The 114329-nt window shown below is 69.7% G+C and carries 103 protein-coding genes, 2 tRNA genes and 2 CRISPR repeat arrays (1 of these 107 running past the window's edge); of the genes, 61 read left to right on the forward strand and 44 right to left on the reverse strand.

What is annotated here, in order from left to right; genetic code table 11:
* On the reverse strand, positions 1–572 hold a 572-nt coding region (locus YWY_RS22175; RefSeq protein ID WP_038045563.1), incomplete at its 3' end, for a DUF3662 domain-containing protein.
* Between the two features lie 254 nt (positions 573–826).
* On the opposite strand from YWY_RS22175, the gene YWY_RS0114735 reads away from it, so the two are divergent.
* Positions 827–912 (forward strand) — tRNA-Leu (locus YWY_RS0114735).
* A gap of 415 nt (positions 913–1327) precedes the next feature.
* Positions 1328–2083: a dienelactone hydrolase family protein gene (locus YWY_RS0114740; RefSeq protein ID WP_038045565.1), complete on the forward strand. Its 756-nt coding sequence runs from the start codon at positions 1328–1330 to the stop codon at positions 2081–2083.
* A gap of 723 nt (positions 2084–2806) precedes the next feature.
* On the opposite strand, the gene YWY_RS0114745 is transcribed toward YWY_RS0114740, so the two are convergent.
* Together YWY_RS0114745 and YWY_RS0114750 are read right to left on the reverse strand one after the other, a co-directional pair.
* A complete protein-coding gene (locus YWY_RS0114745; RefSeq protein ID WP_028848240.1) occupies positions 2807–3670 on the reverse strand; it encodes an HpcH/HpaI aldolase/citrate lyase family protein in 864 nt (287 codons plus the stop codon).
* A gap of 71 nt (positions 3671–3741) precedes the next feature.
* Complete coding sequence (locus YWY_RS0114750; RefSeq protein ID WP_028848241.1) at positions 3742–4815, reverse strand: HpcH/HpaI aldolase/citrate lyase family protein; 1074 nt, start codon at positions 4813–4815, stop codon at positions 3742–3744.
* 733 nt (positions 4816–5548) lie between these two features.
* On the opposite strand from YWY_RS0114750, the gene YWY_RS0114755 reads away from it, so the two are divergent.
* Both YWY_RS0114755 and YWY_RS0114760 read left to right on the forward strand, forming a co-directional pair.
* On the forward strand, positions 5549–6199 hold the full coding sequence (locus YWY_RS0114755; protein ID WP_051310296.1) for a hypothetical protein: 651 nt from the start codon (positions 5549–5551) through the stop codon (positions 6197–6199).
* Complete coding sequence (locus tag YWY_RS0114760; RefSeq protein WP_028848243.1) at positions 6199–6855, forward strand: SDR family oxidoreductase; 657 nt, start codon at positions 6199–6201, stop codon at positions 6853–6855. Before YWY_RS0114755 ends, YWY_RS0114760 begins: the two co-directional genes overlap by 1 nt.
* Before the next feature lie 244 nt (positions 6856–7099).
* Here YWY_RS0114760 and YWY_RS0114765 read toward each other — a convergent pair whose 3' ends face one another.
* The gene (locus tag YWY_RS0114765) at positions 7100–8398 is read right to left on the reverse strand and encodes a D-arabinono-1,4-lactone oxidase (RefSeq protein WP_028848244.1); all 1299 of its coding nucleotides are present in this window, start codon (positions 8396–8398) and stop codon (positions 7100–7102) included.
* Between the two features lie 93 nt (positions 8399–8491).
* On the opposite strand from YWY_RS0114765, the gene YWY_RS0114770 reads away from it, so the two are divergent.
* A complete protein-coding gene (locus YWY_RS0114770) occupies positions 8492–9718 on the forward strand; it encodes an alanine racemase (protein WP_051310297.1) in 1227 nt (408 codons plus the stop codon).
* 70 nt (positions 9719–9788) lie between these two features.
* Positions 9789–10352 (forward strand): GNAT family N-acetyltransferase, encoded by a 564-nt coding sequence (locus YWY_RS22180; protein WP_051310298.1) that lies wholly within the window; start codon positions 9789–9791, stop codon positions 10350–10352.
* Here YWY_RS22180 and YWY_RS0114780 read toward each other — a convergent pair.
* The 3 genes from YWY_RS0114780 to YWY_RS24170 form a co-directional block, all read right to left on the reverse strand.
* Positions 10318–10938: a TetR/AcrR family transcriptional regulator gene (locus tag YWY_RS0114780; protein ID WP_028848246.1), complete on the reverse strand. Its 621-nt coding sequence runs from the start codon at positions 10936–10938 to the stop codon at positions 10318–10320. The genes YWY_RS22180 and YWY_RS0114780 overlap by 35 nt on opposite strands.
* Before the next feature lie 274 nt (positions 10939–11212).
* A complete protein-coding gene (locus tag YWY_RS0114785) occupies positions 11213–11608 on the reverse strand; it encodes a hypothetical protein (protein ID WP_028848247.1) in 396 nt (131 codons plus the stop codon).
* 8 nt (positions 11609–11616) lie between these two features.
* Positions 11617–11811 (reverse strand): hypothetical protein, encoded by a 195-nt coding sequence (locus YWY_RS24170; protein WP_156899275.1) that lies wholly within the window; start codon positions 11809–11811, stop codon positions 11617–11619.
* A gap of 480 nt (positions 11812–12291) precedes the next feature.
* Between YWY_RS24170 and YWY_RS0114795 the strand changes: the two genes are divergently transcribed.
* Positions 12292–13671 carry a helix-turn-helix transcriptional regulator gene (locus YWY_RS0114795; protein ID WP_028848249.1) on the forward strand — a complete coding sequence of 460 codons (1380 nt, stop codon included), beginning with the start codon at positions 12292–12294 and terminating at the stop codon, positions 13669–13671.
* Between the two features lie 33 nt (positions 13672–13704).
* Positions 13705–14601 (forward strand): phosphotransferase enzyme family protein, encoded by an 897-nt coding sequence (locus YWY_RS0114800; RefSeq protein WP_028848250.1) that lies wholly within the window; start codon positions 13705–13707, stop codon positions 14599–14601.
* Between the two features lie 174 nt (positions 14602–14775).
* Here YWY_RS0114800 and YWY_RS0114805 read toward each other — a convergent pair whose 3' ends face one another.
* From YWY_RS0114805 to YWY_RS0114825, 5 genes are all read right to left on the reverse strand, one after another.
* Positions 14776–15801: a copper resistance D family protein gene (locus tag YWY_RS0114805; protein ID WP_028848251.1), complete on the reverse strand. Its 1026-nt coding sequence runs from the start codon at positions 15799–15801 to the stop codon at positions 14776–14778.
* 28 nt (positions 15802–15829) lie between these two features.
* Positions 15830–16402 carry a copper resistance CopC family protein gene (locus YWY_RS0114810; RefSeq protein ID WP_038045414.1) on the reverse strand — a complete coding sequence of 191 codons (573 nt, stop codon included), beginning with the start codon at positions 16400–16402 and terminating at the stop codon, positions 15830–15832.
* Positions 16399–17142: a YcnI family copper-binding membrane protein gene (locus tag YWY_RS0114815; protein WP_028848253.1), complete on the reverse strand. Its 744-nt coding sequence runs from the start codon at positions 17140–17142 to the stop codon at positions 16399–16401. Before YWY_RS0114815 ends, YWY_RS0114810 begins: the two co-directional genes overlap by 4 nt.
* Positions 17143–17217: 75 nt before the next feature.
* Positions 17218–17772 carry a hypothetical protein gene (locus YWY_RS0114820; RefSeq protein WP_156899277.1) on the reverse strand — a complete coding sequence of 185 codons (555 nt, stop codon included), beginning with the start codon at positions 17770–17772 and terminating at the stop codon, positions 17218–17220.
* A gap of 61 nt (positions 17773–17833) precedes the next feature.
* Positions 17834–18511 carry a DUF6474 family protein gene (locus tag YWY_RS0114825; RefSeq protein ID WP_342665121.1) on the reverse strand — a complete coding sequence of 226 codons (678 nt, stop codon included), beginning with the start codon at positions 18509–18511 and terminating at the stop codon, positions 17834–17836.
* A gap of 79 nt (positions 18512–18590) precedes the next feature.
* On the opposite strand from YWY_RS0114825, the gene YWY_RS0114830 reads away from it, so the two are divergent.
* Entirely contained in the window at positions 18591–20237 is a 1647-nt protein-coding gene (locus YWY_RS0114830) for a TM0106 family RecB-like putative nuclease (protein WP_028848256.1), read from the forward strand.
* A gap of 310 nt (positions 20238–20547) precedes the next feature.
* Here the strand turns inward: YWY_RS0114830 and YWY_RS0114835 are convergent, their stop codons facing one another.
* Positions 20548–21306 (reverse strand): SDR family NAD(P)-dependent oxidoreductase, encoded by a 759-nt coding sequence (locus tag YWY_RS0114835; RefSeq protein WP_028848257.1) that lies wholly within the window; start codon positions 21304–21306, stop codon positions 20548–20550.
* A gap of 93 nt (positions 21307–21399) precedes the next feature.
* Here YWY_RS0114835 and YWY_RS0114840 point away from each other — a divergent pair, with 93 nt between their 5' ends.
* From YWY_RS0114840 to YWY_RS22190, 11 genes are all read left to right on the forward strand, one after another.
* Positions 21400–23550: a molybdopterin oxidoreductase family protein gene (locus tag YWY_RS0114840; protein WP_028848258.1), complete on the forward strand. Its 2151-nt coding sequence runs from the start codon at positions 21400–21402 to the stop codon at positions 23548–23550.
* Positions 23551–23800: 250 nt separating this feature from the next.
* Positions 23801–24561: a CRISPR direct-repeat array (repeat unit 28 nt; unit sequence GTCGTCCCCGCGCGTGCGGGGCTGATCC).
* A gap of 9 nt (positions 24562–24570) precedes the next feature.
* Positions 24571–25002, forward strand: coding sequence for a hypothetical protein (locus YWY_RS23790; RefSeq protein WP_028848259.1), 432 nt, complete (start codon positions 24571–24573; stop codon positions 25000–25002).
* A gap of 1023 nt (positions 25003–26025) precedes the next feature.
* Positions 26026–28686, forward strand: coding sequence for a CRISPR-associated helicase/endonuclease Cas3 (locus tag YWY_RS0114850; RefSeq protein ID WP_028848260.1), 2661 nt, complete (start codon positions 26026–26028; stop codon positions 28684–28686).
* Positions 28673–30040 (forward strand): type I-E CRISPR-associated protein Cse1/CasA, encoded by a 1368-nt coding sequence (casA, locus tag YWY_RS22185; RefSeq protein WP_156899279.1) that lies wholly within the window; start codon positions 28673–28675, stop codon positions 30038–30040. The genes YWY_RS0114850 and casA overlap by 14 nt, the downstream gene beginning before the upstream one ends.
* A 270-nt stretch (positions 30041–30310) precedes the next feature.
* Positions 30311–30967, forward strand: coding sequence for a type I-E CRISPR-associated protein Cse2/CasB (gene casB / locus YWY_RS0114860; protein ID WP_028848261.1), 657 nt, complete (start codon positions 30311–30313; stop codon positions 30965–30967).
* Entirely contained in the window at positions 30964–32097 is a 1134-nt protein-coding gene (cas7e, locus tag YWY_RS0114865) for a type I-E CRISPR-associated protein Cas7/Cse4/CasC (protein ID WP_028848262.1), read from the forward strand. Before casB ends, cas7e begins: the two co-directional genes overlap by 4 nt.
* The gene (gene cas5e / locus YWY_RS0114870) at positions 32097–32816 is read left to right on the forward strand and encodes a type I-E CRISPR-associated protein Cas5/CasD (RefSeq protein WP_028848263.1); all 720 of its coding nucleotides are present in this window, start codon (positions 32097–32099) and stop codon (positions 32814–32816) included. The genes cas7e and cas5e overlap by 1 nt, the downstream gene beginning before the upstream one ends.
* Positions 32816–33469 (forward strand): type I-E CRISPR-associated protein Cas6/Cse3/CasE, encoded by a 654-nt coding sequence (gene cas6e, locus YWY_RS0114875; protein ID WP_028848264.1) that lies wholly within the window; start codon positions 32816–32818, stop codon positions 33467–33469. Before cas5e ends, cas6e begins: the two co-directional genes overlap by 1 nt.
* The gene (cas1e, locus tag YWY_RS0114880; protein ID WP_028848265.1) at positions 33469–34413 is read left to right on the forward strand and encodes a type I-E CRISPR-associated endonuclease Cas1e; all 945 of its coding nucleotides are present in this window, start codon (positions 33469–33471) and stop codon (positions 34411–34413) included. The genes cas6e and cas1e overlap by 1 nt, the downstream gene beginning before the upstream one ends.
* Positions 34410–34751 carry a type I-E CRISPR-associated endoribonuclease Cas2e gene (gene cas2e / locus YWY_RS23795; RefSeq protein WP_084609297.1) on the forward strand — a complete coding sequence of 114 codons (342 nt, stop codon included), beginning with the start codon at positions 34410–34412 and terminating at the stop codon, positions 34749–34751. Before cas1e ends, cas2e begins: the two co-directional genes overlap by 4 nt.
* A gap of 111 nt (positions 34752–34862) precedes the next feature.
* Positions 34863–35814: direct repeats of the CRISPR family, unit length 28 nt; unit sequence GGATCAGCCCCGCGTGCGCGGGGACGAC.
* 369 nt (positions 35815–36183) lie between these two features.
* Complete coding sequence (locus YWY_RS22190) at positions 36184–37119, forward strand: hypothetical protein (RefSeq protein ID WP_051310301.1); 936 nt, start codon at positions 36184–36186, stop codon at positions 37117–37119.
* Here the strand turns inward: YWY_RS22190 and YWY_RS0114890 are convergent.
* The 7 genes from YWY_RS0114890 to YWY_RS0114920 all read right to left on the reverse strand — a co-directional run bounded on the left by YWY_RS0114890 (position 37108) and on the right by YWY_RS0114920 (position 47597).
* Complete coding sequence (locus tag YWY_RS0114890) at positions 37108–38214, reverse strand: acyltransferase family protein (RefSeq protein ID WP_028848266.1); 1107 nt, start codon at positions 38212–38214, stop codon at positions 37108–37110. The genes YWY_RS22190 and YWY_RS0114890 overlap by 12 nt on opposite strands.
* Complete coding sequence (locus YWY_RS24180) at positions 38211–39416, reverse strand: DUF1109 family protein (protein ID WP_028848267.1); 1206 nt, start codon at positions 39414–39416, stop codon at positions 38211–38213. The genes YWY_RS0114890 and YWY_RS24180 overlap by 4 nt, the downstream gene beginning before the upstream one ends.
* Positions 39409–40035, reverse strand: a complete 627-nt coding sequence (locus YWY_RS22195) for a hypothetical protein (RefSeq protein WP_028848268.1) — start codon at positions 40033–40035, stop codon at positions 39409–39411. The genes YWY_RS24180 and YWY_RS22195 overlap by 8 nt, the downstream gene beginning before the upstream one ends.
* Before the next feature lie 28 nt (positions 40036–40063).
* Positions 40064–43846, reverse strand: coding sequence for an FkbM family methyltransferase (locus tag YWY_RS0114905; protein ID WP_051310302.1), 3783 nt, complete (start codon positions 43844–43846; stop codon positions 40064–40066).
* The gene (locus tag YWY_RS0114910; protein ID WP_028848270.1) at positions 43836–45095 is read right to left on the reverse strand and encodes a hypothetical protein; all 1260 of its coding nucleotides are present in this window, start codon (positions 45093–45095) and stop codon (positions 43836–43838) included. The genes YWY_RS0114905 and YWY_RS0114910 overlap by 11 nt, the downstream gene beginning before the upstream one ends.
* Before the next feature lie 180 nt (positions 45096–45275).
* Positions 45276–46352, reverse strand: coding sequence for a methyltransferase domain-containing protein (locus YWY_RS23345; protein WP_051310303.1), 1077 nt, complete (start codon positions 46350–46352; stop codon positions 45276–45278).
* 3 nt (positions 46353–46355) lie between these two features.
* Positions 46356–47597 carry a hypothetical protein gene (locus YWY_RS0114920; RefSeq protein WP_028848271.1) on the reverse strand — a complete coding sequence of 414 codons (1242 nt, stop codon included), beginning with the start codon at positions 47595–47597 and terminating at the stop codon, positions 46356–46358.
* A 113-nt stretch (positions 47598–47710) separates the two neighbouring features.
* On the opposite strand from YWY_RS0114920, the gene msrA reads away from it, so the two are divergent.
* From msrA to YWY_RS0114960, 8 genes are all read left to right on the forward strand, one after another.
* Positions 47711–48373, forward strand: a complete 663-nt coding sequence (gene msrA / locus YWY_RS0114925) for a peptide-methionine (S)-S-oxide reductase MsrA (RefSeq protein ID WP_028848272.1) — start codon at positions 47711–47713, stop codon at positions 48371–48373.
* A 105-nt stretch (positions 48374–48478) separates the two neighbouring features.
* Positions 48479–48790, forward strand: a complete 312-nt coding sequence (locus YWY_RS0114930) for a hypothetical protein (protein ID WP_156899283.1) — start codon at positions 48479–48481, stop codon at positions 48788–48790.
* Positions 48791–48793: 3 nt separating this feature from the next.
* The gene (locus YWY_RS0114935; protein WP_028848274.1) at positions 48794–50434 is read left to right on the forward strand and encodes an alpha/beta hydrolase; all 1641 of its coding nucleotides are present in this window, start codon (positions 48794–48796) and stop codon (positions 50432–50434) included.
* Between the two features lie 25 nt (positions 50435–50459).
* Complete coding sequence (locus tag YWY_RS0114940) at positions 50460–50987, forward strand: LppA family lipoprotein (RefSeq protein WP_028848275.1); 528 nt, start codon at positions 50460–50462, stop codon at positions 50985–50987.
* A gap of 360 nt (positions 50988–51347) precedes the next feature.
* Entirely contained in the window at positions 51348–52124 is a 777-nt protein-coding gene (locus tag YWY_RS23350; protein ID WP_051310304.1) for an ESX secretion-associated protein EspG, read from the forward strand.
* A 243-nt stretch (positions 52125–52367) separates the two neighbouring features.
* A complete protein-coding gene (locus tag YWY_RS23355) occupies positions 52368–52793 on the forward strand; it encodes a hypothetical protein (protein WP_051310305.1) in 426 nt (141 codons plus the stop codon).
* Between the two features lie 2 nt (positions 52794–52795).
* Positions 52796–53401, forward strand: coding sequence for a DUF3558 domain-containing protein (locus tag YWY_RS23805; RefSeq protein WP_169725257.1), 606 nt, complete (start codon positions 52796–52798; stop codon positions 53399–53401).
* A 12-nt stretch (positions 53402–53413) separates the two neighbouring features.
* The gene (locus YWY_RS0114960) at positions 53414–55063 is read left to right on the forward strand and encodes a T-complex 10 C-terminal domain-containing protein (RefSeq protein WP_038045422.1); all 1650 of its coding nucleotides are present in this window, start codon (positions 53414–53416) and stop codon (positions 55061–55063) included.
* A 584-nt stretch (positions 55064–55647) separates the two neighbouring features.
* Here YWY_RS0114960 and YWY_RS0114970 read toward each other — a convergent pair.
* Positions 55648–56115 carry an anthrone oxygenase family protein gene (locus tag YWY_RS0114970; protein ID WP_028848278.1) on the reverse strand — a complete coding sequence of 156 codons (468 nt, stop codon included), beginning with the start codon at positions 56113–56115 and terminating at the stop codon, positions 55648–55650.
* A gap of 455 nt (positions 56116–56570) precedes the next feature.
* A tRNA-Gly gene (locus tag YWY_RS0114975) sits at positions 56571–56646 on the reverse strand.
* A gap of 300 nt (positions 56647–56946) precedes the next feature.
* Here YWY_RS0114975 and YWY_RS23360 point away from each other — a divergent pair.
* The 13 genes from YWY_RS23360 (at position 56947) to YWY_RS0115040 (ending at position 69498) form a co-directional block, all read left to right on the forward strand.
* Positions 56947–58575: a sigma-70 family RNA polymerase sigma factor gene (locus YWY_RS23360; protein ID WP_051310306.1), complete on the forward strand. Its 1629-nt coding sequence runs from the start codon at positions 56947–56949 to the stop codon at positions 58573–58575.
* Positions 58576–58724: 149 nt separating this feature from the next.
* Positions 58725–59165 carry a hypothetical protein gene (locus YWY_RS0114985; protein ID WP_028848279.1) on the forward strand — a complete coding sequence of 147 codons (441 nt, stop codon included), beginning with the start codon at positions 58725–58727 and terminating at the stop codon, positions 59163–59165.
* 15 nt (positions 59166–59180) lie between these two features.
* Positions 59181–60032, forward strand: coding sequence for an Fpg/Nei family DNA glycosylase (locus tag YWY_RS0114990; RefSeq protein WP_028848280.1), 852 nt, complete (start codon positions 59181–59183; stop codon positions 60030–60032).
* A 73-nt stretch (positions 60033–60105) separates the two neighbouring features.
* Positions 60106–61530, forward strand: a complete 1425-nt coding sequence (locus YWY_RS22220) for a histidine kinase (protein WP_084609304.1) — start codon at positions 60106–60108, stop codon at positions 61528–61530.
* A 166-nt stretch (positions 61531–61696) separates the two neighbouring features.
* Positions 61697–62548, forward strand: coding sequence for a S49 family peptidase (locus YWY_RS0115000; protein WP_028848281.1), 852 nt, complete (start codon positions 61697–61699; stop codon positions 62546–62548).
* Positions 62549–62662: 114 nt separating this feature from the next.
* Positions 62663–63487 carry a LytR/AlgR family response regulator transcription factor gene (locus tag YWY_RS0115005; RefSeq protein WP_038045589.1) on the forward strand — a complete coding sequence of 275 codons (825 nt, stop codon included), beginning with the start codon at positions 62663–62665 and terminating at the stop codon, positions 63485–63487.
* Positions 63488–63489: 2 nt separating this feature from the next.
* Positions 63490–64017 (forward strand): hypothetical protein, encoded by a 528-nt coding sequence (locus YWY_RS0115010; RefSeq protein ID WP_051310307.1) that lies wholly within the window; start codon positions 63490–63492, stop codon positions 64015–64017.
* Positions 64014–65810: a sodium/solute symporter gene (locus YWY_RS0115015; RefSeq protein ID WP_038045424.1), complete on the forward strand. Its 1797-nt coding sequence runs from the start codon at positions 64014–64016 to the stop codon at positions 65808–65810. The genes YWY_RS0115010 and YWY_RS0115015 overlap by 4 nt, the downstream gene beginning before the upstream one ends.
* A gap of 41 nt (positions 65811–65851) precedes the next feature.
* Positions 65852–66199 carry a rhodanese-like domain-containing protein gene (locus YWY_RS0115020; protein ID WP_028848285.1) on the forward strand — a complete coding sequence of 116 codons (348 nt, stop codon included), beginning with the start codon at positions 65852–65854 and terminating at the stop codon, positions 66197–66199.
* Between the two features lie 5 nt (positions 66200–66204).
* Positions 66205–67218: a DUF4328 domain-containing protein gene (locus YWY_RS22225; RefSeq protein WP_051310308.1), complete on the forward strand. Its 1014-nt coding sequence runs from the start codon at positions 66205–66207 to the stop codon at positions 67216–67218.
* 54 nt (positions 67219–67272) lie between these two features.
* Positions 67273–68157: a DUF5926 family protein gene (locus YWY_RS0115030; RefSeq protein ID WP_028848286.1), complete on the forward strand. Its 885-nt coding sequence runs from the start codon at positions 67273–67275 to the stop codon at positions 68155–68157.
* Between the two features lie 13 nt (positions 68158–68170).
* Positions 68171–68677, forward strand: coding sequence for a SigE family RNA polymerase sigma factor (locus YWY_RS0115035; protein WP_028848287.1), 507 nt, complete (start codon positions 68171–68173; stop codon positions 68675–68677).
* On the forward strand, positions 68674–69498 hold the full coding sequence (locus YWY_RS0115040; protein ID WP_028848288.1) for a hypothetical protein: 825 nt from the start codon (positions 68674–68676) through the stop codon (positions 69496–69498). Before YWY_RS0115035 ends, YWY_RS0115040 begins: the two co-directional genes overlap by 4 nt.
* Before the next feature lie 165 nt (positions 69499–69663).
* On the opposite strand, the gene YWY_RS0115045 is transcribed toward YWY_RS0115040, so the two are convergent.
* The 5 genes from YWY_RS0115045 to YWY_RS0115065 all read right to left on the reverse strand — a co-directional run bounded on the left by YWY_RS0115045 (position 69664) and on the right by YWY_RS0115065 (position 73448).
* The gene (locus YWY_RS0115045; protein ID WP_028848289.1) at positions 69664–70215 is read right to left on the reverse strand and encodes a ferritin; all 552 of its coding nucleotides are present in this window, start codon (positions 70213–70215) and stop codon (positions 69664–69666) included.
* 99 nt (positions 70216–70314) lie between these two features.
* Positions 70315–71535, reverse strand: coding sequence for an arginine deiminase (gene arcA, locus YWY_RS0115050; protein WP_051310309.1), 1221 nt, complete (start codon positions 71533–71535; stop codon positions 70315–70317).
* A 9-nt stretch (positions 71536–71544) separates the two neighbouring features.
* Positions 71545–72189 (reverse strand): aminoglycoside adenylyltransferase domain-containing protein, encoded by a 645-nt coding sequence (locus YWY_RS22230; RefSeq protein WP_051310310.1) that lies wholly within the window; start codon positions 72187–72189, stop codon positions 71545–71547.
* Between the two features lie 13 nt (positions 72190–72202).
* Complete coding sequence (locus YWY_RS0115060; protein WP_028848291.1) at positions 72203–73012, reverse strand: CPBP family intramembrane glutamic endopeptidase; 810 nt, start codon at positions 73010–73012, stop codon at positions 72203–72205.
* A gap of 40 nt (positions 73013–73052) precedes the next feature.
* The gene (locus YWY_RS0115065) at positions 73053–73448 is read right to left on the reverse strand and encodes a hypothetical protein (RefSeq protein ID WP_038045426.1); all 396 of its coding nucleotides are present in this window, start codon (positions 73446–73448) and stop codon (positions 73053–73055) included.
* Positions 73449–73650: 202 nt separating this feature from the next.
* Between YWY_RS0115065 and YWY_RS0115070 the strand changes: the two genes are divergently transcribed.
* The 3 genes from YWY_RS0115070 to YWY_RS22235 all read left to right on the forward strand — a co-directional run bounded on the left by YWY_RS0115070 (position 73651) and on the right by YWY_RS22235 (position 76375).
* Complete coding sequence (locus tag YWY_RS0115070; protein ID WP_245566692.1) at positions 73651–74685, forward strand: WD40/YVTN/BNR-like repeat-containing protein; 1035 nt, start codon at positions 73651–73653, stop codon at positions 74683–74685.
* Positions 74686–74837: 152 nt separating this feature from the next.
* Positions 74838–75683: a hypothetical protein gene (locus tag YWY_RS0115075; protein WP_281169012.1), complete on the forward strand. Its 846-nt coding sequence runs from the start codon at positions 74838–74840 to the stop codon at positions 75681–75683.
* The gene (locus YWY_RS22235) at positions 75680–76375 is read left to right on the forward strand and encodes an IclR family transcriptional regulator (protein ID WP_051310311.1); all 696 of its coding nucleotides are present in this window, start codon (positions 75680–75682) and stop codon (positions 76373–76375) included. Before YWY_RS0115075 ends, YWY_RS22235 begins: the two co-directional genes overlap by 4 nt.
* Here YWY_RS22235 and YWY_RS0115085 read toward each other — a convergent pair.
* On the reverse strand, positions 76368–76964 hold the full coding sequence (locus tag YWY_RS0115085) for a TMEM165/GDT1 family protein (protein WP_028848295.1): 597 nt from the start codon (positions 76962–76964) through the stop codon (positions 76368–76370). The two genes, YWY_RS22235 and YWY_RS0115085, sit on opposite strands and share 8 nt — an antisense overlap.
* Positions 76965–77925: 961 nt before the next feature.
* On the opposite strand from YWY_RS0115085, the gene YWY_RS0115095 reads away from it, so the two are divergent.
* The 6 genes from YWY_RS0115095 to YWY_RS0115120 all read left to right on the forward strand — a co-directional run bounded on the left by YWY_RS0115095 (position 77926) and on the right by YWY_RS0115120 (position 87765).
* The gene (locus YWY_RS0115095) at positions 77926–78228 is read left to right on the forward strand and encodes a DUF4333 domain-containing protein (protein WP_028848297.1); all 303 of its coding nucleotides are present in this window, start codon (positions 77926–77928) and stop codon (positions 78226–78228) included.
* A gap of 12 nt (positions 78229–78240) precedes the next feature.
* Positions 78241–78669 carry an OsmC family protein gene (locus YWY_RS0115100; protein ID WP_028848298.1) on the forward strand — a complete coding sequence of 143 codons (429 nt, stop codon included), beginning with the start codon at positions 78241–78243 and terminating at the stop codon, positions 78667–78669.
* 616 nt (positions 78670–79285) lie between these two features.
* A complete protein-coding gene (locus YWY_RS0115105) occupies positions 79286–79915 on the forward strand; it encodes a hypothetical protein (protein WP_028848299.1) in 630 nt (209 codons plus the stop codon).
* 81 nt (positions 79916–79996) lie between these two features.
* Entirely contained in the window at positions 79997–81400 is a 1404-nt protein-coding gene (locus YWY_RS0115110; protein ID WP_028848300.1) for a hypothetical protein, read from the forward strand.
* A complete protein-coding gene (locus tag YWY_RS0115115) occupies positions 81397–82053 on the forward strand; it encodes a class I SAM-dependent methyltransferase (protein ID WP_028848301.1) in 657 nt (218 codons plus the stop codon). Before YWY_RS0115110 ends, YWY_RS0115115 begins: the two co-directional genes overlap by 4 nt.
* A 216-nt stretch (positions 82054–82269) precedes the next feature.
* Positions 82270–87765 carry an ATP-binding protein gene (locus YWY_RS0115120; RefSeq protein WP_028848302.1) on the forward strand — a complete coding sequence of 1832 codons (5496 nt, stop codon included), beginning with the start codon at positions 82270–82272 and terminating at the stop codon, positions 87763–87765.
* 29 nt (positions 87766–87794) lie between these two features.
* Here YWY_RS0115120 and YWY_RS22240 read toward each other — a convergent pair whose 3' ends face one another.
* Both YWY_RS22240 and YWY_RS0115130 read right to left on the reverse strand, forming a co-directional pair.
* Complete coding sequence (locus YWY_RS22240; protein ID WP_051310312.1) at positions 87795–88619, reverse strand: hypothetical protein; 825 nt, start codon at positions 88617–88619, stop codon at positions 87795–87797.
* 115 nt (positions 88620–88734) lie between these two features.
* Entirely contained in the window at positions 88735–89451 is a 717-nt protein-coding gene (locus tag YWY_RS0115130) for an ANTAR domain-containing protein (RefSeq protein ID WP_028848303.1), read from the reverse strand.
* A 246-nt stretch (positions 89452–89697) separates the two neighbouring features.
* Between YWY_RS0115130 and YWY_RS0115135 the strand changes: the two genes are divergently transcribed.
* Complete coding sequence (locus tag YWY_RS0115135; protein WP_028848304.1) at positions 89698–90363, forward strand: DUF2461 domain-containing protein; 666 nt, start codon at positions 89698–89700, stop codon at positions 90361–90363.
* On the opposite strand, the gene YWY_RS0115140 is transcribed toward YWY_RS0115135, so the two are convergent.
* The 5 genes from YWY_RS0115140 to YWY_RS0115160 form a co-directional block, all read right to left on the reverse strand.
* Positions 90360–91250 (reverse strand): SUMF1/EgtB/PvdO family nonheme iron enzyme, encoded by an 891-nt coding sequence (locus YWY_RS0115140; RefSeq protein ID WP_028848305.1) that lies wholly within the window; start codon positions 91248–91250, stop codon positions 90360–90362. The two genes, YWY_RS0115135 and YWY_RS0115140, sit on opposite strands and share 4 nt — an antisense overlap.
* Positions 91251–91955: 705 nt before the next feature.
* Positions 91956–92453, reverse strand: coding sequence for a YflT domain-containing protein (locus tag YWY_RS0115145; RefSeq protein ID WP_028848306.1), 498 nt, complete (start codon positions 92451–92453; stop codon positions 91956–91958).
* Positions 92454–92644: 191 nt separating this feature from the next.
* Positions 92645–92776, reverse strand: coding sequence for a hypothetical protein (locus YWY_RS24810; RefSeq protein ID WP_281169000.1), 132 nt, complete (start codon positions 92774–92776; stop codon positions 92645–92647).
* A gap of 900 nt (positions 92777–93676) precedes the next feature.
* Positions 93677–94609, reverse strand: a complete 933-nt coding sequence (gene coaA / locus YWY_RS0115155) for a type I pantothenate kinase (protein ID WP_028848307.1) — start codon at positions 94607–94609, stop codon at positions 93677–93679.
* Positions 94610–94850: 241 nt separating this feature from the next.
* Positions 94851–95204 (reverse strand): nuclear transport factor 2 family protein, encoded by a 354-nt coding sequence (locus YWY_RS0115160; RefSeq protein ID WP_028848308.1) that lies wholly within the window; start codon positions 95202–95204, stop codon positions 94851–94853.
* 180 nt (positions 95205–95384) lie between these two features.
* Between YWY_RS0115160 and YWY_RS22245 the strand changes: the two genes are divergently transcribed.
* Positions 95385–95915: an Hsp20/alpha crystallin family protein gene (locus YWY_RS22245; RefSeq protein WP_051310315.1), complete on the forward strand. Its 531-nt coding sequence runs from the start codon at positions 95385–95387 to the stop codon at positions 95913–95915.
* A gap of 158 nt (positions 95916–96073) precedes the next feature.
* Here YWY_RS22245 and YWY_RS0115170 read toward each other — a convergent pair whose 3' ends face one another.
* The gene (locus YWY_RS0115170; RefSeq protein WP_051310316.1) at positions 96074–96682 is read right to left on the reverse strand and encodes a macro domain-containing protein; all 609 of its coding nucleotides are present in this window, start codon (positions 96680–96682) and stop codon (positions 96074–96076) included.
* A 207-nt stretch (positions 96683–96889) separates the two neighbouring features.
* Here YWY_RS0115170 and pheA point away from each other — a divergent pair, with 207 nt between their 5' ends.
* Entirely contained in the window at positions 96890–97801 is a 912-nt protein-coding gene (gene pheA, locus YWY_RS0115175) for a prephenate dehydratase (RefSeq protein WP_028848310.1), read from the forward strand.
* Between the two features lie 156 nt (positions 97802–97957).
* Entirely contained in the window at positions 97958–98587 is a 630-nt protein-coding gene (locus YWY_RS0115180) for a DUF4232 domain-containing protein (RefSeq protein ID WP_028848311.1), read from the forward strand.
* A 32-nt stretch (positions 98588–98619) separates the two neighbouring features.
* Here YWY_RS0115180 and YWY_RS0115185 read toward each other — a convergent pair whose 3' ends face one another.
* Entirely contained in the window at positions 98620–98832 is a 213-nt protein-coding gene (locus tag YWY_RS0115185) for a hypothetical protein (protein ID WP_028848312.1), read from the reverse strand.
* A gap of 324 nt (positions 98833–99156) precedes the next feature.
* Between YWY_RS0115185 and YWY_RS0115190 the strand changes: the two genes are divergently transcribed.
* Complete coding sequence (locus YWY_RS0115190) at positions 99157–99924, forward strand: hypothetical protein (RefSeq protein WP_028848313.1); 768 nt, start codon at positions 99157–99159, stop codon at positions 99922–99924.
* Between the two features lie 83 nt (positions 99925–100007).
* Here YWY_RS0115190 and YWY_RS0115195 read toward each other — a convergent pair whose 3' ends face one another.
* Complete coding sequence (locus tag YWY_RS0115195; protein ID WP_028848314.1) at positions 100008–100358, reverse strand: metallopeptidase family protein; 351 nt, start codon at positions 100356–100358, stop codon at positions 100008–100010.
* A gap of 7 nt (positions 100359–100365) precedes the next feature.
* Positions 100366–101496, reverse strand: coding sequence for a septum formation family protein (locus YWY_RS22250; RefSeq protein ID WP_051310317.1), 1131 nt, complete (start codon positions 101494–101496; stop codon positions 100366–100368).
* 191 nt (positions 101497–101687) lie between these two features.
* Here YWY_RS22250 and YWY_RS0115205 point away from each other — a divergent pair, with 191 nt between their 5' ends.
* The 3 genes from YWY_RS0115205 to serS are packed head-to-tail and all read left to right on the forward strand — an operon-like array spanning position 101688 to position 104358.
* Entirely contained in the window at positions 101688–102161 is a 474-nt protein-coding gene (locus tag YWY_RS0115205) for a DUF350 domain-containing protein (RefSeq protein ID WP_028848315.1), read from the forward strand.
* Positions 102162–102165: 4 nt separating this feature from the next.
* Positions 102166–103068, forward strand: a complete 903-nt coding sequence (locus YWY_RS0115210) for a haloalkane dehalogenase (protein WP_028848316.1) — start codon at positions 102166–102168, stop codon at positions 103066–103068.
* A gap of 21 nt (positions 103069–103089) precedes the next feature.
* A complete protein-coding gene (gene serS, locus YWY_RS0115215) occupies positions 103090–104358 on the forward strand; it encodes a serine--tRNA ligase (RefSeq protein WP_028848317.1) in 1269 nt (422 codons plus the stop codon).
* Positions 104359–104448: 90 nt separating this feature from the next.
* Here the strand turns inward: serS and YWY_RS22255 are convergent, their stop codons facing one another.
* Entirely contained in the window at positions 104449–105243 is a 795-nt protein-coding gene (locus YWY_RS22255; RefSeq protein ID WP_169725258.1) for a maleate cis-trans isomerase family protein, read from the reverse strand.
* 154 nt (positions 105244–105397) lie between these two features.
* Positions 105398–106588: an L-2-hydroxyglutarate oxidase gene (gene lhgO / locus YWY_RS0115225; RefSeq protein ID WP_028848318.1), complete on the reverse strand. Its 1191-nt coding sequence runs from the start codon at positions 106586–106588 to the stop codon at positions 105398–105400.
* Between the two features lie 119 nt (positions 106589–106707).
* Here lhgO and YWY_RS0115230 point away from each other — a divergent pair, with 119 nt between their 5' ends.
* A complete protein-coding gene (locus YWY_RS0115230; RefSeq protein WP_028848319.1) occupies positions 106708–107904 on the forward strand; it encodes a glycosyltransferase family 4 protein in 1197 nt (398 codons plus the stop codon).
* A 448-nt stretch (positions 107905–108352) separates the two neighbouring features.
* Here the strand turns inward: YWY_RS0115230 and YWY_RS0115235 are convergent, their stop codons facing one another.
* Complete coding sequence (locus YWY_RS0115235; protein WP_028848320.1) at positions 108353–109309, reverse strand: Gfo/Idh/MocA family protein; 957 nt, start codon at positions 109307–109309, stop codon at positions 108353–108355.
* A complete protein-coding gene (locus YWY_RS0115240; protein WP_028848321.1) occupies positions 109306–110412 on the reverse strand; it encodes a DegT/DnrJ/EryC1/StrS family aminotransferase in 1107 nt (368 codons plus the stop codon). Before YWY_RS0115240 ends, YWY_RS0115235 begins: the two co-directional genes overlap by 4 nt.
* A gap of 224 nt (positions 110413–110636) precedes the next feature.
* On the opposite strand from YWY_RS0115240, the gene YWY_RS0115245 reads away from it, so the two are divergent.
* Positions 110637–111356: an acyl-ACP--UDP-N-acetylglucosamine O-acyltransferase family protein gene (locus tag YWY_RS0115245; RefSeq protein ID WP_028848322.1), complete on the forward strand. Its 720-nt coding sequence runs from the start codon at positions 110637–110639 to the stop codon at positions 111354–111356.
* The gene (locus YWY_RS0115250) at positions 111343–112356 is read left to right on the forward strand and encodes a lysylphosphatidylglycerol synthase domain-containing protein (protein WP_342665122.1); all 1014 of its coding nucleotides are present in this window, start codon (positions 111343–111345) and stop codon (positions 112354–112356) included. Before YWY_RS0115245 ends, YWY_RS0115250 begins: the two co-directional genes overlap by 14 nt.
* Positions 112357–112359: 3 nt before the next feature.
* On the opposite strand, the gene YWY_RS22260 is transcribed toward YWY_RS0115250, so the two are convergent.
* Positions 112360–114329: the 3' portion of a DUF6541 family protein gene (locus YWY_RS22260; protein WP_051310318.1), read on the reverse strand. 10 nt of this gene lie beyond the right edge of the window; only the last 1970 of its 1980 coding nucleotides appear in the window; the start codon falls outside the window, past its right edge — the gene reads right to left on this strand; the stop codon is at positions 112360–112362.

Raw genomic sequence — 114329 nt, forward strand, 5'->3', positions numbered from 1 at the left:
CCGCCTTGGTCGTAGCCGGGCTGGCCGTAGCCGCCCTGGTCGTACCCGGGCTGGCTCTGTCCGTAGCCGTACTGGCCATGCTGGCCGTACGGGTCGGCCGGGTCGTATTGGCCGTAGCCGGGGGGCTGACTCATTACTCGGTCTCCTGCGTTGCCGGGTCTAGCTGACTGTGCTGACTGTCCCTCGTTCTTCCTCTGCACGTCGGGGTTCACGGAGGAACGTGTCCGGAACTGACCGGTGTGCAGCGCGTCATCGCGTTCAAGCGAGACTACGACGTCACCATAAGTGTCCCAACCGTGCTCCGCGAGATGCTCCGCGACGGCATTGGCCAGCGCGGTCGTGACACGCTGCTCATCACCTGCCATCTGGTCGTGATCGGAGGGGCCCAAGGACACAATGTAATGATTCGGCGCGAGTTGTCGACCGCCCGCGAGCTCGCGGATGTTGTCCTCGGCCTCTCGCTCCAGCGCGTGGGCAACCTCCTGGGTGACGACTCTTCCGCCGAACAGCCGGGCGAAGGTGTTTCCGACGAGGCGCTCAAGTCGCCGGTCAAAGCGCTCGACGCGGCCCACCGACTAGCCCTCCTTCACACCTTCTCCTCAACCACCTGATGGTATCCGTCGTCCCGGTCACCGGCAGCCGACGTGGGAAGACTTCACGCCTCCAGTGACCCGTACGGCCGGGGTCCTCGCCCCCGCCGACGGTGCCTGGACCTTGCCCGGGCATCGGCCTGGACCAGGCGAGGGACGGTCCTCACACCACTATGACCGCCCCGCTGTGCGGGGCCGAAACGGCACCGGTTAAGCTATGCAGGCATTCGTTGCTCGGGCGAGTGGCGGAATGGCAGACGCGCACGGTTCAGGTCCGTGTGTCCGAAAGGACGTGAGGGTTCAACTCCCTCCTCGCCCACCACAGAGGCCGAGGAACCCGGTACAGGTGCTGTACCGGGTTTTTTCGTGCCCGAAGGGCCGGGGTCGTGCGGGACCAGGGCGGCTCACCTCAGCTGTCCACGATGTCGTGCCCGATGGACCGGGTCGCGCCGTGATGATTGTCACCGCGACTGAGACCGTGGTCCGTGGCACGTCCGCTGCGGGTGCCTGGTGCTCCGGGGGGGGGCAGCGCGCTTTCGTCCCCTGTCCGCGTTTGATCAGGGTGGCCGTACTCGCATCGGCCACCCGCGTTAATGCGAGTGGAGCCGGACGTGCGCTCGGACGGCCTCTTGTGACGGCAATGGCTCCATTCGGTTCGGGTGCGGCTTCCCGTCGCTGCTGATGTGGGCGAAGATCGCCGCGGTAAGTTGCCCCGCCGATCAGTGGAGGAGCTGCCCATGGCCACCAGCGGACGTCGCATCGAGATCACCACCGCCGACGGCACCGCCGAGGCATACCTGTCCCATCCGGAAGGCGGGACGTACCCGGGGGTGATCCTCTTCATGGACGCCATCGGTCTCCGGCCGCAGATCGAGTTGATGGCCGACCGCATCGCCGGTTGGGGGTACGTGGTGCTCGCGCCCAATGTCTTCTATCGGCACGGGCGGGCGGCCGATCTGGCCCCAAAGGGCGACCTTCGCCGGCCGGGCGAGCGCGAGCGGTTCATGCCTGCCGTGCTTCGGCTGGTCGAGCAGCACACGCCGGACAGGGCGGCGCGGGATTTCGAGGCGTATCTGGCAGCGCTTCGCGACGTCGAGCACGTCCGGCCCGGTCCCATCGGAACGGTCGGATACTGCATGGGCGGCCGGTTGGCGCTGCGCGCCGCAGCGCAGGCTCCGGACGATGTGGCCGCAGTCGGCATGTTTCACGTCGGTGGTCTGGTGACCGACGACGAGGACAGCGCCCATCTGTGCATCCCGCACGTGCGCGCCGAGGTGCTCGCGGGGTATGCCGACCAGGACGGGTCCATGCCGCAGGAGGCGATCGAGAAGGTCGCGGCCGACATGGCGGCGGCCGGAGTCCGCTATTCCGGTGCGGTCTACTCGGGCGCTCGGCACGGCTTCACCATGGCCGACACGTCGGTGTACGACGAGGCAGCGGCGGAACGCCACTACGAGGAATTGCAGGCGCTGTTCCGGCGGACACTCGGCTGACATCGGTACGGGCGATGCTCGCGGTCATCGCTGTCGCCGCGACCTGTCGCTCGGAGTTGCCGGTGCCCGTCGCTGTGGCCTTCGCCGATGGTGCGCACGATGACGACTCCACACCGAGCCGGAGCGGTGCGCGGACCCTGGTGTCGGACCGGAGCGTACGACCGGCACCACGCCGTCGGGCCGGAAGCGGGACGGGCACTGCTGTTGGACCGTCACCGTGTCAGTTCCGAGGTCAGTTCCGAGCAGGAGCGGTGTGGGGACCCTGGTGTCGGGCTGAGTGCAGGGCGGACACCACTGCCGGGCTGGGGGGCAGGGCGGGCGCTGCTGCTGGGCCGAAGCGCTGGACCGTGACTTCGGCTGCACGCTCACCCGTCCCACGGTCTTGCTCCGACGACGTCGCCGCCGGCGCCCGGTCCGACTGGTCCAACTGACAGTTGAGCCGCCGCACAACCGCCGGGCCGAGCGCTGGAAGGCCAGTGCGCCATTGCCGAGCCGAGTGCAGGCTTCCGAGTTCGATCACGTCGTGCACGACGGTCCTTGGTCGAGCGGCCGATGCGCCGTGGCCTGCTCACCGACATCGGTTTTGGGGCGACGGGCGGGACCGTCCCACTTCCGAGCCGGGGTGCAGGTCGACGCCACGCCAGGCCCGAGCGCTGGACCGCCGACGCTGCCGGGTCCGGGTGTTGGGCCGTCGCCGCCACTTCGGGCCCGGGCGCTGGGCCGTCAGTCCGCTCGCTGGGTGATGGCCTCGTGCAGCGCAAGGATGCGGCGCGCGTTGTCGACGTGCAGGTTCTCGATCATCCGCCCGTCGACTGTCACGACACCCTTGCCCTCGGCCTGCGCGGCTTCGAAGGCGGCGATGACTTTCCTGGAGTACTCGACTTCCTCCTCCGACGGTGCGAACGCCTCGTTGCACGGTTCGATCTGCGACGGGTGGATCAGCGTCTTGCCGTCGAACCCCATCTGCCTGCCCTGCCGGCACTCCGCGGCGAATCCCTCGGCGTCCTTCACGTCGTTGAAGACGCCGTCCAGGATGGCCTTCCCGGTGGCCCTGGCCGCCAGGACGGCCGTGGACAGCGCGCCGAGCAGCGGTCCCCGGCCGGGCACGAACTCGGCGTGCAGCTCCTTGGCCAGGTCGTTGGTGCCCATCACCAGCACGGTGAGCCGGGGCGACGCGGCGGCGATCTCCTCGGCGTGCAGCACCGCGACCGGGGTCTCCAGCATCGCCCAGATCGTGGTGTGCTCCGGCGCCCCGTTCAGCTCCAGCGCCCGCTCGATGTTGTGCACCTGGGCGGCCGAGTTGATCTTCGGCACCACGATGCCGTGCGGGCCGGCCTTGGCGGCCTCGCGCAGGTCGGCCTCGTGCCACTCGGTGTCCAACCCGTTGACCCGGATGGTGACCTCACGGGACCCGTACTCGCCGGAGGCAGCCGCGGCGCACACTCGCTCCCGCGCCTCTTCCTTGGCGTCCGGCGCCACCGCGTCTTCCAAGTCGAGGATCAGGGCATCCGCGGGCAGCGTCTTGGCCTTCTCCAGCGCACGCGCGTTGGCACCCGGCATGTAGAGCACCGACCGGCGCGGGCGGATCGACTGTCCGCTGTTTCGCTCCGCATCCCCGGTCTGCACCGGCTGCCCCGTCGTCCTCTCCGTCGCTTCGGTCACTGCCCCAGTGCCTCCTTGGTCGCCGCGTCGTAAGCGGCCTTCAGTTCCGGATCCCGTGCGGCCAGCTGGTCGGCCAGATCGGCGACCACCTTGCACTGCTTGAACGTGGCGTCGTCCTGCATCTTGCCGTCGATCATCACCGCCCCGGTGCCGTCCCCCATGGCGGCGATGACCCGGCGCGCCCATGCCACGTCCTTGGGATCCGGGGAGAACACCTTCTTGGCGATTTCGATCTGCACCGGGTGCAGGCTCCACGCCCCGACGCAGCCGAGCAGGAAGGCGTTGCGGAACTGGTCTTCACAGCCGACGACGTCCCGGATGTCCCCGTACGGACCGTAGTACGGCAGGATCCCGTGCATCGCACAGGCATCGACCATGCGCGCCACGGTGTAGTGCCAGAGATCCTGCTGGGCGGTGGTGCGGCCCTCGTGCAAGTCGTCCGACACCGGGTCGGTGCGCACCAGGTAGCCGGGGTGCCCGCCGCCGACCCGGGTGGTCTTCATCCGGCGGCTGGCGGCCAGGTCCGCCGGGCCGAGCGAGATGCCCTGCATGCGGGGGCTGGCGCCGGCGATCTCCTCGACGTTGGCCACCCCGCTGGCGGTCTCCAGGATCGCGTGCACCAGCAGCGGCTTGGTCAGTCCGGCGCGCGCCTCCAGCTGGGCCAGCAGCCGGTCCACGTAGTGGATGTCCTGCGGACCCTCCACCTTCGGGACCATGATCACGTCGAGCTTGTCGCCGATCTCGGTCACCAGCGTGATCAGGTCGTCCAGTACCCACGGCGAGTCGAGGCTGTTCACCCTGGTCCACAGCTGGGTCCCGCCCATGTCGGTCGACTTGGCCACCTCGACCAGGCCCGCCCGCGCGGCCTCCTTCCGGTCCGCCGCGACCGCGTCCTCCAGGTTGCCGAGCAGGACGTCCACCTTCGGTACCAGGTCCGGGACCTTGGCCCGCATCTTCTCGTTGCTCGGGTCGAAGAAGTGGATCATGCGGGAGGGCCGGAACGGGATCTCCCGCAGCGGCTCGGGGGCTCCGATGGCCAGGGGAGCGAAGAAGTCCTTCGGCGAACGCAATGCGACCTCCATGTCTGTGGCTTCGCCGGCCGGGCCGGGCGTGACCACCATAAGTCCGGCCGAGCCCGACGACCGAGAGTTCGGCGGCCAGGGGTGACAAACGCCTCGTATGCGCCTGATCGATCCAGAAAGCGCTGGTGGGGGCACGGCGGAAGCTGGCGGAGAACCGCAGCGGCGGTCGCGGGTTTGGAGCGGAGGGTGGAGGGGGCTGTGGAGGCGGGCAGGCTCTGAGGGGCTGCTGTGGACATTGAGGGCCCTGGGCGAGGCCGTGGACGCGGGGCGGGTCAGGCGGGAGATGCCGTCCGGAGGGCAGGCGAGAGATGCGGTCCGGAGGGCAGCGCGGCGCCGACGCGGGCCGGGCCGTCGCGACAAGCGCCGCCGGCCTACCGGATCGTGTCGGCACCCCGCTCGACGTGGGTGAGTGGCAAGTCCCGGATCGTGCCGACTGCCGGTCATCGCTGGTGACGGAGCGTGTCGGTTGTCCTCCCTTCACCGTGGTGCTCACCCTTACGGCCGCACCGTTGGACCGAAGATTTTCTGCCGTCCGTCGACCGGTTACCGACGCATCGATGCCGTCAATCGCACGCGTGCGGCTGGAGGGCAGACGAGCACGGGGCGGGCTTGGTACCCAAGGTGCTGGGTCGCTTTCACGGCGGCGCCACGAACATCACCGGGAGTAACCCGGGCCCGGCGCGAACGTCGGGAGGGCACGTTCGTACAGAGAGGTGGCCTCGTGCAGGTTCCCCAGGGACGCACCAGTTCAGACCCGCAAGAGCTTGCCGCGCGTCGTCGCCGTCGGCCCGCGCCGATCGGCGCCCCTGGGCCGCTGCCGACCGAACGCATCGATCTTGCCGCGGCCGCCGCCGAGCAGCTCGGCTGGGACGGTGTGGTGCTGCCGGAAGCCAACCTGTTCGGCCGCCGCGTCCACCTCATTGCCCGGCTGCGCACCGACGTGCACGCCGAACGCATCGCCACGGGCGTCGGCCCGGTCACCGACCGCGCCACCGTGGCGACCTGGATCTGGCCGGAGCTCGAGCGCACCGCGCCCGCGCCCGCGGTGGACGTCGTCGGCGCCGTCGCGGTGGCCCGGCACTGGCGGACGGCGCTGGCCTGGACGGTGCCGCTCACCCGCTACTTCCCGACCGCCGTCGTGCTGCCCTCCGCGACGCTGATGACTCACGACTACGTGAACAACTGCCTGCCGCGCGCCCGGGCGTACGGGATCGCGGTGCTGTCGGTCGACGAGTCCGCCGAGGTGCACCGGGACCTGGCGGGCGACAGCGGCCGGATCGTGCCGGCCAGCGACGCCAACAGCAGGTGGATCGACGAGGTGGCCTACGACCAGTTGTTGACCACCGCCGAAGTCTCTGCTTGCGTGAAGTAGTGCGTGTAGTCATTGCCGGCGGGCACGGAAAAATCGCCCGCAAGCTGTCAGCTTTGCTTGTCGCCCGCGGGGACGAGGCCGTGGGCATCATCCGCAATCCCGATCACGCCGACGATCTGTCCGGCGCGCAGCCGGTGGTGCTCGACCTGGAGGCGGCGTCGGTGGAAGACGTGGCCGACGCGGTGCGTGGCGCGGACGCGGCGGTGTTCGCCGCGGGAGCAGGCCCGGGAAGCGGCGCCGCGCGCAAGGACACCGTGGATCGAGCCGCCGCGGTGCTGTTCGCCGAGGCGTGCGAGCTCGCCGGGGTGCGGCGACACGTACAAATCAGTGCGATGGGCCTGGAGCGTGCCAGCCAACCGGACGTGGTCGGAGAGGTCTTCGCCGCGTATCTGACGGCCAAGGCGGCCGCGGAGGAGGACCTGCGCTCCCGCGATCTGGACTGGACGATCCTGCGCCCGGGCAGGCTCACCGACGACGAACCGATCGGAAAAGTGCACCTCGCCGAGTCCGTCGACTACGGCACCATTCCGCGCGCCGACGTCGCGGCGCTGCTGCTGGAGCTGCTGGACGAGCCGGGCACCACGCGGCAGACGCTGGAAGTGATCAGCGGTGATGTCGCCATCCCGCAGGCCGTGGCGGCGGTGGCGCGGGTCTGACCAGGCGACGACCTGGCCAATGATTGCTCGATCGAGCATCGAACGCCCTCCTCAGCGGGCCGGGAACTGCCTGATCCGCCGAAGCGCCGCAGTGCGTGCAGTTGGACCCGGCCGTCATCCAGGAGCGCGTTTGGTGATCTGGCCGGGAAAGCGGTAGCCGGGCGGGTGTCGCGCCGGGCAGCGAAGCATCGCAGCACCGGACGGAGCCGCTCGGCACCGCTGGCCAGCTCGGGCGGCGCCGCGGTCAGCCGAGCACTCGCTCCAGGTAGGCGTTGCCGAAGCGACGTTCCGGGTCGAGGGCGTCCCGCACCGCGAGGAAGTCGTCGAACCTCGGATACCGGCTGCGCAGCATCGCGGCGTCCAGGCTGTGCATCTTCCCCCAGTGTGGCCGGCCACCGACGCTGTTCACGATCGATTCGAAGACCGCGAAGTACTCGTCGTACGGCATGCCCTGGAACTGGTGCACGGCGATGTAGCCGCTGGCCCGCTGGTATCCGGTCGACAGCCAGATGTCGTCCGGTGCCGCCACCCGAATCTCCACCGGGAACGCAACGGGGGTGGACAGTTTCGCCACCGCCTTCCGCAGCTCGGTGATCACGCCGACGACTTCCTCGCGTGGCACGGCGTATTCGGACTCGACGAAGCGCACGTCGCGCCTGGTCACGAAGACCCGGTGCGACACGTCGCTGTACCGGCGCTCGGACAGCACGTTCGTCATCACCCGCTGCGCCGGCTTGGTCAGCTTCGGAACCGCCCGCAGCGTCCGGCACACCGCGCCGAACAGCTGGTTCTCGATCAGGCCGTACTCGACGTACTGCCTGGCCTTGTTCAACGGCCGCGGCTGTTCGCCGGCGGGCAGCCGGTTGTTCCGCTTGATCAGCGTCTTGTCGCTGTGCGGAAACCAGTAGAACTCGAAGTGGTCGTTCGACCTGATCTCGTCGTCGAACCGCTCCAGCACGGCATCCAGGCGGTCCGGCGCCTCCTGGGCAGCCAGCGCGAACGCAGGAACGCAGGTGATCGTGACCGTGCTGATGATGCCGAACGCGCCGAGGCCGACCCTGGCCGCGGCGAACAGCTCCGGGCGCTCGCTGGGTGAGCAGCGGACCACCGACCCGTCGGCGGTGACCAGCTCCAGCGCGGCGATCTGGGTGGCCAGCCCGCCGAACTTCGCGCCGGTGCCGTGAGTGCCGGTGGAGATCGCCCCGGAGATGGTCTGCTTGTCGATGTCGCCCATGTTCTCCATGGCCAGCCCCAGGGCGTCCAGGATGCGGTTCAGCTGGCGCAACGTCGTGCCCGCGCGCACGGTCACCTGCCGGGAGGCCATGTCGACGTCGACCACACCGGTGTACCGGCTCAGGTCCACCGCGTGGTCGTCGGTCGCGGCGATCGGCGTGAAGGAATGCCCGCTGCCCAACGGGCGGATGCGGCGCCCGGCGTTGGCGGCCGCTTTCACCGCGGTGACGATGCCGTCGAGATCCGATGGCCGGTGAACCACGCATGGCGCGGCCACGGCGGTCCCTGCCCAGTTCGACCACTGCCTCATGGCTGTCCGCCTGCCTTCGGTGTCGGAGTGCACAGCCGGATCATACGCGAAAACCTTTCATGTATGGCCGTTCGAGCGGGTACGCTTTCGTCCATGGTGAGCCCTCCGACCAGCGCTGCCCAGGTGTCCGACCGCTCTGCCCTGCGGCGGGCATACGACGCCGCGACCGCCGCAGTGGAGGCCCCGCTGGCCATCGTCGACCTGCGGGCGTTCGACGACAACCTCGCGACGCTGGCCGCTCGGGCGCACGGCAGGCCGATCCGGGTGGCCAGCAAGTCCGTGCGCTGCCGGTTTCTGCTGGACCGTGCTCTCAGCCACCCGGCGACCGAGGGCGTCATGGCGTATTCGCTGGCCGAGGCGCTCTGGCTGCACCGCAACGCCGTCTCCGACGACATCCTGGTCGGCTATCCCACGGTCGATGCCGCCGCGCTGCGTGCGCTGGCCGCGAGCCCGGAGGCGTGCTCGGCCATCACGTTGATGGTCGACTCCACCGACCACCTCGACCTGATCGAGAACGTGCTCGGCCGGAACCACCCGCCGTTGCGGGTGTGCATCGAACTGGACGTGTCCTGGCGGCCGCTGCCCGGCGTGCACATCGGGACACGGCGGTCGCCGGTGTTCACCGCGGTGCAAGCGGCCGCGCTGGCCCGCGCGGTGGTGGCCAGGGACGGATTCCAGCTGGTCGGGCTGATGGGCTACGAAGGCCAGATCGCCGGGGTCGGCGACAAAGCGGGCAATCCGATGAAGTCCGCGCTGATGCGGTCGATCCAGCGCCGGTCGGCTGCCGAGCTGACCGAGCGGCGCGGCGCCGCGGTCCGTGCCGTGCGGGCGGTCGCCGACCTGGAGTTCGTCAACGGCGGCGGCACCGGCAGCCTGGAGACCACCACGGCGGATCCGTCGGTCACCGAGGTCACCGCCGGGTCCGGGCTGATCGGCCCGACGTTGTTCGACCAGTACTCCCGGTTCCGTCCGCAACCGGCGGTGGTGTTCGCCCTGCCCGTGGTGCGCAAACCGGCGCCGGACGTGGCGACCCTGTTCGCCGGCGGCTACATCGCCTCGGGCCCGCCGGGGCCGGACCGGCAGCCTGCGCCTTACCTGCCGGACGGGTTGAAGCTCACCGCGCTCGAGGGCGCGGGCGAAGTGCAGACGCCGGTGGTGGGGTCGGCGGCGCGTCAGCTGGCCGTCGGTGACCGAGTGTGGATGCGGCACGCCAAGGCAGGCGAGCTCGCCGAACGGTTCGACGCCTACCACGTGGTCGTGGGCGACAAGGTGGAGGAGGTCGTGCCGACCTATCGCGGCGAGGGTGTGAACTTCGGCTGACAGCAGGCACCGCAGCCGTCGCTGATCAATTCGGTTGCCGTGGGGTGGCCGGTCGGGTAAGGGTCGGGGTATGCCCAAGCCGCCCGAGAACTGGCTCCGGGCGTGGCGGATGGACGACGCGCCGATGCTGCTTGCCGCCGCCCAGGAGCCGTCCCTGCAGCAGCAGTTCGTCCAGCCGATCTCATCACTGGACGAGGCCGAGAAGTGGATCCAGGATCGTGGCGCGGACAGCGCCGCGGGCACCGCACACGCGTGGGCGATTTGCGGCGAGAACGACGAGGCGCTCGGCCTGGTGACCGTCTCGCACATCGAGCCGCGCCACTCCACCGGATGGGTCGCCTACTGGTTGCTGCCGCAGGCGCGCGGCAAGGGACTGGCGGTGCGCAGCGTGCGCGCGATCTCCCGATGGGCGTTCGACGAGCTCGGCCTGTTCCGCCTCGAGCTGGGACACCGGGTGGACAACACCGCTTCGTGCCGGGTCGCGCGCGCCGCCGGATACGCCGCCGAAGGGATCGAGCGGTCCCGGCTGCGCTACGGCGACAAACGCTACGACGTCGAGCGGCACGCGCGCCTGGCCACGGACCCGGAGCCGGGCGAGGTCACTGGCCGAAACGGCTTTCCAGGTAGATCTTGATCAGGTGCTTGGTCTCCTCGATGACGGCCGGATCGCCCTTCGGGTCGGCCCGGAACGCGTACTTCAACAGCGCGTCCGCGACCTCCACCGCCACCTTGATCGGCGCCACCACCTGCTCCGGCGGTAGGTCGATCCGCCCGGTGAGCAGCTCCATCAGCGCCTCGGCGACCACGTCGTTGTTGGTGCGGCTGCCGTCCAGCAACCGGGGGTCCACCGCGTCCCCGAAGTGGATGCGGGAGAAGCCGGGCGTCTCGTGGTGCATCTCCAGGTAGATGTCCAGCAGCCCGTCCACCACGTCCCACCAGTGCTGGTGATCGACCGCCGCCAGCCGTTCGGCGGCCAGCGACATGAAGCGCTCCAGGTTGCGCTGGGTCAGCGCCTGCACCACGGCCCGCTTGTCCGGGAAGAACTGGTACAGCGAGCCCACCGCGACACCTGCTCGCTTGGCGATCGCCGTGGTGGTGAGCCGTTCGTAGCCGACTTCGTCGAGCAGCTCGGCCGCGGCGTCCAGCATGCGCGCCACGCGCAACGCGCTGCGCTGCTGCACCGGTTGCCGCCGAAGCGACGTGAGCTGCTCTCCTACCACGCGGTTCCACCCCCAACGTTCGGGCTCTCCTGCGCCCAACTCTAGAGCAGCGCGCACGACACGAATGGGGTAGCGCAGCTGGTAAGACGACGAACGGGACACATGCCTCGACCACACGGGTCCACGGGCCGGTGCCGGTCGGGGGAGAGGTGCACTGCGGCACCGGCCCGTGGATGTCGGGGTAAGGGGCGGGGAGGGAACATGCCGGCCGTCAGCGGAGTCCGTCCGCGGGGGCGGTGGACGGTCGCTGCGGGGGAACCGGCCGGCGATGCGATCAGCCGGAATGCAATCCGGCGGTGGACACACCGGCGCGCAGGGCACGTCGTCCGGGGTGGACGGCGGGTCGGGGCTGGTGCTGCGCTGACCGGTGGTCGCGCTGGTGCGGCGGGTGCGGGGCCAGACCGCCGGCGACCAGGTGCTCGTGCGCGGCCTGCCACACCGAGCACGGCGCCTTGCACCGGCGCCAGCGGGTCGAGCAGGTCGGACAGTCGCCGCGCTCGTCGGGCTCGTGGGACCGGAGAATCGCCTTCCACGCCTCGGTCAGCCGGGGAAGTTCGGAACGGGCGACCGAGACCAGCGACGGGGCGTCGGCGCGCTCGGCCAGATCGGAGAGCATGTCCAGCCGCTCCCAGACGGCATTGCGGAGCACCTGCCCCAGGATCGTGTCCACTGCTGTCGTCACCTCTCCGCAAGTCTGGCCGCTTCGTGCAACACGGCCGCGAGCTGACCGACCTGGCTCGGCGTCATCCGCGCCGTCTCGCCCGGTGGCCCGCTGACCACGACCTGATCGCCGTCGACGAACACGGTCACGCACCGGTCGCGGCCGATCATGTCGCCGCACGCGATGCGCCAGACGACGTGACCGTTCTCCACCTCACGGATGACGTCACCGGCGCCGGTCCGTGTCCCTGGCGACCCGGTGCCTGCCGCCGGGGCGGGCCTGCGGGCCGGAGCGGCGTGTGGGGCCGGGCCGGTGCGCGGCAGCGGGTGCACCCGGCTCGGCCGGGGACCAACGGGGCTCGTACGCCGGGTTGCCGTACCGCCGACCAAGTCCACTGATGTCACTCCGCTCTCGCCTTGCCTTCGGTTGCTGTCCGGCTCGGTGCGCCGCCGTCGCGGATGCGCACGGTGCCTGCCGTCGCTGTGTGTGGCCGGCCGTGCACACCGGGCCCGAATTCAAGAGTGCGATGCCGCACTCGCCCCGCGTGGGCGACAAGCGCTGGGCGGTACCAGGGCGCCGACGAGCGGTCGATCGAGTTCGGCTGGCCCGATCAGAGTGGAGTTCGGGCTGTTCGCGTGGTCGAATGGAGCTGCTTACGCTGCTTGTCAGTCCCACGACGAGGATGCCTGTCCATGGATGCCAGCGAGGAAAAGGTCGCCAACCTGGTCTCCGAGAAGGTCTGGGAGACCAAGGAAATGCGGGAAGCGCTAGCGGCACGGGACATCAGCAAGGTGTACCTGTTGCTGCGCAAGGAAGGCATTTCCCAGCGCCAGATCGCCGCGGCGACCGGTCAGTCGCAGTCCGAGGTGTCGGAAATCCTCAAGGGTCGTCAGGTGATGGCCTACGACGTGCTGGTGCGCATCGCCGAGGGCCTCGGCATCCCCAGGGGCTACATGGGGCTGGCCTACGACGAGGCCACCCAGATCACGGTCGTCGGTGCGGCCGACGAGCAGCAGGCTGAGGAGGACGAGGCGGTGAAACGACGGAGGTTTCTCGCGCACGCCGCACAGGTCACCATGGGGGCCACGGTGTTCGCTGCGGACTCCGGGTCGTGGACTGCGCCCCGACCGGCGGTGACGCCGGCCCCGAACCGCATCGGGATGGCCGACGTCCGTCAGGTCGAAGCAGCGACGCGAGCGCTGCGCGCGCTCGACTACCAGTACGGCGGCGGCTTCTGCCGGGACGCCGTGATCGCCCAGCTGGGCTGGGGCCAGCAGATGCTCAACGCCTCCGCGACCGAGCAGGTGAAATCGCGGCTCTACGTGGCGCTCGCCGACCTGCACAACCTGGCGGGCTGGACCTCGTTCGACACCGGCCTGGTCGACTCGGCGCGCTCGCACTTCGCCAAGGCGCTCGAGCTGGCCAAGGAAGGCGGCAGCCACCAGTTGGTGGCCAACATCCTGTACCGGATGGGCCGGGTGTACTTGCACTACGAGTCGCCGGACGACGCGCTGAAGATGTTCCAGCTGGGGCAGATCGCCGCGCAGGAGTCCGGCTCGCAGTTGTCGGTCGCCGTGCTGTGCGCCAACGAGGCGTGGGCGTACGCGATGATGGGCAACGAGGAGCAGGCGCTGAAGCTGCTCGGCATGACCAAGGACACGTTCGCCCGGGCCTCCGGGGAAGACGTCCCGGCGTGGGCGCAGTTCTTCAACCAGACCGACGTGCACGCGATGATCGGCACGGTGCACACGGTGCTGGCCCAGCACCCCGGCAAGACCGAGCACACCAAGTACGCCATCCCCGCGCTGACCAGGGCGATCGAGAACTACGGCGACGACATGGCGCGGAGCAAGGCGTTCAACCTGAGCGCGCTGGCCACCAACCACCTGCTGGAGGGCGACATCGACCACGGCGCCAAGGTGGGCAGGGCGGCGCTGGAATGCGCGGAGAGCCTCAAGTCGGCCCGCGTCAAGGACCGGATGAAGCCGCTCAAGCGGGAGGCGGAGCGGCGGATGAACAACCCGGACGCACGGGACCTCGCCGAGCGCATCAACGCATTCTTCGCGGCGTGACCTTCCGGCGTCCCTGGGTGGGGGAGCGACCGCATGCAGCGGGAACCGCGCTTCACGCCGGACAAGTTGCAGGCCGCGCTGCGCGCGGTGTGCCAGCGGCTGGGCGTCGACCATCACGGGGCGCGGCTGCTGCGGTTCACCAACAACGCGGTGTACGCGCTGGCCTCGATCCCCGCCGTGGTGCGCATCGTCGGCTCCCGGACGTTGATGCACCGGGCCGCCAAAGTGGTGCGGCTGGCCGAACACCTCGAGCGGCACGGGGTGCCCGCGGTGCGGCTGTACCCGGGCGTTTCCCAGCCGGTGCTCGGCGACGACCCGGTGTTCACCGCCACCGTGTGGCAGTGGGTGGAACCGGCCGGGCGCAGCGCCACCCCGGTCGAGCTGGCCGAGCTGCTGAAACGACTGCACGCGGTGCCGCTGCCGGACATCGGGCCGTGGACGCCGCTGGCGGACGTGCAGGCCCGGCTGCAGGACGCCGAGGAACTGGATCCGGACGACCGGGCGTTCTTGCTGCGCGAGTGCGCACGGATCGAGCGGCGGCTGGCCGAGCTGCAGTTCCCGCTCGGTGACGCGGTGGTGCACGGCGACGCCCACCTGGGCAACGTGCTGGTCGGCCCGGACGGGCCGGTGTTGTGCGACTTCGACTCGGCAGGCATCGGCCCACGGATCTGGGACCTGGTCCCGGTGGCGGTGGGCGGGCAGCGGTTCGGCGAGCCGGCAGCGGTGCATCGTGCGCTGGCCGACGCCTATGGGTTCGACGTGCTCAGCTGGCCCGGGTACCCGGTGCTGCGGGCGGTGCGCGAACTGAAGCTCACCACCAGCGTGCTGCCGACGCTGCGCAGCAACCCTCAGGTGCGGCCGGAGCTGTACCGGCGGCTGGCCGACTTGCGGGCTGGCCGCTCGCAGACGGTGTGGACCCGCTACCGCTAGCCACACGCGTTTTCATCCGTACTCCAAACGGGTTCATTCACCGATGGATTCGTGCCGCTCACCGCTTGCCGGAAACGGTGCCTCGATGAGGTGAAATGTTCGGCCCGGCTAGTCACCCCGGGTGGCCCTGGCGCGATGTCTCCGGGAAGGTGACCGCTCGTCCGGAGAGGGCCGTCAGGAGACCGGGGAGCGGGCCAGCACCACGGCAAGGCCGAACGCCACACCCATGACGGCCACTTCGGCGGCGGCCCAGGCCACGAACGCCGACTTCTTGTGGGCGGCGATGGCGGGCAGCAGCCACCACCGCATGCGGGCGCCGAACACGCCCAGCCCGGCCATGCACAGCAGCTTGCCGATCACCAACAGGCCGTACGGGGTGGTGAACAGGGCTTCCCAGAACTGCATGAACGGCTGGCTGAGCAGTTCCACCAGCGCGTTGAACAGCCCGGTGCCCGCCACCACGAACAGGCACACCCCCGCCAGCTTGGAGAACCGCGGCAGCGCGGTGGCCAGCAAGCCACGGTTGCCTGCCAACAGCACGGCCAGCACCGCCAGTCCGCCGGTCCACGCCGCGGCGGCCATCACGTGCAGCTCGATCGAGATGGTGGTGTAGTCGTGGTACTCCCACGACGACGAGTGACCGGTGATCGGCAGCGGCAGCAGCGCGAACAGAGCCAGCCCGATGCGTGCTTCGGCGGGGATGCGTTCGCCGCGCCGCACCGCCAGCACGTCCAGCACACAGTGCGCGAAGGCGAGCCCGGCCACGATGAGCAGCGCCTTGCCCGCCCCGACTTCGGAGACGTAGCCGGCCACCTCGTCCATCCCCAGGGCACCGGCCGAGCCGCGGTATTCCGCGGTCTGCAGCAGCAACGCCACCAGCGCGCTCACCGACCACACCAGGGCGGCGGCGACCGCGGTGCTGCGGGCCGGGCGCAGCACCGGCTCGGTGAGGTCCGGCCGGTCGTAGCCGAGCAGTATCGGCAGCAGGCAGACGCCGATCGTGGTGACCGCGGCGATGTTGAGCAGCGTGCGCACCAGCGGGATCGCGACCAGGACCACCGGCCCGGGGTCGGCGAGGCCGGGGATCGGGGTCAGGCTGACCACCGACAGCCCGAGCAGGGTGCCGAGCAGCGCACCGGTCACGCCGGTGATCACGGCCGGGTACTGCGGGCGGGCCGGGGTCCTGGTCGCTTCCGTCATCGTCGTCCTCGGGTGCGTGGGGTGCTGGTCACGATTCGCTCCGGCCCAGCCGCAGCGCGACCACCAGGCCGACGGCGACGAGGACGATCGCGCCACCGATCCACACCCACAGCGGCAGACCCTCGTCGGGCTCCTCCGCCTGGGTGCCCGCTGCACCGGACGACTGCGCCTCGTCCCCGGCGCCAGGCCGGCCTGCGTTGGCGGGGTCGTCCTTGGTCAGCGTGAACGACAGCTTGTTCTGCACCACGTGACCGTCGGCGGACAGGATCCGGTAGCCGATGGTGTACTCGCCCGCCGGGCCGAGCCCGGACAGCGGGACGCTCACCTCCGGCCCGTTGATCGCGACCTGGGCGTTCGGGTCGACGTACTGCTTGCCGTCCGGGCCGGTGACCACGATCTGGTTGCCGGGGCCCTGCTGGACGGTGGCGTTGAACGTCAGCGTGATCTCGCTCGGGGCCTGGTCGAGCTGGGCGCCCTTCTCCGGGCTGGAGGAGACCAGCACGTTGTGCGCCCAGGCGGGCTGCGCCAGCACGCCGGAGAGCAGGGCGGCCAGCACAGCCGTCAGGACCGCGGCGATTCCGCGACCGATGACTCGGGTCATGACGAAACCTTCTTACGGCTGCGCAGCACCGCGCCGATGCCGGCCCCCGCGCCGAGCGCGCCGACCGCCAGCCCGACGCCGCCCAGCCAGCGCGCGGTGGTGTCCACGGAGTCCTGCTCGCTTTCGGCCGCCTTGGCGTCGGCGTCGTCGTGTGCGGTGGCCGCGCCTCCGCCGTGGCTGTGGCCGTCGCCGGAAGCCGGCGCCAACTCGACCACGGGGGCAGGCTTCTCACCCTCGGGGTCCTCGTCGGCCCAGCTGACCGTGGTGCCGTTGGTGTAGTGCTGGTCGGCGGGCAGGATCAGCCGGTCGACCTCGGGCAGCGGGCCCGCGGTGAACGAGAACTCCTGGTAGGACTCCTCGCCCGCCGGGATCTCGCTGCCCTTCTCGGCGGTCCAGGTGATCGACGTGACCACTTCGGTCACCTCGGCGCCGTGTGACGTGGTGATCGGCTTGTCCAGCTTGCTCCTGGTGATCTCGGCGGTCCAGCCGGGCACCGGCTTGGTCCGCACGCTGGCCAGCGCGTACTCCTTGTCGATGTGCACGGTGAGCTTGTCGGTGCCTGCCTTGTCGTCCTCGTTGGGCACCCGCAGCGTGATGGCGGTGTAGCCGCCCTGTTGCGGCTGTGCTCCGTAGATCTGCGCGGTGACATGCGCGGAGGCCACACCGGGCGAGGCGAAGCCGAACGCCGCCAACACAGCGGCGACGGCGCCGGCACGAACGATCTGACGTGTCTTGGACATGCGGGTATCTGCTCCTGATCTGCACGAGAAATGGGTCGGGCACGGGTGCGGGCGCACCCGTGGTCAAGGGCGGGATCAGGAGCGGTGCGGTGGCCCGCGCCGGGAGTGCACCCGGCGCAGCAAGATCTCGGTGTACGTCGCGGGAATCGTCGGGGCTGCGGGGCAGCGGACGGCGCGCACCCGCGGTGGACCGAAGGTGACGACCACCGGCAGGATGCGGCGTAGCCCGGCCAGCACCGCCAGCAGGCCACGCTCGGCGCCGGTGATCAGCACGGCCATGATCACGGTGGCGCTGGCGTGGGCGGCCAGCATGGCCCAGCCGTCGATCGGCGTGCCGCCCGTCGGCTGCGGGTGGGCGAGCAGTGTCAGCAGGCCGTGCGTGATCAGCTGGGCCGCGGCCAGCGTGACGAGCACACCGATCAGCCGCCCGCTGCGGGTGCCTTTCGTGCGATCGACCAGTGCAGTGGACGTCCAGCCGGTCAAACCCGCGATCACCAGGGCCACCGACAGCGGTGGCAGTGCACCGTCGGCGACGGTGTGCGCGGTGACGGACAACACCGCCGACGTGACGGCAAGCAAGCAGCCGCGCGCGATCCGCACATCGGGATGCACACGGGGACGGCTGCTCACACCATCAGGGTATCCGGGCGATCGGGGTCGTCCCGCTATCCGGTAGCAGACGTTTTCCCGTTCAGACACCCAGGTGACGCAGCAGGCGCGCCTCCAGGCCGTCCAGCTCGTCGGCGACCGCGCGATGCGCGTACTTGCGGCGCGCCGACGGCATCCGCTCCGCGGCCCGCACGGCCGCGCTCAACTGGTGCAGTGTCGCCTCGGTCTGGTCGGCGAACGCCACCTTCTCTTGGTCGCCGGACGCGCGCAGTTCCCGCAATCCTTCGGTGATCCCGGCAATGCGCGCGTGCAGCGCGGCGCCCCGGCCCCGGTACTCGGCCAGGTCGTCCACGCTGATGCCGAGCCTGCGTGCCTGGTACCGCTCGTACGCTTCCCGGCCCGCGTTCGCCGCCCGCACCAGGTAGGGCACCACCACGGGGAGCAGGGTCGGCGCCACCGCCTTGCCGAGGGTGATCGCGTTGCGCACTTTGCTCGCGGTGATCCTCGGCTCCTTCGCCTTTGCCACGACCGTCACTCCTGGTGCTTCGGTGCCCTCTTCGATGGCCTTGCGGGTCGCTTTCGCGGCTTGTTTGGCGGCCGCTTTGGTGGCCCTGCGCTCCCGCTTGGCGGCCCGCCTGAACCGCTTGGCCTCCTTCTTCGCCGCCTTCCGCGCAGTCTTCGCCGTGCCGGCGCGCTCGAGTGAGGACACCACCTCGGCCAGCATGCCCGGGTCGTCGACGTTCGCCTCGCTCGCCGCCATGGCATCAACCTACTGGGCTGACGGCGGCTTGGCACGGCCGACACCGTCGGAGGGGGCGCTTAAGGTGAAACGCGTGGCGATGAGCTTGGCGAACGTGGTGCTGGACGCCGGCGCGGTGACCCGCTGTCGGCGGCGGGTGCATTGGGAGCACGACCCGGCGGCTCCCGACCTGGAGCCGTTGCCCGAGAACCCGGCCACCGAGCAGCGCAAAGCCGACGCGCAGGCGCACCGTGCCGCGGTCACCAAGCTGTTGGCGCAGTACTTCCCGAGATCGGCGTGGGTGGCCGTGCCCACCGACGCCGAGCCGGACGAGCGGATCGCTGCCACGGTCGCCGCGCTGGAAGCGGGCGTGGACGTCGTCTCCGGCGGGCTGCTCCCGGTGGATCAGGAGGCAGGCAGGCGGGGCGGGGCCGAGTTGCTGGTGCGGACGCCGGGCGGCTACGTCCCGGTGATCATCGTCCGGCACCGGGTCACCGACCCCGGGGAAGGGGCGCTGACCACGGCGTTGACCGATCTGAACCCGGACAACGCCCGGGTGGATCCGGCCCGGCGGGTGCGGTCGCAGCCGCGGGATCAGTTCCGCTTGGCGCACGTGGTCGAGCTGCTGCGGGCGGCCGGACACGCCGATCCGGACAGGGTGGTCGGCGGGGTGATCGGCATGGACGCCGACGTGGTGCTGTGGCACGACCTGCTCGCCCCGAGCTTTCCCGGTGAGAAGTCCACCATGCAGGAGTACGCCGAGCGGTTCGCCGATCGGCTGGCGGTGGCGTCGGCGGCGGCCAGCGGTGCCGAGCCGTTGGCCCAACCGTCGCGCATCGTGGCGTGCCGGTACTGCCCGTGGTGGCAGGTCTGCGAGCCGATGCTGCACGAGCGGCAGGACGTCAGCCTGGTCGTGCGCGGCGATGACGCCATGGTGCTGCGCGATGCGGGTTATCCGACGGTGTCGGCGCTGGCCGCGGCCGACCCGGCCGCCGATCCGCCTCCGGTGATGCTCACCGGCACGACGTTCCAGAACGCGGTGGCGCTGGCACGAGGCTGGCAGGCCGGTTTGTCGGTGGTGCGCAAGGTGCGGCAGATCGAGATCCCGCGCGGCGACGTCGAGGTCGACGTTGACATGGAAAGCTTCGTCGACTACGGCGCGTACCTGTGGGGCACGCTGCTGACCGGCGCCGACATCGGCTTGCCGCGGGACTACCGCGCCTTCGGCACCTGGGAGCCGCTGCCGACGGACGACGAGGCCCGCTCGTTCGCCGAGTTCTGGGCGTGGTTCAGCGACGTGCGTGCGCGTGCGGCCGCCCGTGGCCTGACGTTCCGCGCCTACTGCTACAACGCGATGGCGGAGAACCGCTGGCTGCTGGGTTCGGCGGAGCGGTTCGCCGGCATGCCGGGCATCCCGAGCGTGGCCGAGGTGCAGGAGTTCGTCGAGTCGGACGAATGGGTGGACCTGTTCGTCAGCGTCTCGGAGAGCTTCCTGTGCGCGGAGGGCAAGGGTCTGAAGGTGATCGCCCGGATCGCCGGGTACGAGTGGCACGACCCCGAGGCCGGTGGCGAGGCCTCGATGCGCTGGTACCGGGAGGCGGTCGGGCTGACCAACGGGGCGCCGGATCTGGCGCAGCGCGCCCGATTGCTCCGATACAACGAGGACGACGTGCGCGCCACGCACACCCTGCGCGAGTGGATGACGGGCGCGGCGATGACGGAGATCCCGTACTACGGGGACTTGTGAGCAGCCGACGGTCGCTTGCCAGGACTGCCACGGAGGCTCTCGAGCCCGCGCCACGGCAGCTGGTGGGCCAGCGCTTCGATGGCCGGGTGCGTCGGCGATCTGTGGGTCGGCGTCGCGGTGACCTGTGAACCTGCGGTGCCTTGGCCGCGATGACCCATGATCTGCGGCGCCCGCCCGCCCGGTGAGCCCGCGCCGCGGCACCGCGCCGGTGGACGAGTGCGTCGCTGGTGCGGCGCGGCTGCCGTGGCGCGAGCTCGAGCCACAGGTTCCGACTGCGGAGTTGTCTGCTTCTGATCGATCCCGCTGATGATCAGCGTGGAGCCATGCGCAGCGCGCCGTCCATGCGGACCACTTCGCCGTTGAGGTAGTCGTGCTCGATCAACGCGATGGCCAGCTGGGCGTACTCCTCCGGCTTGCCGAGCCGCTTCGGGAACGGCACCCCGGCGGCCAGCCCGGCCCGGAACTCCTCGGTCACCCCGGCCAGCATCGGTGTGTCCACGATGCCCGGCGCGATGGTGAGCACCCGGATGCCCTGTGAGGCCAGGTCACGGGCGGCAGGCAGCGTCATGCCCGCCACGCCCGCCTTGGACGCGGCGTAGGCGATCTGACCGATCTGCCCCTCGAACGCGGCGATCGACGCGGTGTTGATCACCACGCCGCGCTGGTCGTCGGCCAGCGGCTCGGTCTTGGCCATCGCCTCCGCGGCCAGGCGCATGACGTTGAACGTGCCGAGCAGGTTGATCTCCAGCACCTTGCGGAACAGCTCCAGGTCGTGCGGGCCCTTCTTGGACAGCACGCGGCCCGCCCAGCCGACGCCGGCGCAGTTCACCGCCACGCGCAGCGGCACACCGGCGTTGGCGGCCTTGTCCACCGCCGCCTGCACCTGCTCCGGGTCGGTCACGTCGGCCTCGACGTAGGTGACACCGTCCGGGTGGGGTGCTTTCTCGATGGCGGGGGCCAGGTCCAGCGCGAAGACGGTCGCGCCCTTCGCGGCGAGTGCGGCGGCGGTCGCGCCGCCGAGGCCGGAGGCGCCACCCGTCACGATGGCCGAAGTCGATGCGAGTTCCATGCCGCGGAGGTTATCTCAGGCCGCGATGGGACCTTTGTGTAGATCCGGCGCCCGGCCGTAGCCTGGGGTGACCGCGCGGGACGGAGAGGTCCGATGACCGAGACGCACTACGCCAGCTGCACCCTGTGCGAGGCGACTTGCGGGATCACCGTGACCACCGACGGTGACCGGGTGGTGGACATTCGCGGCGACGAGAACGATCCGATGTCGCGCGGCTACATCTGCCCGAAGGCGACCGCGCTGGCGGACCTGCACCACGACCCGGACCGGCTCACCCGGCCCGTGGTCAAGCGGGACGGCCGGTTCGTGAAGGTCGGCTGGGACGAGGCGTTCGACCTGGTCGGGCGGCGGCTCCGGGCGATTCGCGGCGAGCACGGCAAGGACGCTCTCGGCGTCTACTACGGCAATCCGACCGCGCACAATCTGGGCCTGCTGGTGTTCGGTGTGCCGTTGTTCCGCTCCCTCGGCACCAAGAACGTCTACGCGGCGACGTCGGTGGATCAACTCCCGCACATGCTGGCCGGGCTGCTGATGTTCGGTCATCAGGCGTTGCTGGGCGTGCCGGACATCGATCGCACCGATCTGTTCGTCTGTCTCGGCGCCAACCCTCTGGTGTCCAACGGCAGCATCATGACCGCGCCGAACCTGCGGAAGCGGCTGCGGGCGGTGCGGGAGCGCGGCGGGCGGGTGGTGGTCGTCGACCCACGGCGAACGGAGACCGCGAACACCGCCGAGCACCTGTTCATCCGGCCGGGCACGGACGCGCTGATGCTGCTGTCGGTGGTGCACGTGCTGTTCGCGGAAGGCCTGGCCCGGCCCGGCAGGCTGGCCGACCGCATGACCGGGCTGACCGAGCTCCGTGCCGTGGCCGAGGGTTTCCCACCGGAGAAGACCGCGCCGGTCACCGGGGTGGCGGCCGACGATGTGCGAGCGCTGGCTCGTGCGCTGGCCACCACCGAACGGGCGGCCGTCTACGGCCGGGTCGGGATCTGCACGCAGGAGTTCGGCGGGCTGGCCACCTGGCTGGTGGTCGTGGTCAACGCGCTGACCGGCCACCTGGACGAGCCGGGTGGCTACATGTTCACCACGCCGGCCATCGATCTGGCGCCGCTGGCGCGGCTGGCCGGTCACGCCGGAAGCTTCGGCACGTTCCGCAGCCGGGTGCGCGGGCTGCCGGAGTTCGGCGGCGAACTTCCCGTGGTGACGCTCGCCGAGGAGATCACCACGCCGGGGCCAGGGCAGGTGCGCGCACTGATCACGGCGGCGGGCAATCCGGTGCTGTCCACCCCCAACGGCCGCCGGCTGGACGAGGCGCTGGACCAGCTGGAGTTCATGGTCAGCATCGACCCGTACGTCAACGAGACGACCAGGCACGCCGACGTGATCCTGCCGCCGACCGGGCCGCTGGAGCGATCCCATTACGAGCTGTTGCTGGCTTTGGTGTCGGTGCGGAACTGGGCCAAGTACCGCCCGCCGGTGTTCCCGCGTGGCGAGCAGCAGCGGCACGACTGGGAGATCTGTCTCGAGCTGGCCGTGCGCCTGCTCGGGCCGGATGTCCCGCTGCTGCGGGCCGCCGGGCGGCTTGGCGTGGCGACGCTGAGCAAGCTGGGGCCCGAAGGCATCGTCGAGCTCGGCTTGCGAGCCGGACCGCACGGCCTGCTGCGCGGTGGGTTGTCGCTGCGCAAGCTGCGGAAACACCCGCACGGTGTGGACCTCGGACCGCTGCAGCGGCGGTTCCCGGAGCGCCTGTTCACCAAGGGCAAGAAGATTCACCTCGCGCCCAAGGAGTATCTGGGTGATCTGCCGCGGTTGCGCCGCCGGATGGAGCAGTGGCAGCCGGGCGAGCTGGTGTTGATCGGCCGGCGCCAGCTGCGCAGCAACAACTCGTGGATGCACAATTCACCGCGGCTGGTGAAGGGCAAGCCACGCTGCATCCTGCTGGTGCACCCGGATGACGCGCAGCGCCTGGGGCTGGCCGACGGCGAACAGGCGGTGCTGTCGTCGGCCGTCGGCGAGGTGCAGGTGCCCGTGGAGGTCAGCGACGAGGTCATGCCCGGGGTGGTCAGCCTTCCGCACGGCTGGGGTCACGACCGGCCAGGGGTTCGCTTGTCGGTGGCGAGCAGGCACGCGGGCGCCAGCATCAACGATGTCACCGACAACAAGTGCATCGACGAGCTGACCGGAACGGCGGCGTTGTCCGGCCAGCGGGTCACCGTGCGGGCGTTGGCGGCGACTCGCTCATGAAAGGACTTGCTCCTGCAGACAGCGACGAGCGCGCGGCGGACTGTGGCTGCGTTGCTTCTCTTCGATGTTCAGCAAGGGTTGAGCATTGCCTCGCTGTGCGGAGCGGCCGGCGGCGTGCTGCGCAGCTGAGAAGGCCGTGACATCCGGCTGTCCACTGCTCTTCTGCGATCCCCCCCAGGGGCACATCCGGGGGGGCGGACAAGGGGGCAAGAAACAAGACTTCGTCGTGTATCGTTGCAGTTCAGGAAGTGTCGTCCCCGCGCGTGCGGGGCTGATCCCCCCGAGGACCACCGTCGGCGCCGCCCTCAAACGTCGTCCCCGCGCGTGCGGGGCTGATCCGATCCAGGCGGGCGAGGGCGAAGCCGTGTACGGGTCGTCCCCGCGCGTGCGGGGCTGATCCGTGCTGGACCAACAGCCGGTCGTAAGTGGTCTTGTCGTCCCCGCGCGTGCGGGGCTGATCCGATCCAGGCGGGCGAGGGCGAAGCCGTGTACGGGTCGTCCCCGCGCGTGCGGGGCTGATCCGTGCTGGACCAACAGCCGGTCGTAAGTGGTCTTGTCGTCCCCGCGCGTGCGGGGCTGATCCGTGCACGCGCACGACTGAGTTCACCGAGCTGGAGTCGTCCCCGCGCGTGCGGGGCTGATCCCTTCCGCGTGGTCAGCTCGCGTTCCCCGATCCAGTCGTCCCCGCGCGTGCGGGGCTGATCCCCCGACTGAGCGTTGGGCGAACTACAAGACAGCGTCGTCCCCGCGCGTGCGGGGCTGATCCTGGCAGCGCTCGGGTCTGTCTTGCTCGCGATGGGTCGTCCCCGCGCGTGCGGGGCTGATCCCCTTCTCGATCAGGCTGACAGAGAACGCAGACGGTCGTCCCCGCGCGTGCGGGGCTGATCCTCCGGGTGCGCGTCCCGCAATCCTTGCCGTAAAGTCGTCCCCGCGCGTGCGGGGCTGATCCGGCTGCCGATCGGCAACACGACAAGCTGCGCCGGTCGTCCCCGCGCGTGCGGGGCTGATCCGGAGACCAAGATGAGCACCATGTTTGCCGCCCGCATCATCACCGCCGAAGCCGACATGGCCCCTGAGGTCGTCGTCACGCTCCGTGACAACGAGTCCGGGGACGAGCACCTCATCGCCACCTACCCGATCAGCGACGGCGAGGACGCCGCCGGCCTTCTGTGGGAGCACGGCTGGCGCACCCTCGACGACCCGTCGCAGGTCGGCACGAGCGTCGACGTCGGCTACGACATCACGATGGTGGAGCCCGCCGACTACGAGCAGATCGTCCAGCACGTGACTCTCGCTCGCGAGCAGGCCCGGATCGAGCACGAGCGGCAGGACACCGCGTGGCGCGCGATCATCCGCCACGCCATGCACGACAACGCCTCAGCCACCGCGCTCGCCCGGGCGGCCAGGATCTCCCGCGAGCGGATCTACCAAATCCGGGATGGCCGCCGCTGACCCGTGCCCCGGCTCTGCTGCTCTCCCCGGAGCCTGCCCAGCGGCGAGCGTCCCTTTTCGGCAGAGCCGGACCGGCTGCCAGCTGCTGCCCGGCCAGGCGTAGCCGGGGCGCCGCCCCGGGACCCCGGCAGGGCTCTGCCCTGCACCCGGCACCGCTTCGGAGAGGTAGGGAGGCATGGACCGGGCTGGCCCTCTCCTCGCAGCGCGCCCGGAGGGAGCCAGACCGAACCTGCCCAGTCAAGGGCTCGCTTCGCTCGGCCTCCGGCAGACCCTTGACTGGGCAGAACCGGCCTGGCTGGCTGAAGCCCGCGCCGCGAGGAGAGAGTCGTCCCCGCGCGTGCGGGGCTGATCCCTGGAACTGCAGGTGAGGCTCCGGCGATGCCACGTCGTCCCCGCGCGTGCGGGGCTGATCCCCTGCTCGTAGGCGTCGGCGAGCGGAACGAACTGTCGTCCCCGCGCGTGCGGGGCTGATCCTCCGGGCCGGTGCGCTCCCCGGAGCTGGGGCTGTCGCCCTAGCAAGGTAGACAGACAGTAGGTGAATGTGGCGCCCTCAGCTGTGCAGGCCTGATCAGGGGCAGCTAGCCGCCGCCTGGCGTTGCGGTGCTGCCTTCATCCACCTGACGCTGCCTTCGCGGCGGGAGGCACGCCCGCCATCGACAGCTGTGCTAGCTGGTTCGGTAGTACACGCAATCAGAGTTGGCGGGACTGCGATCGCCGGAGAAGCTAGCCTGCCACGAACGCCGAATGTGGGCGGTTAGTATGACGGGTTGTGCTGCGGGCGCTACTACCTAACAATCATGTTCAGATTTTGGTGACAAATTCTCGGTTGTTGCCGCACGTGGTTTCTTCTTCCGTCGGGATCGCTAGAGCGCGACAAGTGTATCGTGTCAAGTTCCGATCAGGTGAACTTGGTGAACACCCTTGGTGGCTCTTTGTATTCCTTGTGGCTTGCATGATCGCCGGGGTATGGTCCTATAATGCTCGGGCGTGTTTGCTCCAGGGGGCTGAGTGGAAAGATTGTCGGTGGCGTGGGCCAAGTCGTGGCCATTCCGGTCGCTGGAAGTGGAGAAGTGGCTTCCGCTGCATCAACACTTGGACGACTCCGGCGGAATTGCCGAGCTGTTGTTCGAACACTGGGTTCCCGCGTCGGTCGTTCGTCTGATCGCGGCCGATGCGGGCGGCTATCGTAACGCGAAGTCTCTGGTAGGGTGGCTGGCAGCGGTCCACGACGTCGGGAAAGCTTCCCCTGCCTTCGCTGCGCAGGTGAGGCAGCTGGCACGGAGAATGATCGACTCGGGGTTTCAGATTTCCTCGGCTGTGGCCGACGAGTCTACTCGGCGTAGAGTGAACCACTCGCTTGTCAGCCATAAGGCTGTATTTGACTGGCTGCGGAGTAAACACCTTCGGAGATCGTCAGCATGCGCTCTGGCTTCGGTAGTGGGATCCCATCATGGAGTGACACCTGATTGGCCGCAGCTCGAGGAAGTCGACGAAAAGGTCGACTTCTCCGGTGATGCGGAGTGGGAGAGGGTTCGCCACGAATTGCTGGAGCGTGCGACCGAGCGGCATAGGCCTGAGCTCGACGCCGTACGACCGTCGATGCCGACGCTCGTCCTGTTGTCCGTTCTGGTCATTGTCGCGGACTGGATCGCCTCGAATCCGGACTTTTTCCCACTCTGGAACTGTTCGGAGGTTCGGGGCCCGGACGAGGAGGCGTCGTCACGCCGTGTCAAGGAAGGCTGGGCCCGGCTCGGACTGCCGCCACGCTGGACGGCTCCCCACCCGGGCAGCCCGGCGGAGACGTTCCCGGCCCGGTTCGGCATCCCAGCGGACAAGGTCCGTGAGGTTCAAGCCGGAGCCGTCGAAGTGGCCCGTGCGATGCAGGGCTCAGGCCTGATGATCATCGAAGCCCCGATGGGCATGGGAAAGACGGAAGCCGCGCTGGCCGCAGCGGAAGTTCTCGCTCACGACTCCGGTGCGCACGGTGTGTTCATGGCGCTGCCGACTCAGGCGACGACGGATGCCATGTTCGGCCGGGTGCGCCGCTGGCTCGATCGGTTGCCGACGGGGGCGACGCTGTCCTTGGCGCACGGGAAGGCCCATCTGAACGACGAGTACAAGGGGCTGATTCGCAGTGGCTTCTTCGCGACGGAAGCGGGTGCGGTCGCGCACGACTGGCTGCGCGGGCGGAAGAAGTCGGGATTGGCTGAGTTCGTCGTCGGCACGATCGACCAGGTCCTGTTCGCCGGACTGAAGTCCAGGCACGTGATGCTGCGTCACCTGGCGTTGGCGGGCAAGGTTGTCGTGATCGACGAGGTGCACGCCTACGACGTCTACATGTCGCGATACCTGGAACGGGTCCTGCAGTGGTTGGGCGCTTACCGGGTTCCGGTGATCCTCTTGTCGGCCACGTTGCCGGACGAGCGCCGAATCAGGCTCCTGCAGGCGTACGATCCGCGGCGCCAAGTGCCCGAGCAGCATCCCGGCTATCCGGCCATCTCGGCCACGGATCAGACACCGCGAACGTTTCCGTTGCCTGATCGCCGCGTTTCGGTGGCGCTCGACCGCCTGGACGACGACCTCGAAACTCTGGCCGCCTACCTGCGGACCCATCTCCGCGACGGCGGATGCGCGGTGGTGGTGCGCAACACCGTCAGCCGGGTGCAGGAGACCGCGGCATACCTGGAACGAGAGTTCGAGGTGACCGTCAACCACGCGCGTTTCCTGGCCTGCGACCGCGCAGCCAAGGACCGGGATCTCCTGCAGCGCTTCGGCCCACCTGCCGACAACGCCGCGCGTCCCGAACGTCACGTCGTAGTCGCTTCGCAGGTGGTCGAGCAGTCGCTGGACATCGACTTCGACCTCATGGTGACGGACCTGGCGCCGATCGACCTGGTACTCCAGCGCCTCGGCAGGCTGCACCGGCACGCACGGCCGAACCGGCCAGTTCCGGCGCGTTGCGCGATCACCGGGGTCGACTGGTCGAAAAGCCCGCCGAAACCTGTTACGGGCTCGACCCGCGTGTACGAGAAGTACTACCTGCTGCGCGCGGCCGCGCTGCTGACGGATCGCACCGAGCTGGTAATCCCCGACGACATCGCGCCGCTCGTCCAAGCCGGCTACGGGCCGCAGCAACTGGGACCGAGCGACTGGCAGTCAGCGATCAGCGACGAACGCAAGAAATGCCAGGAGCGCGATGAGACGCGTCGTGCAGCCGCCAGCACGTACCTCCTGCCAGAGCCACGTGGACGCGATCTGGTCGGCTGGCTCTACGCCAACGTCGGCAAGGTCAATGAGGACACGCCCCAGGGAATGGCGCAGGTCCGCGACGGCGCGGAGTCACTGGAAGTCGTCGTGGTCCAGAAAGGCGCGTCCGGCGGCTACCGGACACCGGATTGGGTCGACGGCGGCGGCCAGGAGATCCCGGAGTTCGGTCAGCTTCCCGGCTCGCTGGTCAAAGTCCTGTCGGTGTGCACGCTGCGACTGCCTTACGCGCTGTGCCACGAGGACGCAATCGACGACGTGATCAGTGAACTGGAGAAGACGCGGATCGACAGCTTCCAGCAAACACCGACGTTGCGAGGCCAGCTGGTCCTCGCGCTCGACGACGATCGGCGAGCAGAACTACACGGTTTCCGGCTGACATACGACCTGGCGCGAGGACTCATACATGAGCGCATCTGACCGCTTCAACCTGATCGATCGACCATGGCTTCTCGTCCGCGACCAAACCGGCGCCGTGCGTGAGGCCTCCCTGATCGACGTGTTCGCGTCGGCCCACCGGCTGAGCGGGTTGGTGGGAGACGTGCCGACACAAGTGTTCGCTACCACCCGCCTGCTGCTGGCGATCCTGCACCGCGCAGTCGAAGGGCCGGCGGACCTGGACGATTGGGAAGAGCTTTGGGAAGCAGAGACCTTGCCGGCGGCCGCCATCGAAGAGTACTTGCGGCAGCATGAGCATCGCTTCAATCTCGACGACCCGGAGGTGCCGTTCTTCCAGGTCGCCACGCTGCGCAAGGCCGACGACAGTTTCTCGGACCTGAGCAAACTGATCGCCGACGTGCCGAACCGTCACCCGTTCTTCACCACCAGGATCGGCACGGAACTGCGGCTCGAACCGGCGGAGGCGGCCCGATGGGTGGTGCATTGCCAAGCGTTCGACCCGTCCGGCACCAAGTCCGGCGACCCGGCGGACCGGCGCACCAAAGGGGGCAGAGGCTATCCCATCGGAGTGGCGTGGTCCGGCAATCTCGGCGGCATTCTCGTCACCGGGCGCAACCTTCGGGAAACGCTGCTGCTCAACCTCATTCCGTACGAATTTCAACCGCAGGAGAAGGAGAAAGCCGACCTGCCGCCGTGGGAGCGCAGGCAGGACGGCGTCGGGGTCGAAGAGGACAACAGGGAACCGACCGGACCGGTGGACCTCTACACGTGGCAGTCCCGGCGCATCCGCCTGGCCTGGGAGGACACCCCGCAAGGACGCGTCGTCACCGGGGTCCTGATCGCCAATGGAGACCGGCGAACGCCTCAGAACATGCACCCGTTCGAACCGCACACCTGCTGGCGTCGCAGTCCGAACCAGGAGAAGAAGCTGCGTTCGAACGTCCCTGTCTACATGCCGCTCGCGCACGATCCGGAGCGCCTGATCTGGCGCGGGCTGCAGTCGATGTTGCCGGAAAGCGGGGCGGCGTCCGGTGCAGATCGGCTGTCCGCGACGGTGCTGGTATGGCTCGGGCGTCTCGTCGTGACGGGCGTGCTCGACCGCGGCTATCCGGTGTCGGTTCGCACGATCGGCATGAAGTACGGACAGCAGGACGCCACCGTCGCCGAGATCGTCGACGATGCGCTCAACATGCGTGCCATCCTTTTCGACCAAGGTGCGGCCGCACTCATCGGGGTGGTCAAGCAGGCGGTCGAGAACAGCGAGTCCGCGGCACGCGATCGGGAGACTCGCCGCCAACATCGAACTCGCATCCGGGGCCGGCGAAACCGACGGACCCAGGAAAGAGGCGACGGAACGCGCCTACGGAACACTTGATCCACTCTTCCGCGCTTGGCTGGCAGACCTGGGGCCGGACAGCGTGCCGGAGCGTGTCCTCGCCGAGTGGCACGGCACTGCCCTGCGAGCGCTGCGTCAGCTGGCGGACGACATGGTGGCCTCGGCGCCTCCGGCCGCGTGGACTGGCCGGAGGGACAGCAACGACAGGTTGATCACTTCCATCCACGCCCGCGCGTGGTGCGAACGTGACCTGCGCAGCGCGTTCTCCAGTGCACCCCAGCTCGCCCGACAATCAGACAGGAGCACCGCGTGACGACATCCGCTTCCGGCACACTGCGATCCGCGGATCTGAAATCGGATCTCGTCAAATTCGTTCGTAGCCAAGTCAATCGCTTGCAACAGCGCTACCTCGCCGATCATTCCGATGCCGTTGCGGCGCTCGCGAAACTGCGCCGCGCGGTCGGAAAGCCGGCGGGCAGTGTCCTGGACGTCTACGAGTACACCTTTTCGGAGAAGCTCGTGCGAGGGTGGAACCGCGACGAACCGAGCAACGCCGAAACGGCTGCGCACGTCGCAATCACCCTCTACGCGGTGCATCAGCAGTCCCGGTCAGAGGGCATGCACGTCGAAGGACGTCGGCTGGGGGCCGCGCTGGGTCAGCTCACGCGACTCAGCGCGCCGGAGGCGGGGGGTGACCAGCTCAATGCGGGGGTGGTGCGCAGGTTCACCGCCATGGGCACCGCCGAATCATTCGCCGAGTTGTGCCATCACCTGCGCGGGCTCGTGCAACTGCTGAGGACGCAGAGCATTCCGCTCGACTACGGGCTGCTGGCCCGCGACTTGTGGCTGTGGCAATTTCCGAAGCACACATCGAAGGTGCGGTTCAGCTGGGGCCGCGACTTCTATCTGAAAGACGAAAAAGCACAAGCACCTTCTCTCGCCAGCACGGAGGAGACTGACCGGTGAGCCGAACGATTCTCGACATTCACGTCCTGCAAACCATCCCGCCGAGCAACGTGAACCGGGATGACACCGGAAGCCCCAAGACGGCAATCTACGGCGGGGTGCGTCGCGCCCGTGTCTCCAGCCAGGCGTGGAAGCGTGCTACCCGGAAGGTGTTCCCCGATCTGCTGGACCGCCGGGACCTGGGCGTGCGGACGAAACGGGTCGTGGAGCTGCTCTCCGAGAGAATCGTGGAGCGCGCCCCCGAGCTGTCCGATCGGGCAGTGGAACTGGCGACTGCGGTGCTGACTGCGGCCGGCTTCAAGCTGAAGAAGCGCAAGGGAGCTGAATACGACGAGACGAAATTCTTGGTGTTCCTGGGGAACCATCAGCTCGACGGTCTTGCCCAGCTCGCCATCGAGGCTGCCGCCGAGGACAAGCCGCAAGTGGACAAGAAGGCGGCCAAGGCGCGCGTCGACCAGGATCATTCGATCGAGGTGGCGCTCTTTGGTCGGATGGTGGCCGACGTGCAGGACTTGAACGTCGAAGCCGCAGCTCAGGTGGCCCACGCCATCAGCGTGCATGCGGTGGACAACGAGTACGACTACTTCACTGCCGTCGACGACCACAAGGAGGGTGACGAAACCGAGGACGCCGGCGCGGCGATGATCGAGACGGTGGAGTTCAACTCCGCCACCTACTACCGCTACGCCAACGTCGACGTCGACCGGCTGTTCGGCACGCTGGGCGATCCGGAAGCGACACGGCGTGCGGCCGAAGCGTTCGTGAGGGCGTTCGTCACCAGCATGCCGACCGGCAAACAAACCACCTTCGCCAACCGCACCTTGCCGGACGCGGTACTCGTCCTGGCCCGCGAAACACAGCCGATCAGCCTGGTCGGCGCCTACGAAGAAGCAATTGGCGCCAGGGAGGAAGGGGGACGGGTCGGCGGTGCGATCAGGCGGCTGGCAGAGCACGCCGCCGAGCTCCACGCAAGCTACGACCAGCAGCCGCTCCAGGCCTGGGCGGTGGTTCCGGGCTCACGTGCCGACCTGCTCGCCGAGCTGGCCACCCCGGTGACCCTCGGCGATCTGGTCAAGGGAGTGGGTGAGCTGGTGGCGCGGCGTCTCGAACCAGTCGGACAGGGTGTGTGATGACCGTTCTGGTGTTACGCCTGGCGGCACCCCTGCAGTCGTGGGGAACCGAGAGCCGGTTCACCCGGCGCACCACCGGCCCGGCACCCAGCCGCAGCGGGGTGATCGGCATGCTCGCGGCCGCGAAAGGCTTGCAGCGCACCGATCCCCTCGACGAGCTCCGGCAGCTGAGAATCGGGGTGCGCACCGAGCAGCCTGGTCACGTCGTCCGGGATTTCCACACCGCACGGACCCGCGACGGGGCGACGTCCATGCCGCTGTCGCACCGGTACTACCTGTCTGACGCCGTGTTCGCGGTAGCGATCGAAGGGGACGCGACGTTGCTGGATGATCTCCAGCAGGCGTTGCGACGACCGGTGTTCCCCATCTACCTCGGACGGCGTTCCTGCCCCCCAGCGGGAAGGCTCGTCTGGGGGGTCCGCGACGGGGACGTCACGACCGTCCTGGAATCCCTGCCCTGGCTGGCGTCTCCCGCGGTCCGCAAGGCCGCGCCCCCTGTCGTGCAGCTGACCGTGCATCGTGACTGCGACCCCGCTGATCCCACGGGCGAAGTCGTCCGGGACGACCCCATCAGCTTCGACCCGGGATACCGGCAGTGGGGGTGGCGCACCGTGAAACGCTATCGCGTCGACGTTCCCAACCCGGACAGCGAACACGACAGCCGAACCGACATCGACGATTCACACGATCCGCTGGCTCCTCTTCGAGAGGCGCTCTGATGTATTTGACTCAGTTCGAGATCAATCCGGCACGACGTGGAGCACGCCTCCTGCTGTCCTCCCCGCACCGGATGCACGGCGCGGTTCTTGCGGCGTTCACCCCGGAAGAACGACAACCCACCGAGACAGGGCGAATTCTCTGGCGTGTCGATCGGACCGAGCACCGCTGCTTGCTCTACATCGTCAGCCCCCACCGCCCCGACCTTGCGCATCTTGTCGAGCAAGCCGGCTGGCCGAGCAAGGTCACTTGGCGTACGGGCGATTACCGGCGCCTGCTGGACCGCCTCGTCGCCGGACAACAATGGGCGTTCAGGCTGACCGCCAACCCTGTGTACAACCCGAGGAACGGCGCGGCCGGTCGGCGCGGTCCCCGGTACGGGCACGTAACGCAAACCCAGCAACAGGAATGGCTGCTCAAGCAGGCCGAGAAGTACGGATTCGAGGTCAGCAAGGCTGACGAGTCACCGGACCTTGTCGTACGCGACCGTCAAGTGCGGCGATTCAAACGGGACGATCGTCAGGTCACCATCTCGACTGCGACGTTCGACGGCCGGCTTACCGTCACTGACCCGGACGCGCTGCGTTTCGCGCTCACCCGCGGAATCGGTCCTGCCAAGGGCTACGGTTGCGGCCTGCTCACTCTCGCCCGCTGATGCCGGACATTCCTGGTGCACCACCGGTGCCGTTGTCGCAGCTGCATCGCGCCTCAGACCGGCTGACGTTCGTCTATCTGGAGCATTGCGTGGTGCATCGCGAGGACAATGCGATCACCGCACGAGACAAGCGAGGAACCGTGTACATTCCGGCGGCGACGCTCGGGGCGCTGCTGTTGGGGCCGGGTACCAACGTGAGTCAGCAGGCCATGGTGCTGCTTGCCGAAAGCGGTTCGACGGTGGTCTGGGTGGGCGAGCACGGCGTGCGGTACTACGCGCACGGCCGGACGCTCACGCAGAGCTCACGGTTGCTGGAGCGGCAGGCTGCGCTCGTGTCGGATCCCACCACTCGGCTTAAGGTCGCCCGGGAAATGTACGCAATGCGGTTTCCCGGCGAAGACGTTTCGCACCTGTCGATGCAACAACTGCGTGGCCGTGAAGGAGCCCGTGTTCGACGCCTCTACCAGGAGCACGCGAGAAGGACGGGCGTCAAATGGACGCGCCGCTCCTATGATCCGTCGAACTTCGACGACAGCACGCCGATCAACCAGGCGCTGTCGGCGGCCAACGCCAGCCTTTACGGGGTCGTGCACGCCGTGGTCGTTGCTCTCGGTTGCGCCCCGGGGCTCGGATTCATCCACACGGGACATGTGCTGTCGTTCGTTTTCGACGTGGCCGACCTCTACAAGGCGACCATCACGATTCCTGTCGCTTTCGACGTTGCACAGCGTGACTCGATCGACATCGCCGGTGATACCCGCCGAGCTGTCCGGGATGTCATGAAGGACGGGAAGTTCCTCGAACGATGCGTGCGAGACATCCACAAACTGTTGACCCCGGACGAGGAAGTCCGGGAGTACGGGCCCGAAGACATCGACAACCTCGTCATGTTGTGGGATGAGAATGGCCGCCACGTTCCAGGTGGAGTGGCGTACGACGAATGACGGTCATCGTGGTCACGGCGTGCCCCGTGGGGCTCAGGGGGCATCTCACCCGCTGGCTGATGGAGATATCCCCAGGAGTGTTCATCGGCAAGATAACCGCACGAGTAAGGGATCGCGTCTGGGCAAGAGTGGTCGACATGGCCAAGACGGGGCGAGCGATCATGGTCTTCACGGCCGACAATGAGCAGGGGTACGACTTCGTCGTCCACGGTCACGACTGGATTCCGATAGATCACGACGGACTCAAGTTGATTCTCCGGCCCCACGCACCAAGCTCTGCTCCCGCGAAAGGATGGAGCAACGCCGCTCGACGACGTCGACGCCGCTATCGGAAATGAATCGCTGAGATTCTCACGCCGAACCTGCCCACGCATCGCTGGTGTACAGCGCTGGAGCTCGATCGCTCGGCAGCTCCCCGGCTCAGCCGGTCTTCGCGGCGGAGCAAACCGGGGCCATCCCCGCACGCGCGGGGACGACGGGCGGATATGCCCGATGATCTCCGCGTCGGCCGGATCAGCCCCGCGTGCGCGGGGACGACCAGCGGCTCAGACGTCACTGGCCTGGTGCTCCGTCCGGGATCAGCCCCGCGTGCGCGGGGACGACCACATCAGTCATAGCCGCCCTCTCCTCGTAGGAGGATCAGCCCCGCGTGCGCGGGGACGACAAGCACCGGACGCGGCCACGGCGGTCCGGGTGGCCATCAGCCCCGCGTGCGCGGGGACGACAACCACTGCATGAAGTGCCGGAACGCGGAGGACGGATCAGCCCCGCGTGCGCGGGGACGACCGCCTGGTCGATCTGGTCGACCAGCTCATCCAGCGGATCAGCCCCGCGTGCGCGGGGACGACCGTGATGGCCAAGCAGGTTGAGTACCTGATTGACGGATCAGCCCCGCGTGCGCGGGGACGACCGCCTGGTCGATCTGGTCGACCAGCTCATCCAGCGGATCAGCCCCGCGTGCGCGGGGACGACCGTGATGGCCAAGCAGGTTGAGTACCTGATTGACGGATCAGCCCCGCGTGCGCGGGGACGACGGCATCAGTTTCGCCGACATCGTGGCGGACGCCGGATCAGCCCCGCGTGCGCGGGGACGACCCGTACTGCGCCGCGATCGCCTTGACGATCCGCGGATCAGCCCCGCGTGCGCGGGGACGACCAGCAAGCAAGCCGAATGCCCACCGTCGCAGGAGGATCAGCCCCGCGTGCGCGGGGACGACTGGGTGAAAGCGGTGTAGGCCGCGAACAGCTCGGGATCAGCCCCGCGTGCGCGGGGACGACTTCTCAAGAAGGCTGGCCTTAAGGTTGTTGAGGGGATCAGCCCCGCGTGCGCGGGGACGACCGGGCAAACAGGTCAAGGGCAGCATCTCCGAGGAGGATCAGCCCCGCGTGCGCGGGGACGACACTTCCTGAGCTGCGACGATACACGACGGAACCCCAGTTTCTCGCACACTTGATTCCACCTCAGTCGGTTCGTGCCGCGACGCCGCGGCCGGGGGCGCAGATGCTCCTCGTAGCTCTGCGGCGCATCACACGTTCAGCCACGCCACTGGACGAGGGGCGCCGCAACTGACTATCCGCTCTGTCGGGGCCCCGGCAAGCACCGACAACGACCCCGGCTCCACGATCCGGAGTTCCGGTTTGATCCTGATTAAGTGGTCGGCCAACGAGAAGTTACACGGCGTGGGCGTCTTCCGCCCGTTCCGGCGACTATGCGGGGGAATCCGGCGAATTCCCGGCAGCTGATCATCGTTCGCCTCTAGGCTGACAGACGTGATCACCAAGCCAGCCACGGCCGAGGTGCAGCGGCCGAGTCTCGGCCGCCGGGTGATCTGTTATGCGGCGATCGTCAGCGCGCTGCCGTACCTGGTGCTGAAGACGCTCTGGGTCGCGGGGGTGCCGGTCGGGGTCACCGACCCCGAGCTCGCCGACGATCCGTCGCTGCTGGCGTTGAACACGCTCACGCTGGCCATGGACGCCGTCGCCATCGTCCTGGCGGTCGTGTTCACCTACCCGTTCGGGCAGCGGTTGCCCGCGTGGCTGGTGCTCCTGCCGATCTTCGTCGGCTGCGGCCTGCTCGGGCCGATCGTGGTCGGAGTTCCGGTGGCCGTGGTGGCGACCGCCGTGGTGCGGGCACCGTCGCCGCAGGACGAGATCGCAATGCCGGTCGCCGAGTGGGTCGTCCCGCTGGTCTACACCGGCTTCGTCGTCCTCGGTGTGCTGCTCACCGCCGCGTTCGTGCTGTATGCGCGGCAGCGTTGGCCGGAGGTGTTCGAGCAGCGGACACCTCGGCTGACCGCGGCCGACCGGGGGTTTGCGGTAGCCGGGACGGTCCTGGCGCTCACCGCGGCCGTACTCCTGCTGATCGACGTCTTCCAGCCCAGCGAGGTCGCCCCGGCGGCCGCCGCAATGGCCATACTGCGGACTTTGCTGGCGCTGGCCGCGGTGGCGGGGGTCTGGTCGTTCTCTCCGGCTGGTGGTCGCAAGTTCGCCGCGCCCATGCTCGCCGCCTGGTTCGGGTCGTCCGCGGTGTTGGCCTGGGGTGGCTGGACCGTGGTGAACCTCGTCGGGGACACCGCGCTGGTGGCCGAGGACAGCCGGTGGTGGGAGCTGCCGGGCGGCCTGGCGCAACTGCTGAGTGGCGGACTGCTGGCGGTCGTCCTGGTTCGGGCGCTGCGCACCGTCACCAGGGGATCGTCAGCGGCCTGACGCGGCTGGCGTGCGCTGCGCAGCGTCCGCCCGCTTTTCCCTGGCCCGCACCCACCGGTTCAGCGGTGCTTCGAAGAACCGGTGCGCCACTTCGGTCACCGCCGCGAGCAGCAGCAACGCGAGCACCAGGGCGAGATCGGTGCCCAGTTCGGGGGAAAGCCAGTCGAGCATCGGATACAGGCACAGCGGGTGCAGCAGGTAGATCGCGTAGGTGCGGGCGGACCATGCCTTGGTCAGCTTCGCCCTGCTCACCCGGTCCGATGCGGCCATGGCCAGCACCACCACGCAGAAGACCAGCGCCAGCGTGCGGGGGTGTTCGGTGCCGGTGTGGAAGTGGCCCCCAATGCGATCGGCCCAGACGAACAGCAGGAAGTGCACGGCGCCGATGCTCACGCCCGCGCTCATCGGCACCTTGCCCGCGCGCACCAGGGAGATCAACATGCCGATGATCAGCACCGGGAAGTACGCGGCGATGATCCCGAACCGGCGGGTGGCGATGTCCGCGCCGTTGCTGGTCAGGCCGAGCACGATGATCACCAGCGCGGCGGCGAGCGCGGGCGGGATCCACGCGTGGCGGCGCAGCAGCGGGATGGTGATCGCCACATACGCGTAGAAGAACACCTGCACCAGCAGCGTCCAGGCCGGGCCGATGATGATCACTTCCGGCGTGGTGAAGAAGCCGACCATGGTCGAGCCGGTCAGCAGGTCCAGCATGTCCATCGACGTCTGCTTGCTCTCCGAGCGGTAGACGCCGATGTTGATCAGGATCCAGCCGGCCAGCGACACCACCAGCAGCAGCGGGAAGATCCGCACCAGGCGACGGCGAAGGAACTGCGGCGCCGTCTCGCGGTCCGCCACGTGGGTGACCACCAGTCCGCTGACCACGAGGAACGTGGCCACCCCGAGAAACGACAGGGTCGGGTTCAGATGCAGTGGGGCGATCACGTCCTGGTCGACCCACGCCGAAGCCCACCACTCGTGTCCGCGGGTGGAGTACCAGCCTGCAATGTGCGTGTAGACGACCAGCAGCGAAGCGAGCACACGCAACAGGTCGAGCCCGTAGTACCGGGCCCTGGTGCCCACGGGTGCGGTCATCGGGCGATCACCACGCTCAGCCGGTGCACCGCCTCTGCCAGGGCCAGGGTGACGGCGATCGCGATCAGGACGGCGACGCCGAACGGCAGCTTGGCGTAGTACAGCCCGCCGACCAGCGGATAGCCGAGCGCGCAGGCCAACAGAACCGCTGGATACGCCCGTGAGCCCAGCCAGCGGACCACCCGGTTGCTGTCGGCTTTGCCTCCGTGTGCGGGGGCCCGCGCGGCCAGCAGAACCACGAGCGCGACGAACAGCAGCGTGACTGGCAGCCACTGTTCGGCCAGCAGCTGGTACCCGTGCTCGGCGGCGACGAACACCGCGAGGCATCCGACGCCGATCGGCCCGGCGGGCCAGCCCGAGCCCGGATGCCTGCGGACGACCCACGCCAGCTGCCCGACCAACGCGAACATGCACCAGGTCGTCAGCTCACCCAGCTTGTGATACCAGCCGCCGGCTCCCGCGGCGGTCAGCACCACGGCCGAGATCACTACGAGCTGCACGGCGAGCCCGGTGAGCGCGAGCCACCGGCTACGGGTGAGCAGCGGCGCGGTGAGCGCGATCAACACCGCGGTGAGGAAGGCCGCCGCCACAGCCCAGCCAAGCCCGATGAGGCTGTCGTGCCCGGCCAGTCGCTCCGCCAGCAGCAGGTTCAGCGGCAGCGTCCCCGGTTCCGGATCGGGCCGCCGAGGTTCGGTGAACGGTTCCGCGTTGCCGAGCAGCAGCAGGTAGCTGAGCGTGCAAGCCAGCACGTACGGCAGGTAGCCGCGGGCGACCACCTGCCAGAGCAGCCTGCCGCGGCCCAGCCCGGGCCGGGTGAGCCGGTCGCAGGCCCAGAAGCCCCCGGCGGCCAGCAGCAGCCCGATGCCGAACAGGCCGAAGTCGGCGCCGACGCCCAGCGGGAACGACAACCACTCCCGGGTCGCCAGCACCACGTCCGGAGTGAAACCGTGCCGCACCGGCCACAACGCCACCAAGTAGCTGTAGAGCACAAGCACGACACCGGCCGCCGCCATGACGTACATGCCCGCCGGCCGTGGTGGCTGCGACGGCCGTGCCGTGGTCGCCGTTTGCACCGCCGGGATCGGCTGCGTCTGCCAGTTCGTCGGGTCGGCCCTGGGATCGAAGCCGGCCTGCGGCACAGGCGCGACCCGCGAGAACCCCGTCCGCTCGGGTTCCCGCCACAGCCGCGTGGTGTCAGTCATCCGGCTCGACCGCCCGCACCTGTGCCTCGAGGACCTGGAAGAACTTCGCCTCGGCCGACGCACGCCGAGGCCCCCGGAATTCCACCCGCACCAGGATGTCGTCGTGCTGGTAGTGCGCTCGGCCGCCCGGCTCGGCCGGGTTCTTCCCGCCGATGACCCCGGCGTGCACGCCCTTCGGCACGCGCCTGGTCACCCGTTCGAAGCCGTAGTCGTCCTGCAGCTTCGCCAGCTCGTTCAGCGCCGTGCGGGCATCCTGCCTGCTGGGCATCTGCACCAGCAGCACGATGGCTTTGCCCACGTCGTGCCTGCTCACCGCCAAACGCACCCGGCCACCGCCGTTGGTGTACAACGCCAGCAGCTCGTCCCTGGTGAGCATGCGCTGACCCGCCACCGCGGCGAGCGAGTCCACCTGCGCATAGTTCTCCTTCGCCCCACCGATCTCGGCGACGGCCAGCGGGTCCACCGGTGACCGGCCCGATTCGCCGATCGGGGGAGTGCCCCTGGCGTGCTTGAGCGGCACGTACTGCCCCCACGCGATCCATCCGCAGACGCCCAGGGCGATGATCGCTACCGCGGCGACGACGGTCGTGACGATCCGACCTGCGTTCGTCGACCTCATCGCCTACCCCCAAGGCGCCTCCGGTGGGTCAGCGCGGATGCAGCCACAACGTGAGGAATCCCGTTTCCTCGGCGCGCGCCAACCGTACGAGTTCAGCGTCGTCGACGGAACCCTCTTCCGGCCCGTCTGTGCCCACAATCACCGGGACATATCCCAGCTCCCGGTACCCCGTCAACGCCGCGCGCGGATCGTCGCCCAGTTCTTCGATGGCGTCCGGGCAGAATTCGCACACCACCTCGGGCTTGTCGCGGCGCAGCACCTCGGCCAAGCCGGCCAGCGCACGGTGGTCACGCCCCTGCAGATCCACCTTGACCACGGTGACCGAGGCGTCCCGTATCTCGGGGACCTGATCCAGCCGCACGGCCGGCACGCCCACCTCGGAGTCGGCGGAGCGAACGGCCCGAACCCGGTGATCGCCGCTGTTGCCGGAGTCCGGGCTGATCAGCTCGACCACGCCGTCCGCGTCCCAAGCCGCGACCTGAATGGCGTGCACGCGGTCCCGGATCGAGGTGGGCAGATTCGCCGCCACGTTGCGCTCGAGGCAGGCGAAGTTCGTCGGGTGAACTTCGACCGCGACGGCCTTCTCGACCTGCGGGCATGACCGCAGCAGCCGCAGCGTGTGATAGCCGACGTGCGCTCCGACGTCGACGAATGCGCCGGGACGCTCGCTCATCAGCTTCCGCAGCAGCGCGGCTTCCGCTTCCTCCCACGAACGGTGATAGGCGATCCACTCCCGGACCACGGTGTCCTGCGGCAGCAGCAGGGCACCCGCGTCGCACAGCACCACGTCCATGCCGTCGGGCACCGGGGCGTGCAGCATCCGGGCGGCTTCGTGCACCGCATCGATCTCGCGTCGCAACGTCTGCAGCGTGTGCTCGACGGTGTCGGCACGTTCGTCCCGAGAGGCGAACATCGCGTGCGTCCAGCGTTCGCTCTGCTGGACCCGGTCGTTGAGCTTGTCCAGGTCGGACGTGGACGCCACATGCTCCTGGGCAGCACGCAGCTGCTCGAGCTGGTCCCGCACGCTGGTCACCTCGCGCATGGCGTGCCCGGCCCGCTTCACCGCCGGGCCGGCCGCCCGGTCGACCTCGGCCTGGATCCGCTCGGACAGCATGGTCTCCTGCGCGGCCAGCCGCGCTTCCAGGCTTTCGATGCGCGACAGCAGCAACGCCGCGGACTGCTCGACACTGTCGGCGATCGCCGAGTGGATTCCGCGCTGGTGCACGTCGTAGTGGTCGAGGACGCGCAGCACGGCCTTGCGCATGGCCGGGGCGCCGGGAAGCCGGGACGCGGTGTGCGGGTCCGGCGGCTGCTCGACCTTGCCGCGAGCCGCGCGCAACGGGTCGAGCGGATCCACCACCGCGGGTTGCGCCGCAGCGGCGGCGTGCCGGGCCTGCCACTTCTGATACGCCTGGCGCAGCTGGGTGGCCATCCACTCGGAGGCGGCCTTCATCGTGCGGGTGCGCAGCACGTGCTCGCGGGCTGCCCGGCCGCGGCGCGCGGCCTCCTCGGGGTCGTCGGCCACTTCCCGCATCGCCGCGGCCGCCGCGTCGAGGTCGGGATCCGCCCACACCGCGTCGGCGTGGTACGGGAAGTTGCCCTTCCCGACCGGGATCAGCCGGTACGGGATCGGCCACCCGGTGCGTTCGTCGAAGAACTCCGTAGTGGACGAGTAGTCGGTGCTGATCACCGGCAGGCCCCGGGCCATCGCCTCGGCCACCGTCAGCCCGAACCCTTCCGAGCGGTGCAGTGACACGTAGCAGTCCGCGCTGCGGTACAGCTCGTCCAGTTCCTCGACGCTCAAATACCGTTCGACGAGCTCGATCCGGTCGTCGCCCGCGACGAGCACCCGGAGCCGTTCCGCGTTGTGCGGGTTCTTGTCCCCGTTGATCGCCTTGATGGTCAGCCGCACGTCGTCACGTTCGGGGAAGGCACGCTGGAAGGCCTTGACCAGGCCCCACGGGTTCTTCCGCTCCCCGACCGAGTTGAAGTCGAACGCGAACAGGAACCGCACCGGGTCTCCGGGCTTGCGCTTCCGGTCGACCGGTGCGCCCGGGTCCCGCACCGGAACCGGGATGGTCTTCACCGGGACGGTGGCGGCCGCCGCGATGGCCTCCCGGCAGAACTCGCTGATCGTCCACACCTCGTCGACCATGTCGAAGGCGTCGTGCTGCCAGGAGGGGAAGTCCTCCAGCTCCCACGCCCACAGGCCGATGACGTAGCGCTCGTGGGCCAGCTCCGGGTAGTTGGCCAGGATCACCGGCGTCTGGTCGGCGTTCACCGCCAGCACGGTCACCGGGAAACGCGGTCGGCCGACGGTCCCCTTGTGACGCACGCCGGTGCGGTTGGACAGCGACCGCTCCTCGACCACCGAGATCACGTCGATGCCCGCCCGGGTGATGGCCTCGTGCACGATGCGGCCCATCTCGCCCAGGCCCAGTTCGGCGGTCAGGTAACCGGCCAGGTTCACCCCGAACTCGTCCACCGGGCGGGCCATCGGCGGCGGGTCCTCCGGCACCGCCCACTCCGGAAGCAAGCCCTCCTTCACCCCGGACCCCGCGCACCAGTGCCGGAACGCCTCCGCGTCGGGCCCGGTGGGCTTGGGGAAGGCCAGCTGCAGGTCGACCCTGCTGTGCCAGGCGGCCATGGCCAGCCGGTGCAACCCGGCAGCCGCCTGGGCCTGGTCCTCCGGCGAGGTGAGCCATTCGCGCAGCGCAGTCCCGCCGTCCGGACCGAACGCGTGCGGTGGGATTTCCGGGCGGAGACGCGGCGAGGGCAGATTGACGTCCGGGCCTTCGGCGAGAACCCAGCCTGCCCGGAACACCCGCCGGATGGTGCGGGTCAGCGGCGTGCCGTCCGGGAAGGTGGCGTAGCCGTAAGGGATGGCTTCCAGCGTCTCGGCGTAGCCCGCTTCGCGCAGGGCGGCGCCGTAGGAGTCGCACAGCTCGCGCAGCACCGGATGGTCGGACAGGAGCACGCGCGGCCTGCGGGCGCAGTGCAACGTCAGCAGCCACGGACGCTCCGGCCGGTAGCCGCTGAAGTGGAAGAACCGGAGTGGCGACCCGCCCGCGGTCACGGTACCGTCGGCGGCCTTGGCCAGCGGCCGCTCGTGCAGGTTCCAGTAGGCGACGTTGAAGCCCGGATCGCGCAGCACGGTGTGCTCGAACAACGCGGGTACCTGGTCCACCCACCGCTGATCGGTGAACAGCTGCTGCTCCGGGGCCACGATGGCGTCGTGCCGCAGCCGCTCGGCCCAGAAGTCCAGGAACTCCTCCGAGCCGGGCCCGGTGGCCACGAAGCCCAGGTTGAACACCCCGGTACCCATGATCACCGATTCGTCCGGCTCCAGCCCGTCGCGCGGCAGCGGCTCGGTGAAGTGCGGCGTGAGCACCAGCTGATGCCGCATGGCCAGCTCGGCCACTTCGGGCATCGGCCGGAACACGGTGATGTCCGGATCCAGGTAGATCACCACGTCCCGGCCCGCGCGACGCAGCTCCCGCAGCACGTACGGCTTGACCGCGGTGGCCAGTTCGGTGACGTCGTAGGCGGTGGCCATCCGCAGGTAGTCCTGCTTGTCGATGCCGAACTCCGCAGGGCCGATCACGCGCGCCTCGGTGACCTCGGACAGGTCCGGGCCCGCGGCCACGGCGGGGGTGTCGGCGTCGATGACCGCGATGACGAACTCGTGGTCCGGGTGGTGCTCGCGGTAGGAGCGGGCCAGCACCCGAGCCGCGGGCAGGTAGTTGCGTGCCACGACCGTGCAGGCGGTCACCCGCGCGGCGGCTGGGCTGATCGCTTGCTCAGCTGCCATCGGCGGGCAGCTCCTCCAGCTGCGCGTTCAGCACCGTCAGGAACTCGGTGCGTGCCTCGCTGAGGGCCTTCTCGCTGCGCAGCTCGATCCGGACGATCACGTTGCCGCTCAGGTAGTGCCCGCGGATCTCCGACCCCCGGTCGGTGGTGATCTCGGTGACCTCCACGTTCGCCGGGGCGTTCTTCATCGGCTTGGCGTTGTTGTCGATCTGGATCTTGCGCAGCTCCTTGACCGCGGCCTCGCCCTGCTGCGCCGAGTCCGTCGCGGCCAGCACGATGGTCACGTCACCGGCTTCGCCGAGGTGCTGGACGTGGAACTTGGTGTCGCCGGCGCCCGCCTTGCGGTAGGCGGCCAGCTCCTTCTTGTTGAAGTAGTTCCGCTCCGGCATGTCCTCGAACGTGCTGACCTCCGGGTGCTTCTCGGCGCGACCCGGCAGTTCGGCGATCGGCAGCGGGTCGGGCTCCTCGGTGGGTGAGGTCGGCGGCGGGCTGACCTCACCGCTCGGCCCGGGCTGCTGTTGTTGCTGGGTGGTCTGCTTGTCGTCGGCGGCGGGCTGGGTGGAGTCCTTGCCCCACAGCAGCCAGGCGCCGATGCCGATGCCTGCCAGCACCACGACGGCCACCACCGCGCCGATGATCTTGCCGACGCGGCCCTTCTCGTCGGAGTCGTCGTCGAACTCCGGGCCCTGCGCCACCCAGTCGGGCTCGGTCGGCGGTGCGATGGGCGGGAACTCCTCGCCGCCCCACACCGGCGGTTCCGCTTGCTGCTGCTGCTGACCCCAGGCCGCCTGCTGCGGCGGGTATCCCGGCTGCTGCGGGAAACCGCCGGGCGGGGACGGCGGCTGCTGCGGGAAGCCCCCGGACTGCGGTTGCGGGGTCCCGTACGGCGGCGACGGCGGATACGGCGCGCCCGGTGGCTGCGCGTTCCACGACACGGCTTGCGTGGCGTCCGGCGAGTACTTCGGCGTCGGGTCCGCAGGCGGCGGCTGCACGACCTGCGTTGCGTCCGAGGCGTCCGGTTGGCCCGGTGGCGACACCAGCTGCGTGGAGTCGGCATCGCCGGGCTGCTGGGGCTGCTGCGCAGGGCCGACGATCTGCGTGGCCTCGGCGTTGGCGCCGCCCGCGTCGTCCCCCTGTGGCGCGACGGCCGAAGACAGCACCTGATCACGACGGACCCGATACTCGTCGGCCGTGATCTTGCCGGCCGAGAAGTCCTCGTCGAGCTTGCGCAGCTCCTCCTGCCAGGACACCCCTGGCACCCCCTTTCGGGCCTTTCAGTCGTACGTCAGTCGTACCGCCAGTCGTACGTCAACCGCACCGCACCCCGTACCGCATCGTCGTGTGGCGCTGTCGTGCGGCGCTGACACGCGAGACTGGCACATTCTCTCCGGACCGGGAAACGACGGCGCAGGGACCTACCAAGTCGTGACCTAACCGCCGATGCGGATCACGTAGGTGTAGCTGTCCCAGAAGCCGTCGGAGTAATGGTCCTCGACGCGCGAGATGACCTGATTGCCGCAGTGGTGCACGATGTCGCGCACCAGGTGGTCTGGCACGGCGTGCATTTCCACGCCTCGGGTGACGTCGTCGGGACGTTCCTCCGGGACCGGTACCGGCTCTCCCACGACGTCGACGCCGACGCGGTGCGTCGGGTTGCCCGCCTCCGACCACCAGGTGACGAGTTCCTGAACCATGTCGAATTCGAGCTGGTACGTGCCGGGGTCGGTGGGTGCGGTCACGGTCAGCGGCAGCTCGACCGTCCCGCCCGGCGGCACGTCCGACGGCAGGTCGGCGCGCCCGTCGTCCCGGACGACCATCTCGTCGCCGCGTCGCCAGTGATTGCCCAGGCGCAGCCGGACACCCGACGGCCACACCGCGGAGCTGTCGTTGTGCAGCCGCACCGTCAGGCGTGCGGACTCGCCCGGGCGCAGGCATGCGGGCACGGCGAACGGTTCGAAGCGGGCGCGCAGGGCCTCGGCGGGCAGCGGGTCGGGCAGCCGCGGCTCGGTGACGACCTGCACCACGAGGACACCGCCAGGGGCGACGACCCGGTTCAGCTCCACCAGGTAGCGCAGCTGGGCCAGCGGCGGGGCGTGCTGGATGACCACCAGGCTGACCGCACAGTCGAACTCGCCGTCGGCGAACGGCAGCAGCGTTCCGTCGTAGGCATGGAACTCGACGCGGTCCGGGTGCCGGTTGTACTGCCGCGCGCGCTCGACCATCGACGAGGCGACGTCGACGCCGACCACCGACGTGACGTCGGGCTGCTCGGCGATGGCGTTGGTCAGCCTGCCCACCCCGCACCCGAAATCCAGCACCCGTCCGTGCAGGCGCAACGAGTGCTCGGCCAGGTGTTTGACCACCAGCTCGATGTCGGCCACGCCGGTGGCCATGAACTCGTCGAGATCCCAGTTGGCGCTCTTCTCCGCCGGGTAGGGCATGATCGCCCACAGCGGGTCGTCCTTGCCAAGGCGTTCCCAGGTCGAGCGGTTGCGTTCGACTCCCACCGATCACCCCTTGTTGGGCGGTAGCGTCCTGGTGATCTCGTCGAGCAGGACGGTCACTTCTTCCTCGAGCAGCTTGTCGTCGCCACCCGGGGTGGCCGCGACGCCGAGCCGGATGGTCTTGTTCCCGGACGTGTAGATGACCCGGTACACGCTGCTCTCGTCGGAAGTCTTCCGGTAGGTCGCCAGGCCCGTGTAGCCGGGTAGGCCGTTCACCTTGGGCACCCGGCTGGCGCTCAGCTGACGCATCGCGGCGGCGGTCGATTCCGCCTTCTCCCGGGACGAGTTCTCCGCGACCAGCACGACGTAGGAGAGGTCGGTGTCCCCGGCCCGTCGGCTGGAGCCCTTCCACGTCACGCTCTGCACGCCGTGGGTCTGCAGCAGCTGGGCTTCGTCGGCGCCGAAGAGATTGCGGTCGGCAGCCTGCTTCGGGGTGTAGGTGCCACTGTTGCGGTTGAGCACGCCCGGCAGTTGCGGCAGCTGGTCGACCAGCCCGGACGGGGTGCTGCCGCTGTCCGCCGACCCGGCCTGCGGGGTCGACGACGGTGCGATGGTGGGGGTTTGCGACGGCGTCGAGGCCGCAGGCGGGGGCGCCGCGCTGGTCTGGCCTGCGGTGCGGTCGGTGGAGTTCACCCACCACAGGGCGGCGCCGATCAGGATGGCGACCACCGCACCGAGACCGACCAGCATGGAAATCTTGGCAGGCTTTCCGGAGTCGTCCGCCTGGGCGAGCCGGGTGTCGGGCTTCTTGGTGGACTCACCGGCGGATCGCTTGCCGTCCGGCCCGCCGAGGCCAGTGGGCGAGACGGCGTGCGGTTCCGTCTGCTGGGCAGGCGGCGGCGCCGGCTGGGTGACGGCATCGGCCGCGGGCTGTTGGTACGGCGCGGTGGGCGTGGAGCTCTGGGCGTGCCCTGGGGCCTGAACGTGCGGTGGGAAGGGGATGGCCTCGGTGGGCTGGAAGTCGGCCGGGCTCGGCGCGGTGGTCGGCCGGTTGGTCGCCAGCAGCTCGTGCGCGGGCACCGGGGGCCTGCCCGGCCGGATGAGGTTCGGGTTGTCCGGCGTCTGCTGCGCTGCCGGCGCGGCCGAGTTGCCTGCCGTGGACGCCGGAGACGCGGTGGTGTACGGCATGCCGGGGGCGGCTGATGCCTGGGCCAGCAGCTCTTCCCGGCGCAGGACGTACTGATCCTTGGTCAGCCTGCCAGCCGCGAGGTCGGCGTCCAGCCGGCGTAGTTCCTCTTGCCAGCTCATGTCCAGTCCTCTCCCGCCGTGTGCGCAGCATAACGATGCCAGGATCAGGGTCCGAACGAACACGTATGAAATCGGCGAGCGTGTTCATCGGCCGACGGTGGCATGCTGGGGGTATGTGGCTTTCCCGTGACAAGACCACGATGGTCTCCGCCGACGAGGCGCTGCCGGGGCGGAGTGAACCGTTGCCGGTCGAGCCGAACCACGCCGTGCTGGGCACCTCGATCAAGCCGCCGTTCCCGTCGGACACCAGGACGGCGGTGTTCGGCATGGGCTGCTTCTGGGGAGCCGAGCGGCTGTTCTGGCAGCTGGACGGGGTGCATGCGACCGCGGCCGGGTACTCCGGCGGGTACACGCCGAATCCGACGTACGAGGAGGTGTGCACCGGGCGCACCGGGCACGCCGAGGTCGTCCTCGTGGTCTTCCGTCCGCAGCAGATCAGCTACGAGCAGCTGCTGAAGGTGTTCTGGGAAAACCACGACCCGACGCAGGGTATGCGGCAGGGCAACGACGTCGGCACGCAGTACCGCTCGGCCGTCTACTGGGCCGACGAGCAGCAGCGCGCGGCCGCTGAGGCGTCGGCGAAGAGCTACCAGGCCGCGCTGGCCGAGTCGGGGCTGGGGCCGATCACCACGGAGTTCGCGCAGGCCGGGCCGTTCTACTACGCCGAGACCTACCACCAGCAGTACCTGCACAAGAACCCGATGGGGTATTGCGGTATCGGCGGGACCGGCGTGGCGTGCCAGATCGGGACCGGAATCGCGGCCTCCGAGGAGTAACGGCTCGCCACGGGCAGCCGTTGCCGATCGGCTTCACCGAAAGCACCCCCGTCGCGCGGCGGCGTGTGCCATCCTGTGCGGACCAGGGACGCAGGGGGTGCGGACATGCCCGACATCGGTGTCGAACCGCGGTCGCTGCGAGCCGCGGCGCGTGGTTCGGAGGACGTGGCGGCCGAGCTTCGGGTGGTCGATCCGCGGGTGGCGGACCCGATCGCGGAGGCCATGCCCTCCTCCGGCGCGGCGAAGTACGCGACGCGGGTGAGTGACTACTGGGAAGAACGGCTGAAGCGGAGCGTGTCGTCGCTGGATCAGCGTGCGCAGAACCTGATCGCGGCCGCTGATCGCTACGACGGCGGCGAGCAGAAGGGCGTGGCCGACTTCACCGGACTGGCCCCGGGCGCCGAGCGGGAGCAGTGACTCGTGGGCGACTGGGAGACCATCGCGGGGTGGAACCCTGCCGCGCTGCGGGCAGTGGGCGACGACCTGGCGGCTGAGCTGCGGCGGTTGAAAGGAACGGAAGCCGAGCTGCGGGCGGCGGCCACACCCCAGGAGTGGGAAGGGGAAGCGGCCGAGGCGGCACGGCGGTCGCTGGCCGAGATCGAGCGCGGCGTTCTGCATCGGGTGGAGGAATTCGCCATGCTGCAGGCCGCCGTCGACGACGCGGCCGAGCGTCTGCAGCGGTTGCACGACGCGATGCACGCGGCGGCCGAGTTCGCTCGAGCGCACGGGTACGAGATCGCCGACGGTGTGGTTCGTCCCCGTCCGGACGGTGAGCCGAGCCAGGACCCGGACGTGCGCGCTCACCTGGAAGCCAAGGTGGAGCAGATCGTCCGCACCGGACTGGACATCGACGCGGACCTGACGATGGTCATGCAGTCGGTGCTCGACGGCAAGGGCCACAGTGACTCGGAGACGATGACCAAGGCCGCCGAGGCTGGCGCCGAGTCGGGTCAGTCGACCGTGCCCGATCCGCCGGAGAACGGCACACCGGCGCAGAACAAGGCGTGGTGGGACACGCTGTCCGACTCCGAACGCGCGTGGCTGATCGCGCACCGGCCGGAGGTGATCGGCAACCTCAAGGGCATCCCGTACCAGGCGCGGCACGAGGCCAACGTCAACCGGTTGGCGATCGAGCGGGAACGGCTGCTTGAGCTGCGGGAGAACCTGCGCGACTGGAAGTTCGTGCTGGAACGGGCCCGCGAAGTGGGCATCGGACAGACGATCTCCGACCTGCGGCACATCGACGACAAGCTCAAGGCGCTCGACGTGCTCGAACGCCAGGCGGAGCACAACTCGATCATCTCGCTGGACACCTCGGGTGAGCGGGTTCGTGCCGCGGTGGCGATCGGCGATGTCGACAACGCGGACTACGTGGCCGTGCACACGCCGGGCATGAACTCCGCGGTCGAGGACAACATGAATCGGTACGTCGACGAGCTGCGCGAGGTCACCCAGTACGCGCAGGACATGCTCGTCGGGACGGACAAGACGGTGGCGACGGTGGTGTGGATGGACTACCTGCCGCCGAAGACCAGCGTCGACGAGATCGTGGAGGGCATCTTCGACGACCGCGCCGAGGACGGTGCGAAGCGTCTGGCCGCGGAGCTGGAAGGCCTTCGGGCGAGCCGGATGGACCACCCGCCGGACCGGGTCACCGCGATCGGCCATTCTTACGGCTCGCTGACCACCGCGTTGGCACTGCGGGAGACCGATGCGGTCGACGCGTTCGTGTCGCAAGGCTCGCCGGGGTGGAACGGCGACGACGGCCTGAAGGTGCCGCCTGGCGAGTTGTACAACATGCGCACGGACGGCGACCTGATCGCCGGCACCGGGTGGTACGGGGGCAACCCCGAGCACTACGACGGTGTGCGGCAGTTGGACACCGATGACGCGGTGACCGTCGACGGGGATCCGCTGGCCGGCTCGGAGGGCCACAGCGGATACACCGAGGCGGACCGGGTGAAGGCGACCAGCGAGTACAACACCGCGGCGGTGATCACCGGGCGGCACGACCTGCTGATCGAGAAGCAGCCGCCGCGAGAGCACGTGGACACCCGGTGATGCGGACGAGCGTGGCGAGAGCGAGATGAGTCCAGAAGAGCAGTTCGCCGAGCTGATGAGCCGGCCGGACACCGAGCAGGCCAGGCAGCTGTACGAGCGGATGCAGGCCAGGATCCGTGCCGCGTTGAGCGAGCGGCTGGGGCTCGGTGCATGGGAGACCGACCCGGCGACGGCGAGTGAGGCCCCGTGTGGGGACTTCCCGGACGTGCACCCGTTCAACGCGTCGACTTTCGGGATGCCGTTGTGGTTCACCATGGGGCCGCTCGAGCCGGAACAGTGGCAGGCGGCCAAGCAGGTGCTGCGTGACGTCACCGGGGAGCACGGGTTCCGGCAGGTGGTGCTGGACGTGGACGGCCCGGTCAGCCGGGTGTTCCAGTTGTCCGACGGCAAAGGCGCGGCGGTACGGCTGATGGTGAATCCGCAGGACAGGGTGGTGCTGCGGGTGGACGCCGGGTGCCACCTCAAACCGGAGGTCAAGCGGCTCGGGCGGCCGTTGAACGAGGTGGAGAAGGAGCAGTATCGGCAGTCTCGGCACCGTGCGGGCGGTTCCTGAGCGCCTGGGCTCCGGCGCGGTCCAGCATCGCCAAATTGGCGACGTCGTCCACGGCTTCTGCCTTTTGCGTGCCTGGCTGCGGTGCGCACCAGACCCCGCGTCGACGTCGCCTACGGCGTTCAGTCCTTCGTGGCCAGCTCCCTGTCCGCTCGGGCATCGCTCGACCGGACGACAGGTCGTTGCCTCGACCGGCGGGGATCCCGTGCAAAAGGAGCTGCCCGTTGGGGTCCGTCCGTCACCCGTGAGATGCCTGACCGGTGAGTGATTTGGCGGTAATGCCGCTTCCGATGGTGCGGGCTGCGCTACGGTCAGGCAGGGAGAGAAGCATCCTGGGGGAGGACCGGGTTGGTTTCGGCGCGTTTGTCACTGCCAGCCGTCGATTTCCTGTTCGAAGACCTCGAGTTGGGGCGCCCGCCGCAGCCGTTCGACGTACCGTCGGTCGGCGAGACCATGGACGAACGCCAGCGTTTGCGGGAAGCCACCTACCGGGTGCTGGAACGCAGCGGTGTCGTCGACGCCGGGCGGGTGAACTCGCAGGTCGAGGACATGCTCGTGGTGCTGGCCCGGGCGCCTGTGGCGATCGCGCTGAGCGGGGATGTCGACGGCGCGCTTGTTCTGGCACGTGCGTGCACGGACGGCCAGGATGCCGTGGTCGCTCATCAGGAGGGCAATGCGATCGTCGTCCGTTCGGTGCGCCCGGCGGCGATCATCCCGGAGCTGTTGTCGATGCTGCCGGACATTCCGGCAGGCCAGGGCGCCGAAGAGCGCATGCCGATGGCCGGCTCGTCGGAGGAACCGCGTTACGGCCAGGACGACGACGAGTTCGATCCGATGGCCATGGCCCGAGTGCGCCCGAGCCGAGCCAGCGAGGGCAGCGGTGTGCTGCGGCTGTTCGCGCGGCCGCGGTTGGGGTTCGGTGCCATCAACGCCCAGGTGCGGAAGTCCAGGCGGGGCGTGTCGCGCTGGGCGCAGGTGTGCCGGCTGACCTGGTGGGATTTCGACCAGGAGAACGGTTCCGGCCCTGGGCGCTGGTACACCACCATCGACGGCGATCCGCCGTACCTGACTTTGCATCCCGGCGACAGCCGCCGCATCGCCTCGTACCTGCAGCGGACCCTGGCCGCGCATCTGGAGTGATTGGTGCGGAACGGGAGCTTCGTCTCGGCCGTCCAAGTCATCGAGCCGAAGGAGACGGCGGGTTCCACGCGTCCGGATCCCGAAACGCGGTCAGGAGTCGGCAATGGGCAACGAATCGCGAAGACTCGATCTTGTGAGGGTCGACGGTGCGGGCGGGGTGAAAGCTCGTCCGAAGTGTCCATTTCTGCTGGTTGGGGCTGGTAGACTGGCCGCCGCACACCGAGCGTGAGGGGGGTTGTACGCATGGCTTTCGTCCCCACCGGGCCGGCCGTTTCCGCTGGCAGCCTCGAGGCTCTGTTCGGCTCTGCCGCACAGAACTCCGCGGCCATCAAGGGGGCAGAGGCGTTCCGCAACGCCGCCAAGGCCGGGAAGTTCGCCGTCGATCCCGACCAGGCAAAGGAGGCGTTGAACTACCTTCGTGTCGCAGGGGTAGACGTGCGTGAGGCGCTGCTGAGTGCCACGGAGCTCGCTCGCGAACCCAAGATTGGCTCCAGCGATTTTGCGCACGCGGCGAGACAGGCCTATCTGGAGGGTGGTAGGTCGGCTGCCGAAGCTTTGGTGTCGACATTGAAAGTTCTGGAACTCTATCGCGAGGGAATCGACGCCGCCATGAAGAACTATCGGCGATTGGACGATGACGCTGCCGGCAGATTCCGTGGGAGCGACTGACAGTGCGCGGGCTGACCAACTTGCGACAGTTCGTTATCGGCAGTGTGGTGCTCTTGTCGCTGGCGGCGTGCGGCGAAGAAGCTGGTCGCGCTGTCTCGGCAAAGAATGGAGATGTCGCGCCTCAGCCACCTTCGTCGGCTGAGGCTCCGCAGCAGCCGTCTCCGCCGGCGGCTGGCGAGCCGGAACAGAACGAGAGTCTGGAATCGATCAACCCTTGCGGGCTGCTCTCGGAAAGTCAACTCGCCGAGTTGGCTGACAATCTGGATTTCGTATCCACCAGCGGCAAGAACTGTCGTTGGTCAAATAGAGAAGCGATGGGCGCGGACGACGACTTTTTCATGATGATCGTCCGTCTTCGTCCCGGTCAGTCGGTCGATGAATTGGACCTCATCACGACGGGATCCACCCAGACGGGCGAGGTCGATGGCCGGCCGGCGAAGATGATCGCCGCGGACGTGGTGGAAGGTCAATGCACGCTTGGTTTCGCTGCGGGCTCGGGGCGGGTGGACATTTACATCTCATCGACGGCCGGCACGGAACGAGCTTGCGCGCTGGCTGATCGAGCCGCGGAGATGATCGAGCCGAAGCTGCCTGAGCCGGTTTCGTAGCGGAGGGGGAGTGTGATGGTCAGTGACAGGCGGCGTGCTGAGCTGGAGCATCTGGCGTCGTTGCCGGAGGATCAGCAGGACGAGTGGCTGAAGGAGAACGTTCCGCCGCATGAGCGGGAGCAGTTCATTCGGGACTTGCAGACGCTTGCTGCTGAAGAGGGTGGGTTTTTCGACGAGCTTTTGAACAGGATCGTCGGGTCGATCACCGCGGACAGGCGCGCGGACCGGTTGTCGCAGCAGGCGATCGCCGAAGCCAGCTCGGGTGATGTGGAGTACGTGCGGGTTCCCGGTGCGCCGAATACCAATTATCTCGGTGTTCCGCACGAAGATTTGAAGAGATGGTCTGTTGACGACAACGAGCCTGGAGACGTTGGTCAGATTTCGAGCTCGTATTTCGAAATCAGCAATGCCTACAAAGAGATGAACACCGCCGTCTCGCAGGCGGTCAAGATCCTGCGTGGTGCTTGGGAGGGGGATGCCGCGGACGCTGCTGCGTCGTATGGGAGTCAGTTGGCGCAGTATGCGGATGTGTCGTCGCAGAACGCTCGGCTTGCGTCCGAGGTGGTTGCTGCGCAGGCGGATGCGTCGGAGACGTTCCGGAATGCGATGCCGGATCCGGTTCCGTTCTCGTGGGATGAGGAGATGAGGCGGGCTCGTTCGGCGAATGATCCGTTCGATTCGGTGTCGATTCTGCTGGGGGCTTTCGACAAGCAGAAGCGGAGTCAGGAGGCGCACGAGCAGGCGGCGCGGGTGGCGGCGAATTTCGACAATTCTACGTACACGACGGTGTCGAAGGCGCCGGTGTTTGCCGAGCCGCCGAAGTTCGACGGCAGTGGGAGCGCGGAGAGCAGTTCGAGCACCGGTGGTGGGGACAAGAACAAGGCCATCTCCTCGATCGGGACGAACCTGCCGCGGGTGAGCAGGCCGACGTCGCAGCCGACGGGTACGAGTAGCAGGACCAGCCGCAGTGGTGGGCGGATCGAGCCGCCGAAGACGGGCACGAACAACCGCACCGGTGACAGCTCGGGCAGTTCGCGGGGTGGTGTCCGCCTGCCGGACGGGTCGCGGCGGTTGCCGGACGGCACCATCGTCAAGCCCGATGGCACCCGGATCCTGCCGGACGGGACGAAGGTGTTGCCGGACGGCACCAGGGTGTTGCCCAATGGCCGGGTCATTCCGCCGGGCAACACCAGCACGTCCGGGTTCGACCCGGCGGGCACGGGTTCGCGGTCCGGGTCGCTTGCCGGGAGTTCGGCCTACGGGTCGACCGGTGTGGGCGGCGGTAGTGCCGGTGGTGGCGCCGGTGGTGTGGCCGGGTTCGGTCCGCTCGGCAGTGGCGCGGCCGGTGGTGCCGCTGGGGGAGCCCTCGGCGCCGGCAAGGGTGCTGGTGTGATCGGTCCCGGTTCACCCGGCGCGGCCGGTGCCGGTGCGGCGGCTGCCCGCGCTGGAGCCGGCGGGTTCGGCCCCCGCGGCATGGCCGGCATGATGGGCGGCGCCGCAGGCGCGCGTGGCCAGGGTGCCGAGGACAAAGAACACAAAGACCAGTACTACATCAAACAGGAGATGGACCCCGGCCTGAAAGTCGAATACGACGAACACGGCGAAAAACTCATCGACGAAACCACCGGCATGACCGTCGTCCCATCAGTCATCGGCGAATAACCCACCCCGCCTGCGGGCCCGAGCACGGTATCCGCCATCAGCGCGTCCTGAGTGACGATGGTGGTCGGCTGGTCGCTGCTCGAGACGAGCGGCTTGCGGCTCGTCGTGTCGGCGAGGCTGGTTTGGCCTGTGTGTCCGAGACGAGACGGCGGGCCGTTGCCTACCGCTGTTTCGGGTGCAGATTCATCCACGATGGTGGGCGCGCCCCGGGTGCCGACCCCTGTCCAGCGTGCAGATTCCACGCCTCAGCAGCGCCGGGTCGATCTACACCTTGGCCGTGCCCGCCGGTGGATTCGACTGCGGAGCGTGTGCTCGCAGCACGTCCAGCCCGTCGTGGCCGTCGGCGTGGAGGCCGCTCATGGCCTGCCGGGGGCACGGTCACTGACGGGGAAGCGACCGTCCTGATCGCAACGCGCTGATCGTCGCCGTCACCGCGGTGGGAGCACGGCCTGGGTCTGCGTCACCTGGGCACCCGCCGCTCGTGCTCGTCGAACAGGTCGGTCTGCGAAACGATCACGGTCGGGCAGGATCGGGGTGCTGGGTTGGCGTTGAGACCGGCACGGCTGCGTGCTGCCGATTGTGATTCACACAGTCAGCGAGACGATCAGCGCCGCCATGGCGCCCGTCGTGGCGACCGAGCGGACGTGATTCCACGCCACCCAGCGGCGGCGGTACTCCGCCCAGAACGATGCGCCATCGGGAGTGGCGGGGTCGGATTCGGCCAGCCGGTTGTTCAACGGCACGTTGCATGCTGCGGTGACACCGAACGAGCCGACGAGATACAGCAAGCCGCCCGCCAGCCGCCAGGGAGACTCCGCTTGCCAGTCGACGACGGCAGCCACCGACAGGATCGCGCTGAGCAGTGTCGTTCCCATGAACGACAGCAGGAACAGTGGGTTGAGGATGTCCTCGTTGATCGCCCGCATCGCTGCGGCGCCGTGCTCCGGCGCCAGTCGGCCGAGCGACGTCATCACGAAACCGGAGAACGCGTAGAAGATACCGGCCATGAGTCCGCACCCCACGGCGGCGACGACGGTCAATGCGGTGATCATGACCGCATCATCCCGTGACGGGACGTTCCTCCGCTACGAGAAGCTTGAGACGAATTCTGGCGTGCGGGACTCGCTCGGACGCGGCGCGGGGAGCCTCGAAACGGGCTCGGGCAGGGTACAGCCCTCAGCGCCTTGGTGAACGGCGGGGCTGAGGAGCGGTGTTTGGAGTCGCGGGCGGGTCGGTGGACGTGCATCTGTCAGGGCTTTGGTGAACGGCGGGGCTGAGAAGCCGTGTTTGGAGTCGCGGACGGCTCGGGCAGGGCACAGTGCTCCGTGCCGCGGTTGACGGCGCGGCCAAGGAACGGTGCGCGGAGTACGCGCAACGGGGCTCGGCCGAGACACAGCGTGTGGAACTTCAGGACACTCCCCGACCAAGGCGCATGGCGCCACGGGAGATTGCTCGACGTGTGGAGCCACGGAAGGAAGTACGCAGGACCCCGAGAGGCGTCCTGTCTTGGAGCGGACGACGGGACTCGAACCCGCGACCCTCACCTTGGCAAGGTGATGCGCTACCAACTGCGCTACGTCCGCAAGCGACGACCGAAGTTTATACCGCTCGCTCAGCGCGCCGTGCAGGGGACCACCGATCGGACAGCTTTTGATGTGTCGCCCGTGACCGCTCAGCGCGCCGTGCAGGGGACCACCACTTCACCAGCCACACTGACCGCTGGTCGCGCCGTACCGGCCGCTCGCCTGGCGAATCGGCGCCTGTGGCGCAAAATCGTCACTCTCCGTCGTTCTCCCGGTCACACTGACACCCGATCCGCAGGCGTACGACGTAGCCCGAACGGGGCTGCCGATCACGGTATCGGCGAGGAGGGACCTGGCCGGATGACGCACGAGACGGATGAGCAGGACTTGCTCACACGTCTGCGAAGCGGGCAGGACGAAGCATTCGGCGAGCTGTTCGAGCGGCACGCCCCTGCGGTGCGTCGGCTGGCCTGCAGCCTGGCGAACGACCCTGCCGAAGCCGACGACATCACGGCCGAGACCTTCTTCCGTGTTCTCCGCGCCATCAAGCGCGGCAACGGACCCCACGACAACATCCGCGGCTACCTGCTCACGGTGGCCCGCCGGGTGGCCTGGGAGTGGCGCGGCGCCTCGCACGACGTCCCGGTCAGCGACGACGAGCTGACCAGCCGCGCCGGGGCGACCGAGTCGGCCTGCGCGCGGTCGGCCGAGTACGCGCTCATCACCCGCGCGTTCGTCAGCCTCCCCGAACGATGGCGCACCGTGTTGTGGCGTACCGAGGTGGAGGGTGCGCAGCCGGCCAAGGTCGCGCCGCACTTCGGCTTGACCCCGAACGCGACCGCCGCCCTGGCCCGCCGGGCCAGGCAAGGCCTGCGTGCCGCCTATCTGCAGGCTCACCTGAGCACCTACCAGGGCAACGCGAGCTGTCGCTCGGTGCTGGACAAGCTCGGCAGCTACACCGCCGGAGCCGTCACGCCCGCGGAGGCGGCGCGGATCGCGGCGCATCTCGGCAACTGCGCGGCGTGCCGTTCCACGCACGCAGAGCTGCGCGATGTCTGCCACTCGCTCCGCGCGCACGCCGGGGTCATCGCGTTGGCGCTGCCGTCCCTGGCCGGTGCCGGAGCCTTGGCCGCCGGGTCGGCCGAGTCCGGGACGGCGGTTGCCACCGGGACAACCGCGACATCCGGGACAACGGTTGCCACCGAGGCAACGGCGACGTCCGGGACAACGGCGTCCGGGACGGCAGCGGTAGCCGGCAAGCTCACCGCGCTCAAGAGCGTCTTCGCCAGCGCCAAACTCAAAGTCGGCGTCGCCGTGGCCTCCACGGCCGTGGTCGGCGTGCTCGGCTGGAGCGCGGGCGCGATGCTCAACGGCGAAGCCGTGAACGTGCTGGGCCTGCACGGCCAGCAGGGCTACGACCGCCACGACCCGACGGTGGAGCGCGGCCACGGCGAGGGAACGTCGTCGCCATCCGGTCAACTGCTCAAGCGCTCCCCGGCCAAGACCATCGATACGCAGCGCCAGGAGCAGGACAGCGACACCCAGCGCCTCGACAGCGTCAAACCGAACAGGTCGGACTCCGGCACGGCGGACCACCTGTCCGGGACGGTCCTGGCCGAAGTTCCGCCGACCACGCCGTCCTCCCCGGACACCGTTCCCGACCTGCCCTCGCCGAAGGCGAAGAACACCACGGTCGTCGAGGGCGCACGCGAGCGGCACCTGCCGGGCTCGCCGCCGGACAGCCAGCCCGAGGAGACGGTCAACAGGCCGGCATTGGCGCCGGAGGAGCCGCCTCAGTCCTCGTACGAGGACGTGGCCCACGACTGCGTCGACGACTTCGAGTACTACGAGTTCTACAACGACGTCGCACACCGGACCGAGATGTACGAGTACTCGTACATGCGTGGTGTGGGTTACGAGCGCACCACCTACATCTACGACGACGGGCAGGAATACTCGTCCACCTACTACTGGCACGACGACTGCTGACCCGCCCGGGGCACCACGAGCAGCTGACGCACGTCCCCGGGTCGTGATCACGCTGAGCGACCATCGAAGCTGCCCGAATTGACGTCTCCGGATGGGCACCGACTACGCCACAATGGGTGCGCAGGAACGGCGATCCGAGAGGAGACGGAATGGCCGAGCAGTCGGTCATCGCAGCCGACGGCCGGAAATGGACTCTGCGCAGTCAGCTGGAATGGCGCGCCCCCGCCACCGCAGAAGACTTCGAGCACGACGTCACCGGTGGCCAGGTCTCCGCGGCGATCATGATCTCCCTGGTCGTGATCTTCGCCGCCGTTCTGTTCCTGTGGATGCCGGACGCGGTGGTCGTGCCGAGCTGGGTGGTGCTCCTGCTGGCCCTGATCATCCTCTTCTTCCCGACGCGCTGGGCGCTGCGCCGGCCGTGGCGGGTCGTCGCGGAGACCGTCGAGAATGACGAGGACGCCGAACCCGAGCGCTGGGTCGGCACCGTCCGGGGCGTGTTCAAGGTGCAGGGCGAGCTCAAGCGGATCAAGACCGCGATCGAGGAGCACTCCATGCCGGACATCAACGGACCGCTCCGGCCGGTCGAGTAGGCACCAGGAGGCGCCATGCCCGAGCTGCCCGAGGTCGAAGCCCTCGCCCACTTCCTCCGGGAGCACGCTGTCGGCCGGGCGGTCTCGCGGATCGACGTGGCGTCACTGGCGGTGCTGAAGACGTTCGACCCGCCGATCACCGCCGCCCACGGCAAAGAAGTCACCGACGTGCGCAGGCACGGCAAACACCTCGACGTCTGCCTGGGCGAGCTGCATCTCATCACCCATCTGGCCCGTGCGGGCTGGCTGCGCTGGTCGGACGAGCTGTCGCCGAAGCCGGTGCGTCCCGGCAAAGGACCGATCGCGCTGCGCCTCCACCTCGGCGGCCCGGGCTTCGACCTCACCGAGGCGGGCACCAAGAAGGGCATGGCGGTCTGGCTGGTGCGCGACCCGTCCGAGGTCGCAAGCATCGCCACGCTGGGGCCGGACGCCGCCACACTGGATCGCGACGGCCTGGCGGGCATCCTGGCCGGGCGTACCGAGCGGCTGAAGAACGCGATCACCGATCAGCGGCTCATCGCCGGCATCGGCAACGCCTACTCCGACGAGATCCTGCACACGGCGCGGCTGTCGCCGTATGCCACCGCGGGCCGCCTCGACGACGACGCGCTCGACCGGCTGCACGAAGCCATGGTCACCGTGCTGCGGGATGCGGTCGACCGATCCGTCGGGCAGGAGGCCGCCCGGTTGAAGGGCGAGAAGCGCTCCGGCCTGCGGGTGCACGGCCGTACCGGCCTGCCGTGCCCGGTGTGCGGGGACACGATCCGCGAGGTGTCGTTCGCCGACAAGTCGTTCCAGTACTGCCCCACGTGCCAGACCAAGGGGAAGCCGCTGTCCGATCGTAGGCTCGATCGCCTGCTCAAGTGACATTCACCGAACGCGATCGGCGAGATCACCCAGTGCACTTGTCACCGCGGCGACCAGGCTCGAACATGGTCGGGTGCCGAACGTTCCGCTATCGCAACTCCTCGCTTGGGTGATTGCCACCGTTGCGATCCTGGTCGCGGTGGCGGTGTATCTACGTTCGCGCCGTCCGGGCAAGGCGACCGAGGACGCCGTGCTGCACGCCGTGCACCGGCTCGCCCTGGCCGCCCCCGACCTGCGGGAAGGCCTCGACCAGGAGGCCGCCGACCGCATCACCCGGCACCTGCGTCAGTTGCTGAACTGCGTCGCGGTCGGCATCACCGACGGCGCCGGGGTGCTGCACAGCTGGGACGGCGAGGCCACCGACCACTACGTGGACCTCGAGCCGGCCATCGCCTCCGCGCGGGAGCAACACCGCAGGGAGCTGGTGTCGCACGACAAGCTCCCGTGCTCGCATCGCAGCTCGTGTCGGATGCGGGCGGCGGTGATCGTGCCGCTGATCGTCGAGGGCCGCACCGACGCCGTGCTGATCGTGGTCGGCCGGTCCCGCAGCCGCCGGCTCATCGAGATGGCCGACGCGGTCGCCCAGTTCGTGCGCACCCAGTTCGAGCTGGCCCGGCTGGAGGAGTCGAAGTCGGCGCTGCAGCAGGCAGAGATCAAGGCGCTGCGGGCGCAGATCTCGCCGCACTTCGTCTACAACGCGCTGAACACCATCTCGTCGCTGATCCGCACCGATCCGGAGGAAGCCCAGGACCTGCTGCTGGAGTTCGCGGACTTCACCAGATACAGCTTCCGCAGCTCCGGCATGTTCACCACGCTGGCGGAGGAGCTGCGCAACGTCGACCGGTACCTGACCATCGAGTCCGCTCGGTTCGGCGACCGGCTCAACGTCCGGTTGAAGATCGCGCCGGAGGTGCTGGGCGTGGTGGTGCCGTTCCTCATCGTGCAGCCGCTGGTGGAGAACGCGGTCAAGCACGGCATCTCCGGCAAGCCGGGCGGCGGCACGGTCACCGTGATCGCCGAGGACGCGGGCAACGACGCGGTGATCATCGTGGAGGACGACGGGGTCGGGATGGACCCCGCCAAGCTCAAGAGCCTGTCGTCGGCGCACCGCAGCGGTGAGCACGTCGGCCTCAGCAACATCAGCCAGCGCATGCGGCAGCTGTTCGGCCCGGAGTATCCGGTCATCGTGGAGACCGCGCCGGGTGCGGGCATGAAGATCACCCTGCGGGTGCCCAAGTACGCCCCCGGCGTGCGGCCGGACATCCCCGGCTACGAGGCGGCGAAGGAAGAGCGGGACTCCGGCCGGTCGCCGCTGCTGCCGCCGCAGCCGGTCAAGACCATGCATCGCCCGCGCCCGCGCAGGCTGCCGAGCGCGCGGCTGCACGAGGACCCGCCGACCGAGGAATGGCAGCAGCCGCGCCGTCGCCGCAGGCGAGCGGGCCGGGACAGGCGCGAGGAAACTCGGTTGCCACCACCGCAGCGGGCTCCCTACCGTTGACCGCACGCGGGAAAGGAGGTGGTCCGAAGGTGAATACTTCTTGGACGCGCGAGGTGGTTGTCCGCTGAGCGCGAATACCAGGCAACCACCCGACCCCCTGGGTGCCGGACTTCGTCCAGCCGGCGAATCCGCCCAGGGGGTCGTCCCTTCTCGCTACCCTGGCCTCATGAGCGTTGCCGAGAAGCTGACCGCCCGTCTGCCGAGGATCGCCGACCGCGGGGACAGGTCCGACGTGGTTTCCGTGGTCAAGCTGCACGGTGTGATCACTCCGCAGGGTTCGCCGTTCAGCCGCGGCGTGCTCAACATCAACACCGTCGAGTCCGCGCTGACCCGTGCCTTCGAGCACGACCGGCTCAAGGCGGTCGCGCTGGTGATCAACTCGCCGGGCGGCGCGCCGACCCAGTCCGGCCTGATCGCCGAGCGTATCCGCGGCCTGGCCGACGAGAAGAACGTTCCGGTGCTGGCGTTCTGCGAGGACGTCGCCGCTTCCGGCGGCTACTGGCTGGCCTGCGCCGCGGACGAGATCTACGCGCACAGCACGTCGCTGATCGGCTCGATCGGCGTGGTCACCGGCGGTTTCGGCTTCACCGGCCTGATCGACCGGTACGGAATCGAGCGCAGGCTGTACACCGCGGGCAAGAACAAGCGCAGGCTGGACCCGTTCGAGCCGGAGAAGCCGGAGGACGTGCAGTGGCTGCGCTCGATGCACGACCAGCTGCACCAGTTGTTCGTCGACTGGGTCAAGCAGCGCAGGGGCGAGCGGCTGAAGGACGATCCCGAGCTGTGGAGCGGTGACGTGTGGCTCGGCCCGCGCTCGCACGAGCTCGGCCTGGTGGACGGCATCGGCACGCTGCGCGAGGTGGTCAAGCAGCGCTATCCGGACGCCACCATCACCGTGGCGGAGCCGAAGAAGCCGTTGCTGGCCAGGCTCGGGCTGGGCAGCCCGGCGGCGGCGGGCATCGACGCGCTGCTGACCGCGGTCGAGCATCGCGCGGCCTGGGCGCGTTTCGGGTTATGATGCCGACTGTTCGCAACGTAGCGTGACAGTTCGGTGGACGTTCCGTGAACAACCCCGGCGGATCGTGAACATCGTTCGGTTCGATCTGGACATCGGTACCCCGCAGTGGGCAGGATGCATGTCACCGTGAGTACTCATGACGACACTCGGCGCCTGGTCGCGCTGGCCGTGGACGACGAGAAGCCCGGGCTGGACATGCTCAAGCACCGCTTGCAGTCCAACCGGTACATCGGGCACATCTTCGACGCGGTCGACGCGTCCGAGGCGCTGCGCATCATCTCGGCCGAGCACCCCCTGCTGGCCAAGCGCCGCAAGGCAGGCCTGCCCGCGGTCGACGTGGTGTTCGCGGACATCAACATGCCGGGGCTGACCGGCATGGAGATGGCCCGCGTGTTCGCCGCGCTCAACCCGGCGCCGGAGCTGGTGTTCGTCAGCGGCCACGGCGACGAGGCGGTCAACGCGTTCGATTTGGGCGCGGTGGACTACGTGCTCAAGCCGTACGAGCAGCCTCGCATCGACAAGGCCATCGACCGGGTGCGGGCCAAGCTGCGGGAGCGGTTCGGCGCACCCCAGGAGGACCGCGCGGCACCCAGCGACGACGAAGTCATCCCGGTCGAGCTGGCGGGCACAACCAAGCTCATCCCGCGGTCGCAGGTGCGGTGGGTGGAGGCGCAGGGCGACTACGCCCGGCTGTACACCATGGACGGCTCGTCGCACCTGGTGCGCATCCCGCTGTCGCAGCTGGAGGAACGGTGGGGGAAGGCGGGCTTCGTCCGCATCCACCGCTCGTACCTGGTCGCGTTGCGGTTGATCACCGAGCTGCGCATGTGCCAGGGCGGCTACCAGGTGGTGATCGGCAACGAGGAGAAGCTGCTTCCGGTCAGTAGACGGCACACGCGTGAGCTGAAGGATCGGCTCACCGGCAACCTGAGAAGTTGACCATGGACGACGCCACTCGGACCTCGTCGCCGCGGTGGCCGCGGGTGCGCACACCCGACCCCACGTTGGGGCGCTCCTCCCGGCCGGAGATGAAGCCGGTTTCAGTGGAGCGTGTCCCCGGGGCGCCTGCGCATGCCAAGGCGGACGTCGACCCGCCCACCAAGCCCAAGCGCCAGCGCATCGTGCTCGACGACGGTCCGGTCGCGCCGGTCCGGCCCTATCTGCATTCGCGCTCCGAGCTCGCTCAGCAGACCAGCTGGGGTGCCACGTTGATCGCCGACCAGATCCACGGCCTGCTGAAGATCGGCGTGCTGTTCGCGCTGCTGACGGTGGCCGTGGTGGGCGGTCTGCCGCTGGTGATGTGGTTGCTGCCCGACTTCGCCCGGCTCGAGGTGGTCGGTGTGCCGTTGGCCTGGCTGTTGCTGGGGGTGGCGCCGTTCCCGGTGCTCGGCGGCATCGGGTTGTTGTTCGTCCGGGTGACCGAACGCCATGAGCGGGCGTTCGTCGACATGATCGAGCACAGAGGATGACCGGCCTGCAGATCGCCGCCGCGGTGGCCGTGGTCGTGGTGGCCGTGGTGACCTACACGCTCGGCAGGCGCTCGGCGACCAGGAGCGGGCAGGATTTCGACTTCGCCAGGCGCACCGTGCGGTCCCGGCGCAATGCCGCGGCGATGTCCGGCGAGTACCTGTGCGCGGCGCTGTTCATCGGGATCACCGGGGTGGTGCTGGCCGAGGGTGCCGACGGCCTGTGGTACCCGATCGGCTTCACCGCGGGTTTCGTCGCGCTGCTGATCTTCGTGGCCGCCCCGTTGCGCCGCTCCGGCGCCTACACGATGCCGGACTTCATCGACGCCAGGGTGCCCGGCGCCGGGATGCGCGGGCTGGCCTCGCTGGTCGCCGCGCTGATCGGGGTGCTGTATTTACTGCCGCAGCTGCACGGCGCCGAGCTGGCGGCCCGCACGCTGTTCGGTGGCCCGGACTGGGCGGGCCCGGTGGCGTTGACGGTGTTGGTGCTGATCACCGTGCTCGGCGGCGGGATGCGCGCCATCACCGTGACGTTGGCGTTCCAGTACTGGCTGAAGATGTTCGCCATCATCGCGCCGACCCTGGTCATGCTGGTGGTGTTCATCGGATCCGCACCGGGTGGCGCGCCGCACGGCATCACGTCCGACGACCCTCCGGTGTTCGCCCGGGACAGCACCATCAGGATCAGCGAGCCGGTGACGCTGCGGGTGGAGGCACCGACCAAGTTCGAAGCGCACGGGGAGATCGCCGGTCACCCCACCGACGGTCCGACCACGTGGTCGCCGCAGCGCGGGCCGCTGGAGGTCGGTGCGGACACGACGTTGACGTTCGAAGCAGGTGCGCCGGTCCCGGTGCTGGCCGGGCATCCCGCAGGCAACGCCGACTGGCTGGATCCGTCCGGCGGCGACGTCTGGGATCTGCTCGGCACGTACTCGCTGCTGCTCGCGTTGGTGCTGGGCACCATGGGCCTGCCGCACATCCTGGTGCGCTACTACACCAATCCGGACGGCATCGCCGCCCGGCGGACCACGCTGCACGTGCTGCTCTTCGTCGGGATCTTCGCGGTCTTCCCGATCATGCTCGCGGTGCTGTCCCGGCTGTACGTGCCGCGTCTGCTGGTGACCGGGGAGACCGACACCGCGCTGCTGCTGCTGCCGTCGGCCATGCTCGGCGGTGGCCTCGCCGGCCAGATCGTCACCGCCGTGCTGGTCGCAGGCATCTTCTCGGCCGTGCTGGCCGCCGCGTCCGGCCTGGTCTTCAGCGTGGCCGGGGTGATTTCGACCGGTGTGCTGCCCGAGCGACTGCGCAAGCAACAGCTGGGAGCGGTACTCGTCGCGGCCGCCGCGCTGGCGATGGCGCTGGCCGCGCCCCGGATAGACCTCGCGCACACGCTTTCGCACGCGTTCGCGCTGGCCGCGTCCACGTTCTGCCCGGTGCTGGTGCTGGGCATCTGGTGGCGCGGGCTCAAGGCGAAAGGCGCCGCGGCCGCCATGGTGATCGGCGCCGGCCTGGTGCTGACCGCGATCGGGCTCGAGGTGGCCGCGCTGCAGCGCGGTGAGGAAGCCCCGGTGTTGATCCAGCACCCCGCGTTGGTGTCCGTGCCGGTCGCGTTCTTCGTGGCCATCGCGGTGAGCAAGATGTCGCGCAGGCGTGTCCCGGCCGACGTCGACGACCTGATGCTGCGGATGCACGCGCCCGACCCGCTGGGCTTCCTGCGGGACCGCAGCTTCCCCCGGCAGACCGAGGAGCAGACCCGGTCCGGGCTGACCAGGCACCGGCGGCACGGGCACGGTTGACGCGGAACCCACGCCGGTCGTGGCACCATCGGATCGTGCCGATGTTTCCCGAAGACGTACCGACGACCCGGGTGGCCGATCTGCCGGACGGCGACCTCCGGCTGCTCGACGTGCGGGAGGACGACGAGTGGCGCGCCGGGCACGCGCCGGATGCGCTGCACATCCCGCTGCGTGACCTGCCCGCGCGGCTGGGCGAGCTGGCCGAGTTCGCCCAGGACGAGCCGATCTACGTGGTCTGCCGCACCGGGGGCCGGTCGGAGCAGGCCACCGCGTTCCTCAACGCCAACGGCTTCGAGGCCTGCAATGTCGCCGGTGGCATGAAGTCCTGGCTGACCGAGGGCAGGCCGGTGGTGGCCGAGGATCCGGGCGTCGAACCGACGGTGCTGTAACGGCGATGACGGTGGATCCGGCTCGTGGTTTTCCGGTGCGCTGGACGGCGAGCCCGCCGCCGGGCACGCCGCGGTGCCGGCGTGAGCCGCCGGAGCCGCCGTATGCCGGGCCGCCGTCGTACCCGGTGCCGCCCCGATGGGGTTTTCCCGGCCTGATCTGGCGCCAGCCGACGTCGGTGCCGGGTACCCGCAGTGCCCGCCCGCGGGCCGACGAGTTGATCCGGCCGGTGGGGGTGTGGACGGCCGGTGTCCTGGCGGCGGCCGCGGTGTTCGCGGTGCTGGCCGGGGTCGCCGAGTTCTGGCGGTACGCGTTGCTGGTGATCAGCCGTGACGAAGCGCTCGGCACGGTGGCCGTGCGGGTGTCCGACGGGCTGGTCACCGGGTTGTGGTACCCGATTCCGATCCTGTTGTTCGCGGCGCTGGTGCTCGGGCTGTGGTGGCTGCAGCTGGCCCGCTCCGAGGCGGCCAGGCTGGCCGACGTCGAGCCGCCGTACGGACCCGTGATGGCCGGGGCGAAGCTGGTCGGCCTGTGGGTGTTGCTGGCGGTCGTGGCCGCCGTCGAGTACCGGGTGGAGCTGCCGCCGCTGGTGGTGGTCATTGCCGCGCCGCTGCTGATCGCGGTGGTGGCGGTCGCGGCGGTGGTGCTGCCCGGCCCGGTGATCGCCGAGCTGGAGCATGTCGCGCTGCGCAAACCGGCGGACGAACGGCCGCGGCCGTCCCGGCTGGTCGTCACGTGGTGGGTCGGCTGCGTGGTGAATGCCGTGCTGGTCGCCGCGACGCTGTGGCGGCGGATGGGAGACGGCGTCCAGGCGATGGCGGACTCGGTGTTGCTCACCGGGATCACGCATCTGACCGCGGCCGCGCTGGCTGTCGTCACGATCCTGGTCATCCGCCGCATCGGCATGCTGCTCGCCCCGGAACGGTCGCTGGCGGGCAAACGCATGCTGGTGGTCGCGGTGGGCGAGGACGCCCAGCCACCTCCGCTGCGTACCGTGCGCCCGGCGGGGGTGCGGCGGTAGCCACCGGGTAGGTTCAACCACCCGGGGCTTCAACCCGCAGTGAGGAGGTTTCACGTGGGCAAGCGTTCCCGCCGGGCGCGTACCGTACGCCGGGCCGAGGAAAGGAAGCAGAAGAAGGTCCGTGACGTCTTCGTGGCGCAGCCGTTCGAAGGGCTGGCCGCCGAGACCGAGCTGATCGCGATGCGCGAGTTCGTCCCGTCGGCGACGGTGGAGCTGCCGTTGACCGACGGTGGCTCGGTGACGCTGGCGACGGTGTTGCCCGGGGCGGCCGCCGCGATGGTGCGATCGGACGGCAAGCGGTTCGTGGCCATGCAGGTGCAGACCCGGTCGTCGGACGTCAGCCGGGACGTCGGACGCAGCCTGCGCTGGGTGCTGCAGGCCGAGCAGGGCGATGTGCTGGCGGCTCCGGACACCACCAGCCCGCCGGAGGACGGCGAGCGCCTGCAGGACCTGGTGGTCGCCGACGCCGAACTGGTGCCCGAGCTGCACGACGACTTCTCCTGGTGGTTGCCGGAGGATCAGGAGGAGATCAGCAGGGAGGTCCAGCTGTCGCTGGAGCGGGCCAACGAGGCGATCCTGCCCACGGAACGGATCGGGCAGGCGGCGTACTGGGTGGACACCGGGGAGAAGGCGCACATCCGGTGGGTACGCCCGGAGCCGGAGAACGACGTGCTCAAAGCGCTGGCCAGGTTGTCCGCGCGGGGCGAGCTGGACCTCGGCGAGGGTTCGCGGTTCGCCGGATCGTTCCGCGCGCACGGGTTGCTCGTGCCGGTGTGGGACGTCGACCGGGAAGCGCACGCGCGCGAGTGGACCGAGCCGCTGGAGCAGTTCGGCGAACGGCTCCAGCAGGCGCTGGCAAGTGTGGCCGACCAACCGTTGACCAGCGACGAGCGGCGGGCTCGCGACGGGATTCTCGGACGGCAACTGACGCTGCGGTGAGTAGGGGCGAGGCATGGCCCGTGAGCTGGGGGATTTCGGCGAGTTCGTCGACGCTCAGCTGCCTGCGCTGCTGCGCTACGGCTATGCGCTGACCGGCAATCCGCACGACGGCGCGGACCTGGTCCAGTCGGTGCTGGAGAAGATCGGTGCGCGCTGGCATCACGTGTCCCGCAAGACCGACGACCCGATCGCCTACGTCCGCCGGTCGATGGCCAACGCGCACATCTCCCGATGGCGCAAGCGGCGCCGGGAGCAGCTGGTCGCCGACCTGCCGGACAACCACGACGGCTACCGCCACCCGGACCCGTTCGAGCACGAACCGCTGTGGCAGGCGCTACGCGAACTGCCACCGAGGCAACGTGCGGTGATAGTTCTGCGTTACTACGAAGGACTGTCCGAAGCGGAGATTGCGGCAAGCCTCGGGGTCAGCCCGGGGACGGTGAAGAGCCAGGCGAGCAAGGCGATCACGTCACTGCGCAAGAAGCTGGCCGGAGCAATGGAGGAGGGAGGTCAGCCGTGAGTGAGCGTTCCGACCACGACCTCGAGTCGGACCTGCGCAGGTTGTTCGACGACGAGCGGCTGACCGTCCGCGTCGCACCGGGCGCGCGGGACGCGGTGATCGCCGGGGCGCGCCGGGTGCGCAGGCGCAGGGACATGGCCATCGCGGGCAGCGGACTCGCCGTCGCGGCGGTGGTGGTGGCCGGCGGCGTCATGCTGATCGGGCCGCAGGGCGCCGACCAGCAGGCCAACGTCGCCGCGCCGGGGACGGAAGCGACGTTGTCGACGGCGGCCAGCTCGTCGGCCAAGCCGAAGCCCTCGCGCTCCCGGGTGGAGAAGGAGCCCCAGCAGCCGGAGCAGCTCGAGGTGCCCGACTCCGCCCCGGCCAAGAAGCCGCCGCCGAAGCAGCCGTCGCGTACCCCGGAGTCCCGGGTGCCGACCACGCCCGCGGTGACCAGCGGGCCGATCGGCCCGACCGGCTGGGCGCGGATCCAACTGGGGATGTCGTACGAGGACGTGCAGCAGGCGGGATATCTCGCCGAGGACGCGGCCCCGCCGCAGGGCTGCACGTCCTACCCGCTGACCGCCGGGACCGACCAGGTCAGCACCGTGGTGATTTCCGAGGCGGGCGTCGGGCGCATCGTGGCGGGCGCGAACGGCCGCACGCCGGAGGGCATCGGGATCGGCACCCCGCTGGAGCAGCTGCAGAACACCTACCCTGGCGGGACCTCGGCGGAGGGCGAGTACCGCGTGGACACCAGCGTGGGCAGCACCTACGTCTTCACGGTTCCGGGCGAGGGCGCCGCGGTGAGCGCTTTCGCGCTCACCAACGGCAACTGCTGACCCTGCCGGGACTGCCCGCGCGGCGGACGGGGTCCGCCTCTGACAGTGCGCCGCCGGGCCGCTGGCGATGGGCGGTGTGGCTCTCTACAGGGCGCCGTCGGCCACTCGCGGATGGTGTTCCCCTGACAGTGCGCCGCTGGCCACCCGCGGACGGTGCCCGGCCCGCTACAGCGCGCCGCCGGCCACCGGCGGCATGTCCGGGTCCCGACCGCCGTCGCCGACCTGTTCCCGGTACAGGAAGCGCTCGATCTCGAACACGTCGTCCCCGGCACGCTTGGCGACCGAGAGCAGCGTGTTCATCTGCGCGATCTCCTCGACCTGCTCCTTGAGGAACCAGTGCATGAACTGCTCGCTGGTGTAGTCCTCGGCGTGCCTGGCGGCCCGGACCAGGTTCTCGATGTCCTTGGCGACCTGCTTCTCCTGCTCCAGCGCGAGCTCGATGAGCTCGATCGGCGCGGAGAAGTCATTGCGCACCTCCGGCACGCCGGGGATCTCCACGTGGTGGTCGGTGTCCAGCATGTACTGCACCAGAGCCATCGCGTGGTTGCGCTCCTCCACCGCCTGGCGGTAGAAGTGCTTGGCCAGCTGCGGCAGGTCTTCGTTGTCGAACCACACGGCGAGCGCAATGTACTGCTGGGACGCGTGGAACTCGTTCTGAATTTGCTCCTGGAGCAGTTCGAAAAATTTCGACCGCGGATTTTTCTTGATGACTGACATAAGGCGACCATACGGCCTCTTACCTGCTGGTTTCCAGTCAGGTAAACCTAACTAGGAATTTGTCCAAGGATAGCCGAAACTAACTTCGGTAAGGCTCGCCTAAAATTGCTCCCGGATGATCGGGCAGGACATGCAGCGCGGTCCGCCGCGGCCGGATCCCAGTTCCGAGCCCGCGATGGCCAGCACCTCGATCCCGGCCTGCTCCAGCCGGGCGTTGGTCTCCACGTTGCGTTCGTACCCGATCACCACGCCGGGGGCGATGGCCAGCGTGTTGTTGCCGTCGTCCCACTGCTCGCGCTCCGCGGTCACCGGGTCGAGCCCGGTGTCGATGACCCGGAGCTTGTCGATGCCCATCGCCTCGGCGGCCGCGCTGAGGAACGGGGCCGGGCCTTCGATCAGCAGGGCGCCGTCCTCCGGGTCGGCGGGCCGCAGGGTGTAGGCCTGCAGCTGGTCCCGCGTCGGCGGATACATCACCACCGCGTCGGTGTGCACCATCGTGCAGACGGTGTCCAGATGCATGGTGGCGCGGGTCTGCGTGATGGGGACGGCCAGGACGGTGTGCGCGACCTGGTCGGCGAACAGTGACCGGGCCAGCGATTCGACCCCGGCCGCGGTCGTCCGCTCGCCCACACCGACCGCCACGACACCAGGCGAAAGGAGCAGCACATCGCCGCCTTCCACCGGGGCGTGATGCGACCCGTATGCGCGGCCAGCCATGGAGAAACGCGGGTGGTAGGCGTAGATGATGTCGAGCAGTGCGGTCTCCCTGGCCCGGGCGGGCATGGCCAGCGACGCCACCGCCACGCGGTCGCCGATCCACACCGACGAGTCGCGGGTGAACAGCAGGTTCGGTAGCGGGTCGACCGCGAAGTCGTGCGGGTGATTCATCCGGCGCACCAGGGAAGCCCCTTCCGACGCGGGCAGCTCCTCGAACGTCATGCCGCTCATCAGCACGCGCGCGAGGGTTTCCGCGTCCGCGGAGGAAAGGTAGCTGCGCAACGCGTCGGTGAGTCCGGGGCCGAGACGACGCGGGTCCACCGCGATGTCCACGCCCGCGGCATGCGCTCGTTCGTCGCGCAACGCCGTGGTGAGCAGATCGGCCAGCAGCAGGACTTCCACCCCGCGTGACCGGAGCAGTTCGGCGAACTGGTCGTGCTCCTCCTGCGCGCGGCTCACCCAGGGGATGGAGTCGAACAGCAGGGAGTCGTTGTTGCGCGGCGTGAGCCGCTTGAGCTCGTCGCCCGGGCGGTGCAGCAGCACCGAACGCAGCGGGCCGACTTCGCTGTCGACGTGCGCGGTGGGTTTCGGTGTCTGGCTCACTCGCTGAGTTTAGGGGTCACGCGGCCGGTTGCGCTGCGCCAAAGCGGCGTCGATGGCGCTGGGATCGGCGACCTTGCCGCGCGCCCACAGCCCGGCCGCGGTTTTCGACGCCCACCGGCCGGTTTCCGTGTAGTGCCGGGCACGGCAGGCGTTGAGGACCGCGTTCGGTTCCTTGGGCTCGTTCGCCTCGTGCCACGCCAGCGACTCCTCCAGGGCCTGGCGTACGGTCTGCTCGGGCACGGGAGCGAGCAGCTCGTGGGCGGGCGGGCCGAACAGCGGGATGGCGCGTTCCCTGGCCATCGCCACGTCCAGCACGAACCAGTGCCGGGGCTCGGTGGCCGGGTCGGTGGAGGCGTGTACCGGGTTGGTGTTCAGGTTGAGCTGCCAGCGGGACGGCTGATCCGGCCCGGGCGGGTAGAGCACGAACTCCAGCTTCCGCCCCGGGCACGGCAGCGCTGCCAGTGCCTCGGCAAGGGCGAGCCGCACGGGCAGCGGTTGCGGGTCCGCGACCGCGAGGACGTCGATGTCGCTGCTGCCGGGCCGGTAGTCGTCCCAGGCGATGGAGCCGACCAGCCATGCTCCACGCAGGGTTCCCGGCAGCAGCTGCTCGCGCAGCGTGCGGGTGACCTGCCGAGCGTAAGCGTGGGGATCCACGGGCTCGAGTGTGCTACGCGGGCAGCCAGGACGCACCGCGCAGCAGCGAGTACCCCACGAAAGCGACGATGTCGAGCAGCGCGTGCGCGATCACCAGCGGCCAGAGCCTGGTGGTGCGTTGCCACACGCGGCCGAAGATCAGGCCCATCACCACGTTGCCGAGGAACCCGCCGAGGCCCTGGTAGAAGTGGTAGCTGCCGCGCAGCAGGGCGGAGACGAGCAGGCTCTGGTTCTCCCCGAAGCCGAGCTGGCGCAGCCGGGTGAGCAGCAGCCCGACCACCAGCAGCTCTTCGGCGACGGCGTTGCCGGTGGCGGACAGGGTCAGCGCGATCGGCCGCCACCACGTCTCGTCCATGACCGCGGGCAGCACCGCCCGGTTGAGGCCCAGCTGCCAGGCGATCAGGTACAGCGCCAGCCCGGGGATGCCGATCAGGGCGGCAAGACCGGCGCCGCCGAGCCAGTCCCGCTTGTCCGGGCGGGCGAGGCCGATACGGCTGAGCGCGATCCCGGTCCGCCACAGCAGGTATGCCCCGAGCGCACCCCAGCCGACCAGGCGCACCACTCCCAGCAGCTGGCGCAGGAAGTCGATGACCTGGACGTCCGTGGTGGTGACGTTGAGCGCCACCTTCTGGTCGGCGAGTGCGGTCTGCTGCAGCAGGCCGTCCAGGTAGGACAGCAGGCTGGAAGCGCCGGACAAGCCGAGCGTGATCGCGAAGACGATCACCAGCTCGACGGTGATCGCCTTCCGTTCGCGCGGGTCGGTGACGACCTCGGGGAACTCCGGGCGGGCCGGATTCAGCCACGCACGCAGGGGGAATGCCACGCCGACACCCTAGCCGCGCCCCATGTCGGCGGGGTGTCGGTCATTCCGGCTTGCGGCGCCGCACGACGCGGGTGCCACCGCCGCCCGGCAGGAAGATCCCCGTGATCAGTGCCGTCAGTGCCGCGCCGATGATCAGCCAGAGCACGGCGGCCAGTCCTTGGTTGGCGGCCAGCTCGAGCGAGTCGTTGGTGAAGGTGAACAGGTTGTTCAGACCGAGGGAGACGGCGTCGGCGAACGAGCGGACGAACGACGCGAACGCGTTGCCGAAGTTCGCGCCCGCCGCCACCAGCACGATGTGCAGCACGAGCACCAGTGCGAACAGCCCGGTGAGGAACCGGATCAGCGTGTTGACGATGCGTATCACGCGTATCCGGCTGTCCGGCAGCTCGACGATTTCTTCTTCGCGATCGGCGAAGTCGTCTGGATCTGACGTCATAGTGCGCACGAGGTACCCGCGGTCGAAAGGGATCAAACCTGACCAGCGGCCGTCGGCTGCCGCTCGGTCGCGGCCGGATCACACCTTCGGACCTGGGCCTGCCCGATCCGGTGGGCTAGGTTGCCTGCTGGCCATCACCCGTCGGCCGCAAGGAAAGGGAGCCACCGCCATGAAGGCAAGACGTGCCGCTGTACTCGCGGCCGTGACCCTGACGACCGTGCTCGCGGCCCCAGGGGCCGCCACCGCGGCGACGCGCGCGAACCTGGATCTGCGCTGGGAGCTGAAGGACACCGGCACGACCGCTCAACTCCGCGGGTTGTCCGTGGTGAGCCGTGACGTGGTCTGGGCGAGCGGCCGCGACGGCACCGTGCTGCGGACGACGGACGGCGGGCGGACGTTCGCGTCCGTCGGCCCGGAGGGGACCGAGAACCTGGATTTCCGTGACGTGGAGGCGTTCGACGCCGACACCGCAGTCGTGCTGAGCATCGGCAACGGCAGCGATTCCCGCATCTATCGCACCACCGATGGCGGGAAGACCTGGGACGACGTCTTCGTCAACGACGAGCAGGCCGCCTTCTACAACTGCGTGTCGTTCTTCGATCGACGGCACGGCCTGGCGGTCAGCGACCCGGTCGACGGCAAGTTCCGGCTCATCGAGACGCGCGACGGCGGGAGGACGTGGCGCGTGGTGCCCCCGGACGGGATGCCGCCGGCGCTGCCCAACGAGTACGGCTTCTCCGCCAGCGGCCAGTGCCTCATTACCGCCGGCCGCAACGACGCGTGGATCGCCACCGGCGGGGACCAGGAGGCGCGAGTGTTCCACTCCACCGACCGCGGACACACCTGGACGGGGTCCACCACGCCGCTGGCCAGCAGCGAGAGCGCGGGTGTCTTCGCGTTGGCTTTTCGTGACCGGCACGCCGGTGTCGCCGTCGGCGGGGACTACCTGGATCCGGCCAACGGCACGGACGCGCTCGCGCTGACCAGGGACGGCGGCAAGACCTGGCGTGTGCCGCACAGCGCGCCACAGGGCTACCGGTCGGCGGTGGCGTATCACCCGTGGTTCGGCAATGTCGTGCTGGCCGTCGGCCCTACCGGCAGCGACGTGAGTTTGACGGGCGGACTGCACTGGCGGCAGTTCGACGACGGAAGCTTCGACACGGTCGAATGCGCGCGTGACGGGGCCTGCTGGGCATCCGGGCCGAACGGGCGGGTGGCCCGGCTGGCTCTGGGCTGAACCACGGCGGCAGGGCGCGGTCGAGAGCGCACCCCGCGGCACACTTCGTGCCAGGTGCGTAGGCCGCGCGGCCGCGGTGTTCGATAATCGGGCAAGTTGTCCGAATAAAGTACGATACTAGCGTGTCAACCGTGTCGAGCCCAGCGGAAGTCATGCCTCAAGGACCTCGCCCCACGCCGCCCCTGTTCAGCAAGCTGGTGGACGACTCCGCGTTGTTCCCACCCGGCACGGCGAGCATGGCAGAGGCACTGCACAACTACCTGGATGCACGCACCGGGCCGCACGCGGGCGTGCTCGGGTTGTTCCTGTGTCCGGCGTCCCGGTTGCCGGAGCTGATCACCGAATTGATCAAGATCAGGCCGTCCACCCCGCTGCCGTTGTCGTTGATCATCGACACCGGCCTCGGTGGCGTGCCGAAGGCGATCTCCATCGTGGAATCGCGAGCCGAGCTGCTGCACCTGCACATGGTCGAGATGCCCGCGCCGTCGGACGTCGACGAGGTGTGGCTGGAGCGGGTCTCGGAGTTCGTGCCCGAGGACGTGGTGCGGGTGGTCGAGCCACGGCGGGGCAAGGGCTGGCTGGACGGCGTGCGCAACGTGATCGAGCACGGCAGCTGGCCGAAGATCCGCTGCGGCGGGCAGTCCGCGGAGAACTTCCCCAGCGTGGACGAGGTGGCCGACTTCCTTGCGGTGGTCGCGGGCGTCACCGGCGCCTCGTTCAAGGCCACCAACAGCCTGCATCGCGCGGTCCGGCACACCGCCCCGGAGACCGGCATCACCCATCACGGCTCGCTGAACCTGCTGGTGGCGTCGGCGCGCTGCCTGGCGGGCGGTGACGTGAAGGAGGCGCTGGCGTCGACCGATGCGGAAGCGCTCGTCGCCGAGGCCCTCGACCTGTCCGATCAGGCGGCCAAAGCGGTGCGGGAGCTGTTCGCCTGCTACGGCTCGGCCACGTTCGCCGAGACGGTCGCCGACTTCGAGGAGTTGGGGTTGCTGTGAACCAGCCGCCGGCGTCGCTGACGCTGGACCGGGGTCTGGCACTGCTGGAGGCGGTGGCGGACGCCGATGGCGAAGCACGCACGGTTGCCGAGCTGGCCAAGCACATCGGGGTGAGCAGGGCTGCGGTGTACCGGCTGCTCGGCCCGCTGGTGGACCGCGGCCTGCTGTATCGCGACGGTTCCCGGGTGCGGCTCGGCGTCGGGCTGCTCCGGCTGGCTGGCCGGGTCGTGCCGCAGGTGCGTGAGCTGGCCATCCCGGTGCTGCGCCGGCTGGCCGAGGACCTGGGGGCGACCGCGCACCTGTCCGTGGCGGAGGACGACACGGTGCGGGCGGTTGCCGTGGTCGAGCCGTCGTGGACCAGCTACCACGTGGGCTTCCGGGTCGGGTCGACGCACCCGATCGGCCGGGGCGCGGCAGGCAAGGCGCTGACCCACGCCGCGCTGCGTCCCGGCGGCAAGGGTTGGGTGACCAGTGTCGGCGAGTTGGAGGCGGGCGCGCACGGGATTGCCGCCCCGGTGCGCGGGGTGCCGGGTTTCCGGGCCAGCATCGGGGTGGTGTCGCTGCACGCGTTGGACGGCAACGAAGCCGGCCCGCGGGTGATGCGAGCTGCCGCCGACCTGGCGGCCGTGCTCGGCGGCGGTGAGCGGGGCGAGCGCACCGAACGGAAGGATCTGACGGAGACCGTCAGCTGACCGCCTGCACGGTGGCGAGCACCGCGAACGCGGCGAAGGCGCACCCGGCGACGCGTTGCAGCAGCTTGGGACGGATGCGAGCGCTGATCTTGCGGCCCAGGAAGACCGCGATCGTCGCGACGGCGACCAGCGCGCACCATGCGCCGAGCGCCACCGCGACCGGCTCGCCGAAACGGGCCGTCAGCCCAGCGGTGGCCAGCTGGGACGCGTCCCCGAGTTCGGCGGCGAACAGCACACCGAACGAGGTGGTGACGGCACGAAGCATCGACACGCGCGGGCCGGCACGGCTGGCGTCGACCGACTCGTCCTCCCGCTTGACGAAGCTCTCCCGCAGCAGCAGGTAGGCGCCGATGGCGAAGATGGCCGCGACCACGGCGGCCACGACGTTCGCGGGGAGCAGGCTCAGTGCCTGGCCGAACAGTGCCGCCACCACGACGTGCACCGCGAACGCCGCGCTCACGCCGAGCAGAACGGCGCGGGCCGGGTACCGGGTGGTCAGCACCAGGGTGGCGACGAGCGTCTTGTCCGGCAGTTCCACGGCGAAGACCAGCGCGAACGCCGTGGCGAAAGCAAGAAATTCTGCGGACAACTCGTGGCACACCCCTTTCCGTGACGACGGTATAGCCGTTCGGAAAGGGACGCCAGGTGATTGCTGGTGCGAATTGTTTCGTTCGGTGCGGGCAGACCTGTCATTCGATGAACAGCACGATGAATTTCGGTGCACCGAAATTTTGATTTCTCTGAGTCTCACGGGAGTTCGTGCTGGTCAGAGCGTCGTTCGCGGGCGATCCTGTGTGCTGCCCGGGTCCGCCGATGCGCCGCTGGCGGCTGTGTTCCGGGCGGGTTGGTGGTGCGCATCACGAAGGCCGGATCCCCGCTTCGCGTATTTCCTGGGGAAGGCGAAAACGGTGAGATTTATCCGAGCCGGGCACCCGTTGGGGCCGTTACCGGCCGGACGGTACTGGTCGCGCGCGATCCACGCCGCCAGCTGGCCGTGCCGAACCGGAGGACTCGTCCCAAACGCCCGCTGACCCGGGCTCGCGCCGGTGTCCGGCTCGATCGGCTTGCCGACATCGGGCCCGGTGGCGGGTGCGCAGGCTATGCCGCTGCTGGTGGGCGACCTCCGCGTGCGGGCGGCCTGCTGGGGGTGTGGTCGGGGGCGGTGCAACGTGCGCGTCCGCGCGGGCGCAGTGGGCTTTCGCCCGGGCGCGTATGCCGGTGCGCAGTTGGGCGAGCGCTGCCCCGACGGTGGGGCCGCGCGCGCGGGTCTGCTGGCGCTGGCGGGCACGCCGCTCGGCTGACGTTCGATGTGGGCCCTGCGCGGGCGGGCTGCTGGGCGCCGCGCACGGTCGGCATCAGTTCCAGTGCGTGGGCCCCTGCGCGGGCGGGTTTGCTGTGGAGATCGCCTGCTCGCTGGGCGGCAAGCTGCAGGCCCCCCGCACGGGCGGGCCTGCTCCCCAGGGCCGGACGGTCGGTGCCGTCGACCTGGCCGGCCCCCCGCACGGGCGGGCCTGCTGTCCACCCCGGGTCACCGGCGGTAAGTTGACCGCGTGATCGGTCGCGTGGCAGTCACCTGGTTGGTGGCGCTGGCCCTGACCGGCTGTGACTCGGGATCCGAGCGGGTCATCCAACCGGACGAGCTGGCCCGCGGAGTTTCGGCGGCGCTGGACCGGGCAGGCAAGCCGCACGACGACGTGCAATGCCCGGAGAGCGTGCGCGCACAGATCGCCGAGTCGGTCACGTGCACGATGGTGGTCGGGGACGAGCGTTTCGAAGTCACCGTGGTCATCAGGGACGTGCAGGGTGACCAGGCGACTTACGACGTGGACGTCGCGCTGGAGCCGCTGCCCTGACATGATGCGGGCATGAGTGGCAACACCAAGCGCTCGGTGTCCATCACCCGGACCGCGCCCGGCAAGTACGTCGCGACCAACGCCAGGGGCGGCAAGCTCGAGTTCGGGTCGGGCCGGGATTCGGACCAGTTCACGCCCGTGGAGCTGCTGCTGACCGCGATCGCCGGCTGCACCGCCATCGACGTCGACACGGTGACCTCCCGGCGGGCGGAGCCCGAGCAGTTCGAGCTCGTCGCCAGCGGCGACAAGATCAAGGACGAAGACGGCGGCGGCCGGATGGAGAACCTCGAGGTGGTGTTCCGGGTGCGCTTCCCGGAGGGCCCGGACGGTGACGAGGCGCGCGAGCTGCTGCCGAAGATGGTGGCCAAGTCCCACGACAAGTGGTGCACCGTGAGCCGCACCGTGGAGCTGGGCACACCGGTCCGCTCCGTGGTGGAGTGACGCGGCCGCCGACCGTGATCGAGGGGGCCGGCCTGAGCCCGGGTGGCGGTGAGATCGGCGGCCGGCCTGAGCCGCATGGCGGTGAGATCGGCGGCCGGCCTGGGCGCGCGGTTTGCCCGTGGCCGGTGCCGTTCGCCGGTGCCATGTCGACCTGGCCGATCGGGCATGTGGCGGCTGGTGGTCAGGGACAGTGGGTCGAGCTCGTGGGCCGTCGGTGCGGACGACGGCGTGGGCAGGCGTCCTGCCGGGAAACAGTCTGCCGTGGTCGAGGCACTGGCCCAGCGTGGCCGCACGGCGGCAATGAACGACGTCGGCCTGCTGGCGACGGATCCCGCAAGCGGCGGCCGTACGGTCAATCGGTCCGGCCGCTCGGGCAGGATTGGTCCAGCACCGCGGTCGGCCTCCGGCACGAGCCCGCCCTCGCCGGGCTTCCCCGCTGACCGACCGACCGGCCACGAACTCGGTCGCGGCAGGTTCGCGCTGTCATGCACCGCCTGACCAGGGCGTACGCGCCCGTCGTCCGACGGTGAGCGGCTTATGCCCGGCCCGCGTCATCGCCCACACCGTTCTGTGGCATGCTGCCGACCGGGTGGCGCGTCACACGGTTGGAGGGCCAGTGGAGGACGAAGCCCAGCTCGCATGCCATGAGCTCCTGCTGCGCCTGGCCGGCAGGCTGCCGGACGAGTACCTGTGGCGCTACCGCGACTGGCTCGCCGAAGGCGCCATGGGCGTGCTGGCCAGGACCCTGCCCAAGGCGCTGCTCCGGCACGACATCGACCTGGAACCCGACGAGCACCGGCTGCTGCGCGCCGCCCTGCTGCCGCACGGTGCCGACCCCCACCTGGTCAGTTCGGCACTCGGGGTGGACGACACTCCCGAAGGGCGGTACACATTCACAGAAACCGCACCCGATCGGTGGAACGTCGTCGACTCGGTGACCGCGGTGATCGGTGCGGCGTTGCGGAAACGCCCGGAGGTCGGCGAAGTCCGGCAGAGCTGGCGGTACCGCACGACGCACGGGGACGGCGACGCCAAGCGGGTCGTCCTGGTCACCGCGACGTCCGGGTGGCCTCGACTGACCGGCGAGCTGCAGCGGGTGGTGCGCATCCTCGGTGACGAGGTGCCGAGCATCGAGGTGTTGCCGCCCGACTGGGCGCTGCCGGGCTATCACCGGGCAGCGATGGAGCGGTCGCGCAAGGTCAGCGTCGGCGCGGCGACCGCCAGGCACCCGGTCGGTGCCGCGTGAGGCGCCGCCGGGTGCGACGGCCTTCGGGAGGCCGACGGGTGGCAACGGGCTCGCCGCTCGTGGGCCGGAGGGAGGACACGGATGGTGGAGGGCAACGAGCCGGCAGCTCTGTCGCTGCGGCTGCATCGAGTGCTCCTCGGACTCGCCGGCCGGCTTGACGACACCGCGCTGAGCCAGGCGCGGCGGCTGGCCGCGCGGGCACGGACCGGGGAAGCCGCGGAACTGATCGGCGGCGCGCTGATCGCCGGCGACATCCCGGTGCGTCCCGAGGAACAGCGCGAGCTGGCAACCGTCCTCACCGCGTCCGGGGCCGAGGAGTGGTTCGCCACCCAGCTGCGGGTCGGTGACGTGCCACCGATGGAGCACCGGTTCAGCACCACCGACGCGGTTGCCATGGGCGTGGCCGAAGCGCTCGAGGTGGTCGTGCAGCGCATGCCGGACGTCCGGGGCGTGTACGTGGTGTGGCGCAACACCGTGGCCGGTACGACGCCCGGTCCGATACCGCAGCGAGTGGTGCTGGCCGAAGTCGGGCCCGAAGGCAGCGCCGTTGCCACGGCGTACCGGATGGACAGCGCCCTGCGCCGGGCCGGGATCCCGGCCGTTGTCGAGGTGCTGGAGGCGGACGCGCCCTGGCCGGAGTATCACCGCCAGGCGGTGCGGGCAGCGATACGCGTGGCCGGTGCTACCGGTGCCGGCTACGACACCTACTCCGGATACGAGCCTTCCTACCGCGACGACCGACGCGAGACGGCTGGCGACGCGATGAGTTCCGTGCCGGAGACCGCGAGCCACGAATACCCCAGCTGGCCTTCGGTGCCCGAACACGGCAGCGAGTCCGCGGCGACGGAAGCGTCGCCCCACGATTCCGGGTCGGCGCTGTGGCCGTCTCACGGGGAGTCCCTGGGCGGCGGCTCGGCCGCCGCGTCGGCGGCGTCGCGGCCGTCGTCGCGCGAGAACGTCGACGTACCCGCCCAGTACGGCGAGTCTTCCTGGACTGCGCAACCGTCGGAGACCGGTGCCGCCGACACCAGGAACGACGGCGATCTCGAACCGGGCGAGCTGTTCTGGCCGCAGGCCGATGCCTCCGTGAGCCAGTCCGCGGCATCCGTGACGACGGTGCAAGCGGCCGAGCCGGCGGAAGACGAGGACGACGGGGTGCCGCCGGAGACCAGGGCCGAGCAGACGTCCGAGATGAGTGCCGCCGAGCAGGAGGCGCTGCGTGCCGCCCTGGCGGAGACGGCGGAGCCGTCGGACGAGCGCGCCGAGAACAGCGCCGAGCAGACCACGGTCACCGCGGACAGCGTGAACGCCCCGACCAGGGTGACCGAACCGGCGGTGGCGTTCCCGCCGAAGGATCTGGACAATCCGCGGCTGAGCGAGCGGGACCGCGAGCTGCTGCGGGAGCTGCACGAGGAGCTGGCCAAGCGTGAACAGCAGTCGGCGCAGGTGCGGCTGAACGGTTGGGACCCGGGGATGCCGCGATGACCGATCCACGCGCCTGGATGAACAGGATCGCCGCCGAGCACCAAGGCGACTACGTCGAGCTGTTCGAGAAGGTCTACGCGGCGGCGGCCGCGGGCGAAGGCGAGGTCCCGTGGGCCGAAGTGGCCGACCGGCACCGGGTGCTGCGCGAGTGGGCCGCCGAACGGAAGCTGGACGGTACCGGCAAGAAGGCGTTGGTGGTCGGCTGCGGCTACGGCCACGATGCCGAGTTCGTCGCCACGTTGGGTTACGACACCACGGCGTTCGACGTCTCCCCGACGGCCATCGACGTCGCCAAGAGCAAACACCCCGATTCGCCGGTGACCTACACCGTGGCGAACCTGCTGGAAGCGCCCGCCGAGTGGTCCCAGGCGTTCGACCTGGTGGTGGAAATCGCCACGGTGCAGGCGCTGCCACGGTCGATGCGCCGTGAGGTCACCGACGCCATCGCCGGGTTCGTCGCGCCGGGCGGCACGCTGCTGGTGATCGCCAAGAAGCAGCAGGGGCCGATCACCGAAGGCCCCGGGCCGTGGCCGCTCACCAGGGAGGAACTGGCGGCGTTCGGCGAGGCCGGGCTCGTCGAGGTCCGGGTGCAGGACCTTTCCGCCGCGCAGACGTCCGGCGAAGGCCGCTGGCTGGCCGAGTTACGGCGCTGAGAACGGGCGATCACGGGCCAGATCACTTTGGAGGAACCCTCCAAAGGACGGCCACGGAGCGTGCATATGCTCCCCATTGGTCGACCGGCCGGCATGCAGCATGCTGGCTAGTCGGTGCGCCGGCGGCGATGCCTGTCGGCGCACGTGCGAGGAGAACGGACGTAGTATCCGTTCGCCAAATCGTCCGCATCGAGTGCCATCCAGGAGGCTGCCCCGGTGTTCCGTCGAGTCGCCATCGTCAACCGGGGAGAAGCCGCAATGCGGCTCATCCATGCGGTTCGTGAGTTGAACGCGGAGACCGGGGCCGGGGTCGAAACGGTCGCCCTCTACACCGACGCGGAAAGCGCGGCGACGTTCGTCCGGGAGGCCGACCACACCTACGCTCTCGGTCCGGCGGCGAACCGGCCCTATCTGGATCTCGCGGTGCTGGAGCGCGCGCTGGTGGAGACGGGCGCGGATGCCGCGTGGGTCGGCTGGGGCTTCGTGGCGGAAGATCCCGCGTTCGCCGAGCTGTGCGACAAGCTCGGGGTGACGTTCATCGGCCCGAGCGCCGAAGCCATGCGCACGCTGGGCGACAAGATCGGCGCCAAACAGCTCGCCGAACGGGTCGGCGTGCCGGTGGCGCCGTGGAGCGGCGGCCCGGTGGACGACGTGGCGGCGGCCGTGGCGGCGGGCGGCCGTATCGGGTACCCGCTGATGCTCAAGGCCACCGCGGGCGGTGGCGGCCGCGGCATCCGGGTGGTGCGGAACGAGGCCGAGCTGATCGAGGCGTTCGAGCGCACCTCGGCGGAGGCGAAGCGGGCCTTCGGCTCGGGCGTGGTGTTCCTGGAGCGCCTGGTGACCGGTGCCCGGCACGTCGAGGTGCAGGTCGTCTCGGACGGCGAGACGGCGTGGGCCATCGGGGTGCGGGACTGCTCGGTGCAGCGGCGCAACCAGAAGGTGATCGAGGAGTCGGCGTGCCCGCTGTTGGAGCCGAAGCAGGTCGCCGAGCTGAAGGCGTCCGCGGAGCGGCTGGCGGTGGCGGTCGGTTACCGCGGCGCGGCCACCGTGGAATTCCTGTACCAGCCGGAAGAGCGGCTGTTCGCTTTCCTCGAGGTCAACACCCGCCTGCAGGTCGAGCACCCGATCACCGAGGTGACCACGGGATTCGACCTGGTCAGGGCGCAGCTGCGGATCGCAGCGGGGGAGAAGTTGACCGGCACGCCGCCCGCGGAGTCCGGGCATGCCGTGGAAGCCCGGCTCAACGCCGAGGACCCGGATCGGGACTTCGCCCCCGCCCCCGGACGGGTGGTGCGGCTGGAGCTGCCCGCAGGCCCGGGCGTCCGGGTGGACACCGGCTTCTCCGAAGGCGACGTGATCCCCGCCGACTTCGACTCGATGATCGCCAAGATCATCGCCTACGGCCCGACCAGGGAGATCGCGCTGGCCAGGCTGCGGCGCGCGCTGGCGGAGACCACGGTGATCATCGAGGGCGGCGTCACCAACAAGAGCTTCCTGCTCGATCTGCTCGACCAGGACGCGGTGGTGCGGGCCACGTGCGACACCGGGTGGATCGACCGGGTGCGCGCCGATGGTGGGCTGGTGGCCGACCGGCACGCGGGCGTGGCCCTGGCCGCCGCGGCCATCGAGGCGTACGAGGAGGCCGAGCGCACCGAGCGGCAGCGGTTGCTGTCCACCGCGCACGGCGGCCGCCCGCAGGTGCGGCACGAGGTCGGCCAGGCCATCGATCTGAAACTGCGGGGGAACACCTACCGGCTGCGGGTGGCGCAGGTCGGCTCGCGGCGCTTCCGGGTCGCCGTGGAGTCCGGCAACGGCGAGCAGACGGTGGACGTGGAGGTCGAGCGGTACGACAGCAGCGTGGGCCGGCTGACCGTGAACGGGCGCGGCTTCCGGGTGGTCACCGGCACGCACGGGCCGATCCACCTGGTGGAGGTCGACGGGGTCACCCACCGGATCAGCCGTGACGAGGGCGGCGTGGTGCGCTCCCCGGCACCTGCCCTGGTGGTGGCCACCCCGGTGGCGGCCGGTGCCCAGGTCGACGCGGGCGCGCCGGTGGTCGTGCTGGAGTCGATGAAGATGGAGACGGTGCTGCGCGCACCGTTCGCCGCCACGGTCACCGAGGTGCTGGTTTCCGTCGGCGCGCAGGTGGAGACCGGTGCCCCGCTGCTGCGCATGGAGCCCGTCGGGGACGGGGCGGCCGTGGAGGAGGCCGGCCCGGCAGCGGGGTTGGAGTTCCCGCCCGCACCGCAGCCGGAGATGCGCGAGCGGGCCGAGCAAGCGCTCACCGACCTGCGCAGCACCTTGCTCGGCTACGACGTCGACCCGGCGGACGTCGGCAATCTGCTCGACGCCTACTCCCGCGACCGCGCCGAGCTGGGCCCGTCCGGCCTGCTGGCCGCCGAGATCGACCTGCTGAACCTGTTCGCCGACCTGTCCGAGCTGAGCCGCAACCGGCCGGGCAGCACGGAACCGACCGAGGTGCGGGACCCGAGCATGCCGGGTAGCTGGGTGCACAGCCCACGCGAGTTCTTCCACCGCTACCTGCAGAGCCTGGACACCGAACGGGCCGGGGTGCCGCAGTGGTTCACCGACCGGCTGGCGAAGGTGCTCGCGCACTACGGCGTGCACAGCTTCGAGCGCACCGAGGCGCTGGAGGAGGCGGTGTTCCGCATCTTCCTGGCGCAGCGTCGGGCCGCGTCGGACGTCGCGGTGGTGACCGCCATCCTGCGCCGCTGGCTGGTCGAGCCGCCACCAGGGGAGGACCTGAAGTACGCGGCGGGCGAAGCGCTCGAGCATCTGGTCGAGGCCACCCAGCTGCGTTTCCCAGTGGTCGGCGACCTGGCCAGAAGCGTGGTCTTCCGCTGGTTCGCGCAGCCGCTGCTGCGGCGCAAACGGGCCGAGATCTACGCCGGGGTACGGGCGCACCTGCGGTATTTGGACGCGAATCCGGACGCGCCCGACAGGGCGGAGCGGATAGCCGCCATGGTGGCGTGCCCGGAACCGCTGGTCCGGCTGCTCGGGCAGCGCATCGCCCGGCCAGGTGGCGACGTCGGGCCGCTGCTGGAAGTGATGACGCGGCGCTACTACCGCGAGGTCGAGCTGGACGACCTGCGGGTGGAGACGGTCGATCGGTTCCGGGTGGTGCACGGCCGGTACCGGCTGGACGGCCGGGACCAGCGGGTGGTCGCCACGGCGGCCGATTTCGAGCTGCTGACCAACGCGCTGGCCGCGGCCGAGGTGGAAGCCGGGGACGACCTGGCGGTCGACCTCTACGCGGCGTGGGCGGATCAGCCGGACGACCAGGACGAGCTGGCGGCGGCGGTCCGCGCGGTGCTGGTCCAGGTCGGCTGGCTGCGCCGGGCGGGCCGGATCACGGTCTCGGTGGCCGGCCGCGCCGGGGACGTGCACCATCACCAGTTCACGTTCAACCGCGCCGAGGACGGGTCGCTGGTCGAGGACACCCTCATCCGCGGCATGCACCCGATGGTGGCGCGCAGGTTGCAGCTGCAGCGGCTGGCGCATTTCGACCTGACCAGGCTCCCGTCCGCCGACGAGGACGTCTACCTGTTCAAGTGCGTGGCCAAGCAGAATCCGGCCGACGAGCGGTTGATCGCGATGGCGCAGGTGCGGGACCTGACGCCGCTGCGGGACAGTGACGGCAGGCTGATCACGCTGCCCGCGGCGGAAGGTGCGCTGGCCGCGTGTCTTGCCGCCATCCGCAGCCACCAGGCCGAGCGGTCCGCCAAGAGCAGGCTGGACACCAACCGGGTGCTGATCTACTGCTGGCCGCCGAGCGACCTGAGCCTGGACGAGCTGCGCGGCATGGTGCACCGCGCGGCGCCGTCGACCGCCGGTGCGGGCATCCGCGAGGTGATGTTCGTCGGGCAGCAGCGCAACCCGGACACCGGCGAGCTGAAGCCCGCCGCGCTGCGCATCGCGGCCAAGCCGGGCGCCGGCCTGCTCATCGACATCATCGACCCGCCGACCGAGCCGATCACTCCGCTGGACGACTACGCCCAGCGGGTGCTGCGGGCGAGCCGGCGGGGCACCACGTATCCGTACGAGATCACCGGCATGCTGGCGGGGCCGCACGGCTCCTTCGTCGAGTACGACTTCGACGAGCACGGCGAGCTGGTCCCGGTGGACCGCCCGCCGGGCCAGAACACGGCCGCGATGGTCGTCGGCGTGGTCACCACCCCCACCGAGCGCTACCCGGAGGGCGTCAAGCGGGTGGTGCTGCTGGGCGACCCGACCAAGGCGCTGGGTGCGCTCAGCGAGCCGGAGTGCTCCCGGGTGGTCGCCGCCATCGACCTGGCCGAGCGGATGCGGGTGCCGGTGGAGTGGTTCGCGGTGTCCGCCGGGGCGAAGATCTCGATGGACTCCGGCACGGAGAACCTCGATTGGGTCGGTAGGGCGCTGAACCGCATCGTCCGGTTCACCCAGGCCGGCGGCGAGATCAACGTGGTGGTGGCCGGGATCAACGTCGGCGCGCAGCCGTACTGGAACGCCGAGGCCACCATGCTCATGCACACCAAGGGTGTGCTGGTGATGACGCCGGACTCGGCCATGGTGCTGACCGGCAAGCAGTCGCTGGACTTCTCCGGTGGTGTCTCGGCCGAGGACAACTTCGGCATCGGCGGCTACGACCGGGTGATGGGACCGAACGGTCAGGCGCAGTACTGGGCCAGGAATCTCCCGGCCGCGCGCGACGTGCTCATGGAGCACTACGACCACACGTACGTGATGCCGGGCGAGCGGTGGCCGCGCCGGGCCGCCACGTCCGACCCGCACGACCGGGACATCTCGTCGTTCCCGCACGAGGCGCCGGGCAGCGATTTCCGCACGGTCGGGGACATCTTCTCGGCGGAGGCGAACCCGGACCGGAAGAAGCCGTTCGACATCCGCACGGTGATGCGGGCGGTGGCGGACCAGGACCACCCGCTGCTGGAGCGGTGGGCGGGCATGGCCGACGCCGAGACCGCCGTGGTGACCGACACCCACTTGGGCGGGTACCCGGTGTGCCTGATCGGGATCGAGTCCCGGTCGGTGCCGCGGCGCGGGTTCCCGCCGACCGACGGGCCGGACACCTACACCGCGGGCACGCTGTTCCCGCAGTCGTCGAAGAAGGTCGCGCGTGCCATCAACGCGGCGAGCGGCAATCGTCCGGTGGTCGTCCTGGCCAACCTCAGCGGCTTCGACGGCTCGCCGGAGTCGATGCGCAAGCTGCAGCTGGAGTACGGCGCGGAGATCGGCCGGGCGGTGGTCAACTTCTCCGGTCCGATCGTGTTCTGCGTGATCTCCCGCTATCACGGTGGCGCGTTCGTGGTGTTCTCGAAGGCGCTGAACCCGAACATGCAGGTGCTCGCGGTCGAGGGGTCGTTCGCCTCGGTCATCGGTGGTGCGCCCGCGGCAGCCGTGGTGTTCCCGGGCGAGGTCAACAAGCGCACGGCGGCGGACCCGCGGGTGAAGGACCTGGAAGCCCGGGTGGCCGAGGCCAGCGGGGCCGAGCGGGCGGCGCTGTCCAGCGAGCTGGCGGACCTGCGGGCGTCGGTGCGGGCGGAGAAGCTGAGCGAGGTGGCGGCGGAGTTCGACGCGATCCACAGCATCGAGCGGGCCGTTCGGGTGGGCTCGGTGGACCGGATCATCAAGGCGGAGCGGCTGCGGCCGGAGCTGATCGCCGCGGTGGAGCGGGGTTTGCAGGACCGTTCGTGACGGCCGTGACGGATTCGTCAGCGAGTCCGTCACGAGGGATCGAGGCGCTGGAGGGCTTTCTCGGCGTCTTTGACCGCGCGCATTGCTGCGTCGTAGTCCTGCTGTGCCTGGCGGGCTGCGTCGCGTCGTTTGCGCAGATCGCGTTCGGCCTCGGCCAGCTGTGCTTTCAGGTCTTCGACCTGCTGTTCCACTTCGGTCGCGGCGTCTTTCGCCTTCGCCAGGGCGGTCTCCGCAGACGATTGTTCCTTGCGCGCGGTCGCCAGCCGGTCCCGCGCTTCGGCCACTTGTCGTTGCCGTGCGTCGTCCGGCTCCTGCTTGCCGTCGTCTTTCCCGGTGGACTTGGCCTCGACCTTCTGGTTCGTGGCGGCGCTCGAGCCGGCCGAGGCGATCATCCACTGGTCGAAGCCAGCCGGGGCGATGGCCGCTGCCAGGCGTCCGGCGGTGACCTGTGCCGCTGCTTCGGGACTTGCCACGGCGGCTTCGAGTGTTTCGACGACCTGGTCCATCACGGCTTGGCTGGGGTTGGCGCCGATGGCTCGCACGCGGTCGGCTACGCGCTGCACGGCCGCTTGCTTGCGCCCGGACAACTCCCGAAGCCGCCGGCCGTCCAGATCGGCGTGGGCCGCGCGCAGCTCGTCACCCAGGCCGATCAGCTCGGTGAGCTCGCCCGGATGTTCGTGCGCCAACCGGTTGACCAACCATGCGGCCAGCGACGGTTTCCGCAGCGCTCCGATGCGCTTGGCCAGTTCCTTGTCGCCGGACTTCCTGGCTTCGGCGACCCGCTGGTTGCGGGTGGTGACGAAGTCCTCGGGCGGGCCGGAATACAGTTCGTCGGCCACCGCATCGAAGTCCATGCCGACCAGTCTCTCGCGGACGGCCGTGCCGCGCGATGCCCGGCAGGTGGCGGGACCCCGCGGCGAATACCGAGGTGTGCCGGGGTGCCGACGTTAACGAACCGGGCGGAAATCACTAGGGCTCGTCGTCGAAACGCAGCCGCCGGGCCACGACATCGGCGGCGACGTCGGCCAGTGAGCGGTCATTGGCGTACGCGTGGGCGCGCAACCTGGCGAGCGCGGCGGCGAGGCTGACGCCGAGCTGCACGCTGACCATGCCGGTGGCCTGATGGATGACCGAACGGGGCGGGGCGAACAGTTCGTCCAGGGACTTCAAGCGGTGCAGCGGTAGCTCGATGTAGTGGTCCAGTGCCAGCGCCAACGCGGCATCGGCGTAGGCGAGCGCGTCGGAGAACGCGTCGGAACTGAGCAGCCCGGGTCGTTTGCGGTAGATGGTCAGCACGCCGAGTTCCACCACACCGGCTTGCAACGGGAGGGCGACGCAGGCATGTACGCCGCGCTCGCGCGCGATGTCGGAGAAGATGGGCCACCGGGCGGACTGCTCCGCTGCGGTGAGGTCGGCGACCCGGACCAGGTCGTGGCCCGCGATCACGTCGCTGGCGGGGCCTTCGCCCAGGGTGACTTGGCGCTCGTCCAGGTGAGCCGCGAGCGTGTCGGATGCGGCAACGGGCTGTGCCAGGCCGCCTTCGCCGTCGGACATCAGCAGGCCGACCGAGGCGTCGAGCGACTGGGCACAGGCCAGGCAGACATGTCGTGGTGCGACCGGTCGCGCGTCGCGCCGGGCGTGTGCACGAATCGAGGCCCAGATCCGAGCCGCACGGTCACTGGTCACCGGGGCGGGCCGAGAAGTGGCAGGAGTCCGACGGGAAGGGCAGGCCCGGGTTCACATGACCTCCGCAGGAATGCTCGGCGGCTGATCACCGCATCCGTTGTGCTGAGCATGCGGGGGCGAGCCGAGCGCACAGGAGGGCACAAGGTCCCCACTTGCGGGAGATTGTGACCTCCGTCGCCGCGTCGTCCACGCGGCTGGCCGGAGCTCCCGGTGCTACCGAGCTCCGTTCGCTTCTACGCTGGGGCCGTGACCTTCACCGGATTCGGCGAACACGCCATCGACTTCTACGACGGGCTGGTCGCGGACAACTCCAAGGCGTACTGGGAAGACCACCTCGAGATCTACCGGCGGGACGTGCGTGCCCCGATGGAGGCGCTGCTCGCCGAGCTCGAACCCGAGTTCGCCCCGGGGTTCGGCACCGCGAAGGTTTTCCGGCCCTACCGTGACGTGCGGTTCTCCCGGGACAAGACCCCGTACAAGACGCACTGCGGCGCGGTCATCGAACCCGGGCGAGGCGCCGGCGCCTACTACGTGGAGCTCTCGCCGCGCGGCCTCCAGGTCGGTGGCGGCATGTACCACCTGGAGTCCGACCAGCTGGCCCGCTTCCGCCGGGCGGTCGACGACGACCACCACGGGCCCGCCCTGGTGGGGATCCTGGACGAGCTCACCTCCCGTGGGTGGGAAGTGCGGGGTGAGCGGTTGAAGACCCGGCCGCGCGGTTTCGACGACGACCACCCCCGCATCGACCTGCTGAAGCACAAGTCGCTCTGGGTCCGCAAGGAGTGGGAGCCGGACGACACGCTGCACGAGCGCGGCACCCTGACCCGGGTGCGCACCGCATGGCGGGAGCTGCGGGACCTCAACGAGTGGGCCCTCGACCACGTGGGGGTCTCCGAGAAGCCACGCCGCTAGCCCATCACGCAACGAAAGCCCGTGTCGTCGGCGCGGTACCCGGCCGGACTGTCCGCACTCAACGCGGGAAGGCACTGGCTCAGCGGCGTGGCGAACGAGCCGCCCCGGCGCTCGAAACGCCCCGGCGTCCGCTGCGTGGCGCACCACTCCCAGACGTTGCCGCAAAGGTCGTAGATGCCGTAGGGGCTGGCCCCGCGCACGTACCTGCCGACCGGCACCGTGCCGCCGATGCCGCTCTCCCAGACGTTGCACCTGTCCGGCAGCGGCCGGTCACCCCAGGGAAACTGATCACCGAACTGGCCCCGCGCTGCCTTCTCCCACTGCTCGCCGGTCGGCAGCGACTTGCCCGCCCACTCGGCGTAGGCCTTGGCGTCGTGCCAGCTCACCAGCACCACCGGGTGGCTGGCCCGCTCCGGTGGCCAGCCGTCGTCCGTCCAGTGGGCGGGCGGGCGATGCCCGGTCTCCGCCACGAACCGGCCGTACTCGGCGTTGGTGGTCGGGTAGATGTCGATGTAGAAAGTGGGCAGCCAGTCCGGTTCGGCGTCCAGGCCGGCGCGGAACGGGCCGCCGGGCACCAGCGCCATGCGCTTGCCGTCCACCGGGTGCCGGATGATCGGGCTCTCCGCCTCACCGGCGCCGTCCAGCAGCGGCGGGGTGGACATGAAGTCGGCGAACCGCTCCCGCACCTCCGGCGACGAGCGGCGCAGCGCGGTGTCCAGCGCTGCCTGATTGACCGGACGCGGGCTGATGTGCTCCCCGGCGGCCTCCCACTTGGACACCATGCGATCGCTGACCCCCAGGTGCGCGGCGAAGTCGCGAATGCTCATCCGCATGGCGGCACGCAGGGCGCGGACTTCCCGTCCGGTCCAGTGTCGAACCGTTCTCATAGCCCCCTCGACAGTCCTGTCCAGCCAGTAGCCGATCGATGACGTTGCGTTGCTGAGCCGAGTAATAGCACCAGGTCACGGCGGTCATCGGCGATGAACGAGACGTCCCACCGGCAAGTTCGGCGCTAGTTCGGCGTGAGGTCGGCAGGAGTACGATCTGCCCGGCGACGGGCCCCGACGACGGGGCTTCCTTGCGCGCGTGCCGCATAGGGCACGCGACGTGACACGTGAACAACGGTAGCGGTGACGACCGACGTTTTCGGTCTGGTTCGACGTGGCTCGGCGTGCCAGCGCAAGGTTCGTGTGGCGGCGTGCGGCGGTGGGCAGGCGGGCACCTGTTGCGGCGGCCTCGGGGGTTGTCACGTGTCGACGGTCGATTGCGTCCCGTGCGGCACGGCGGACGTGCGTGGGTTGGTGTGGACGCCCGTGGAGGGGTGGGCGCGAGGTTCGTGTGGCGGCGTGCGACGGCGTACAGACGTGCGCGGTCGCCGCAGCTGCGTGGAGTCGGCGCCATCGCGGTGACCGGGCAGGCGTCGTCTACCACTCCCTACTTCGAGCCGGCGCAACCGGATGACGTCCGGCCTCAGCCATCGCCCGAAGCGCTGGCCCATTGCCGGGTGCGCTCGGTGGCGTCCTTCGGCACCCCCTGACAGCAGGCGCAACAGGCCCCGGTTTGGCCGCGCCGGGAGGCTGGAGGGCCCGGGGTCAGAGGTGGTCGCGAGCGGCCAGTTCGGCGAGCAGTTCCCGGCCGCGCTCGGCATTCCGGGGCAGGCTCAGCACGTCGTACCGTTGCGCGACCAGCTGGCTGGTGGAGATGAAGTCACGCTGGCCACGGGTCGACGCGTAGCCGACGGCGGCGAAGACCATGCCGAACGCCACACCGGACAGCAGGCCGATCAGGATCGGGCCGAAGCCCGCGCCCGGCGAGAAGATCGCCAGCAGCAACCCCACGAACAGCCCGAACCACGCGCCGGACGCGGCGCCCCTGCCGAGCACGCCACCCCAGGTCAGGCGGGCGGCCACCCGCTCGACGAGCATCGGCTCCACCCCGACGATCGTCACGTCGGCCACCGGGAAATCCTTGTCCGCCAGGTAGTCGACGGCGCGCTGGGCTTCCTCGTACGTTTCGTAGGACCCGATGGGCCAGCCGCGTGGCGGAGACGGCGGATTCGCCGGCGACGGGTTCACGAATGCGGTGGTCATCTTGCGTCCTCTTTCTCGAGGGGAGCTCTCAATCTGAGAACGTACGGTGTGGGGGAAAGATCCCCGAACGTGCACAGTTCACAGCTTCCCCTCAGCTCGCTCTCCGGATCAGCCGTTGATCATGGCCTACGAGTATCCCGTGCATGGTGGGCCGGTTTCGCCACGGGGCAATTCGCGGTGCCGCTCGCCCGTCAGTCGGTCGCCTTGCGGCGGCGACGCATCGGGGGAGTGTCGAAATCGATTGCCGCCGCGCCGAAGGCCATCACCAGCAGCACCGCCATCCCGAGTGCGGCGACGGTCCACGTGGCAATGGTGGCCAGCATGGTGACCTCCAGGTCAGCGTGACGTGAGCTCGTCTCCAGGGTCGGATCCCCGGTGGCGCGCGGGAATACGCCAAAGGGATGGAGTTGGCCGGTCGTCCCCCACGCGCACCGCGAAGTCCCCCTTGTGGGTGACGACCCGGTCGGGTGGTGTGGGCGAGGCGGGTCGTCCGGCGTGGTCGCGTGGGGCGGGCCGCGCTGCGCGGAGCCAACCGGGTGCTCGGCCGCTTCCGGCGTGGCCGCGTGGGCGGGCCCGAAACCCTCGGCCGCGGCGACGAAGCCGACCAGCTTCCGGCGTGGTCGCGTGGGGCGGGAGGTGTAGTCCGCGGTGGGTGCAGTGGTGCTCGTGCGCTGACGCCGACGAGGCGGGCTCGGCGGGCTGAAGTCGCGGGCTGTGGTGCGGCGGGTCGAGCTGTCATGGTGGACGGGCTCGCCGGCTGTGGTGCCAGCCTGACGGGCTGTCATGGTGACGTGACGCGCGCTCGCGTGCTGGCCCGGATGCGGATGCCGTGTTGGCGCTGTGGGCTGTGGTGCCGGCCGGACGGGAGGCTGTGGTGTCGGCTTGGCGGGGTGTCGTGGTGGGTGGCGTGGGCTGTCATGTCGGTGTGGCGCGTTCGCGTGCCGCCCTGGCGTGGATTTGTCGTGCTGGGTGCTGCGGGCCGTGGTGGCAGTCCGGTGGCGGGCCCGTGCCTGTCATGTCGGTGAGACCCGCATTTTCGTGCCAGCGGGCGTGCATTGGGGGGGCTGAGGGCGCTGCGGGTTGTGATGTCGGCTTGGAGAGGTGTCGTGGTGAGCGGCGGCTGTCATGTCGGCGTGGCGCGCATCTTCGTACCGGGTAGGTGTGCAGCTGCGGGCTGAGGAGTGTGGGCTGTCGTGCCGCCGGGCGCGCCCCCGGCCGCACCGTCAGAGCTTGCGCAGCCGCACGCGGGTGATGGAGTGGTCGCTGTCCTTGCGCAGCACCAGCGTCGCGCGCGCCCTGGTGGGCAGGATGTTCTGCAGCAGGTTCGGCTCGTTGATGGTCTTCCAGATGTGTTCCGCCTCGGCCCTGGCGTCCTCGTCGGACAGGCCGGCGAAGTGGTGGAAGTACGACTCCGGGTCGGTGAACGCGGTGTCCCGCAGCTTGAGGAACCGCTCCACGTACCAGCGCTTGATGTCCTCGGTGTGCGCGTCGACGTAGATGGAGAAGTCGAACAGGTCGGACACCGCCAGCCGCGGATGGGGCTGCAGGACGTTGAGCCCTTCCAGAATCAGGATGTCCGGCCGCCGCACCACGTGCTCGACGCCTGGCAGGATGTCGTAGGCCTTGTGCGAGTACACCGGGGCACTGACCGCATCGGCCCCGGACTTGACGTCGGTGACGAACCGCAGCAGCGCACGGCGGTCGTAGGACTCGGGGAAGCCCTTGCGGTGCATGATGCCGCGGCGCATCAGCTCGGCGCGCGGGTAGAGGAACCCGTCGGTGGTGACCAGGTCGACCCGCGGGTGATTGGGCCAGCGGGCGAGCAGGGCGTGCAGGATGCGCGCGGTGGTGGACTTGCCGACCGCGACGCTGCCCGCGATCCCGATGATGAACGGCACTTTGGTGCCGCGGGTGTCCTCGCCGAGGAACGTGGTGGTCGCCTCGTACAGCTGCTGCCTGGCCGAGACCTGCAGGTTGATCAGTCGGGACAACGGCAGGTAGACGTCGGCGACCTCGTCCAGGTCCACTTGTTCGCCGAGGCCGCGCAGCTTGGCCAGCTCCTCGGCGGTCAACGGCAGCGGAGTGGATCGCCGTAGCTCGCGCCACTGCTCGCGATTCAGTTCGACGTACGGGGTCAGCTCACGAACCCTCGCCATCGAAGCCTCCCTTGGCTCCCCGACTCCTGCCGTCTGCGATCGGGCTCGATCAAAACAGGTGGCGCGGCGGAATCGATAGGTGCTGTGACTAACTGCACCTGGGTCCAGTGTCGGTTGACCAGTTCGGTTCCGGCAACCACGGAGGCTGTGACATCGGCCCGGTACCGCCTGCGACCGGGATCACTCGCGCGGGGTGTGAGCGGCGGCGGTTCCCGTAGGCGGGGGCGTTGTACTTGCGGGGTCACTCGCGCGCGGCGAACAGCGGGCGCGGATCGAAGGTCACCCGGATCGCGACGATCCGGCCGTCGCGGACCGTGCTCCAGTTCGCGGTAGGGATCGGATCGGCCACCGACGTGTGCAAGTTGAACCACGTCAGCACGTCGTCGCCGGACACGAATCGCTTGTGCACCTCGATGTCGGTGACGATCTCCGACATCTTGCGCAGCCCCTCCACACAGGCCTCGGCGCCCTGCAACTGCGCAAGCGGACCGTTGAACGTGACGTCGTCGGCCAGCACCGCGCGCACGGCGGCGAAATCCTTCGCCGCCCAGCCGGCGAAGTACTGCTCTGCTGCTTGCTCGGCAGCGGTGGGCATGAACACACCTCCTCCACGCGTTCTGCCTGATGGTGGCACCGGGCACCGACAATTTCCGGCATTCGCGGACCGATCCGGGAAAGCCGGGAACAACTGAACACCCTCCCGCGTTAGCACTCACGAAGGCTGAGTGCTAATCCTCAGTCTGATCGCTTGACACGACAGGGAGGGATGTCAACGATGGCGCTGGTTCTTCGTCGTGGCTCTTCGTGGGACCCGTTCACCGTCCTCGCCCGCCAGTTCGACAGCGAGTTCGACCAGCTGATGCGGCGGGCCTTCGGCACCGACCGGCTGCCGACCACCGGGTTCGTCCCCGCGGTCGACATGCGCCGGGACGGCACTGACGTGGTGGTGACCGCCGAGGTTCCCGGTGCGGACAACCTGGACGTGGAAGTCGTGGAGAACCGGCTGCGGATCAGCGGCAGGCGCGGCGTCGACGAGACCAAGGAGGACGACGGCCTGCTGGTGCGCGAGATCCGCACCGGTGAGTTCCGCCGGGAGTTCGCGCTGCCCAAGCACGTCACCGCCGACGACGTCGAGGCCGAGTACAAGGACGGCCTGCTGACGGTGCGGGTGCGCAACGTGGCCAAGCCGAAGCCGGAACCGCGCAAGATCCCGGTGCGCGGGGTGGCCGAGGCCGAGCAGATCACGTCGGGCGACCAGGCCCAGATCGAGGCCTCGGACTCCGCCGACGAGCCAGAGAGCAAGTAGAGAAGCCGACAGATACCGCGGACGGCCGTCGGGCGACGAGCCCGGCGGCCTTCGTCATGCAGCCGGTGGGCCAGCCGTGGTGGGCTCGGTTGGTGCCGAGGATCGTGTCGTGGGGGTGCGGGCCGAGCCGGATCACTTGTGACTCGTGCCGCAGCGGCTCAGCTGTTGCCGAACACCTCGTCCCACGCCGCGGCCACTTGCCGGGCGCAGTTCTGCGGTGCGACCCCGCCGACGCCGGTGCCCAGGCCGGGCATCGCGATGACGTCGATGGCCTCGGACGCGGGCCTGCCCACATCCACCTCGCCGTCCCGCCACAACTCGAAGACTGCGCGGGCCGCCAAGTACGGGTGCACCGTGTCGGGCGGGAGCAGCTCGCCCGGCTGACGCATCGTCGGCGAGCTGATCAGCCACGCCGGCAAGGGCTCCCCGGTGGGGACCACGATCGCCTCGCCGACGGGAAGCTCGCCGCCATGCGTGTTCAGGATCGCCTTCCGCACCCGCTCCTCGATGCCGGGGAACGCCCGTGCGTAGACCGCGTCGATGCCACCGCGCATCCAGCCGAACGAATTGGCCGGGCTGACCACCGCCTGCGCCTCGATGTCGAGCACCGAGCCGCGATGAACCTGGACACGGGGCCGGTCGGCGCTCAGCACCGACCGCCACGCCTCGGCCATCGCGTCGTCGATGGCGCACAACACGAGGGCGGGAACCTTGGCTGCCGATCGAGCCTGCCGGCGGCTCGGAGTGGGATGCGAGTCGATGGTCACGAAGCTCCTCACGGACGCCGGTGGGTCACCTTCTAGTCTGGCAAACCCAGGCAGACCGTAGCCAACCCTGTTCACATTGCGCTAACTGGCGTTTGAGTGATTTTCCCCGAACGGGACAGCGACCGCGGGCGCGAGGCGGAACACAGTGCGGCCGGTTCGGGCACGGCGCAGTAATCTGCGGGAATGAACCCTACGGCTCCGACGTCACTGGCGCGCATCGCCTACTTCGGACCGCAAGGCACGTTCAGCGAACAGGCTGCGCGGCGGCTGAACGCGACCGCGGAGCTGGTGCCGTACGAGACGATCCGTGCGGCGATGACGGCGGTGCGCAAAGGCGAAGCCGATGCCGCATGCGTCCCGGTGGAGAACTCGGTCGAGGGCCCGGTCTCGGCCACGTTGGACGGCCTGGCCGAGGACGACCCGCTGGTCGCGGTGGCCGAGGCGCTGCTGCCGATCGTGTTCAGCCTGCTCGCCCACCCGGATGCCGATCCGCGCAACTTGCGCACCATCGCCAGCCACCCGCATGCGCTCGCGCAGGTGCAGCGGTGGCTGGAGCAGCACTATCCGGATGCCGAGCACATCGCCGCGTCGTCCACCGCGGCTGCGGCGGTCGGGGTCAGTGAAGGGCAGTACGACGCCGCGATCACCGCGCCGGTCGCTGCCGAGCACTATCCGCTGCGGGTGGTGGCCACCGGTATCGCCGATGTGCCGGAGGCGCGCACCAGGTTCCTGCTGCTGCGCCGACCCGGCGAGCTGCCGGAGCCGACCGGGCACGACCGGACCTCGGTCGTCGCGGTGGCGGAGAACCGCACCGGCGCGCTGTCCGAGCTGCTCACCGAGCTCGCCATTCGCGGGATCAATCTGACCAGGCTGGACGCGCGTCCGATCAGGGGATCGTTCGGCCGGTACCGGTTCTTCTTCGACTTCGAAGGGCACGTGGCCGAGCCGCGGGTCGGGGACGCCCTTGCCGCCTTGCGCAGACGGTGTGACCTGCGGTTCCTCGGTTCTCACCCCCGAGCGGACGGTGGCCGTGGGCAACCCGGTGCCGCGGCGTCGAACGAGGACTTCCGCAACGCCGCCGAATGGGTGGAGTCCGTGCGCCGCGGCGAATCCGCCTGACAACCCCCCACGGTCGGGGACGCAACCTCGTTACCCCCTCACACGTCTGCGGGTGAGGAAAGCCCATCGGCGTCTGCGTGAGGGAGGGACGACATGCTGAGCTGCAAACGGTCGTCAGTGTCAAGGAGCGGTCCGCCCGGCACCGTCGTCGGCACGATGCTGGTCGCGGCGGTGGTCGCGACCCTCGGCCTGGCCGGCTGTGGTCAGCGGGGAGAGCCGGAGGCCGCCGCGCCGGAGCCGCCGTCGCAGCCGACCACGACCTCCACGGCGCAGGAGGCGAGCACGCCGAAACGGACCGTCCCCGCGCAGACCGCCACGGAAGCGTCCGTCCAGTCGGCCACCCCTGAGAAGCCCGGCATGTGCCGGTCCGGTCAGCTGCGGTTGTCGTTGGGCCGCGGAGACGCAGGCGCGGGCACGCACTGGCGTCCGCTGCGCTTCACGAACAAAAGCGACGAGCCATGCGTGCTGCATGGGTTCCCCGGGGTTTCGTACGTCGCCGGCGACGACGGGCACCAGGTGGGCGCCGCCGCGTACCGTGACGGCGAAAAGGGGCCTGCGGTGACCCTGAAGCCCGGAGAGACCGCGCACGCGCCGGTCGGATTCACCCAGATCCGCAACTTCGACGTGGCGGCCTGCCAGCCGACTCCGGTGCGTGGACTGCGGATCTACCCGCCGCAGGAGACGAAGGCACTGTTCCTGGAAAATCCCGGCACCGGGTGCGCCAACCCGGACCTGGACGGACACCAGCTGAAGGTGCAGACCATCAAGCCGGGTGCCGGAATGTGACCGAAACGCCCAGTCGCTGCTCCGGCGCCGGGTCACAGCACGGCCGCGAGCAACGTCCAGATCAGCGCCAGAAAGATCGCGGACACCACCCGCGTCGCGCTTGCTGCCCTCCGGTTCGACGCCCGGTCTGCTGTGGCGCGCTCCACGCCGGCCAAGCCGACCTCGGGTGCGGCCACACCCGTGAGCAGGCCCAGGACACCGAGCACTACCAGCAGGCTCAGCGGCATCGTCACGAACGTGTGCACGGCCGCTGTCACAGTGCAGGTCAGCCCCAGCCCGAGTGACAGCAGGCCGAGCCAGTCCTGGTCGTCGGGGCGGAGTTCTGCCGATGCTCCGGGTGTGCCGCACAGTTCGTCGAATCCCGCTGTTCCGCGCCTGTGCATTCCTGAAGGCCCTGGCGAGGGCGAGAAGGATGGGGCGCTACGGGGAAGGCACGGCGAAGGCACAGCCGATGCGCCGCGTTCGGGGTGCCGCGCGGTACCTCGTGGAACGGGCGGTGGGCGTGATCTTCCGCCCACCCCACACCGAGGCCACAACCGGCCATAACACGCGTTGCGATAATCCGGCGCATGTGGCGGAAAGTGCTCGCCGGTGTGCTGACCGCGCTGGGCGGGTTGTCGATGGCCGTCCTGCTGGTGGCGGTCGAGTCGATCGAGGCACGGGACCCGGACCGGGTCCCGCTCGTCATCGTGTTGGTCGTCCTCGGTTTGGTCCCGGCGGGCATGCTGCTCGCCGGATGGGCGCTGATGCGCCGGGCCAGTCGGCCACCCGAGCCGACCATCGGCTGGATGCCGGCCGGGCAGGCGTGGCTGCCCCAGCACATGTGGCGTGAGCTGCCCGACGTGCTGGCCAGGCCCCGGCGCCACCGACCGCGACCGATGCCCGCCATCGGCGTCCCGCCGGACGAGGGCCTTCGCAAGCTCTGGGCGGTACGGGCCGAGATCGGCTACGACCGCAGGCGTCCGCTGGGGTGGCTGCCCGTCACTGGCTGGCTGGGCATGATGGCCTTGATGCCGCTCGGCGTCTTTCTGGTCGCCGTCACCGTGATCACCGTCGACGACTACCAGCGCGGCAAGGACATCGGGGTCAATCTGCTGCTGGTCGACTGGCTGGCTTGCCTGGTGGTCGCGTCGTGGTTGGCGTTCGTCCGGCCGCTGGTCCGTCACGTCCGGCTGGTGCGCCTGGAGCTCCGGCTCACCGAGGCCATGCGCGGACGGCCCGACGCGGGCGCTCCGCTGCCCGCCGGCCTGGCCGGGCGCGTCACCGACCCGGCCACCGGCATGGAGGGCTACTACCACCCGCAGCTGGGGCAGGTGCGCTCCGCCGCGGGCGTCTGAGCGGTCCGGCCTGGACGGGCGGGTTGTTCGGCGTCCGTCCCGGAACGACTGGGTTGCGCCGCATCCGTCCCGGAACGACGCGGTCAGCCCCAGCCGAGCTCGTGCAACCGCTCGTCGTCGATACCGAAGTGGTGGCCGATCTCGTGCACCACGGTGATGAGCACCTCGCGCACCACGTCTTCCTCGGTGTCGCACATGGCCAGGATCGGTTCCCGGTAGATGGAGATCCGGTCCGGCAGCTCACCGCTGTACGACGTGGTGCGCTCGGTGAGCGCCACCCCGTGGTACAGCCCGAGCAGATCGGGTTCCTCCTCGTTGCGCGGCTCGACCAGCACCACCACGTTGTCCATCGCCGCGGCGAACTCCGGCGGGATCTCGTCCAGCGCTTCGGCGACCAGTTCCTCGAACCGCTGGGGAGACATGTCGACGGCCATCGGCGACCTACTCGGGCGGGTCCGGCGGCGGCTCGTCCGACGGCGCCTCGTCGTCGGACGAACCGTCCGGTTCGTCGTTCTGCTCGGGCTCGGTGGCGGGTTCTTCGTCCTTCGGCTCGGTGCCGGACTTCGGGGCCGACGACGGCTTGCTCGCCTTGCTGCCCGGCTTGTCGTCCTGCTTCTTCTTGTCGTCCCCGCCGGCGCGGATGCTGCCCTCCACCGGCGCCAGCCCGGACTTGTCCTTCAGCAGCGCGCCGACCTTGCAGTTGACCAGGTAGGAGCCCGCTTGCCAGCTGGCCTTGCTCCTGGTGTCCCAGGCGACGATGAGCTTGAGCTTCTCCAGGTCCTTGCCGCCGGAGTAGCTGCGCGCCTCCTTGTTGCAGACCTTGTCCAGGTAGGTGTTCTGCTTGGTGGTCGACGGGTAGCTCTTGAACTTGGTGCGCAGGTTGACGATCGAGATCATCTCGTACGAGTGCTTCTGCGCACACGGCACCGGATCGCCGACCGCCCCGTCGACCAGCCCGAGGCACGTTCCGGTCGCCCACACGTTGGACTGGTCCTGCTCGGCCGCGGGACCCACGGTCGGCTGCAGCGAACCGCCGGGTCCGATGCGCCACAGCCCGCAGCGCAGGTCACGGCTGCCCAGCTTCCAGTCCTGCTCGTTCGGGGCCAGCGCGGAGACCTGCAGCTTGCCCTCCGGGTCGAGCTTCTTGCCCAGGTAGCGCTCCGCGCCCTTGGTGCAGCGCTGCTTGGCGATCTTGCGCCAGGTGTCGGTGTCCGGCACCGGGGCACCCGCCGGGTAGTCCGCCGACACGTCCACGATCTGGGTGACTTCGAAGACGTGCGGCTCCTCGCAGTTCACCTGCTTCATGTCCGCGCCGTCGTCGCGCTGCCACATCAGGCAGGTGCCGACCTTGGCGGCGAACACGTAGCGGGTGCCCGCCTGGGCGTCAGGCGACGCGGGCCCGCCACCCAGCGGGTTCGCCGCGATGCTTTTGCCGCTCGCGCTGCCTTCCGGCGAGGCGGCGGTCATGGAGATGAGCAGCGTGACGAGAGCCCCCACCACGGCGCCCACCAGGAACGGGCGGGAGCCTGCCGTGGAGGTGTCGATGCGCAGCCGCTGCAGTAGTCCCGACATCACCGACCATGATGCCTCAATCGGGTGGCCGCTCCCCGGGGTGCCCTCCCGCCGGCCGGGCCGTTGATCAGCTGCGACGCGTTCGGCGCGGCACCCTCCGGTGCCGCTAATGTTTGCTGGCACGAGAAGTCGGCCTGCCGGGACGGCGCCGGCTTCGTCGTCCGCACCTTCGTAGCCGAACTGGAGTCACCGTGATCGCTGTTCCCGCGACGACCGTGTCCACATTGGCGTTGCCCACCGATTTCGGGGCCACCCTGCTGCAAGGCATCGGCGCGATCCTGCTGTACGCGGTGATCGGCGTGCTGTTGATGCTGGTCGGTTTCTACGCCATCGACTTCACCACGCCGGGCAAGCTGTCCCAGCTGGTGCAGGCGGGCAGGCCGAACGCGGTCATCGTGACCGCGGCGGGCATGGTGTCGATGGCGTTGATCGTGGTGGTGGCCATCTCCAACGCCGGATTCGACCTGCTCGCCGGGGTGCTGACCGCGCTGGCGTTCGGCTTCGTCGGCATCGTGGTTCAGGTGCTGGCTGTGCGGCTGCTCGAGTGGGCCGCGCGGATCAACGTCGGCGAGACCATCACCGCGGAGAAGTTCGCGCCTGCGTCGCTCGTGGTGGCCGCGGCGCACGTCGCGCTGGGCATGGTGGTGGCTTTCGCGATCTACTAGGCGCATGGACGTACTCCGCACTCCCGACGAACGGTTCGCCGCGCTGCCCGACTTCGACTACCCGGTCGGTTATGCCGAGGTCGACGGTCTCCGCATGGCCTACGTCGACGCCGGACCGCCGGACGGGGAGCCGGTGGTGTTGCTGCACGGCGAACCGACGTGGTCGTTCCTCTACCGACACGTCATCGCCGAGCTCGTGGGCGCGGGTTTCCGGGCGATCGCCCCCGACCTGATCGGTTTCGGTCGTTCGGACAAGCCGGCCGAGGTCACCGACCACACCTACGCCCGGCACATCGCGTGGACCCGGCAGCTGCTGTTCGGCGTGCTGGACCTGCGCGGCGTGACGTTGGTCGGCCAGGACTGGGGCGGGTTGATCGGCCTGCGGCTGGTGACGGCCGAGCCGGAGCGGTTCGCGCGGATCGTGGCGGCCAACACCGGGCTGCCCACCGGCGACCACGGCATGCCGGAGGAGTGGTGGGCGTTCAAGAACGCGGTGGCCAAGGCCGAGCGGCTGGACATCGCCCGGTTCGTGCAGTCCGGGTGCCGCACCACGCTGTCCGACGAGGTCCGGGCCGCCTACGACGCGCCGTTCCCCGGCGAGGAGTACAAGGCGGGCCCACGGGCGATGCCCGGGCTGGTGCCCGCGACCCCGGACAACGTGGAATCGGAGCCGAACCGGCAGGCCTGGCAGCGGCTCACCACGTTGGACATCCCCTGGCTGTGCGCGTTCTCCGACAGCGACCCGATCACCGGGCCGATGGGCCCGATCCTGCAGCGGGCCATGCGCGGCGCGGCGGGCCGGGAGCACCCGGTGATCACCGGGGCGGGGCATTTCCTGCAGGAGGACGCCGGTTCCCGGCTCGGGCAGGCCGTGGTCGAGTTCGCCCTGGCGAATCCGCGCAGGTGAGGCGGACTACCCTCAAGTGCTGTGATCGACCCGAAGATCCTGCGTGAAGACCCGGACGTGGTGCGCGCGTCGATGCGCAAGCGCGGGGAGGACCCGAGTGTGGTGGACCGGCTCGTGGAGCTGGACCAGCGCCGCCGCGCCGCCATCGCGCGCGCCGACGCCAAGCGCGCCGAGCAGAAGGCGCTCGGCAAGCAGATCGGCAAGGCGTCCGCGGAGGAGCGCCAGTCCCTGCTGGCCAAGGCCAAGGAGTTGGCCGCGGAGGTGAAGGCGGCCGAGGCCGAGAAGGACGAGGCGGCCGAGGAGTTCACCAAGCTGCACGCGGTGATCCCCAACCTGGTGCATCCGGACGCGCCGTCCGGCGGCGAGCAGGACTACGTGGTGCTCAAGCACGTGGGCACGCCGCGCGAGTTCGACTTCACCCCGCGCGACCACCTGGAGCTGGGTGAACTGCTCGGCGCCATCGACACCGAGCGCGGGGCGAAGACGTCCGGCGCCCGGTTCTACTTCCTGCGCGGCGTCGGCGCGCAGCTGCAGCTCGGCCTGCTCAACATGGCCATCCAGCAGGCGTTGGAGACCGGGTTCGTGCCGATGATCACCCCGGTGCTGGTGCGGCCGGAGATCATGGCGGGCACCGGCTTCCTCGGCGCGCACTCGTCGGAGGTGTACCGGCTGGAGGCCGACGACCTGTACCTGGTGGGCACGTCGGAGGTGTCGCTGGCCGGCTACCACGCCGACGAGATCCTCGACCTGTCCGAGCCGCTGCGCTACGCGGGCTGGTCGTCGTGCTTCCGCCGGGAGGCCGGTTCGTACGGCAAGGACACCCGCGGGATCATCCGGGTGCACCAGTTCGACAAGGTCGAGATGTTCACCTACTGCAAGCCCGAGGAGGCCGAAGCCGAGCACGAGCGGCTGCTGGCGTGGGAAGAGCAGATGCTGGCCAAGATCGAGGTGCCGTACCGGGTGATCGACACCGCGGGCGGTGACCTGGGCGCCTCGGCGGCGCGCAAGTACGACTGCGAGGCGTGGATTCCGACCCAGGGTGCCTACCGGGAGCTGACCTCGACGTCGAACTGCACGACGTACCAGGCGCGCCGGCTGTCCGTGCGGTACCGGGACGAGAACGGCAAGCCCCAGATCGCCGCGACGCTGAACGGCACCCTGGCCACCACCCGCTGGCTGGTGGCGATCCTGGAGAACCACCAGCAGGCCGACGGTTCGGTGGTGGTGCCGAAGGCGCTGCAGCCGTACGTCGGCAAGGAAGTCCTGGAACCGGTCAAGCAGCCGCGCTGACCCCGGGTTCGGTGGCCCGGGCCCCCGTCCGCGGGTCGTCTTGTGCGCTGAACGCCGCCAACAGGCTTCAGCGGGCTTCTCGGCGGACGCTCACACCGATTCCGGCCTGGCCAGCCGCTCCGGGTAGTCGAAGCTCGGCGCCTCGGACACCGGCTCGTCCTCGCGCAGCGGGAGCACCGCGGGCGGGGTCGGCAGCTGGGTGTGCTCGGACGGCTCCACCCCGGCCAGCCGCAGCGCCGCCGCGATGGTGGTCTGGTTCGCGCTCAGCACCGGCAGCCCGAGCTCCTTCTGCAGCGGCTTGATCAAGTCGTAGGTCGTCACGTTGGTGCACGCGATGTACAGCGCGTCGGCGCCCCGGGTGTCGATCTGCCGGGCGGCGTCGGCCACCTGCTCGTGGTTCAGCGTCCAGATCCGCTTCCGCAGGCCCATGCTCATGCTGGCGGTCACGTCGATCTCGTGCTCGGCCAGGAAGGAGCGGAGCCGCTGCTCGATCTCCGGCCCGTACGGGGTCAGCAGCGCCACCCGCTGGTAGCCGTGGTGGATGAACTCGCTGACCATGGCGCCGGAGCTGGTGGTCGCCGCCGGTGCGCCGGCCTCGAGCATCGCGTTCACCAGGGCCCGTTCACCGGCAGCGCCCCCGATGAAGCTGGCCATGCTGCACGCGTAGGCGACCACGGCGGGCTCGGGCGGGAGCAGCCGGCGGGTGGCCTCGGCCACCGGTGCCGGGTCGGCCAGCGCCCCGGCCCTGGTCAGGTCGATGTCACCGGGTTGATGCGGCAGGCGGGTCATGTGCAGCGTGACGGAGTCCGGGACCCAGCGCCACAGCTCGCGGTCGAGCCCCAGATCCGCGGGATTGATCACCCCGACGCCGATGTGCGGCTGCATCGCCCCTCCTCCGCATGCTGTCGTGGAACCTGCGGTTCCAGTGAGCCCTCGCCGCCCGGGACGGACAGGAGTCGAATCGAGAATAGGGGCGCGGTTCGTCCGCTTTGAATACCGCGAAGCCACCGTTTACCTGGAGATTCGTGAAGGGAAACATTTAGCTGCGGTCAACGTCGCGGGCGATGTGCTCGGCGATCTCCAGCGACGAGGTGGCCGCCGGGGACGGCGCGTTGAGCACGTGCACTCCGCGCTCGGCCCGGACGATGAGGAAGTCGTCCACCAGCGAGCCGTCCGGGCGCACGGCCTGGGCGCGCACGCCCGCCCCGTGCCGCTGGATGTCCGCCGTGGTCAGCGCGGGAATCATGCGTTGCAGGTCGCGGGCGAACCGGCGCGGCGACAGCGACCGCACCACTTCGGTGACGGCGGTGCGGGGATATCGCCGGGCGAGCCGCCACAGCCCCGAGTAGCCGGCCATCTGCGCAGCGTGCGGCAGAGAGACCTTGCGCCAGCCGTAGCCTTCTCGATGCAGTGCGATCACCGCGTTCGGCCCGGCGTGCACGGACCCGTCCAGCATGCGTGTCAGGTGAACACCGAGGAACGGCAGCGCGGGGTCGGGAACCGGGTAGATCAGGCCACGTACCAGGTGCCGGGCGTGCGGCCGCAGTTCGTAGTACTCGCCGCGGAAGGGCATGATTCGCGCCGGCGGCCGGACGCCGGCCAGGTGCGCGATGCGATCGGCGTGCAAACCGGCGCAGTTGACGATCAGGTCCGCGTAGAGCGTTTCGTCAGGTGTCTCGACCGCGACGCCGCCCGGACGCCTTCGGATGGCCAGGACGGGCGTGGATAGCCGGAGTTCCGCCCCGGCTTCGCTCAGTTCCCGAGCCATCGCCGCGCACACGCCGGGGAAGTCCACGACGGCCGTCGATTCCACGCGCAGCGCTTCCAGGCACGACACATGCGGCTCGTACTCCCGCGCTTCGGCGGCACTGATCAGGCGTGCGGGCACTCCGTTGGCCTTCGCCCGCTCGGCCAGGGCACGCAGGCGCGGCAGCTCTTCGGCAGACGTGGCGACGACGAGCTTCCCGCACACCTTCGCCGCGACGCCGTGTGATCGCGCGTACTCGACGATCGACCGACAGCCGGCCACGGCCATGCGAGCCTTGTACGAGCCAGGCGCGTAGTAGAGCCCGGCATGGGCGACGTTGGAGTTGTGCCCGCTCTGGTGGGCGGCCCAATGGTCTTCCTTTTCGCACACCGTGACGGCCTTGCCGCGGGCTAGCAAGGCGCGCGCCACGGCCAGGCCGACGATGCCGCCCCCGACGACGATGACTTTCTGGACTTCCCGCATGCGCTCCCGTCCGCCCTCGTACCGATGTGTCGTGCGTCGGCCCGCAGGCCCCCCGAGTGTGCACGGCACCGCGGCGCCGCATAAGGTGCCCCCTTGTCGTGCAGTTCGAGGGGAGCCCCATGCGTATTGCCGTCGTCAACAACTTCTACCCGCCACGGGTCGGCGGCAGCGCGCACATGGCCGAGTCGCTTGCCAAGGGCTATGTGGCGCGCGGCCACGAAGTCCTGGTCATCACCGCCTGGTACCCGAACGCGCCCGCCGAGGAGACGGTGGACGGCGTGCGCATCGTGCGTCTGCCCGCTGTGCGGATGCCCAAGACCAAGCTCGCGGTGAACTTCGACATCACGTTCGCCACCCGGCCGTCGCTGCCGAAGCGGCTGCGTGCACTTCTGGGTGAATTCCGGCCGGACGTCATCCACCAGCACGGCCAGTTCTTCGACCTGACCTGGGCCACCGGCATGTGGGCGCGCAAGAACGACGTTCCGGTGCTGCTGTCGGTGCACACCCGCCTGGAGAGCCCGAAGCCGATGTACCAGGCGGTGTTCTCCACGCTGGACAAGCTGATGGTCGCCCCGATCATGCGGCGGTACAAGCCGAAGATGGTGGTGATGGACCGGCTGATGAACAGCTACATCCACACCAAGTACCGGGGCGGTTTCTCCGGCACGGTCGACATCCCGGTCGGGCTGGATCCGGCGTGGGCGCGCAGCGGCAACCCGAACCGGATGCGCGACGAACTGGGCATCGGCGACGCTCCGATGATCCTCTCGCTCGGCCACGTGATCCCGCTGCGGGACCGGATCACGCTGACCGAGGCGATGCCGGCCGTGCTGCGCGAGTTCCCGGACGCCAAGCTGGTTGTGGTCGGCGGCATCTACTACGGCGCGTTCCTCAAGCGCGCCGAGGAGCTGGGCGTGCGGGACGCCATCATCACCACCGGCGCGGCCCCGAAGGCTGACGTGCCCGACTACCTGGCCACCGCGGACGTGGAGTGCCACAGCCTGCAGGGGATCGGCTTCGGCACCGCATGCCTGGAGACGCTGGCGGCGGGCACCCCGCAGATCGCGGCGATCACCGAGGACCACTTCGGCGACATCAAGATCATCGACCGGGAGCACATGCACCTGGTCCCGGTGGGCGACGCCGACGCGGTCGCCGAGCGGCTGATCGAGGTGCTGCGGGACCCCGAGGAGGCACGCCGGATGGCCCGCAACGGCATGGCCATCGTGGACCAGCACTTCTCCATGACCGCGGTGACCGAGAAGTACCTCGCCACGCTGGAGGAACTGGCCGCGCAGTCGCGCGCTGGGCGCTGACGTCGGGCTCTTCGGCGGGCAGCCGGTAGCCGAGTGTTGCTGGGCGGGTGTGCGCCGTGGAGTCGGGTGGTCTGGGGCTCTGGGGTTGTGTTGGCGTGTCAGGTGGTGCCTTGAGGGTGTTGGCTGGTGGGCTGCTGTGGCGAGGTGCCGGTGGTTGCGCAGCTATGAGGCGTGGTGCTGTGCCGGGCGGCTCGGCTGGGTCGGCGGATAGGCGAGCGTCGCGGTTGTGCGCACCGGGGTTGAGTGCCACGTAGTTCCGGAGTGTGCGCCGACGTCGAACACCCGTCCCGGCGTCGGCGGCGGGGTGCCGGGCAAGCTGTGCAAGTCTCCGCAGATTCGCCAGCCATGTACTGGCGCCGCGCCGCGACGCGCCACAGCGAAAGCTGTCCGCCTGCTCCCGCTACCCCGGCCGTCTCGAGGCTGGCGAAGGGGAACGCGCGCCGGAATGTCAGTGGGTCTGCTCGAGCACGGTGGCGACCACCTCGTGCGACGGCAGGATCGACGCCCGCTCGGCGGCCATGTCGATCTTGCCGTCGATCAGTTCCAGGAAGCGCTCCAGCTGTGTGGCCAGCGGCTCGGCGATGGTGATCAGCTGCGGGATCTCGATCACCGTCTGCTGCTTGTAGGCCGGGGCGCCGGTGGTCGGGCCCTCGTGCGAGATGTGCTTGTAGATCGTCACGTCCCGGCGCAGCAGGTCCAGCTCGATCAACCGGTCCAGCTCCGAGATGACCATCGAGCGGACCTTGCGCTGACCCACCCGGGACACCGACACGTTGGCCAGCCCGCGCTCGAACTTCAGCACGGCGTCCACCGTGTCCTCGGCGCCCTCGGTCGACTCCGGATGGAAGTAGCCGGCCACCGCGGTGGTGTGCACCGGGGTGGCGCCGCCGAACATCTGGATCGCCAGGTCCACGTCGTGCACCAGCAGGTCCCAGGCCACACCCGTCTTGATCCGTGGTGCGTACGGGCTGTGCCGCTGGGCGATCACGTGCAACGGTTCGCCGAGCAACGCCTTCGCCGTCATCACCGCCGGGTTGTACCGCTCGAGCAGCCCGCACATCAGCGGCACGCCCTTGCGCTCGGCGGCGGCCAGCACCTCCTTGGTCTGGTCGAGGTCGCCGCACAGTGGCTTCTCCACCAACACCGGCTTGCCGAGCTCGATGATCTCGAGCGCGAGCTTGTGATGGGTTTCGGTGGCCGAGGCGATGATGACCCCGTTCACCCCGGGCAGGCCGGTGATCTCCGGGCTCCAGGTGGCGCCGTGCTGCTCGGCGATCGGCCGGGCGGCTTGTTCGTTCGGCTCCACGATGTGCACCAGGTCGGCCTGCATGCTCTGGCCGATCACCCTGGCATGCAGCCTGCCCATCATCCCGGTGCCGATCAGGGCCAGCTTCTTCGTGCTCATGCGCCGAGAACCTCTCGCACGGTGGTGACGATGGTGGTCAGTTGCTCGTCGGTGAGCGCGGCGTGCACCGGCAGCGACAACACTTGCTCGGCCGCGGCAGCGGCGACCGGGAAGTCCGCCACGTCCACCTGCGGGATCTGCGGGTGCCCGCGGTAGCAGTCGTAGTCGAACACCAGCCTCGGGTAGTAGATGCCGTTGCCGACGCCGCGCTCGGTCAGTGCGGCGGCCAGCTCGTCACGGGACAGCCTGGCCTCCGGCAGCACCTGCACCGTGTACTGGTGCCAGACGTGCTCGCGGCCGGGGAGCACCGCGGGCAGTTTCAGCCCGGGCGTTCCGGCCAGCCCCTCGGTCAGCCGCTGCGCGTTGCGCTGCCGCTTGGCGGTCAGCTCGGGCAGCCGCTCCAGCTGGGGGATGCCGATCGCGGCGTGCACGTCGGTCATCCGGTAGTTGTGACCGGCCATCTCGTACTGGTACCGGGCGCGCATGCCCTGGTTGCGCATCACTCGTAGCCGGTCCGCCAGCTTGTCGTCGTCGGTGGTGACCACACCGCCCTCGGCCGTCGTGACGTTCTTCGTCGCATACAGCGAGAAGCAGCCGATCCCGAACGATCCGGCCGGCTTGCCGTCGAACCTGGCGCCGACCGCCTGGGCGGCGTCCTCGATCACATGCAGTCCGTGTTCGCCGGCGAGCGCGGCGAGCTTGCCCATGTCCGCCGTCTGCCCGTACAGGTGGACCGGCATCAGCACCCTGGTGCGATCGGTGATCGCGCTGGCCACGGCATCCGGGTCGATGGTGTAGTCGTCCGCCTTGATGTCGGCGAACCGCACGGTGGCGCCGGCTTCCAGGATCGCGTTGAGCGTTGCCACGAACGTGAACGGGGTGGTGACGACTTCGTCCCCCGGCCGCAGCCCGAGCGCTTGCACGCTGGCCACCAGCGCGGTGGTCCCGCTGTTCACCGCCACCGCGTGCTTGGTCCCGCTCACCCGAGCGAACAGCTCCTCGAACCGCTTGACCATCGGCCCCTGGGCGATGACCCCGGAGCGCAGCACCTCTGCGACCAGTGGTTCGGCGTCGGCGACGTCGACGACGGTGATCGGGATCATGTCCTGTGCGCTCCCCAACGTGCTTTCTTGCCTGCTTGCCGGTGCCGGTGACCGGGTCCGGTAGGGTTGGCTGCCGCCCGCACCCGTAGGCGGCGCGAGCCTCGGCCAGGCTACCGGGGACGTCAGGGTCGATCCGCACCCGGCCCGCGGCCGCGTGATCCGTACCGGGGCAGCGGCCGGCGGTGGGCGCGGGGCCATGACGGCGCAGACCGAACGGACACGACGTGGCGAACCGGATCCACCCGACGGCGGTCATCGGTGATGGCGTCGAACTGGGCGACAACAACGACATCGGCCCGTACGCGGTGATCGTCGGCCCCACCGTCATCGGCTCGGACAACTGGATCGGGCCGCACTGCGTGATCGGCACCCCGGCCTCCGACCGTGGTGCGCCGCACCCCGCGGCGTGGCACGACGCGCCTGTCGGCGACCCGGAGCAGGACGGTTTCGGCGTGCGGATCGGCGACGGCAACCGCATCCGGGAGTTCTTCAGCGTCCACCAGGGCACCAAGCGGCCCACCACCATCGGCAGCAACGGGTATTTCCTGCGCAGTGCGCATGTTGCGCACGACTGTCGGATCGGCGACGGTGTCACACTGGGATCGAACGTGGTGGTCGGCGGGCACAGTGAGGTGTGGTCGCTGGCCAACCTCGGGCTCGGCGTGGTGGTGCACCAGCACAGCAGGATCGGGCCGGGGGCAATGGTCGGCATGGGGGCGGCTGTCACCCGCGAAGTGCCACCCTTCACCATCAGTAGAGGCGTTCCTGCCCAGGTAACCGGGATGAACGTGGTGGGGTTGAGCCGCCGGGGTGTCTCGCCAGAGGCGATCGCGGAGCTCGAGCCTTACGTGATACAGGGTGCCGGTGAGCTGCCCGAGCTGCCGGCAGAACTGGCCAAGTTGCTGACGGAGTGGGCTCGGGAAGGTCACCGTGGAGAACACTGAAGCGGCCGTGCCGGCCGAACGCGCCGCCGACGAGACAGCCGATGCTCTCGGCGCGTCGTCCACGGTGCCGACCAAGTCCCGGCGCGCCCAGATCATCACGCTGCTGCGCTGGCTGGCCGTGGCCGTCGTCATGGGCTTCGCGGTGTACCAGCTGTGGGACAACTGGAGCGAGTTCTGGGACACCCTCGCCGCGATCCCGTGGGAGTCCTCGGTGCTGTCGTTGGCCGCCGTGGTGGCCTCGATGGGCGCCACGGTCTACGGCTGGCAGGTCATCGTCGACGACCTCGGCCCGCCGATCGGTTACCGCACCGGGGCGCAGATCTACCTGGTCGGCCAGCTGGGCAAGTACGTGCCCGGCTCGGTGTGGGCCTATCTGCTGCAGATGGAGCTGGGCAAGCAGGCGGGCCTGGCGCGCGCCAGGGTCTTCGTGGCCACGTTGGTGCACCTCGGGATCATCATGGTGTCCGCGATGTTCTTCGGCCTGATCGCGCTGCCGGAGATCTTCGACACCAGCCCGAACGCCCGCTGGATGCTGCTGGTGCTGCCCATCGGGCTGGTCACGCTGCATCCGAAGGTGCTGACCTGGCTGGTCTCGCTGGCGCTGCGCATCCTGCGCCGTCGGCCGCTGGACCACCAGCTGCGCTGGTCGATGGTCGGCAAGGTGCTGGGCGCCTCCACGGTGGCCAAGATTCTGCACGGCCTGCACCTGTGGTTGCTGGCCAACTCGATCGGCGCCCCCGGCTGGACCGGCCTGCTGCTCTGCATCGGCGCGATGGCGCTGGCCATGACCGCGGGGACGGTGGCGTTCGTCCTGCCCGCCGGGGTGGGGGCCCGTGAAGTGGTCATCGTGGCGTTGCTGGTGGCCTCGGGCATCGACGCCGTGCACGCGGCGGCGTTCGCCGTCGTGTCCAGGGCGATGTTCCTGATGGCCGACGTGATCACCGCGGGGATGGCGATCGTCTTCGCCAAGGCGAAGCTGCGCAACGCGACGGCCGCGTGACGATCACCGCTCGGCGACCGGTACGATGTCCTGGCCGTGGTCGGTTTCGTGCACCGGAGGCGCGCCGACGATCCGGTAGATGACGGCGTCGGGATTCCGGTAGACCTCGCGGAGGAAGGGCGTCCCGTGCAGGTCGGTCATGCCCGGCTGGCGGCCGAAGTTCGGCAGGAATCCCTTCCGGCCGACGATCACCCAGCGGATGTTGAGCCGCTGCACGGCCGCCCGCACCTGCGGGTCGTGCGGGTATTGGTTGAACCGTTCGGCGAGCAGCTTGGCATCCGACGGCAGCAGCGCGCCGCCGAAGTGGCCGGCCACCGTGCGGACCCCGCTGAGCGCATAGGTCCACACCGTGCCGTCGTAGCGGTCGTTCATCGCCCATTCGCCAGGGGCGGCGAGTTTCCCCAGCTCGAGCATCGCGCGGGCCTCGTGCGGGGTCACCACCTGACCATGACCGATCGCCCTGCCGACCAGGTCGGTGTTCGACCGCACGTAGAAGCCGCCGCTGGCCACACAGAACGCGACGATGACCGCGACCGCCGTGGCGGCGGCGCGTGCCGACGGGTGCAGGTCGCGCGGATGGAACACGCGCGCGTCGAGCAGCGTGCGCAGCCAGCGTTGCAGCTCCGAGAATCCGTGCGCGGCGAGCACCGTCAGCGGCAGCCCGGCCAGGGCGATCAGCCGCACCGGGTCGTCCCACCACGGCTGGGCCATGGTCACGACGACGTCGTTGTCGACGCTCGCCACCAGAACCCACAGCACGGCCGTGACGACCGCCGTGGCGGCCATCCACCGGAGGCGGCCGAGGCGCCGGTAGGTGACGATACCGACGACCGTGATCACCAGCAGGGCGGCGTGAGTGATGCCGCTGGCCTCCCGGATGCCGAAGAGCTCGCCCACGGCCTGGACGACGGTGCGGTTGGACGGCCACCCGCTGTACGGGTAGGGGCTCGCCGCGCGCCCGATGGCACCCACTACGTGCGGGCCGGCCACGACCAGGGCCGCGGCGCCCGCGAACAGCAGCGCGACGAGTTCTTTGCGCAGCCGCGGCATGTTCCACCGCCAGCGGTAGGCGAGCAGCGGCACCGCGAACAACAAGAACGAGAAGACCGTCGAGCTGTGCACCGACAGAGCGCCGACGGTGCCCAGGACAAGCACGAACCCGGTCTGCACCGACGGCCGGTCCAGGTAGTAGGCCAACAGTGCCGGTAGCAGCGGGAGCAGCGCCATGCCGAGCATGAACGGTAGCAGCGGACCGCCCAGCATCACGTAGAGCACGGTGGCCGGGACGACGGCCAACACTGCGGCCGCGCCCGCGAACACCGCACGGCCGCGGAACTGCCGGATCAGGACGACCAGCGACAGCGACAACAGGCCGGGCGTGACCACGGACACCGCGTTGAGCACGGCCGGGATCGGCGCGCTGGTGATCTGGTAGAGCAGCGAGCCCAGCAGGTGGTAGGCGTTCGGGTAGAACAACCGCTCGGTGTCGCCCCAGCGGTGCACGACGTTCATCCCGTGCAGGCTCCCGTCGCCGGTCTCGGCGATGTAGCGCAGCCCGTTGGCGTGCAGCGGAGTGTCGAACCCTTGCGGGATGACGTGCAGCCCGCCCATGCCCCAGAGCACGGTGAACCCGCCGACGAGCACGCCGAGCAGGAGGAAGACCACGACCCCCTGATGCGCGTGCCGTGTCCACGGGGTCGGCTTGTCGGGTCGTGCCGGCCAGCGGCGGCGAAGCACGACCGCGAGCAGCGCGACCATGGCGCCGAAGAGCGTGACGGTGCCGAGGTGGTACGGCAGGCCGACGATGGCGAACCACGGCCCGGCGATGCCCACGAGTGCGTAGCTGAGCAGGGGCGCACTACCGGCCAGCAACCAGCCGCGCAGTCCTGCGGCGGCCCCGATCAGCAGGCCGGGAATGAACATTGCGACGACGACGGTGAGCAGGATCGCCGCGGTGGACCAGAAATCCAACG

The organism is Thermocrispum agreste DSM 44070 (genome assembly GCF_000427905.1).
Taxonomy (GTDB): domain Bacteria; phylum Actinomycetota; class Actinomycetes; order Mycobacteriales; family Pseudonocardiaceae; genus Thermocrispum; species Thermocrispum agreste.

What these genes read in the sequence shown, in the direction of transcription:
- YWY_RS0114740 (WP_038045565.1), top strand. Translation starts at nt 1,328, where the DNA reads ATGGCCACCAGCGGACGTCGCATCGAGATCACCACCGCCGACGGCACC.
- YWY_RS0114765 (WP_028848244.1), bottom strand. Translation starts at nt 8,398, where the DNA reads ATGAGGCAGTGGTCGAACTGGGCAGGGACCGCCGTGGCCGCGCCATGC.
- YWY_RS0114770 (WP_051310297.1), top strand. Translation starts at nt 8,492, where the DNA reads ATGGTGAGCCCTCCGACCAGCGCTGCCCAGGTGTCCGACCGCTCTGCC.
- YWY_RS22180 (WP_051310298.1), top strand. Translation starts at nt 9,789, where the DNA reads ATGCCCAAGCCGCCCGAGAACTGGCTCCGGGCGTGGCGGATGGACGAC.
- YWY_RS0114795 (WP_028848249.1), top strand. Translation starts at nt 12,292, where the DNA reads ATGGATGCCAGCGAGGAAAAGGTCGCCAACCTGGTCTCCGAGAAGGTC.
- YWY_RS0114800 (WP_028848250.1), top strand. Translation starts at nt 13,705, where the DNA reads ATGCAGCGGGAACCGCGCTTCACGCCGGACAAGTTGCAGGCCGCGCTG.
- YWY_RS0114805 (WP_028848251.1), bottom strand. Translation starts at nt 15,801, where the DNA reads ATGACGGAAGCGACCAGGACCCCGGCCCGCCCGCAGTACCCGGCCGTG.
- YWY_RS0114810 (WP_038045414.1), bottom strand. Translation starts at nt 16,402, where the DNA reads ATGACCCGAGTCATCGGTCGCGGAATCGCCGCGGTCCTGACGGCTGTG.
- YWY_RS0114815 (WP_028848253.1), bottom strand. Translation starts at nt 17,142, where the DNA reads ATGTCCAAGACACGTCAGATCGTTCGTGCCGGCGCCGTCGCCGCTGTG.
- YWY_RS0114825 (WP_342665121.1), bottom strand. Translation starts at nt 18,511, where the DNA reads ATGGCGGCGAGCGAGGCGAACGTCGACGACCCGGGCATGCTGGCCGAG.
- YWY_RS0114830 (WP_028848256.1), top strand. Translation starts at nt 18,591, where the DNA reads ATGAGCTTGGCGAACGTGGTGCTGGACGCCGGCGCGGTGACCCGCTGT.
- YWY_RS0114835 (WP_028848257.1), bottom strand. Translation starts at nt 21,306, where the DNA reads ATGGAACTCGCATCGACTTCGGCCATCGTGACGGGTGGCGCCTCCGGC.
- YWY_RS0114840 (WP_028848258.1), top strand. Translation starts at nt 21,400, where the DNA reads ATGACCGAGACGCACTACGCCAGCTGCACCCTGTGCGAGGCGACTTGC.
- YWY_RS23790 (WP_028848259.1), top strand. Translation starts at nt 24,571, where the DNA reads ATGAGCACCATGTTTGCCGCCCGCATCATCACCGCCGAAGCCGACATG.
- casA (WP_156899279.1), top strand. Translation starts at nt 28,673, where the DNA reads ATGAGCGCATCTGACCGCTTCAACCTGATCGATCGACCATGGCTTCTC.
- cas5e (WP_028848263.1), top strand. Translation starts at nt 32,097, where the DNA reads ATGACCGTTCTGGTGTTACGCCTGGCGGCACCCCTGCAGTCGTGGGGA.
- cas6e (WP_028848264.1), top strand. Translation starts at nt 32,816, where the DNA reads ATGTATTTGACTCAGTTCGAGATCAATCCGGCACGACGTGGAGCACGC.
- cas1e (WP_028848265.1), top strand. Translation starts at nt 33,469, where the DNA reads ATGCCGGACATTCCTGGTGCACCACCGGTGCCGTTGTCGCAGCTGCAT.
- cas2e (WP_084609297.1), top strand. Translation starts at nt 34,410, where the DNA reads ATGACGGTCATCGTGGTCACGGCGTGCCCCGTGGGGCTCAGGGGGCAT.
- YWY_RS0114890 (WP_028848266.1), bottom strand. Translation starts at nt 38,214, where the DNA reads ATGACCGCACCCGTGGGCACCAGGGCCCGGTACTACGGGCTCGACCTG.
- YWY_RS24180 (WP_028848267.1), bottom strand. Translation starts at nt 39,416, where the DNA reads ATGACTGACACCACGCGGCTGTGGCGGGAACCCGAGCGGACGGGGTTC.
- YWY_RS22195 (WP_028848268.1), bottom strand. Translation starts at nt 40,035, where the DNA reads ATGAGGTCGACGAACGCAGGTCGGATCGTCACGACCGTCGTCGCCGCG.
- YWY_RS0114905 (WP_051310302.1), bottom strand. Translation starts at nt 43,846, where the DNA reads ATGGCAGCTGAGCAAGCGATCAGCCCAGCCGCCGCGCGGGTGACCGCC.
- YWY_RS0114920 (WP_028848271.1), bottom strand. Translation starts at nt 47,597, where the DNA reads ATGAGCTGGCAAGAGGAACTACGCCGGCTGGACGCCGACCTCGCGGCT.
- msrA (WP_028848272.1), top strand. Translation starts at nt 47,711, where the DNA reads ATGTGGCTTTCCCGTGACAAGACCACGATGGTCTCCGCCGACGAGGCG.
- YWY_RS0114930 (WP_156899283.1), top strand. Translation starts at nt 48,479, where the DNA reads ATGCCCGACATCGGTGTCGAACCGCGGTCGCTGCGAGCCGCGGCGCGT.
- YWY_RS0114940 (WP_028848275.1), top strand. Translation starts at nt 50,460, where the DNA reads ATGAGTCCAGAAGAGCAGTTCGCCGAGCTGATGAGCCGGCCGGACACC.
- YWY_RS23355 (WP_051310305.1), top strand. Translation starts at nt 52,368, where the DNA reads ATGGCTTTCGTCCCCACCGGGCCGGCCGTTTCCGCTGGCAGCCTCGAG.
- YWY_RS0114970 (WP_028848278.1), bottom strand. Translation starts at nt 56,115, where the DNA reads ATGATCACCGCATTGACCGTCGTCGCCGCCGTGGGGTGCGGACTCATG.
- YWY_RS23360 (WP_051310306.1), top strand. Translation starts at nt 56,947, where the DNA reads ATGACGCACGAGACGGATGAGCAGGACTTGCTCACACGTCTGCGAAGC.
- YWY_RS0114985 (WP_028848279.1), top strand. Translation starts at nt 58,725, where the DNA reads ATGGCCGAGCAGTCGGTCATCGCAGCCGACGGCCGGAAATGGACTCTG.
- YWY_RS0114990 (WP_028848280.1), top strand. Translation starts at nt 59,181, where the DNA reads ATGCCCGAGCTGCCCGAGGTCGAAGCCCTCGCCCACTTCCTCCGGGAG.
- YWY_RS0115000 (WP_028848281.1), top strand. Translation starts at nt 61,697, where the DNA reads ATGAGCGTTGCCGAGAAGCTGACCGCCCGTCTGCCGAGGATCGCCGAC.
- YWY_RS0115005 (WP_038045589.1), top strand. Translation starts at nt 62,663, where the DNA reads ATGCATGTCACCGTGAGTACTCATGACGACACTCGGCGCCTGGTCGCG.
- YWY_RS0115010 (WP_051310307.1), top strand. Translation starts at nt 63,490, where the DNA reads ATGGACGACGCCACTCGGACCTCGTCGCCGCGGTGGCCGCGGGTGCGC.
- YWY_RS0115015 (WP_038045424.1), top strand. Translation starts at nt 64,014, where the DNA reads ATGACCGGCCTGCAGATCGCCGCCGCGGTGGCCGTGGTCGTGGTGGCC.
- YWY_RS0115020 (WP_028848285.1), top strand. Translation starts at nt 65,852, where the DNA reads ATGTTTCCCGAAGACGTACCGACGACCCGGGTGGCCGATCTGCCGGAC.
- YWY_RS22225 (WP_051310308.1), top strand. Translation starts at nt 66,205, where the DNA reads ATGACGGTGGATCCGGCTCGTGGTTTTCCGGTGCGCTGGACGGCGAGC.
- YWY_RS0115035 (WP_028848287.1), top strand. Translation starts at nt 68,171, where the DNA reads ATGGCCCGTGAGCTGGGGGATTTCGGCGAGTTCGTCGACGCTCAGCTG.
- YWY_RS0115045 (WP_028848289.1), bottom strand. Translation starts at nt 70,215, where the DNA reads ATGTCAGTCATCAAGAAAAATCCGCGGTCGAAATTTTTCGAACTGCTC.
- YWY_RS0115065 (WP_038045426.1), bottom strand. Translation starts at nt 73,448, where the DNA reads ATGACGTCAGATCCAGACGACTTCGCCGATCGCGAAGAAGAAATCGTC.
- YWY_RS0115075 (WP_281169012.1), top strand. Translation starts at nt 74,838, where the DNA reads ATGCCTCAAGGACCTCGCCCCACGCCGCCCCTGTTCAGCAAGCTGGTG.
- YWY_RS0115100 (WP_028848298.1), top strand. Translation starts at nt 78,241, where the DNA reads ATGAGTGGCAACACCAAGCGCTCGGTGTCCATCACCCGGACCGCGCCC.
- YWY_RS0115110 (WP_028848300.1), top strand. Translation starts at nt 79,997, where the DNA reads ATGGTGGAGGGCAACGAGCCGGCAGCTCTGTCGCTGCGGCTGCATCGA.
- YWY_RS0115115 (WP_028848301.1), top strand. Translation starts at nt 81,397, where the DNA reads ATGACCGATCCACGCGCCTGGATGAACAGGATCGCCGCCGAGCACCAA.
- YWY_RS22240 (WP_051310312.1), bottom strand. Translation starts at nt 88,619, where the DNA reads ATGGACTTCGATGCGGTGGCCGACGAACTGTATTCCGGCCCGCCCGAG.
- YWY_RS0115140 (WP_028848305.1), bottom strand. Translation starts at nt 91,250, where the DNA reads ATGAGAACGGTTCGACACTGGACCGGACGGGAAGTCCGCGCCCTGCGT.
- YWY_RS0115145 (WP_028848306.1), bottom strand. Translation starts at nt 92,453, where the DNA reads ATGACCACCGCATTCGTGAACCCGTCGCCGGCGAATCCGCCGTCTCCG.
- YWY_RS24810 (WP_281169000.1), bottom strand. Translation starts at nt 92,776, where the DNA reads ATGCTGGCCACCATTGCCACGTGGACCGTCGCCGCACTCGGGATGGCG.
- coaA (WP_028848307.1), bottom strand. Translation starts at nt 94,609, where the DNA reads ATGGCGAGGGTTCGTGAGCTGACCCCGTACGTCGAACTGAATCGCGAG.
- YWY_RS0115160 (WP_028848308.1), bottom strand. Translation starts at nt 95,204, where the DNA reads ATGCCCACCGCTGCCGAGCAAGCAGCAGAGCAGTACTTCGCCGGCTGG.
- YWY_RS22245 (WP_051310315.1), top strand. Translation starts at nt 95,385, where the DNA reads ATGGCGCTGGTTCTTCGTCGTGGCTCTTCGTGGGACCCGTTCACCGTC.
- YWY_RS0115180 (WP_028848311.1), top strand. Translation starts at nt 97,958, where the DNA reads ATGCTGGTCGCGGCGGTGGTCGCGACCCTCGGCCTGGCCGGCTGTGGT.
- YWY_RS0115190 (WP_028848313.1), top strand. Translation starts at nt 99,157, where the DNA reads ATGTGGCGGAAAGTGCTCGCCGGTGTGCTGACCGCGCTGGGCGGGTTG.
- YWY_RS0115195 (WP_028848314.1), bottom strand. Translation starts at nt 100,358, where the DNA reads ATGGCCGTCGACATGTCTCCCCAGCGGTTCGAGGAACTGGTCGCCGAA.
- YWY_RS22250 (WP_051310317.1), bottom strand. Translation starts at nt 101,496, where the DNA reads ATGTCGGGACTACTGCAGCGGCTGCGCATCGACACCTCCACGGCAGGC.
- YWY_RS0115210 (WP_028848316.1), top strand. Translation starts at nt 102,166, where the DNA reads ATGGACGTACTCCGCACTCCCGACGAACGGTTCGCCGCGCTGCCCGAC.
- YWY_RS22255 (WP_169725258.1), bottom strand. Translation starts at nt 105,243, where the DNA reads ATGCAGCCGCACATCGGCGTCGGGGTGATCAATCCCGCGGATCTGGGG.
- lhgO (WP_028848318.1), bottom strand. Translation starts at nt 106,588, where the DNA reads ATGCGGGAAGTCCAGAAAGTCATCGTCGTCGGGGGCGGCATCGTCGGC.
- YWY_RS0115230 (WP_028848319.1), top strand. Translation starts at nt 106,708, where the DNA reads ATGCGTATTGCCGTCGTCAACAACTTCTACCCGCCACGGGTCGGCGGC.
- YWY_RS0115235 (WP_028848320.1), bottom strand. Translation starts at nt 109,309, where the DNA reads ATGAGCACGAAGAAGCTGGCCCTGATCGGCACCGGGATGATGGGCAGG.
- YWY_RS0115240 (WP_028848321.1), bottom strand. Translation starts at nt 110,412, where the DNA reads ATGATCCCGATCACCGTCGTCGACGTCGCCGACGCCGAACCACTGGTC.